This is a genomic window from Acinetobacter sp. YH12095 (assembly GCF_013419245.1).
Lineage (GTDB): Bacteria > Pseudomonadota > Gammaproteobacteria > Pseudomonadales > Moraxellaceae > Acinetobacter > Acinetobacter towneri.
In genome coordinates this window covers 1-89,330 of record NZ_VPAL01000011.1, presented here as the reverse complement: position 1 = coordinate 89,330, position 89,330 = coordinate 1, and the positions used below count along the sequence as shown (strand labels likewise).

At 42.6% G+C, this 89,330-nt stretch carries 80 protein-coding genes, 4 tRNA genes, 1 rRNA gene and 1 riboswitch; of the genes, 31 read left to right on the top strand and 54 right to left on the bottom strand.

The genetic code is table 11. From position 1 onward, the window contains the following. The 19 genes from FTU35_RS09100 to FTU35_RS09010 form a co-directional block, all read right to left on the bottom strand. Nucleotides 1-145 (bottom strand): GTP-binding protein (locus tag FTU35_RS09100; RefSeq protein ID WP_257218308.1); only part of this gene is annotated, 145 nt, incomplete at its 3' end. A 148-nt stretch (nt 146-293) separates the two neighbouring features. Further along, a tRNA-Thr gene (locus tag FTU35_RS09095) sits at nt 294-368 on the bottom strand. Nucleotides 369-382: 14 nt separating this feature from the next. After that, nucleotides 383-458: transfer RNA gene (locus tag FTU35_RS09090), tRNA-Gly, on the bottom strand. Between the two features lie 36 nt (nt 459-494). Then, nucleotides 495-578: transfer RNA gene (locus tag FTU35_RS09085), tRNA-Tyr, on the bottom strand. 55 nt (nt 579-633) lie between these two features. Then, a tRNA-Thr gene (locus FTU35_RS09080) sits at nt 634-709 on the bottom strand. 98 nt (nt 710-807) lie between these two features. Continuing rightward, the gene (trpE, locus tag FTU35_RS09075) at nt 808-2,301 is read right to left on the bottom strand and encodes an anthranilate synthase component I (RefSeq protein WP_154321135.1); all 1,494 of its coding nucleotides are present in this window, start codon (nt 2,299-2,301) and stop codon (nt 808-810) included. A 160-nt stretch (nt 2,302-2,461) separates the two neighbouring features. Continuing rightward, nucleotides 2,462-3,133, bottom strand: a complete 672-nt coding sequence (locus FTU35_RS09070; protein ID WP_004975764.1) for a phosphoglycolate phosphatase — start codon at nt 3,131-3,133, stop codon at nt 2,462-2,464. Nucleotides 3,134-3,194: 61 nt separating this feature from the next. Then, a complete protein-coding gene (locus FTU35_RS09065) occupies nt 3,195-3,845 on the bottom strand; it encodes an FHA domain-containing protein (RefSeq protein ID WP_096901899.1) in 651 nt (216 codons plus the stop codon). Nucleotides 3,846-3,914: 69 nt separating this feature from the next. Further along, the gene (gene gspD, locus FTU35_RS09060; RefSeq protein ID WP_131260972.1) at nt 3,915-6,170 is read right to left on the bottom strand and encodes a type II secretion system secretin GspD; all 2,256 of its coding nucleotides are present in this window, start codon (nt 6,168-6,170) and stop codon (nt 3,915-3,917) included. Nucleotides 6,171-6,230: 60 nt separating this feature from the next. Next, on the bottom strand, nt 6,231-7,070 hold the full coding sequence (locus FTU35_RS09055; RefSeq protein WP_004975757.1) for a type II secretion system protein N: 840 nt from the start codon (nt 7,068-7,070) through the stop codon (nt 6,231-6,233). Then, nucleotides 7,070-7,810, bottom strand: coding sequence for a type II secretion system protein N (gene gspN / locus FTU35_RS09050; protein ID WP_154321136.1), 741 nt, complete (start codon nt 7,808-7,810; stop codon nt 7,070-7,072). The genes FTU35_RS09055 and gspN overlap by 1 nt, the downstream gene beginning before the upstream one ends. 162 nt (nt 7,811-7,972) lie before the next feature. Next, nucleotides 7,973-8,299, bottom strand: a complete 327-nt coding sequence (locus FTU35_RS09045) for an H-NS family nucleoid-associated regulatory protein (protein ID WP_004975751.1) — start codon at nt 8,297-8,299, stop codon at nt 7,973-7,975. Nucleotides 8,300-8,444: 145 nt separating this feature from the next. Further along, the gene (locus tag FTU35_RS09040; protein ID WP_154321137.1) at nt 8,445-8,876 is read right to left on the bottom strand and encodes a thioesterase family protein; all 432 of its coding nucleotides are present in this window, start codon (nt 8,874-8,876) and stop codon (nt 8,445-8,447) included. Nucleotides 8,877-8,885: 9 nt separating this feature from the next. Next, nucleotides 8,886-10,079: a heme biosynthesis protein HemY gene (locus FTU35_RS09035; protein ID WP_179991356.1), complete on the bottom strand. Its 1,194-nt coding sequence runs from the start codon at nt 10,077-10,079 to the stop codon at nt 8,886-8,888. Further along, nucleotides 10,080-10,916, bottom strand: coding sequence for a hypothetical protein (locus tag FTU35_RS09030; RefSeq protein WP_104852926.1), 837 nt, complete (start codon nt 10,914-10,916; stop codon nt 10,080-10,082). Continuing rightward, entirely contained in the window at nt 10,913-11,692 is a 780-nt protein-coding gene (locus FTU35_RS09025; RefSeq protein ID WP_179991355.1) for a uroporphyrinogen-III synthase, read from the bottom strand. The genes FTU35_RS09030 and FTU35_RS09025 overlap by 4 nt, the downstream gene beginning before the upstream one ends. Before the next feature lie 21 nt (nt 11,693-11,713). Next, entirely contained in the window at nt 11,714-12,634 is a 921-nt protein-coding gene (gene hemC, locus FTU35_RS09020; protein ID WP_096901970.1) for a hydroxymethylbilane synthase, read from the bottom strand. A 122-nt stretch (nt 12,635-12,756) separates the two neighbouring features. Further along, a complete protein-coding gene (locus FTU35_RS09015; RefSeq protein ID WP_004975743.1) occupies nt 12,757-13,497 on the bottom strand; it encodes a LytTR family DNA-binding domain-containing protein in 741 nt (246 codons plus the stop codon). Between the two features lie 70 nt (nt 13,498-13,567). Then, the gene (locus FTU35_RS09010; protein ID WP_131260983.1) at nt 13,568-14,722 is read right to left on the bottom strand and encodes a sensor histidine kinase; all 1,155 of its coding nucleotides are present in this window, start codon (nt 14,720-14,722) and stop codon (nt 13,568-13,570) included. On the opposite strand from FTU35_RS09010, the gene argH reads away from it, so the two are divergent. Both argH and FTU35_RS09000 read left to right on the top strand, forming a co-directional pair. Continuing rightward, entirely contained in the window at nt 14,713-16,143 is a 1,431-nt protein-coding gene (gene argH / locus FTU35_RS09005; RefSeq protein ID WP_179991354.1) for an argininosuccinate lyase, read from the top strand. The genes FTU35_RS09010 and argH overlap by 10 nt on opposite strands. A gap of 14 nt (nt 16,144-16,157) precedes the next feature. Beyond that, nucleotides 16,158-16,430: an oxidative damage protection protein gene (locus FTU35_RS09000; RefSeq protein WP_004975738.1), complete on the top strand. Its 273-nt coding sequence runs from the start codon at nt 16,158-16,160 to the stop codon at nt 16,428-16,430. 568 nt (nt 16,431-16,998) lie between these two features. On the opposite strand, the gene phoU is transcribed toward FTU35_RS09000, so the two are convergent. Together phoU and FTU35_RS08990 are read right to left on the bottom strand one after the other, a co-directional pair. Continuing rightward, on the bottom strand, nt 16,999-17,721 hold the full coding sequence (phoU, locus tag FTU35_RS08995; protein WP_004975736.1) for a phosphate signaling complex protein PhoU: 723 nt from the start codon (nt 17,719-17,721) through the stop codon (nt 16,999-17,001). Nucleotides 17,722-18,171: 450 nt separating this feature from the next. Continuing rightward, complete coding sequence (locus FTU35_RS08990) at nt 18,172-19,509, bottom strand: TolC family outer membrane protein (RefSeq protein WP_179991353.1); 1,338 nt, start codon at nt 19,507-19,509, stop codon at nt 18,172-18,174. Nucleotides 19,510-19,940: 431 nt separating this feature from the next. On the opposite strand from FTU35_RS08990, the gene FTU35_RS08985 reads away from it, so the two are divergent. The 7 genes from FTU35_RS08985 to FTU35_RS08955 all read left to right on the top strand — a co-directional run bounded on the left by FTU35_RS08985 (nt 19,941) and on the right by FTU35_RS08955 (nt 26,730). Continuing rightward, nucleotides 19,941-21,005 (top strand): hypothetical protein, encoded by a 1,065-nt coding sequence (locus tag FTU35_RS08985; RefSeq protein WP_179991352.1) that lies wholly within the window; start codon nt 19,941-19,943, stop codon nt 21,003-21,005. 99 nt (nt 21,006-21,104) lie between these two features. After that, nucleotides 21,105-21,252: riboswitch (TPP riboswitch) on the top strand. A 97-nt stretch (nt 21,253-21,349) separates the two neighbouring features. Continuing rightward, nucleotides 21,350-23,245 (top strand): phosphomethylpyrimidine synthase ThiC, encoded by a 1,896-nt coding sequence (gene thiC / locus FTU35_RS08980; RefSeq protein ID WP_154321141.1) that lies wholly within the window; start codon nt 21,350-21,352, stop codon nt 23,243-23,245. A gap of 77 nt (nt 23,246-23,322) precedes the next feature. Further along, nucleotides 23,323-23,943: an NUDIX domain-containing protein gene (locus FTU35_RS08975; protein ID WP_168418389.1), complete on the top strand. Its 621-nt coding sequence runs from the start codon at nt 23,323-23,325 to the stop codon at nt 23,941-23,943. Between the two features lie 10 nt (nt 23,944-23,953). Then, nucleotides 23,954-24,763, top strand: coding sequence for a 3',5'-cyclic-AMP phosphodiesterase (cpdA, locus tag FTU35_RS08970; protein ID WP_179991350.1), 810 nt, complete (start codon nt 23,954-23,956; stop codon nt 24,761-24,763). 212 nt (nt 24,764-24,975) lie between these two features. Then, nucleotides 24,976-25,503, top strand: a complete 528-nt coding sequence (dksA, locus tag FTU35_RS08965; RefSeq protein ID WP_004975725.1) for an RNA polymerase-binding protein DksA — start codon at nt 24,976-24,978, stop codon at nt 25,501-25,503. A 2-nt stretch (nt 25,504-25,505) separates the two neighbouring features. Then, nucleotides 25,506-26,438, top strand: coding sequence for a tRNA glutamyl-Q(34) synthetase GluQRS (gene gluQRS / locus FTU35_RS08960; protein WP_179989655.1), 933 nt, complete (start codon nt 25,506-25,508; stop codon nt 26,436-26,438). Between the two features lie 52 nt (nt 26,439-26,490). Next, the gene (locus FTU35_RS08955) at nt 26,491-26,730 is read left to right on the top strand and encodes a zinc-ribbon domain-containing protein (protein ID WP_180064689.1); all 240 of its coding nucleotides are present in this window, start codon (nt 26,491-26,493) and stop codon (nt 26,728-26,730) included. A gap of 11 nt (nt 26,731-26,741) precedes the next feature. Here FTU35_RS08955 and ftsW read toward each other — a convergent pair whose 3' ends face one another. From ftsW to FTU35_RS08930, 5 genes are all read right to left on the bottom strand, one after another. Next, nucleotides 26,742-27,938 carry a putative lipid II flippase FtsW gene (ftsW, locus tag FTU35_RS08950; RefSeq protein WP_154321144.1) on the bottom strand — a complete coding sequence of 399 codons (1,197 nt, stop codon included), beginning with the start codon at nt 27,936-27,938 and terminating at the stop codon, nt 26,742-26,744. Nucleotides 27,939-27,957: 19 nt separating this feature from the next. Next, nucleotides 27,958-29,304, bottom strand: coding sequence for a UDP-N-acetylmuramoyl-L-alanine--D-glutamate ligase (gene murD, locus FTU35_RS08945; RefSeq protein ID WP_179989651.1), 1,347 nt, complete (start codon nt 29,302-29,304; stop codon nt 27,958-27,960). Nucleotides 29,305-29,475: 171 nt separating this feature from the next. Then, entirely contained in the window at nt 29,476-29,727 is a 252-nt protein-coding gene (locus tag FTU35_RS08940; RefSeq protein WP_179991349.1) for a DUF6587 family protein, read from the bottom strand. A gap of 32 nt (nt 29,728-29,759) precedes the next feature. Further along, complete coding sequence (locus FTU35_RS08935; protein WP_131260988.1) at nt 29,760-31,616, bottom strand: ferrous iron transporter B; 1,857 nt, start codon at nt 31,614-31,616, stop codon at nt 29,760-29,762. Beyond that, nucleotides 31,613-31,873 (bottom strand): FeoA family protein, encoded by a 261-nt coding sequence (locus FTU35_RS08930; protein ID WP_004975713.1) that lies wholly within the window; start codon nt 31,871-31,873, stop codon nt 31,613-31,615. Before FTU35_RS08930 ends, FTU35_RS08935 begins: the two co-directional genes overlap by 4 nt. 185 nt (nt 31,874-32,058) lie before the next feature. Between FTU35_RS08930 and xerD the strand changes: the two genes are divergently transcribed. The 4 genes from xerD (at nt 32,059) to thrC (ending at nt 36,643) form a co-directional block, all read left to right on the top strand. Beyond that, nucleotides 32,059-32,976 carry a site-specific tyrosine recombinase XerD gene (gene xerD, locus FTU35_RS08925; RefSeq protein WP_004975712.1) on the top strand — a complete coding sequence of 306 codons (918 nt, stop codon included), beginning with the start codon at nt 32,059-32,061 and terminating at the stop codon, nt 32,974-32,976. Nucleotides 32,977-33,126: 150 nt separating this feature from the next. After that, nucleotides 33,127-33,942: a DsbC family protein gene (locus FTU35_RS08920; RefSeq protein ID WP_004975709.1), complete on the top strand. Its 816-nt coding sequence runs from the start codon at nt 33,127-33,129 to the stop codon at nt 33,940-33,942. A 199-nt stretch (nt 33,943-34,141) separates the two neighbouring features. Continuing rightward, on the top strand, nt 34,142-35,446 hold the full coding sequence (locus tag FTU35_RS08915) for a homoserine dehydrogenase (protein WP_004975708.1): 1,305 nt from the start codon (nt 34,142-34,144) through the stop codon (nt 35,444-35,446). Between the two features lie 57 nt (nt 35,447-35,503). Further along, entirely contained in the window at nt 35,504-36,643 is a 1,140-nt protein-coding gene (gene thrC, locus FTU35_RS08910; RefSeq protein ID WP_004975706.1) for a threonine synthase, read from the top strand. 120 nt (nt 36,644-36,763) lie between these two features. On the opposite strand, the gene FTU35_RS08905 is transcribed toward thrC, so the two are convergent. Continuing rightward, a complete protein-coding gene (locus FTU35_RS08905) occupies nt 36,764-37,855 on the bottom strand; it encodes a serine hydrolase (protein WP_131260992.1) in 1,092 nt (363 codons plus the stop codon). 215 nt (nt 37,856-38,070) lie between these two features. On the opposite strand from FTU35_RS08905, the gene FTU35_RS08900 reads away from it, so the two are divergent. The 3 genes from FTU35_RS08900 (at nt 38,071) to FTU35_RS08890 (ending at nt 41,812) form a co-directional block, all read left to right on the top strand. Next, a complete protein-coding gene (locus FTU35_RS08900; RefSeq protein WP_004975702.1) occupies nt 38,071-38,706 on the top strand; it encodes a response regulator in 636 nt (211 codons plus the stop codon). Nucleotides 38,707-38,746: 40 nt separating this feature from the next. After that, the gene (locus FTU35_RS08895; protein WP_180064688.1) at nt 38,747-40,309 is read left to right on the top strand and encodes a PAS domain-containing sensor histidine kinase; all 1,563 of its coding nucleotides are present in this window, start codon (nt 38,747-38,749) and stop codon (nt 40,307-40,309) included. Nucleotides 40,310-40,378: 69 nt separating this feature from the next. Continuing rightward, nucleotides 40,379-41,812, top strand: a complete 1,434-nt coding sequence (locus FTU35_RS08890; RefSeq protein WP_004975695.1) for a sigma-54 dependent transcriptional regulator — start codon at nt 40,379-40,381, stop codon at nt 41,810-41,812. A gap of 49 nt (nt 41,813-41,861) precedes the next feature. Here FTU35_RS08890 and FTU35_RS08885 read toward each other — a convergent pair whose 3' ends face one another. From FTU35_RS08885 to lptF, 4 genes are all read right to left on the bottom strand, one after another. After that, nucleotides 41,862-43,025, bottom strand: a complete 1,164-nt coding sequence (locus FTU35_RS08885; protein ID WP_180064687.1) for a S41 family peptidase — start codon at nt 43,023-43,025, stop codon at nt 41,862-41,864. A gap of 24 nt (nt 43,026-43,049) precedes the next feature. After that, a complete protein-coding gene (gpmI, locus tag FTU35_RS08880; RefSeq protein ID WP_004975686.1) occupies nt 43,050-44,597 on the bottom strand; it encodes a 2,3-bisphosphoglycerate-independent phosphoglycerate mutase in 1,548 nt (515 codons plus the stop codon). A gap of 145 nt (nt 44,598-44,742) precedes the next feature. Further along, nucleotides 44,743-45,813 (bottom strand): LPS export ABC transporter permease LptG, encoded by a 1,071-nt coding sequence (gene lptG, locus FTU35_RS08875; RefSeq protein WP_180064686.1) that lies wholly within the window; start codon nt 45,811-45,813, stop codon nt 44,743-44,745. Nucleotide 45,814: 1 nt separating this feature from the next. After that, a complete protein-coding gene (gene lptF / locus FTU35_RS08870) occupies nt 45,815-46,915 on the bottom strand; it encodes an LPS export ABC transporter permease LptF (protein WP_004975682.1) in 1,101 nt (366 codons plus the stop codon). Between the two features lie 158 nt (nt 46,916-47,073). Between lptF and FTU35_RS08865 the strand changes: the two genes are divergently transcribed. The 4 genes from FTU35_RS08865 to FTU35_RS08850 all read left to right on the top strand — a co-directional run bounded on the left by FTU35_RS08865 (nt 47,074) and on the right by FTU35_RS08850 (nt 49,954). Then, nucleotides 47,074-48,522, top strand: coding sequence for a leucyl aminopeptidase (locus tag FTU35_RS08865; protein ID WP_180064691.1), 1,449 nt, complete (start codon nt 47,074-47,076; stop codon nt 48,520-48,522). Next, a complete protein-coding gene (locus tag FTU35_RS08860) occupies nt 48,515-48,922 on the top strand; it encodes a DNA polymerase III subunit chi (RefSeq protein WP_096901966.1) in 408 nt (135 codons plus the stop codon). The genes FTU35_RS08865 and FTU35_RS08860 overlap by 8 nt, the downstream gene beginning before the upstream one ends. Before the next feature lie 48 nt (nt 48,923-48,970). Further along, entirely contained in the window at nt 48,971-49,591 is a 621-nt protein-coding gene (locus tag FTU35_RS08855; protein ID WP_004975677.1) for a hypothetical protein, read from the top strand. Nucleotides 49,592-49,735: 144 nt separating this feature from the next. Further along, on the top strand, nt 49,736-49,954 hold the full coding sequence (locus FTU35_RS08850; RefSeq protein ID WP_096901968.1) for a hypothetical protein: 219 nt from the start codon (nt 49,736-49,738) through the stop codon (nt 49,952-49,954). Between the two features lie 109 nt (nt 49,955-50,063). On the opposite strand, the gene FTU35_RS08845 is transcribed toward FTU35_RS08850, so the two are convergent. The 7 genes from FTU35_RS08845 to glnK all read right to left on the bottom strand — a co-directional run bounded on the left by FTU35_RS08845 (nt 50,064) and on the right by glnK (nt 56,265). Next, nucleotides 50,064-50,609, bottom strand: coding sequence for a VTT domain-containing protein (locus tag FTU35_RS08845; protein ID WP_004975673.1), 546 nt, complete (start codon nt 50,607-50,609; stop codon nt 50,064-50,066). Nucleotides 50,610-50,732: 123 nt separating this feature from the next. Next, on the bottom strand, nt 50,733-51,392 hold the full coding sequence (locus FTU35_RS08840) for a riboflavin synthase (protein WP_104852910.1): 660 nt from the start codon (nt 51,390-51,392) through the stop codon (nt 50,733-50,735). Between the two features lie 34 nt (nt 51,393-51,426). Further along, complete coding sequence (locus FTU35_RS08835; RefSeq protein ID WP_180064685.1) at nt 51,427-52,719, bottom strand: DNA adenine methylase; 1,293 nt, start codon at nt 52,717-52,719, stop codon at nt 51,427-51,429. Continuing rightward, nucleotides 52,716-53,819, bottom strand: a complete 1,104-nt coding sequence (gene ribD, locus FTU35_RS08830; protein WP_180064690.1) for a bifunctional diaminohydroxyphosphoribosylaminopyrimidine deaminase/5-amino-6-(5-phosphoribosylamino)uracil reductase RibD — start codon at nt 53,817-53,819, stop codon at nt 52,716-52,718. The genes FTU35_RS08835 and ribD overlap by 4 nt, the downstream gene beginning before the upstream one ends. A 36-nt stretch (nt 53,820-53,855) precedes the next feature. Then, nucleotides 53,856-54,314 carry a transcriptional regulator NrdR gene (nrdR, locus tag FTU35_RS08825; protein ID WP_004975665.1) on the bottom strand — a complete coding sequence of 153 codons (459 nt, stop codon included), beginning with the start codon at nt 54,312-54,314 and terminating at the stop codon, nt 53,856-53,858. Nucleotides 54,315-54,453: 139 nt separating this feature from the next. Beyond that, complete coding sequence (locus FTU35_RS08820; RefSeq protein WP_180064684.1) at nt 54,454-55,863, bottom strand: ammonium transporter; 1,410 nt, start codon at nt 55,861-55,863, stop codon at nt 54,454-54,456. Between the two features lie 63 nt (nt 55,864-55,926). Further along, on the bottom strand, nt 55,927-56,265 hold the full coding sequence (gene glnK / locus FTU35_RS08815; RefSeq protein WP_067672810.1) for a P-II family nitrogen regulator: 339 nt from the start codon (nt 56,263-56,265) through the stop codon (nt 55,927-55,929). 276 nt (nt 56,266-56,541) lie between these two features. On the opposite strand from glnK, the gene FTU35_RS08810 reads away from it, so the two are divergent. Next, the gene (locus tag FTU35_RS08810; protein ID WP_096902239.1) at nt 56,542-56,769 is read left to right on the top strand and encodes an accessory factor UbiK family protein; all 228 of its coding nucleotides are present in this window, start codon (nt 56,542-56,544) and stop codon (nt 56,767-56,769) included. 72 nt (nt 56,770-56,841) lie between these two features. Then, nucleotides 56,842-58,329 (top strand): YifB family Mg chelatase-like AAA ATPase, encoded by a 1,488-nt coding sequence (locus FTU35_RS08805; protein WP_180064683.1) that lies wholly within the window; start codon nt 56,842-56,844, stop codon nt 58,327-58,329. Nucleotides 58,330-58,447: 118 nt separating this feature from the next. On the opposite strand, the gene FTU35_RS08800 is transcribed toward FTU35_RS08805, so the two are convergent. Beyond that, complete coding sequence (locus FTU35_RS08800; RefSeq protein ID WP_373686819.1) at nt 58,448-59,203, bottom strand: TorF family putative porin; 756 nt, start codon at nt 59,201-59,203, stop codon at nt 58,448-58,450. Between the two features lie 1,153 nt (nt 59,204-60,356). Here FTU35_RS08800 and FTU35_RS08795 point away from each other — a divergent pair. Beyond that, nucleotides 60,357-61,667, top strand: a complete 1,311-nt coding sequence (locus FTU35_RS08795) for an OprD family outer membrane porin (protein WP_180064682.1) — start codon at nt 60,357-60,359, stop codon at nt 61,665-61,667. Nucleotides 61,668-61,766: 99 nt separating this feature from the next. Here FTU35_RS08795 and ppa read toward each other — a convergent pair whose 3' ends face one another. Both ppa and FTU35_RS08785 read right to left on the bottom strand, forming a co-directional pair. Beyond that, entirely contained in the window at nt 61,767-62,303 is a 537-nt protein-coding gene (gene ppa / locus FTU35_RS08790) for an inorganic diphosphatase (protein WP_004975651.1), read from the bottom strand. 124 nt (nt 62,304-62,427) lie between these two features. Further along, entirely contained in the window at nt 62,428-62,826 is a 399-nt protein-coding gene (locus tag FTU35_RS08785) for an MAPEG family protein (RefSeq protein ID WP_096902243.1), read from the bottom strand. Between the two features lie 104 nt (nt 62,827-62,930). On the opposite strand from FTU35_RS08785, the gene FTU35_RS08780 reads away from it, so the two are divergent. Next, complete coding sequence (locus FTU35_RS08780) at nt 62,931-63,311, top strand: hypothetical protein (RefSeq protein ID WP_004975646.1); 381 nt, start codon at nt 62,931-62,933, stop codon at nt 63,309-63,311. A 107-nt stretch (nt 63,312-63,418) separates the two neighbouring features. Here FTU35_RS08780 and FTU35_RS08775 read toward each other — a convergent pair whose 3' ends face one another. After that, nucleotides 63,419-65,095 (bottom strand): AMP-binding protein, encoded by a 1,677-nt coding sequence (locus tag FTU35_RS08775; RefSeq protein WP_180044236.1) that lies wholly within the window; start codon nt 65,093-65,095, stop codon nt 63,419-63,421. 148 nt (nt 65,096-65,243) lie between these two features. Beyond that, nucleotides 65,244-67,463, bottom strand: coding sequence for a DNA topoisomerase IV subunit A (gene parC, locus FTU35_RS08770; RefSeq protein ID WP_154321156.1), 2,220 nt, complete (start codon nt 67,461-67,463; stop codon nt 65,244-65,246). 329 nt (nt 67,464-67,792) lie between these two features. Between parC and FTU35_RS08765 the strand changes: the two genes are divergently transcribed. Continuing rightward, nucleotides 67,793-69,529: a hypothetical protein gene (locus FTU35_RS08765; RefSeq protein ID WP_154321157.1), complete on the top strand. Its 1,737-nt coding sequence runs from the start codon at nt 67,793-67,795 to the stop codon at nt 69,527-69,529. Nucleotides 69,530-69,596: 67 nt separating this feature from the next. Here FTU35_RS08765 and FTU35_RS08760 read toward each other — a convergent pair whose 3' ends face one another. The 5 genes from FTU35_RS08760 to FTU35_RS08740 form a co-directional block, all read right to left on the bottom strand. Further along, nucleotides 69,597-70,916: an MFS transporter gene (locus FTU35_RS08760; protein WP_154321158.1), complete on the bottom strand. Its 1,320-nt coding sequence runs from the start codon at nt 70,914-70,916 to the stop codon at nt 69,597-69,599. A gap of 156 nt (nt 70,917-71,072) precedes the next feature. Next, entirely contained in the window at nt 71,073-71,717 is a 645-nt protein-coding gene (locus tag FTU35_RS08755; RefSeq protein ID WP_004975638.1) for a trimeric intracellular cation channel family protein, read from the bottom strand. A 65-nt stretch (nt 71,718-71,782) separates the two neighbouring features. After that, nucleotides 71,783-72,250: a YchJ family protein gene (locus FTU35_RS08750; RefSeq protein WP_154321159.1), complete on the bottom strand. Its 468-nt coding sequence runs from the start codon at nt 72,248-72,250 to the stop codon at nt 71,783-71,785. Between the two features lie 141 nt (nt 72,251-72,391). Next, nucleotides 72,392-73,975, bottom strand: a complete 1,584-nt coding sequence (locus FTU35_RS08745) for a TerC family protein (RefSeq protein WP_178318297.1) — start codon at nt 73,973-73,975, stop codon at nt 72,392-72,394. Then, a complete protein-coding gene (locus FTU35_RS08740; RefSeq protein ID WP_143228680.1) occupies nt 73,972-74,187 on the bottom strand; it encodes a hypothetical protein in 216 nt (71 codons plus the stop codon). The genes FTU35_RS08745 and FTU35_RS08740 overlap by 4 nt, the downstream gene beginning before the upstream one ends. 121 nt (nt 74,188-74,308) lie before the next feature. On the opposite strand from FTU35_RS08740, the gene FTU35_RS08735 reads away from it, so the two are divergent. After that, on the top strand, nt 74,309-74,929 hold the full coding sequence (locus FTU35_RS08735; RefSeq protein WP_096902251.1) for a TIGR00730 family Rossman fold protein: 621 nt from the start codon (nt 74,309-74,311) through the stop codon (nt 74,927-74,929). 151 nt (nt 74,930-75,080) lie between these two features. Here FTU35_RS08735 and FTU35_RS08730 read toward each other — a convergent pair whose 3' ends face one another. Next, nucleotides 75,081-76,967, bottom strand: a complete 1,887-nt coding sequence (locus tag FTU35_RS08730) for a choice-of-anchor I family protein (RefSeq protein WP_154321160.1) — start codon at nt 76,965-76,967, stop codon at nt 75,081-75,083. A 183-nt stretch (nt 76,968-77,150) separates the two neighbouring features. Here FTU35_RS08730 and mdtD point away from each other — a divergent pair, with 183 nt between their 5' ends. The 5 genes from mdtD to FTU35_RS08705 all read left to right on the top strand — a co-directional run bounded on the left by mdtD (nt 77,151) and on the right by FTU35_RS08705 (nt 82,393). Beyond that, on the top strand, nt 77,151-78,542 hold the full coding sequence (gene mdtD / locus FTU35_RS08725; protein WP_154321161.1) for a multidrug transporter subunit MdtD: 1,392 nt from the start codon (nt 77,151-77,153) through the stop codon (nt 78,540-78,542). Between the two features lie 79 nt (nt 78,543-78,621). After that, nucleotides 78,622-79,413 (top strand): GH25 family lysozyme, encoded by a 792-nt coding sequence (locus tag FTU35_RS08720; protein ID WP_171501113.1) that lies wholly within the window; start codon nt 78,622-78,624, stop codon nt 79,411-79,413. Between the two features lie 34 nt (nt 79,414-79,447). Beyond that, nucleotides 79,448-80,458 carry an MBL fold metallo-hydrolase gene (locus tag FTU35_RS08715; RefSeq protein WP_154321162.1) on the top strand — a complete coding sequence of 337 codons (1,011 nt, stop codon included), beginning with the start codon at nt 79,448-79,450 and terminating at the stop codon, nt 80,456-80,458. 45 nt (nt 80,459-80,503) lie between these two features. Beyond that, complete coding sequence (dinB, locus tag FTU35_RS08710) at nt 80,504-81,559, top strand: DNA polymerase IV (RefSeq protein WP_154321163.1); 1,056 nt, start codon at nt 80,504-80,506, stop codon at nt 81,557-81,559. Nucleotides 81,560-82,021: 462 nt separating this feature from the next. Next, nucleotides 82,022-82,393 carry a RidA family protein gene (locus FTU35_RS08705; RefSeq protein ID WP_104852890.1) on the top strand — a complete coding sequence of 124 codons (372 nt, stop codon included), beginning with the start codon at nt 82,022-82,024 and terminating at the stop codon, nt 82,391-82,393. Between the two features lie 97 nt (nt 82,394-82,490). Here FTU35_RS08705 and FTU35_RS08700 read toward each other — a convergent pair whose 3' ends face one another. The 5 genes from FTU35_RS08700 to rrf form a co-directional block, all read right to left on the bottom strand. Further along, complete coding sequence (locus FTU35_RS08700) at nt 82,491-83,033, bottom strand: DUF2726 domain-containing protein (RefSeq protein ID WP_131261667.1); 543 nt, start codon at nt 83,031-83,033, stop codon at nt 82,491-82,493. Between the two features lie 344 nt (nt 83,034-83,377). Then, nucleotides 83,378-85,750: a YgiQ family radical SAM protein gene (locus FTU35_RS08695; RefSeq protein ID WP_154321164.1), complete on the bottom strand. Its 2,373-nt coding sequence runs from the start codon at nt 85,748-85,750 to the stop codon at nt 83,378-83,380. A 194-nt stretch (nt 85,751-85,944) separates the two neighbouring features. Next, nucleotides 85,945-87,153: an MFS transporter gene (locus tag FTU35_RS08690; RefSeq protein ID WP_154321165.1), complete on the bottom strand. Its 1,209-nt coding sequence runs from the start codon at nt 87,151-87,153 to the stop codon at nt 85,945-85,947. 423 nt (nt 87,154-87,576) lie between these two features. After that, a complete protein-coding gene (locus tag FTU35_RS08685; RefSeq protein ID WP_154321166.1) occupies nt 87,577-88,926 on the bottom strand; it encodes an MFS transporter in 1,350 nt (449 codons plus the stop codon). Nucleotides 88,927-89,211: 285 nt separating this feature from the next. Further along, nucleotides 89,212-89,326, bottom strand: a 5S ribosomal RNA gene (gene rrf, locus FTU35_RS08680). Between the last annotated feature and the right edge of the window lie 4 nt (nt 89,327-89,330).

Here is an 89,330-nt window from a genome sequence, read left to right as displayed (position 1 = left end):
CAGCGTAATCTTTCGCTTCACCACCAAACTTACGTGCACATACTGTAGCAATCGCAGCTGTTAAAGTTGTTTTACCATGGTCAACGTGACCGATTGTGCCCACGTTAACGTGTGGCTTATTACGTTCAAACTTAGCCTTAGCCATGTTCATCTTCCTCGTTTACGTCGAACACAATGCTGAGTAAAACTCTGCCCCGACATATCGCCTAAAAAACTAGACACCTAATACTTGAAAAGCAGACTAATAAGCCTGCTTTTTGAAAATCTTGTGCGAATAATCGCTAAACTGTATCTGGAGCTCTTATCGAGATTTGAACTCGAGACCTCTCCCTTACCAAGGGAGTGCTCTACCACTGAGCTATAAGAGCGACAAATCCTTCGATGGAGCGGGAGACGAGGATCGAACTCGCGACATGCAGCTTGGAAGGCTGCCGCTCTACCAACTGAGCTACTCCCGCATCTATGTTGGTAATTACCACTTCTATCGAAGTTAATGGTGGTGGGAGAAGGATTCGAACCTTCGAAGCTTACGCGGCAGAGTTACAGTCTGCTCCCTTTGACCGCTCGGGAATCCCACCATTTTCACACTTACTCAGTGTTCGTTCTTTACTTAACAACTCGAACTCTCTAAGATGGTGCCGGCACACGGATTCGAACTGTGGACCTACTGATTACAAGTCAGTTGCTCTACCAACTGAGCTATGCCGGCGTTTCTTAGTGTTTCGTACGTTTCGTATCGGAACGGTGTGCAGTTTAGCAAAACTTGAAATCCGTGCAAGTGTTTTTTTCAAAAAAAACGCTAAAAACTCATAAAATCAATCCATTTGATGATAATTCAACCGCTTTGATCACTGCGCGAGCTTTTATTTGGGTTTCATTCCATTCAGATTCAGGATTTGAGTCCGCAACTAGACCTGCGCCTGCCTGTACATAGACCTTATTTTGACGAATAACACAGGTACGAATCGCAATCGACATGTCCATTTCGCCATGCCAGCCTAAATAACCAACAGCACCACCAAAAACACCACGTTTTACAGGCTCAACTTCATCAATAATTTCCATGGCACGAATTTTTGGTGCACCCGAAAGTGTCCCTGCAGGGAAAGTTGCCTGAAAAACATCCAAAGCATCGACATCGTCACGCACTTCACCTTGCACATTGGACACAATATGCATGACATGCGAATAACGCTCGATCACCATTTGATCAGTCACTTGTACTTTACCAATTTTGGCGATACGCCCGACATCATTACGCCCCAAGTCAATCAGCATTAAGTGTTCGGCAATTTCTTTTTCATCCGACAACAAATCTTGCTCAAGTGCCAAATCTTCTTCTTTGGTTTTACCGCGCGGGCGTGTACCTGCTAAAGGACGCACAGTGGCAATACCATTTTCCAAACGCGATAAAATTTCAGGTGATGAGCCGACAATATGAAATGGCTGATCATCGCCCAAAGTTTTGCCTTGTACCAAGAATAAGTACGGCGATGGGTTGAGATGGCGCAAAGCACGATAAACCTGTAACGGCTCACCATCAAAATCTGACACCATGCGATGTCCAGGCACCACTTGCATAACATCGCCTGCACGAATGTATTCTTTGACGGTATCAATGGTCGCCAAGAATTTTTCTTTGCCTGTAAGCGATTCAAAATGTGGTGGCGTATGTTTTTCTGCTTTTAGACTAATCGGGGTTGCTAAAATTTCTTCTAGTGCATCGAGTTGTTGTTGTGCCTTGTCATAAGCATCTGCCTGCGCCGCATCAGCATGCACAATTAAGAACAAGGTATCTTTTAAGTTATCAAATACGATGACTGTTTTAGACAACATCATCCAAATATCAGGTAAACCGACTGGATCTTCTGCAGGCACATTCTTTAAACGAGGTTCGATATAACGCACTGCATCGTAACCAAAATAACCCACCAAACCACCTGTAAAGCTTGGCAATTCAGGCAAGTCGGCTTGTGTAGGTACTTTAAATTGCGCCTGAAAATCGCGGATATACTGAAACGGCTGCGCACAAGTTTGTTTTTCGATTGAACCATCGGCGTGTTGGATGGTGAGTTCACCCGCATTGCAGGAGAAAACTGTAGATTCACCCAAACCAATAATTGAATAACGCGCCCAGTTTTCACCGCCTTCTACAGACTCAAACAAATAAGCTTGTTGATGCTGCTTCAAACGTGCAAATACCGACAATGGAGTTTCGGTATCGGCCAAACGCTGGCGATATACAGGAATGAGGTTGTAGCCTGCTGCTTTAAGTTGTTCAAATTGAGTCAGTGTGGTCATGTGAAGCTCTCTATATTTCGATGTAGCAATGTTTTCGATAAGACGAAGTGAAGGACGGTTGTAGATTGACTAGCGTCGCCATCGAAATATGGGCATTACAGCCTGACTCATATTGATATCCTTTATAGCAATTAGCGTAAAATTATTTGATTTTTGAATCTTAAATATTTAACAATTCAGTTAAATTATCCACAATTTGTTGCGGCTGACAATTGGCAATCGGCTCACCATGATTATAGCCGTAGCTGACCACAATACAATCAATCCCCGCTCGACGCGCGGCTTCAACATCATTAGAAGAATCACCAATCATCAAGACTTGAGACTTCTCCACTTGATAATGTTCAACACAATGCAGCAATTGACGCGGGTGTGGTTTACGCTCCTCAAAGCGATCTCCACCAATCACATCAGCAAAATAGTGTTGCATCTCTAATGCTTCAACAATGGCACGAGCAGGTAGTTCAGGTTTATTGGTCACACAAACTAAGGTTTTTTGTTGTGCTTTTGCCCAGTCCAAAAATTCAATAATGCCCGGGAATGGTTGTGTGTCGATACACGGATCGGCATTATAAATTTCTAAGAAAGTGTTCAGTAGCTGTTGTTGCTGTTCAGGATGAACTTCGCCCATTAAGTGCGATAAGACACTATTGCAAAATACCGCAGTTCCCTTCCCCACCCAAGTTCGCACTTGTTCCAGTGTTACCAAAGGCAGTTGCAGTGCATTTAAACTCATGTTCATGGCGCGGTATAAATCTGTCGCAGAATCGACCAAAGTGCCATCTAAATCAAATAAAATGACTTGACGTGTATCAAGCTGAGCAATAGACATTCTTCCCCCTAAATGAACAAAGGCATGCGATCGCATGCCTTGATTGTAAAGCAAAGGCTGCTTATTTAAACAATAGCCAAGCCAAAACTGCCAAAATCACCAAGACAATCAGTGAAATCAAGCCAACAGAAGCATTTTTTTGCTGTTCTTTCTCTTGTTCCACACGAGAAACAGGCTGCTCGACAGACACAGGTGTTGGCTCTGCTGGAACTGCATGAATATCCACGCCTTCTGGAATAGGTGCTGGTTTTGGTACTGCCACGCCTTGCGGCATACCATCACGGTTTAATTGCACAGAACTGTCACGTTGATTCAATTCAGGCATTCCCTGCTCGTTCATTTGCTGTGCAGGTGTTTTTTCTGTTTGTGCTGTGACTTTTTCAGCAGTTTCGACGACATCTGCCGCATGTTCCAATTCAACCGCAGGCGCAAATACTGAAAACTTTAAGCTGGCAAATTGGACGATATCACCTTCTTTAAGTAAGGTTTCATCGGCAATGCGTAAATCATTTACAAAAGTGCCGTTGGAAGAATTTAAATCTTGCACATACAGCGCTTGTTCTTTAAGTAAAAAAGCCGCATGTTTACGTGAAATTTCTGCCGATTGCAGCACCAAATCTGCACTTTGATGACGCCCCACCAACATATCACGGTCGATACTAATTTCTTGGCCAGTAAATTCACCGCTAATTGCTTGTATTTTCCAAGTCATAAATAACTTCTCTCGTGTGATTTGGCGACATCATAACATGCCCTCAACCACAATCTGCGCAGGATACGATTAAGGTGTAGCGCGAATTGTGGTCGTAGTGACTGTATTTTTAGTTTTGCTGACTTCCTGCTGCGGCAAAACTACGTTTTGGCGCTGTACCGCAGGCTCAATCGCAACAGGGGTGCTCACCACCGTTGCTGTGCGGTTTGCAGACACTGCTGATGGTAAGGTTTGATAAGTTCCTGTTTGCGGCGCAACTCGAGATACAGGCAAACGCTGCTGATAAACATCGCTAACATTCTCAGGCAGTTTAGCAAAGCTACCATCGGCATCCATTGCCAACTGAAGGCTATACAATTGGCTATAACGCTGCTGCGAAATACGGCGAATATCCTGACTATCTCCCACAATGGTTGGGTGAATAAAAATCAATAAATTACGTTTTTGATTAGATTGACCATCGGAACGGAATAAACGCCCCAACCCTGGAATAGCACCCAAACCTGGCACAGCCTGACGACTATAAACCGAGTTATCAGAAATTAAGCCACCTAAGACAATGGTTTGTCCGTGCTCGGCCAAAATAGAAGTTTTAATTGCGCGTTTGCTGGTGACTAAATCCTGCGCCTGACCTTTATTGGCTTTGACATCTGACACTTCTTGTTCAACTTCCAAGCGTAGTGTTCCGCCTTCACCAATATGTGGCACGACTTTTAAAGTAACCCCGACATCTTTACGTTCAATAGTGGTATACGGATTTGCCACACCACCATTGGTAGATAATGAACCTGTTACAAAAGGAACGTTTTCACCAACCACAATATAGGCTTCTTCATTGTCCATGGTCACAATAGATGGCGTAGACAATAAATTGGATTTGGTTTTTTCCTTCAAGGCCTGAATCATCGCACCATATAGCTTGCGTGAACCATCACGACCTTCACGATAATCACCCAACACCAATGACGTACCTGCACCAATCGCACTGCCTGCGCCTGCTGCACCACCAGTTAAATAGCCTGCAGCAACATTTTTTAAACTTGCACCAATATTGTCAAAATTAATTAGACCGATACCGCTGCTTAAATCGCCCAATGCCCACTGCACACCCAATTGGTCGGCATCGGTACCTTCCACTTCTATAATCGCAGCTTCAATCAACACTTGTTGACGACGGGTATCTAGTTGCTGAATGGCCGATTCAATTTCACGCATCAACTGCGGATCGGCTTTGACCACCAAAGCATTTTGCGAGCCATCGGCAATAATACTGACACCATTACCATTAAAACTGGTGATGTTGTTTTGATTGTTGCTATTCGAGCTGCCACCCAAATTAATACTTGGGGTGGAAATAGTCGATGAATTACCTGTGTTGTTATTGGTGCTGCTTAAATTACTAGCACTGTTGTTGTTACTGTTGCTATTTGCATTAGAGCTGCTGCTCACCGCCTGTCCTGAAACCAGACCTTGCAATATTTCTGCTAAATTCTGTGCACTGGCATATTTCAAGCGAAAAACCTTCAAACCACCCAAACGATCTGCCGCAGGCACATCCATCATTTCAATCATTTGACGAATGCGTTTACGTGTTGCGGTATCGCCTTTGATGATAATACGATTGGTACGGTTGTCCGCCACAATACGCACACGCGAACCTTTAACATCTTTCGCTGCCCCTGTCGAACTCATCGACTCAAGCAAGCCAATGACTTCTTCGGCTTGACTGGATTGCAGGCTAATCGCTTCAATGTCATTTTGCCCCGTACCATCTAGGTTACGAATAATGCTTTCTAACTGATAAATGTTACTGGCACGATCAGACACGATTAGAGCATTGGTGCCCCCGACCGCAGACAAATGCGCAAACTGAGGCATGAGCGGACGTAAAGCAGGAATCAGGTCATTGGCATTGGTATTTTCTAGCCAAATCACTCGCGTTACAATTTGGTCACCACGCGCATTTTGACGACCATCATAGGGAATGCCTGAGCTTTTTACATTGCTGTCAGGTACAAGGCGAATGGTATTGCCTGATGGTATTGCCACCACACCATTCACATTCAATACGCCTAAAAACAGGTCATAGACTTCATTTTTATTCAGGGCTTTGTTGGAAATCACCGTGACATTGCCACGCACACGCGGATCGACTGCAAAGTTCTTGCCCGTAATATCGGCCACTTCATTAATAAATGCAGTTAAGTCCGCATCACGTAAATTAATTTTCCAGGTTTGCGCATGACTTGCAGTACTCACCATTGCAACAAGCGGTGCAGCAGCCAGTAATGCCCAAAATGGACGCTCATAATTCAATAAAGCCATAATCTACTGTGTTTCCTAACCCTAAATATGTCTCTGCATGTAGTTACGATGCCGATCCATTTAAAAATTTTGTTGTATGGTCATCACTTGATCACCACGTTTTATTTCTAATTTCACTTGACCTTCACGACGTGCCTGTTCAAGCAATTGTGCATCGCTTTGTCCTTGCCCGACGTTTTGCCCATTTAAAGACAAAATACGGTCACCTGGCTGTAAACCCAGTTTATTTCTTAAAGCGGCTGGCGTACGTGTAGTCACTTCATAACCATTGCCCGTATTTGCTTCAACACCCATCTCTTTTAAGTATTGTTCGCGATCTTCCTGTATGCGCTGCACTGCCTGTCCAATGGCATTATTCGGTTGTGCGGACTGCGTAGGTGCAGTTACAGGAGCTTGATTACCACTTGGAATTAAAGGTGCGATAGGTTGATTTAAACCATTTTCAATACCTTTAAACAATACTTCACGCGTCGCGCCACTGCTATGACGTAAAATCACCCGATCCCAGTAGACTTCTGCCAATTGGTACTGACTCAAATCAATCACATCACCCACACGGTAACGCTCTGCCACCTCATTCACTTTAATGACCGCAGAAGAAAACTGACTCGGCTGCCCAACCACTACACCTTGCAAAGTCATATTTAATTGATCATCGGCAGTGTTGCTGCGCCCAAGTTCTTGAAACAATGCAAAGGAGGTAATATTCGGGATTTGTGGTTGCTGTGAACCCAACTCTACCCGATCAATTTGCATGACTTGAGGCGGTGCAACAACCCACCAAAATAAACTCGCCAGTTTCCAACACAGATACAAAATCAAAAAAGCTAAAAATACTGGCGCAGCACGATCAAACTGCTTCCAGTGCAAATTCCCTAATCGTTCAGAGAGTGTACGCATTAGAAACCTCCTTTTAATAGAGGTTGGCGAGTGCTGATCACATAGGTATCTAAGCCCGCTTTGCCTTCATAAGAGGCGATATTCATCAATAAGCGTTGCGTGAGTTGCACATCTAGCATCAAGCTTTGATCAAGCGCAATATTCAGCATTTTTTGTTCACGTTGATCGCGAATATCAAATAACAGTTTGCCATTTTCATCGGACAAGCTGCCTTTTAACGCGGGGATATTCATACGGTCTTGGCGCTGAGCAAAACGATACAGCAATTCACCACCCGCCCACTGCAGTTGTCCTTTGGCTTTGGTGAAGCCTTGCTGTTTTTTAAAATTCAAATGAATGTCTTTGAGTTGAATCGCATTACTTGGCCACTGCCAATCCACAATACTTTTTAAGGTTTCTGGCGCAACTTGCCCATCTAAAGATTGCACCAAGACGCTACCAAAACGATAGCCAACAATGCCTTCGAGTTTAGTATTGCCACTATGCACTTCAACATCGGCAGCGACACGCAATAAAACCAAATCTAAAGGACGTGTACTCCAACTTAAAGAACCACGTAACTGTCCCTTATGCCAATCGGCTTGCCCCTTCCAGATATTGCCACTCACATTATGTAAGGTCTGATTATTTTTATAAAATTTTGAAATTAACCACGCTGCTGGAATTTGTAATAACACAAAAAACAAAAATGCAATGAGGGCGAAAATCCACCACGTGATGTATTTGGGTTTCTTTATCATGCCACCACGACCAACCTTACTAATTTTTCTATGAATGACTTTTTATAACACTCACACATTATGCACACTTTTTCGGCGTCGCCAATTGATACAGATAAAAAAACCAAGCCGTATTGCTTGGTTTTTGAACTCTAAGTCAAATCAATGACAAATTGATGAAGCTTAGATTAGAAAATCTTCAAGTTTTGCGCCTTTTTCTAATTCAGCGACTAACCAGCGTGGTTTTTTACCACGACCAGTCCAAGTATCTGTAGAATTGATTTTGCTACGATAACGTGGCGCTACAGTTTTACGTGGGCTTTTCTTACGCTTGCTTTCGCCAACTTCCAAAATCTGCTCAATGCTTAAACCCAAATTGTCTGCAATCGCTAAAATTTGATTATAGGCATCTTCAATTGCTTGATCTTTTTTCGTGGCAATTAATGCTTCCGCTTCAGCTTGTAAACGCTTTAACTGTTCTACAGACAAATTGCTAATATCAGGCATCATACTTACTCCAAAAACTATGCTTTTTATATTCAGTTATTAAATTAAGCAGATTCATTCTATTTTTATCAAACCGAAGCGTCAATAAAAAATCTACTACTCTACATATAAATAACAGTCGGATATATTATGAACTGATTATTAAGATTTAATCAAGAATATGCTGTACGGTTTTTTCTATTTTATGAATACCCGCGCGTACATTTTCAGGGATTAAGGTTTTTTGCATATTGACGCGATCTACACATACAATCACCGCATCTGCCTCTGCCACCACCATTTGCTGTGCTTCACTGTGGATTAAATAATGCATACGCATGGCACTATTACGCAATTCTTCTACCCGAACGCCAATTTTTAAAATATCAGGATAAACCACAGGACGTATATATTTGCACTGATTTGAGGCAATCACAGTCAAAACATCTTGCTGTAAAATTTTCAATTGATCAAAATAACATAAACGTGCACTTTCAATATAACGGTAATACACCACATTATTGACATGCCCAAAAGCATCCATATCACCCCATGCGACACGTTGCTCAAAAATAATAGGATAATCTGATAGTGTTAACACAATTCACCTTTAAATTTTAATTTCGACAAAATTAGAATTATTTTCAAAGATTAAATTTAACTGTTTTAATAATTCAGGCTGATCTTTTAAATTAGATTTAACCCTTAAATAACTCATTAATACATGTTCAGGATATAAAGCAAGTAATTGCTCTGCCTCTGAATAGCGTGCTGTTGCTGTAAAAATATGCCATTTGGCAAAACTAAATACAGGTAATGCAGGGTATTTCTGTTCCCAGATATTTATTTGTTGTTCAATTTTCACATAATCAGGCTGTTGTTTTAACAACTGTTGCTGGAACCATAAATAAAACACTTCCTGATTAAATTGTTCACTCAACAAATGTACAGCTAACTGTTCATGCTGTTGCGTCATATCAGGCAGACGCGACAATAACTTCAACCACAACACCTGAATGGCATAAGACTGACTGAAAATCTGCTCACTTAAATCACTATAACGCTGCTGCAAAGCCTGTAAATTTTCTGCATCAGCCTGCTCAAATTGGGTTAATAACTCAGTCAGCCACTTTTGCTTGGTGTCTGCATCTAAATGCCCGTATTTGGTCGAACGTAAATAATGCCAAGGATATTGCGTGGCAAATTCGCCCCACAAGGCAATTAGACGCTTTTGATAAGCCGTTTTGACTTTAAATAACCACGGCGATAATTCGTGCTGATTCAAAAACTCTAAATGCGTCAAAGCTTGTTCAGGTTGTTGCTGCGCCAAATAAATTTCAATACGCTGTATTTCTGCCAACTCAAACGCCATGGCACTGCTTTGATTTAAGGCAGCCAACGCTTGCGGATATTGCTGTTGGATGGAGTGCATACGTGCTTCCATCACTCCTTTGAGCAAACCTGACTGGGCAAACACCTGTCGAATAAACTGGTGTTGATCTTCTGCAGCATCTAGCAACCAAATGACCGCCAATTGCTCATATGGATGCAGATTTTTAAAGTTAAATACTGTTTCAACCTTACGCTGTTCACGGCTAAAATAGCGCTTTAACAACAACCATAAAATTTGTAGCGAAACACTAATCGACAAGAAAAAGAACAACAACAACCAAATATTGGTTTGCAATTGCCATTCGCGCCAATACACATAAACATAGCCTGAACCATGCCCATAACTCAGTACGCTCAGCAAAGCGACCAGTACAATACTGACCACCACATAGGCGAGTAAAATCTGTTTCATTTATACCGCCCCCAATAAAGCACGTGTTTTTAAACTCGGCGTTGGAACGATATTTAAGTTTTTAATTTTTTCTAATTGCTGAACCAATTGTTGTGCTTTCTGATCAGGCAATTGTTGTAATAACTGAATAATGTCATTCACTTCTTGTTGATATTGCACATATTGACCTTGCATAAAGACTTGTCGAGCCAGCAATAGACGCAATTGCGCTTCTTTTAAAATAATCTGACGCTGCATCAACTGTGTCGCAGGTTGCTTGGCAGATTCAATACTCAGCCATTTTTGCCAAAAAAAACGATCATCGACATCGGCAGGGTTCAGCTCAGGCTGTTGAGCTTGCTGTTTTAATTGTTGATCTAACTGTTGCAACAACTGACTTACTTGTTGATATTGCGCATCACGTGTTGTTATGAATTGTTGGATTTGTTTCTGATCTTGCTGAATGACTTGGTGCAAACTTTGTTTCAAAGCAGGGGCTAAAGCATATTCGTTCAACTCACGATCTAAATTTGCCAGTTTTTCAGTCGCATAGTGAAATTGCTGTTGCTGTAAGGAAAATTCCACCAAATCCAATTGCTGCGCCACCATATCTACTGGTTGAATCGCATCTTCTTGCTGCACAGCGCTGGATACTGCGGGCTGTTCTGGTGCATCTTGGGTGTAATTACGGCGCTGCAAAGCCACCAACTGATCATTTAAATTGGCATTGGTTTTTTCTGCAAGATGCAAACTTTGACTGAGTTGCTGTTGTTGCGCTGAAATTTGCATCACATCAAAACTTAATTTGACGATCCAGACCAAAGCGATCAACACCACTATCACAACCAGTTTTTTCATAGTTTTCCTTGCATACGCATCATTTGCTGCAATATTAATTCTGTTTTTAAATGGGTCAACTTGAATACGTTATATTTTGTATGATGCTGCGTTTGATAATCGAGCAAAATTTTCTCTAAACGATCACCCAATACCCAATAATAACCTTTGTTCAGTAGATCGAAATCCTGCTGAATCAAGCTCAGCCAGTTTAACCAACTGGCTTCACTGCTAATCATCATGATAAATTCTGAAGATTGTATTAAACGCGCGCGTACTGCCTGCATTTTTTCAATAGAACTGGCAGGACACTCCCGTCGATACAACACAAAATTATGGATCTGCATCCCCTGATCAAGTAGTGTTTGCATCATAAATTGCCGACCGCCCACACCACGCCAAAAGGCAATTTGTGTGCCGACTTTCAAATTTTGCAAACACGGCAAACTCAGCATCCCTTCGGAAGTTTCAACCTGTGGGACTTCACTGTAAAGACCATATCCACTTAAAACTTCTGCAGTTTTTTCGCCCACAGCCACCCAACGTATATGCTGCAAATCCTGCAATGATATTTGGCTTCGGGCTAAATATTGCATCCCAATATCGACAGCAGTCGGACTAACCACCACAATAATATGCGTGTGAGGCAACTGGGCATATAAATTAGCCAGTTGCTCCGACCACGGCTGTGCAGAAAGCTGCAACAAGGGCAAATCAATGACCTCAATATGCTGTTGTTGCAAAGCCTGAGTTAAGGCCTCTGCACGATCTTGAGGTCGGGTATTAATGAAGAGCATGGGCTTCTGGTGCAATATGAATTATTGATACAGGGCTTTGAGTAATTCGCCCGCACCCTGTGCCAATAAAGCTTTTGCCAATTCTTCACCTAGCATTTCAGCCTGTTCAGGTGCGCCAAATTGCACAGCTTTAAGAATGGTTTGCCCATCGACACTACCAACACGACCTTCAATCTGCAACTGACCATTCTGCAAAGTTGCGTAGCCTGCAATTGGCACCTGACAACCGCCTTCCAAGTAGGCATTAAAAGCACGTTCGGCACGTACACAGACATTGGTTTCGGCATGCATTAACGGCAAAATTAAATCCAACACCGCCTGATCTTGGCTACGACATTCCAGACCCAAAGCCCCTTGCCCAACGGCAGGTAAGCTCACATCAGGCTGAATGGTATGACGAATACGCTCTGCCAAGCCCAAACGCTTTAATCCTGCACTGGCTAAAATAATCGCGTCATACTGACCATCATCTAGCTTAGACAAGCGCGTACCCACATTGCCACGTAAATCAATAATCTCTAAATCTGGACGTGCTTTTAAAATTTGGCATTTACGGCGCAAGCTTGAGGTTCCAACTTTAGCGCCCTGTGGTAAATCTGCAAAACTGGCATAGTGATTCGACACAAAGGCATCGAGTGGGTCTTCACGCTCACAAATGACCGCCAAGCTCAGACCTTCAGGCAATGCCATGGGTACATCTTTCATAGAATGTACGGCTAAATCGGCACGCCCATCCATTAAGGCAGCTTCTAATTCTTTGACAAATAAGCCCTTCCCCCCAATTTTTGCCAATGGGGTATCTAAAATTTTATCGCCCTGCGTGACAAAGGTCACCAACTCAACAGTTAAATCGGCATGCATCGCCTCTAAGCGGGCACGAATGTGTTCAGCCTGCCATAACGCAAGCGGGCTTTGTCGAGTTGCAATTTTCAGGGTTTTCATCATAGTGGCTAAGCAAGATAAATAAGTTCATCTAAACTTAACCTGATCCCCTAAAAATGCAAGTCTATTTCTTTACCGATTTATCAATCTGTTGCGTATTCATCTGCGATGATGCTGACAAATTAGAGTTTTTGGATGCGTTCTCGCAATAAAGGCAAATGTCGTCGGCTAACAGCCAAACGCTCATCTAGCTCACGGCAACGTACCTGATACTGTCCTGAATTGACCACTTCTAGCCCCTCCAAAAACTGAATCGAGACCAAGGCATTTCGGTGAATCCGAATAAACTGATCACCAAACTCGGTTTCTAAATCTTTCAGCGTTTCATCAATCAGGACACTGCCATTTTTATGACGCACAGTGACATATTTCTGATCAGCTAAAAAATAGTAGATATTTTCTATAGGCACCAACTCTACACCACGATAAGTTTTCGCAGCAATTTGGTGACGTTTTATTTTTAATTCGTCCATATTTTCTTTTTGTTTTAAATGACTCATCTGCGCTTGCGTGAGTTTTGTTAAATGATCTAAAACCTGTTGCAATTCCTGTTGCATAATAGGTTTTAACAAATAGCCTTCCGCATTGGACTTAAATGCCTCGAGTGCATGTTCATCGTAGGCGGTACAAAACACAATGGCTGGCATTGGGTCAAGCTCACGCAAATGTTGAGCGCAACTTAAACCATCCATTCCCGGCATTTGAATATCTAATAATATGACATCCGGCTGATGTTCATCCGCCAGTTCAATCGCCTGTTGCCCATGAGCTGCCGTTGCCACCACATGATGCCCCAGTTGAGTGACCAAACGTGATAATCGCTCTCTTGCCAGAGGCTCATCATCACAAATTAGGATGTCCATTTCCCCTCCTTTTCAGTTGAATACTTTATTTTTATCAAGTTAAGAAAAATCAGAACAATCACAAGTTTTTTTATTTATAGCGATATTGCAACACCGTCGTGTACATACCATTCCCCGCATAATTTTTGAAAGTAACACTGCGCCCATAATACGCTTTTAAGCGCTGTTCCACGTTTTGCAGTGCAATCCCATGTCCAGATCTTAAATTTATTTTATCGCTGACATACGGATTTGTAATGACAATATTGACTTGGTTTTGCAATATTTCGATCAATATACTTATCGTACTCTTTGCTAAAACTTTTTCAACTCCATGAAAAATACTATTTTCTAGCAAGGGTTGTAAAGTTAATAACGGAATTTGTACCTGACTGAGCAGTTGCGGTTGTTCAATTTTCCATTCTACCGCCAACCGATCACCCAAACGAATTTGTTCAATCTCTAAATATCGCTGGCAAAGTTCAATCTCATCTTTCAGGCTCACCAGTTTTAATTCCTGCAAACTGGCACGGAATAAACGTGATAAATTCAGCAGCATCTGCTCGGCTTTATCGGGATCAATTGCAATTAGACTGATCACATTATTTAAGCTGTTAAACAAAAAGTGTGGATGAATACGCGCCTGCATGGCATGCACCCGCGCTTGCAATTCGCTATGCCGCTGCTGAATAGCTTGTTCTCGGACATAGATATAACGAAAACAAAACGCACCCAAAATCACACCATAACTCAAATGCAGTCCAATCCCATGCATGAGTTCAGCCAGACTAAACTGCTGTAAATGAAAATTTTGCCCAAAATGCAATAAGGTATTTAAACTGAGTGTCGTGACCAATACGATGGTTTGCAGCAAGATAAAACTCACCATAAACGATAGCGCCAAGCCCATGCGTAAAAAACGTGCCTGAAAAAATTCAACCAAAGCCGCAAAACACAATACCACCCAGTTGATATACAAAATATATTGCAGCACCCGAGTAAAACTTAAACCTTGCCAGCCCTGTGCTTCAGCCAAAGCCAAGACCATTGCCAAAGCATTACTGCCAATAAATAGTTCAATTAGATATTGCCAACGCCCTATTTTCGTAAAAAAATACACATAATTTTGTTCTGCCTGCGTATCAGCATAAGTTTGATTGGCTTGTTCTTCGGCAAGTGAATCTGAATTTGTTATACTCTTGTCCAAATCACCGCTTTTTACTTTATTGAGCCGATATGACCACATCTTCTAATTCCTCAAATCCGTCACAAGCCCAAACTTCGGGTATGTGGGGCGGTCGTTTCTCTGAAGCGACTGATGCTTTTGTTGCTGAATTTACAGCATCTGTTCAATTTGACCAACGCTTTTATAAACAAGATATTGCAGGCTCAATTGCACATGCCACCATGTTGGCAAAAGTGGGTGTACTCACCAGCGAAGAGCGTGATGACATTGTTCAGGGCTTAAACACCATTCAGGCCGAAATTGAAGCAGGTCAATTTGAATGGCGCATTGATCTTGAAGATGTGCACATGAATATTGAATCACGCTTAACGCAGCGTATTGGCATTACAGGTAAAAAACTACACACAGGTCGTAGCCGTAATGACCAAGTGGCAACCGATATTCGTCTCTATGTCCGTGATGAAATTGATGCCATTTTAGAATTATTAAAAAAACTACAACACGGTATTTTGACACTGGCTGCAAAAAATACTGACACTATTATGCCTGGTTTTACTCACTTGCAAACCGCACAGCCTGTGACCTTTGGTCACCATCTGATGGCGTGGTTTGAAATGTTAGTACGTGACTCAGAGCGTTTAATTGACTGTCGTAAACGTGTCAACCGCATGCCATTGGGTTCTGCTGCATTAGCAGGCACGACTTACCCAATTGACCGAGCTTATACCGCAGAACTACTTGGTTTTGAAGCTGTATCTGAAAACTCGCTAGATGCAGTATCAGACCGTGATTTTGGGATCGAATTTAATGCCGCTGCATCGTTAATTATGATGCACTTGTCACGCATGTCTGAAGAGCTGATTTTATGGACATCGGCACAATTTAAGTTTGTGAATATTCCAGACCGTTTCTGCACAGGCTCATCCATTATGCCGCAGAAGAAAAACCCAGACGTACCTGAATTGGTGCGCGGCAAAACAGGTCGTGTCTATGGCGATTTAATGAGCCTATTAACCCTGATGAAAGGTCAGCCTTTGGCTTACAACAAAGACAACCAAGAAGACAAAGAACCTTTATTTGATGCAATTGATACGGTACGTGGCTCACTCATGGCATTTGCCGACATGATTCCTGCCTTAGTACCAAATATTGCAGAAATGCGTGAAGCAGCATTGCGTGGTTTCTCTACCGCAACCGACCTTGCAGATTACTTAGTAAAAAATGGCGTGGCATTCCGCGATGCACATGAAATTGTAGGTAAAGCCGTAGCATTGGGCGTACAAGAAGGCAAAGACTTGTCTGAGCTTAGCCTAGAACAATTACAGCAATTCTCAGATTTAATTCAAGCTGATGTATTTGAAAAAGCACTGACTCTTGAAGCCTCTATAAATGCACGTGATCATATTGGTGGTACTGCGCCTGCACAAGTTGCAGCGGCAATTGAACGTGCCCAAACACGTCTTGCTCAACTTTACGCATAATCAGGAAGTGAGAGATGTCTAAACAAGTATTTTGTCGTAAATATCAAACCGATATGGAAGCGATGGATTTCGCTCCTTTTCCGGGTGCCAAAGGTCAAGAATTACTTGAAACGGTATCTAAACAGGCTTGGCAGGAATGGCTAAAACACCAAACCACGCTCATTAATGAAAAGCGTTTAAATGTGTTTGAACCTGAAGCGAAAAAGTTTTTGGAAGAACAACGCGAGAAGTTTCTCAACAATGATGCCAGCTTGGAAGTCGCAGAAGGCTTAAAACCTCAAAACTAATCCAAGTACTGTTTTTCATTTTAGAAAATTCAAACCTTGTTCGCATTATCATTAAAAGAGTCTTTACGAAGGCTCTTTTTTTATGATCTTATTTATGATGAATTACAACAACAGTACTTTAAATAAATGAAAATAGATTCAAAAAGTTAAGCTAATTTCCTATTTTTATTTCTCGATTGAAGCGTATATTTTATAGTCACAACAAAACACTTAACAATAGATTAATTATTGATTTCAAAAAGAATAGTTTAAAAAATAATCACACTAAAAATAATGTAATTTAAAAATACATTTGCATATAAAACGCTACATTCCACTACAATAAACCACATGATTCTTGAGTGTGATTTCCCTATACTTATTTTCAAGGAGATAAGCAATTATCTCTCACTATAATAAATATCCCCGATTTCAATCTCAGATTTCCCCCAAAGTCTGAGATTTTTTTTATCCAAAATTCAGGTTATTTCAAAATCTTAAAGATCAGCAAAAATCAAAAAGACTCATTCAAGCCATAAAAAAAAGCCCCATCATTAGATGAGGCTGAATATTCAAAAAAAAGCTGAACTTAGCGTTCCTGTACTTTTTCTTCAATTTCTTTGACGCTGGTATGACGTACGTCAAAACCTTTGACCATATAAATCACTTGTTCTGAAATATTTCGTGCGTGGTCACCAATACGCTCTAATGAACGTAACACCCACATCACATTAATCACACGTGAAATATGACGCGGATCTTCAATCATATACGTCATAAGAGTACGTGTTGCAGATTGATATTCACGGTCAATATCGGCATCGGCAAGTAAAACACGCAGTGCTTGATCGACATCTAAACGCGCAAAAGCATCCAGTGCATCGTGAATCATGACGCGCACTTGGTTACCAATATGACGTGTTTCCATATAGCCGCGTGGCGAACCACCTTCTTCACATAAGTTTTGGGCAATACGGGCAATTTTTGCAGCTTCATCACCAATACGCTCTAAGTCAGTATTGGCTTTAGACATGGCAATCACCATACGCAAATCAATTGCGGCTGGATGACGACGCGCCAAAATCAAAGTTAAGGCTTCATCAATTTCGGTTTCCATGCGATTGACAACGTTGTCTTGGAACTGAACTTCTACCGCCAAGGCTGCATCGGTATCCAAGAGTGCGTGAATCGAGTTGGCAACCTGCTGCTCTACCAAACCACCCATGGCCATAAATTTGGTATTTACATCCTGCAAATCTTCATTGAACTGAGAAGAAATATGGTGACTTAACACAGGATTATTCGTACTCAAGGAATACACTCCACAACAAAAGGATAGACTGACGCAATGATTGAATATTAAAGCACAGCAATGATGACGTTTTTATGACATTTTCTCACCAAACTCTCAAGTCTGATCGTTTCTGTCTTTAAACAGCATAAGCCATTCAGATGACAAAATGACTTGGGTCTGTTGACATTTCGTCTATGTTTGCGGCAACGCATATTTTTTAGCTGATATAAGGCATGGGACAGGAAATTTAGTCATTCTAAATGACTGACTCATAAAGCAATAGTAGCAAAAATATGCTCGCCCCCCTGCGCAGCAAACAAAGCAACGCTTTGTTCTTGCTCATGTGGCTAAAACTTTCTCAGATTGCGTTATGAAACTTGGCAATAGTCTCGCTATTCCCTGCGTTTCATGCCTGATCTGCTCAGTTTTAGCCTACAGCGCAAGCCATTTATGAAATGTCAACAGACCCTATATGGCTTTCCGAATCAACCAAGCATTCATTTCCTGCACATCTTGTTCAGTCAATTGCCCAACGGCTGCTTTCAACTGTAACACATGCTTCAAATAGTCATACTGTGCATTGAGATAATCCTGCTTGGCAGAAAAGGCGTTACGCTGTGCCAACAGTACATCCACCATGGTTTTTAAACCTTCCTGATATTGCGCTTTGGATGCTCGTGCCACTAAATCTGCTGAATTCATTGCAGCCTGTCGCGCCTGCAATTTGGCTTGATCAGTTTCGACTTGTAAATATGCCTGTTTCACATCGGTATTGGCTTTACGGATTGCTGCATCTAGCTCGGCTTCAGATTTCTGTACCAAAACCACTGCTTTTTGCACATTTTTATTGACCCGCCCACCGCTAAACACATTCCAGTTCATTTCAATCCCGACCTGGTCGAACTGACCATCGGGCGACATGATACTTTCAGGACTTTGTTTGGCATAACCATAACTGCCCACAGCTTCTACCTGCGGATAACGTGCTGCTTGTTCAACCCGACGTGCATCTTCGGCATATTGTCGCTGCAAACGTGCCTGTTGAATAGCCAAATTTTGAGTTTGTGCCAATTGCGACCATGCCTCTAAACTTTCAGGCACAGGTTTTTGAAATTGAAAGTCATCTCGCAAAACTGCCAAACTTTCTTGATATGGCCCAATCAATTGTGCCAACTGCTCTTGTGCCAAAACCAACTGCACATGTGTTCCAATCCTGTTCGCTCGTGCATTTTGATATTGCGCATTGGCTTCACTGACTTCACTTTTAGCCACCAAACCTTCACGCAGTTTGGCATTCATCATATTGAGCTGTTCCAACAAAGCTTTTTCTTCTTGTAAATATGCTGTTGTTAAAGACTGCTGTCTCAGCACATTAAAATACGCTTCTGATACATTCAAAATATGTTGCTGTTGTTGTAAACGTAAGGTGACTTCACTCAGGCTTAACGAGGTTTTGACTTGTTTCAGGGCTTGCCAAGCATCCCAACGAAATAAAGGCTGACGTGCTGTTAACGCGACTTGACGTGAAGTTGAAGATGAACTGCTTAAAGAATCAGTCGGAAAGTCAGCAATATTGACTCGACTCATTTCCTGACTTTTACGGGTGATATTGCCCGACAGAGTCACAGTTGGCAGTAAATTGCCTTGCGCAAGCCCTAAATTTAATTGATCGGCCTGATATTGTAATTGCTGTGCGCGCCAAGTCGGATCGCTATTTTGAGCACGCTGATAGGCTTGCATTAAATCCAAAGCAAAAGCGCTTGAACTCATCCAACATAAGCATGTCACTAACATCATTTTTTTCATTATTTTTCGATCAACCCACTCTGTAATTTCGCCAATCCTACTGCAATGTATTTTACACTGCCCATACTAAAGCGAATTTGCATTTTTTTCGTATGACTTTCATTAATTTTGATAATTTTTCATATTATTTCAATTCATTGCAATACTTAAGCAAAGCCATACACGTGCTAACAATCGCTGCATAAAGTGGCACTTACTCACAGGCATGTAACCAAACTCTAGCAGAATACTACAATTTACTCCGCGGCTTTGACTTTACAATGCAAGCTCTCCCCTCGTCCTTCGACCCAAGCTTCTAAAACCGTGTGTCTCACAGCGGATATTTTAAATTTAGAATTTTGGTATGAATGACTCATTTTGAATTTTTGGAATCCATAGTGCCTAAATGAAGGCACTAGATGATGAATGAATACTCATGTTGAATTGCTGTAATGGTTAAATTTCTTCGCACCAGTAAACTTGCCCTACTGCTTGGCAGTTGTCTGTGTTTGCTCGCCTGCCAAAATTCAGATACGCCTCCCGTAGCTGAACCACCAAAGGTACAGGCCAGTGCCAGCGAACCTGTAGATTTGACCCAAATGTGTGAAAACATTCAGCACAATATGCAGCAAATTGACAATACCCGCACCACGTTTGCGCTAGAACAAATTAATCAGGATTTAAAAGTTTGCCTACCGTTGCTACCTTTAAATGAGCAATTAAATTTACTCAATCTTTCGACCCAAATGTATCAACGCTTTTTGCATGTAGAACGCAGCGCTGCAGAACAAGCCGCTTTTGATCAACATGCTTTTGATATGGCGCAGCATCCGACCATTCAGCAAAGTCATTTTGAAAACTTTGCCTTGCGTGATCAATATTTATTGAAACATAAGGGACAAGCCTATTTAGAGCTATACGATGCAGGTGAAGCACAGTTGGTTTATCGTCGTAGCCCACAATACTTAGCCATTATTTTTGCGCCTTACATGCCCGATGCCGAGCAGATTTTTATTGAAAGAATGGCCAATGACAATATGCAGCACAGCTTGCGTGATGGTGGACTCACCCTTGATGCTGCCGATTTGGCAGAACGCGCCTTATTTTGGGAAGATTACGTGCAGCGTTATCCTAAAAGTCACTTTATACGGGATGCACGTTACCTAGCCGAAGTGTATGCCTTGCTGCTGTTTAAAGGCACAGCCAACAGTCCTGTTTCTCAGGATTATGTCGATGAATACAGTATCCAACCTGCCGTATTATTTGAAATTAAAAAACTGGCAAAGTTGCAAAAATCTCCCTTAGCACAGCAAGCGCGTAAATTCCTTGCCTTTTTACACATGAGCAGTGAACAACGACTCACTGAAATTGCAGCACAGCCCACTGCACGTGAACAGCGTGAATATGGCGATGATGCTTTAGTACATGCACAGTTGCATCAATATTTAAATTTAAAGAACATCTCCATCCATGCAAAACGCGATTGTTTTAGTGATGCCGTTTGTATTACTCGCTAATTATCCAAAGTCGCTTAAAGCTCAAATACTTGTCATTAGGCATCAAAGAATAAAAGCCGCGCGAAGCCTGCTTTTATACCAACAACGTGCTACTATTTATACAGCTTGACGGAGCGCGAGTAATTCCTCGCTGAGATTGTGTCCATTCTTTGTTGTTTGCCCAAAGGTCTGCAACACAGATTTAAACCCAAGTACCGTTGAACCTGATCAGGTTAAAACCTGCGTAGGAATCAAGCCCATCTAAAAACATAGCACCCAAATTGTTCCCTTGTTCAAAACAGATCAGTTTGCCCTTGTTTTTGGTCGTGCTTGATTCGTTGATTTCATTCTTCAGGATCATTGCAATGAACCAATTAACGAATCTATCCCCTGCTGATATTTCTGCTCAACACGAGCAAGATGCCAAAGATTTAACCCGCATTTTACCTGCATCGAAAAAAGTCTATATCCAAGGCTCACGCCCAGACATTCAGGTGCCAATGCGTGAAATTGAACTGACTGACACTCCAACAGGTTTAGGCGGTGAGCACAATCCGCCGCTCATGGTGTATGACACTTCTGGTGTGTATACCGATCCAAATGTAGAAATTGATCTGAATAAAGGCTTGCCGAACATCCGCGACAGTTGGATTGAAGAGCGCCAAGACACCGAAAAACTAGAAACCCTCAGCTCGGCATTTGGTCAAGAGCGTTTACGCGATATTCGCACTGCAGAGATTCGTTTTGCCCATATTCAAAAGCCACGTCGTGCCAAAGTTGGTAAAAACGTCACCCAAATGCACTATGCCAAACAAGGCATCATCACCCCTGAAATGGAATATATCGCCATTCGTGAAAACCAACGCCAACGCGAAGGTGTCGATATGCGTCAGCATTCGGGGCAAAACTTTGGAGCTAAAAATCTAACTGAAATCACGCCTGAATTTGTACGTCAGGAAGTGGCTGAAGGTCGTGCAATTATTCCTGCCAACATTAACCACCCAGAATGTGAGCCAATGATTATTGGTCGTAACTTCTTGGTGAAAATCAATGCCAATATTGGTAACTCGGCACTGGGTTCCAGTATTGATGAAGAAGTTGCGAAAATGACTTGGGCAACCCGCTGGGGGGCAGACACCATCATGGACTTATCGACAGGTAAGAACATCCATGAAACCCGTGAATGGATTATCCGTAACTCACCTGTGCCAATTGGTACTGTTCCTATTTATCAGGCCTTAGAAAAAGTCAATGGCATTGCCGAAGACCTGACTTGGGAAATTTTTAAAGACACCCTGATTGAACAGGCAGAGCAAGGGGTGGATTACTTCACCATTCACGCAGGGGTGTTGTTGCGTTATGTACCCCTCACGGCTAACCGCTTAACAGGCATTGTGTCACGTGGTGGTTCAATCATGGCTCAGTGGTGTTTGGCACACCACGAAGAAAACTTCCTGTACACACATTTTGATGAAATCTGTGAAATCATGAAGGCTTATGACGTATCGTTCAGCTTGGGTGATGGTTTACGTCCAGGTTGTATTCAAGATGCCAACGATGAAGCACAGTTTAGTGAGCTGCGTACTTTGGGCGAATTGACCCACCGTGCTTGGGAACATGATGTGCAAGTGATGATTGAAGGCCCAGGACACGTGCCAATGCACATGGTCAAAGAAAATATGGACTTGCAACTTGAAGTCTGTAAAGAAGCACCATTCTATACACTTGGCCCATTAACTACTGATATTGCCCCAGGCTACGACCACATAACCTCTGCCATTGGTGCAGCGATGATTGGCTGGTACGGTACAGCAATGCTGTGCTATGTGACACCTAAAGAGCATTTGGGCTTACCAAACAAAAAAGACGTCAAAGATGGCATCATCACCTATAAGATTGCAGCCCACGCGGCCGACCTTGCCAAAGGTCACCCAGGTGCACAAGCCCGTGACAATGCGCTGTCTAAAGCACGTTTTGAATTCCGCTGGGAAGATCAGTTCAACCTGAGCCTTGATCCAGATACCGCTCGCAGCATGCATGATGAAACCATGCCAAAAGAAGCGCATAAGTCTGCACACTTCTGTTCAATGTGTGGACCGAAGTTCTGCTCCATGAAAATCACCCAAAATGTGAGAGATTATGCACAAAATCAAAATGCTGCGAACAAGACAGAGCAAGCAGATGCAGAGGTAGAATCAGGTCTCAAAGCCATGAAAACCGCTTATCAGGAACATGGTCAAAAATTGTACCATAAGCTATAAATTGTTTAAAAAGCGTTTGTATTCAATCAAATCTCAGTTAGGATGAAATTATGCTTTGCTCATCCTGATGAGAGTTTATGAAGATTATTCAACAAGCAACTTATGGTCAACACGATGCACAGATTCACCAGCGTGAATACCTGTATCGCGGGTTTATTCAGGTTGAGAAAGTCAGCCTGAGCCATCGCTTGTTTAATCAAACCACCTATACCCCAGTCCTTCAGCGTGAACTTATTCAGCGCCCTGAAGCGGCTGGGGTACTCATTTATGATGCCGCACAACAAAAATTTGCACTGATTGAACAGTTCCGCATTGGTGCAATTGACGACAGCGACTCGCCTTGGCAATTGGAAGTGATTGCAGGGGTACTAGATGGCAATGAATCGCCTGAAAGCTGCATTCGTCGTGAAGCCTTAGAAGAGTCAGGCTGCGAGCTGCAACAATTACAACATTTATTTAGTTTTTACCCTTCTGCAGGGGCATGTGCAGAGTTGTTCCACTTATATAGTGCGAATACCACGCTACCACAGGAAGGTGGCGTTTTTGGAATGCCAGATGAGGGAGAAAACATCCAATTACATATTATTGATTATCAGGACATTCCTGACTTACTGACCAATGGTCGGCTAAAGAACGCACCTGTCATTATGGCATTGCAATGGTTACAACAACAGATTAAAACCGTAAAGGATGTCTAAGGGGTCAGGCATGACTTTATTCCCAAATACACACCAGCCAGAGCGCTGGACCATTGTACAAATTTCAGATACACATCTCATGGATCAGGATGATTTAGAGTTTGTGCACATGAATCCTGAACACAGTTTTCATGCGGTCATGCAGGATATTACACAACAATACCCGCAGGCCGATGCAATTTTTCATACTGGCGATTTAGCACAAGTGCCTGTTGCTGAAACCTATCAGCGCTATTTAAAATTTATGCAGGCCTTAAATATTCCGCATTATCAAATTCCTGGCAATCATGATGATGCCGAGGTATTCCCTTTTTATCTGCAATGTAATCAGGTCCATGCGATTGAACTGGGTAACTGGTGCGTGATCTTGCTGAATACAGCCGTCAAAAACCGTGTCGATGGCTGGATGGATGCAGCACAGTTACAACAATTAGATCAGGTTCTGCAACAACATGCGCATCAGTATGTGATCATTGCCTGTCATCATCATCCTTTTGATATGCATTCACACTGGATTGATCAGCACAAGTTAAAAAACACTGAAGATTTAATTGATGTGTTGGCGCGGCACAGTCAAGTCAAACTGGTGCTGTGCGGTCATGTGCATCAGGACTCGCTCAATGAATGGCAAGGGATTCAGTTTTACTCAACTCCATCGACCTGCGTGCAGTTCAAACCACACAGCCAACACTTTGCTTTAGGTACAGAAGCCCCGGGTTACCGTGTGTTACATTTGAATGCAGATGGCAGTTTTAGCACTCAGGTGCATCGGGTTGAGCATATCGTGCAACAAATAAATTTTGAAATTTCAGGTTATTAACTTTTCATTTTATTTCTTTTGCTTTACTTTATGCCTTCAACGAAAAATGCGATAACACATCCAAACATCAAAGACTATCCATAATCAAAAAAAGTCTATATGATGACGTCCCCCGAAGATCGAATATTGTTCTTTGGGAGTGGATAAAAACACTTGCATATCACCATATTTTTCGCGTACCAATCGTGCGCATATGATGAGGAATGCCCTACATGGCGAATGACAACCAAAATCAAGTCTTGGACGAACAAACAGATCTTGTAGAAGAAAAAGCTACAAAACGCGTGCGTAAGGCAAAGCCAAAGGCTTTAGAGGGCGGTTCTACAGCTAGCTTATTTGGTATTGCACCTTATCAGCCTAAAAAAAATGAAGAATACATGTCTGAAGGACAGCTCGAGCATTTCCGTCAAATTCTCATGGCGTGGAAAGAAGAGTTAATGTCAGAAGTTGACCGCACTTTAAACACCATGCAAGACGAAAATACAGCCTTGCCAGATGTCAACGACCGTGCGACTCAAGAAGAAGAGTTTGCAATTGAATTGCGTACTCGTGACCGTGAACGTAAATTGATTCGTAAAATTGAACAATCTATTGAAGCGATTAAAAACGATGACTATGGTTTCTGTGAAACTTGCGGTATCGAAATCGGTTTACGTCGCTTAGAAGCGCGTCCAACTGCAACGTTATGTATTGATTGCAAAACTTTGGCAGAGATCAAAGAGAAGCAAAACAACGGTTAATCGTGACTGTTGAGAATTACCTAGCCGAACACAGTTCGGAGCTTGAGCAGCAGCGAAACGATGTTTCGCTCACTCGCTATATAGGTCGGTTTGCGCCATCGCCAACCGGCCCTTTGCATTTTGGCTCACTCATTACCGCAGTGGCCAGTTATTGCGATGCCAAAGCCCAGCACGGCACTTGGCTGGTACGTATTGAAGATACTGACATCCCACGCATTTACCCTGGCAGTGAAAATCATATCTTGCGTTGTATTGATGCCTTTCAATTTGAGCCGGATGCCGAAATTATTTTCCAGAAAGATCGCCTCGATCTCTATGCAGCCGTGTTGCAACAATTGCAGCAACGCGACTTGGTCTATGCCTGTCAATGCACCCGCAAAATGCTTGGCTCCAATCATATTTATGCAGGGACTTGCCGCAATTTAGGTTTAGATTTTGCCAATCAAGCGATTCGAGTCAAAGTCACAGACCAAGAGATTTGCTTTCAAGACCGCCTGCAAGACAAACAATGTTCCAACCTTGCGCAGGACTTGGGCGATTTTGTCCTAAAACGGCGTGATGGCATTATCAATTATCAACTGGCAGTGGTGGTGGATGATTATTTGCAAGGCATTACCCATGTGGTTCGCGGCGCAGATTTACTCGACAACACCGCACGGCAAATCTATTTGGGGCAACTGTTAGGCTACCCTAAACTCAGCTACACGCACCTGCCTTTAGCCATGAATGCACAAGGGCAAAAACTGTCTAAACAGAACTTGGCACAAGCTTTAGATTTAGCCCAAGCACCGAAGCTGCTACAAGCCGCTTTAACTGCCTTAAATCAAGCCACTGTCGAATTAGACACCCCTGCACGCATGCTTACGCAAGCCATTCAGCAATGGGATCTTTCACGTATTCCTGCAGGCACAGCTTTACACGGCTATTATTTATAAAATTTAAAATTCAGTTATGCTCAAATTGAAATGGATCATTTGAGGTTGTGTCATGTTTTTTATTTTTGGTGTTGGACCGAAAACCAAAGTGGTCGAGAAAAGTCAATTTAGCTGCCCCGTTTGCCGCACTCGCAGTAGCTATGAACTCAGACAGCAACGACAATATTTTTCCTTATTTTTTATTCCCTTGTTTCCTATGTCTAAACAAAAAAATACTACAGTCAAGTGCTTACACTGCAGAACAGTCATGCCAAGCATGGTCTTGCACCATGCTCAGCCAGAAGCGAAATAGAAGGATAAATTCTAGAAGCTGGATTCTTCACGGCTAGGGTTAATCTCATGCGTGCTGGCTTCAATTTTCAGAATCAAACTCACCATCACTGCACACATAATTAACGATGAACCACCATAACTAATAAAAGGTAGAGTCAAACCTTTGGTAGGCAACATACCCATATTCATGCCTGCATTCACCATAATCTGTAATAAGAAGATAATGCTGATGCCATAAGCCAAATATCCTGCACGTAAGTACTGGTTTTTCAGGGCGCGATGACCAATTTTAATGCAGGCAATCAGTATAGCAAAAGACAAGCTCAACACCACAAAAATGCCTAAAAAGCCAAACTCTTCACCTAAGACAGCCAACATAAAGTCCGTATGTGCTTCAGGTAAATAGGACATTTTCTGGATACTATGCCCCAAGCCTACGCCTGCCCATTCACCGCGTCCAAATGCCATTAAGGCGTTAGACAACTGATAACCGACACCCAAAGGGTCATTCCACGGGTTTGAGAACGACATTAAACGCTCAAAACGATAAGGCTCAAATACCACCAAAAACACAAAGGCGGCAATAATCGCGCCAAAGGCAATACCAAACTGAATTAATGGCGCACCAGCTAAAAAGAAGACCCCTAACATGGTCAAGGCAATCACCACGGTCGCCCCCAAGTCAGGCTCTGCAATCACCAAACCTACCGTGACTGCCATAATCACTGCAAGACGAATCAGACCTTTAATGTTATTACGCACTTCTTCGGCACGGCGCACCACATAGTCAGCGGTAAAAATGGCCATCATCACTTTAGCGACTTCGGAAGCTTGCAGGGTAAAACCTGCGACCCGAATCCAGCGTTTAGAACCATTGACTTCAGTACCCACCAGCAACACTGCAGCCAACAAGGCAATGGTCACAATCCACAGAAAGAAGGTGTTGTTAAACCAGGTATTCAACGGCACTCTATAGGCAATCACGGCAGCGATTAATGCCACCACAATAGAAATGCCATGACGCAATACATAGTGAAAGGCATTTTCATGCATGCGCTCGGCATAAGGCATAGAAGCCGATGCCACCATGATTGAACCAATACATAACAGCGCCAGTACGCTAAAAATCAGTACATTGCGTACATTCACTTCCGCTGGCAGTTTGGGTAACCAGCGCTCATAGACCTGATTGAGTTTATTGATTGTTGTCTGAGCAAAGCCAGCCATATCTCACACCTTATTGTTGTTATACCAGTGCGTTGACATAAGCAACGAACTTGTGACCACGTTCTGGATAGCCCGAGAACATATCAAAACTTGCACATGCAGGTGACAATAACACCACATCATGCGCTTGTGTATGTTGTTGGCAGATTTCAACTGCTTGTTGCAAGGTATCTGCAGTTAAGAGTTGGGTTGTTCCCGCAACTGCTGTTTCAATTTTCGTAGCATCCTCACCAATCAACACTGCCAGTTTGGCATATTGTTGCAATGATTGGCGTAGCGCAGTGAAGTCCTGCCCTTTGCCTTGCCCACCTAAAATAATCGCAACCTTACCGCCTTGTGCCTGAATTGCTGCACCCAAGCCATCTAAAGCTGCCAAAGTTGCACCGATGTTGGTTCCTTTGGAGTCATTATAATAACGCACCCCATATAATTCTTTGACGAATTCACAACGATGCTCCAAACCTTTAAAGGTTTTCAGCGTTTCCAGCATGCTGTGCATAGATAAACCAATGGCTTCACCCAATGCCAAACACGCTAATGCATTAGCAATATTGTGTGTGCCTTGAATATACATCTCGGTGCTTTTTAATAAACGCTCACGCCCACGTGCCAACCACATGCTGCCATCATCATCTTTTAATAAGCCGTATTGGTTTAGGTCAGGCGCATTTAAGCCAAAACTTTGCATAGGGGTTTGATCTGGCACTAACGGACGACTTAAAGCATCATCACGGTTAAACACCACTTTTTTCACACCCTGAAAAATACGATGTTTGGCGGTGTGATAACCGAACATATCGCCATGACGGTCTAAATGGTCTTCACTCATGTTCAGCACTACCGCCACTTCTGCATTTAAATTCGAGGTGGTTTCTAGCTGAAAACTGGAGAGTTCTAAAATATACAGTTCAGGATCATCTTTAATCAAATCCAGCGCAGGGCGTCCCAAATTTCCACCTACCGCGACTTTTTTACCTGCCTGCTCTGCCATTAAACCAATCAGTGTGGTAACGGTACTTTTCGCATTAGACCCTGTAATTGCCACAATAGGTTTGTCGGTCGCACGACGTAAAATCTGAATTTCACTCACCACAGGAATGCCCTGCGCCATCGCAGCCTGAATTTCAGGGAGTTTTGGATCTAAACCTGGGCTAATCACAATTTCTTCCGCAGACAGCAATAAATCCTGATCAAACTGACCAAAACGGGTTTCTACTTCGGCAGGAATTTGGTCATGCCCTGGAGGTGTGGGGCGAGAATCTGTCACAGCAACGCGGTAACCCTGATGATGTAAAAAATTAACGGCTGCAACACCAGAAATACCAAGTCCTGCAACGACTTTTAATCCACCACGTTGTATTAACATTTTTGCCCCATTTTGTGCGCTAATTTTGAAACAGACAAAATAGTAGCACTTTGCTGTTTTGAATGCTTTTTCTGTTTGCAGTTCCTGCAGTTTTTTTGTGTCAGTGCGTAAAAAAACCGTCATATTGCAGACGGTTTTTAAAAAGAATATTGCTAAAGTGAATAAACAAGCCTATTTCCACTTCACCGCTTGAACTTCAACTTTCTTTTCTGCGGGTTGAGCTTGAGAATCACAACCACAACTGCCGCCACAGCCTGCCGCGGCTGCAGGTTTTAGCCATTTGGCCAAGCCATGCCAGCCTTTTTCAGTACAGAAATTGGAGAGTTTTAGAAAAACTGCGCCAGAAGTCTTGGGAAAGACTTTTTTAAAGACTACTACAGCACTCCACAGTACCAATGCAGCAACAATTAAAATTTCAACCATGTTCATCTACTCCTGTAGGTCAGGCATGTGCCTTAACCCAACAAATACGATGCCGTTTGATAAGTCAGGAATGACATGAAATAAGCCAAACCAAATAGATAGCAGGTCATAATACTGACCGTACGCCATGATCCTGTTTCGCGTTTTACCGTTGCTAAAGTTGCCAAACAATGCGGTGCATAAATAAACCACACCAATAACGATAAACCCGTTGCCAATGACCAGCCCAGTTCACCACCACCACTAATTAAAGCAGCCAAACCTTGGGACATGGCATCTTCATCCACTGCAGATAAGGCATAGACTGTGCCTAATGCAGCCACCACCACTTCACGCGCTGCCATCGCAGGAATCAAGGCAATCACGATCTGCCAGTTAAAGCCCACAGGAGCAAAAATTGGCTGTAATACATGCCCCAGCATCCCTGCAAAACTATAGTCAATTGCAGGCATGGTCGCGCCTTCAGGCGGCTGCGGGAACGTACACAAGAACCACAATAAAATCGACAGTGCAAAAATAATGCCACCGACACGCTTTAAGAAAATTTTGGCGCGATCTAGCAAACCAATCCAAACACTTTTTAGGTCTGGAAAACGGTAGCTAGGCAACTCCATCAACAAGACATGCTCAGATTTATCTTTTTGTAAAAATTTAAGCACAAAAGATACGCCCAAGGCACTCACAATGCCCGCCATATACAGACCAAATAAGACCAGACCTTGTAAATTAAACATACCCCATACAGTTTGATTGGGAATGAATGCCGCGATGAGTAAGGCATATACAGGCAAGCGCGCAGAACAGGTCATTAACGGTGCAACCATAATCGTGGTTAAACGATCACGTGGGTCAGCAATACTACGCGTTGCCATAATGCCTGGCACTGCACAGGCAAAACTAGACAGCAATGGAATAAAGGCACGACCACTCAAACCTGCGCTAAACATCAGCTTATCGAGCAAGAATGCGGCACGTGGCAAATAGCCCGATTCTTCCAAAATTAAAATAAACAGGAACAGAATTAAAATTTGCGGCAAGAACACCACTACACCGCCTGCGCCCGCAATAATGCCATCCACAATCAAGCTGTTTAGCAAGGGATGGCTAATGTTTTCGCCAATCACTTCGCCTAGCCAGCCAAATAAACTTTCGATGCCATCCATAAACGGTGCAGCCCAAGCAAATACCGCTTGGAAGACAACAAACATCATCACCGCAAGGCTGACTAAACCGAATACAGGATGTAAAAAAATTTTATCGAGGAAGTCGGAGCGTTTGTCTTCTTGATCTACAAAGTGCACCACATCATGCAAAATGGTTTGAATCCGTTGATGCTGACTGCCTGTTAAGCCTGTCAATTCTGTCTGCGGAACAGCAAATTTGCCCTGATCTAAGGCATGCATTAAGTTTTGAATACCTGAATCACGCACTGCCACGGTTTCCACCACAGGTACACCCAAACGCTCAGACAATTTTTGCGTGTTGATTTGCATGCCACGACGACGCGCCTCATCCATCATGTTGAGTACCAACAAAATCGGACGACCCAGTGCAATCATTTCCAAAACCAAGCCCAAATGCAATTTCAGGTTGGTGGCATCCACGACACAAAGAAAGGCATCTTGCTGACCTTCTTCGGCTATTTTGCCTTGTACCACATCTCGAGTAATGGCTTCGTCGGGACTGGTGGCTTCTAAACTATAAGTTCCAGGCAAATCCAACACCCGCACCGCCTGTCCCGAAGGCAAGGTGAATTGCCCGACTTTACGCTCTACGGTCACGCCTGCGTAGTTGCCAACTTTTTGACGTGTCCCTGTCAAATGGTTAAATAAAGATGTTTTACCGCAGTTTGGATTCCCTACAAGTGCGATACGTAAGGCATCGCTCATGCGGACACCCCTTGTTCAATTTCAATGCGTTCAGCTTCTACTTTGCGCAAAGCAAAACGGGTAAATCCCACTTGAATCAAGATTGGATCACCACCAAAAATACCTTTGGTAATCACCTGCACCTGCGTACCCGGCACAAAACCCAGTGTTTCTAAGCGGTTTGCCACTAAGTCACTAAGGGATGTTCCACCATCGGCAGTACGTAATACCTGACGGATGATGGCTGTTTGTTTTGCTTTAAGTTCTGACAAACGCACCGTGAAATTCCTATACCATTTTGCACATTATAACATGCAAATGAGAACAATTAACAAATAAGGTCGACTTACATTTAAATGCTTTATATCACATCGACAGCCCTGCTGAATTGGATTAGAGTAGAAAATAACGCTGCTTATTATCGAATTTCTCAATTAATTTTGTGATTTCGTCTGTGATTCCTATGCTGAACAAAAAACCTCGTATTCCTGCTGCAATACAAATTCCAGAAGCTTTGAGCTTTTTGGAAGGCTATCGCAACGATTTAATCGCGCAAAGTGTCAGCCCGCATACCCGCAATGCCTATCTGTCCGATTTAATTCAATGCAGTGACTATGTCAGCAAACCCATGCCTGAATGGAATCATGACGATATTTCAGATGTACTCATCGAACTCACCAAACAACAAAAAAGCCCCCGCTCTATTGCACGCTGCCTGTCTGCACTACGTTCTTTTTATAAATTTTTAAGAGAGCACAAACTGCGCTCTGACAACCCTGTTGCTGCGCATAAAACCCCAAAATTAGGTCGTGCCTTACCCAAAGATTTATCTGAAGCCGATGTTGAAGCTTTAATTCACGCCCCCGACATCAACACTGCACTCGGATTACGGGATCGTGCCATGCTTGAAGTCTTATATGCTTGCGGTTTACGAGTGACGGAATTGCTGAATTTACGTTTAGAATTAATCAACCTAAAACAAGGCTATTTACGAATTGTAGGTAAAGGCAATAAAGAGCGTTTGGTGCCTATGGGACAAGTCGCTTGTGAATGGATAGAAAAATATTTAACCGAGTCGCGTCCGCAACTGTATAAAAGTGCCACCGATTATCTATTTTTAACGGTGCATGGCGGCATTATGAGCCGACAAAATTTTTGGTATGCCATTAAACGCTATGCCCTGCAAGCAGGCATTCAAGCCGAGTTATCGCCACACACGTTAAGACATGCCTTTGCCACACACTTACTCAATCATGGGGCAGATTTACGTGTGGTACAAATGCTGCTCGGGCACAGCGATTTATCCACTACACAAATTTATACCCACGTTGCACAAATCCGTATGCAGCAATTGCATGCCCAACATCATCCACGGGCTTAAAAAAACAAAAACGACGTAGAAGCATAGGGTCTGTTGACACTTCATCTATGAACGTAAGCCATTTATGAAATGGCAACAGACCCTAACGATCACGAATATTTTTTGTTATGCTAACGCTCTATTTTTTATGCCAACAAGAAAGGGTTGTTTATGACATTTACCCGCTCGACACTTTTGATTGCCTGTTCACTGGCAAGTGCTTTTGCAATCACCGCATGTTCAAATGCAAACAATGAAGATAAAAAGCAAACCACACTCACCGCCAGTGCGCCTGCAACGGGTGAAGCATCAACCCTAATTGAACGCAATGCACAACAGCGTTTAAGTACAACCTTGCAGCAACATTTTAAAACTGCAGGTATCAACGCCAAAATTACCGACATTAAAGCCACTGAAGTTCCAAATTTATTTTGGGTGAGTCTTGAAGGCATGTCATCGGTCTATGCCACCAGTGATGGCAAATACATTATTCAGGGCGATGTGATCCGTTTAGGTGACAAAGAACTACATAACGTCAGTGAAAACCTGCAAGCAGGCGTGAACAAGAAAATTTTTGCTGAATTAAAACAGGAAGATTTATTGGTATTCCCTGCCAAAGGCAAAACCAAACACGTCATTTATGTATTTACCGATGTCAGCTGTCCATATTGCCATCGTCTACATGAGCAAATGGATGAAATGAATGGTAAAGGCATTGAAGTCCGTTACATTGCTTGGCCGCGTGGTGAACAGCACATGCCTGCTATGGAAGCAATTTGGTGTAGCGAAGATCGTCACGCTGCCTTTAATCAGGTCATGAATGGCGCACAAATTGCACCTGCCAACTGTAAAAACCCTGTTCGTGCTCAGTATCAATTGGGCTTAAATATGGGCGTCAATGGCACACCTGCGATTTATAATGCCGAAGGCGTATATTTAGGCGGCTATCTGTCTACCGCTGAATTGATCAAGCGCTTAGACAAATAAAAATAGCGGATCTGTGGATGCTGCATCATCCCAATACACCAAGACGTAGCATCTATGAAGCCAATATAAATAACGATTTTTTATGCGTTATTTTACTTTTTTTTATACTGTGAAGATAAGTGAGATCTGCCCTAGAGTCAGCGCGTTTTTTTAGCTATGATCTAGGCTTGCTTAAAGTTATTAAAATATGGAGTGTGACGTGAAACCAGTTCGTCTGGCAATCCTCGGTCTTGGTACTGTGGGTGGTGGTGCCCTTAAACTATTAAAAGAAAATGCTGCTGAGATTAGACGTCGCACCGGTCGTGAAATTGAAATCACTTATGTGGGAACACGTCGTCCGCGTCCTGACCTAAACTTGCCTGAATCGGTCAAGCAAAGCTCCGACTTGATGGACATTGTCCGTCAACCCGATGTAGACGTGGTGGTTGAAGTGATGGGCGGTATTCACCCTGCTTATGACGTGATCATGGAAGCCATGAAGCACGGCAAACAAGTAGTGACAGCCAACAAAGCCCTACTTGCAGAACACGGCAATGAGCTATTTAAAGCAGCTGAAGACAATGCCGTACAAATTGCCTATGAAGCTGCGGTTGCAGGTGGTATTCCAATTATTAAAGTCATCCGTGAAGGTTTGGCTGCCAACAAAATTGAATGGTTGGCAGGCATCATCAACGGTACAGGCAACTTCATTTTAAGTGAAATGCGTGAAAAAGGTCGTGCATTTGAAGATGTACTGAAAGAAGCACAAGAATTAGGCTATGCCGAAGCCGATCCGACTTTTGACGTCGAAGGTATTGATGCTGCTCACAAACTGACTATTTTGGCTTCATGTGCATTTGGTATTCCGCTACAGTTTGACAAAGTCTTTACCGAAGGTATTGGCAAAGTGACCGCGCAAGATGTGAAATATGCCGAAGAACTCGGTTTCCGCATCAAACACTTGGGTATTGCCCGTCGTACCGATAAAGGTATTGAACTGCGTGTTCACCCAACTTTAATTCCTGAAGAAGAATTGATTGCCAATGTTAATGGCGTGAAAAACGCGGTCTTGGTACAAGCCAATGCGGTTGGTCCAACGCTCTATTATGGCGCAGGTGCAGGTGCAGGCCCAACAGCCTCTGCGGTAGTTGCCGATGTCGTTGATATTGTCCGTGACATTTCTTATACCGAAGATGGCGCAGGTACAATTCCACAATTGGCATTTGAAGCCTTAACCGACTTGCCAATTTTAAGCCGTGAAGAAATGACCACGGGTTACTACATTCGCATTAATGCCGAAGACCAAACTGGCGTACTTGCCGATGTAACCACCATTTTAAGCCGTGCGGGAATCAGTATTGATGCCATCATGCAGCAATCACGCTTAAAAGACCTTATTCCTATCGTGATTCTGACTGACCCAGTCCTAGAATCAAAAATGGATGAAGCGTTACAACAAATTCAAGCATTGCCAACCATTCATGGCGAAATTGTACGAATTCGTTTAGAATCGCTTGATAATTAATCGGGTGGAGGGGAGTATTTCCCCTTGCCAAGCTCTACACACAATTGGAACATCATCATGTCGAATGCCAATCGTTATACTGGTTTAGTTGACCGTTATCGTGACCGTTTACCAGTGTCTGCAACCACACGTGCAATCTCTCTAGGCGAAGGAAACACGCCACTGATTAAGCTTGAGAATATTCCACGCATTATTGGTAAAGATGTTGAAATTTATGTGAAGTATGAAGGCTTAAACCCGACAGGTTCATTTAAAGACCGTGGTATGACCATGGCAGTTACTAAAGCAGTTGAAGAAGGTTCAAAAGCCATTATCTGTGCATCTACAGGTAATACTTCTGCTGCTGCTGCTGCCTATGCTGCACGTGCAGGCATCAAAGCATTCGTTTTAATTCCTGAAGGCAAAATTGCCATGGGTAAAATGGCACAAGCGATGATGTACGGTGCCATCACCATGCAAATCCGCGGTAACTTTGACGATGGTATGCGTCTAGTTAAAGAAGTTGCTGACCAAGCACCTGTGACCATTGTGAACTCGATCAACCCTTACCGCCTACAAGGTCAAAAGACCATTGCGTATGAAATTGTAGATGAGTTAGGTCGTGCACCAGATTACCACTGCTTACCTGTAGGTAACGCAGGCAACATTACTGCACACTGGATGGGTTATACCGAAGCGGTTGCCAACCAATCTGCCGATCAATTCGAGCAAGTGGTCTATGACGCAGCAACGGACAAATTCACAGGTCCAAACCCTGAAGGCCGCCCAATCATGGTGGGTTATCAAGCGTCTGGCGCTGCACCATTCTTACGTGGTGCGCCTGTAGAAAACCCTGAAACTGTTGCAACTGCAATTCGTATTGGTAACCCACAAAGCTGGAACCATGCCAAAGCCGTTGTACGCGATTCAGAAGGTTGGTTTGATGAGCTAACTGATGCTGAAATTTTAGAAGCACAGCGCATGCTTTCAATGTATGAAGGCGTATTTGTTGAGCCTGCATCTGCTGCGTCTATTGGTGGTGCAATGCGCGACATCAAAGCAGGTAAAATCAAAGAAGGTTCTGTGATTGTATGTACCGTAACAGGTAACGGTCTGAAAGATCCTGACACTGCAATGAAACAATGTGCAGATGCGGTGATGCTCTCTATTGATGCCACAATGCAACAAGTAAAAGACTCTATCCTTTCAAACATGTAAGTTTTGAATCGTGATCAAAAAAACCTGCATTAGCAGGTTTTTTTGTATTTGGAATCATGCAACTTTAACGGAAGTTGAGTCATACGATTGATAACTCAACGCTCCAAGCTGAATGTGCTCTTAAATACGTTTAGGTAACTGGCTTGCCCAACTCATTAAGCGAGTTGCATCATTGGTACGTGCTTGTGAAGTATCTGCACCCAAAAGCACCACCACTGCAGGACGGTTATTCAAAGTGGTATGCATCACCACACAACGCCCTGCTTCATTGATATAGCCTGTTTTAGACAGATTAATATTCCAACCACCATTACGTACCAGTGCATTGGTATTGTTAGATTTTAAAACACGATAACCCAAGTTAAAGTCATAGGTTGGCGTGGTTGAGAATTGGCGAATCAAACCATATTGCGAAGCGGTGCTGACCAAAATACCCAAATCACGCGCAGAAGATACATTACGTGGGTCTAAGCCTGTTGCTTCGGTAAAACGGGTAGAATGCATGCCCAATTCACGCGCTTTAGCATTCATTGCGGCTACAAAGGCATTTTTCCCACCTGGATAAGTACGTGCCAACGCTGCTGCTGCAGGATTTTCAGATTTCATTAATGCAAACAGTAACGCTTCGGCACGGTTTAACTTGTCGCCCACACGCAAAGTTGAGCTTGAGTTTTTACCTGCTGCACCTGCAAAATCAATCGATTGCAAAGTGATTTGTTCAGACATATTCAAACGTGCATCAGAAGTCACCACGGCAGTCATCACCTTGGTCACAGATGCAATAGGTAATGCCACATTGGTATTTTTGCTATACAGCACTTCACCTGTTTGCGCATCCATCACCAAAGCCGCACGTGCATTAACTGATGGTTGGTTGCTATAAGCAGAGGTATCTAAAATACGGACTGTTTTAGGCGCAGTGGAAGCAGGTGCAACACCATTGCTACTACGCACTGTAGTGGTAATTTTCGTTGAACCTGGCGGAGTAGGTTCAGCAACATAGCTCTCTGGCGCAGCCTGAGCGCTCGCACTGGTACTTTCCAGATCACCATTTAAGAATTGATCGGCTTGCTCCGAAGACCAACTTAAGGTCGCCTGACCGTCGCTCCCAGAGGAAGGATTGATGACAAGTTCAGCAAAACTGACAGAACTTAGGCTGAACATCATAGATGCGACCAGCACATGCATGAACGACTTCTTAGAATTTTTCACGACTGCTTACTCAACTCAGGGAGGTAAGATACATTTGCGTATTACCTCAAATATGCCTTACATTTAAAAATACAACAATGAATCGTTTTTGACACCATATTGTGCAGAACTTTTCATTCTAGATTAAGAATAGCATTGCTAATTTTGTCGTTTCATTGCAAGCTAATTTTGCTTTATGTAACAAAAAAGATGATTTTTTCAAAGGGAGAGTGTAGGTGATCACAGTTTTAGTAGTCGACGATCATGAATTGGTACGTACTGGGATTTGCCGTATGCTCGAAGACCATGCCGATGTGCAGGTGATTGGACAAGCTGAATCGGGTGAAGAAGCGATTACCTTAGTGCGTCAGCATCATCCCAATGTGGTGTTGTTAGATGTGAACATGCCTGGGATTGGAGGCGTAGAAACCACACGTCGTCTATTGCAAACTGCACCAGACACTAAGGTCTTGGCGGTGAGTGGTTTGGCAGAAGAACCCTACCCTTCTTTATTGCTGAAAGCAGGTGCAAAAGGCTATATCACCAAAGGCGCACCTGTCAGTGAAATGGTACGTGCCATTAAAAAAGTCATGCAGGGCGGTAAATACTTCAGTGCCGACATTGCCGAACAACTGGCAAGTTCATACTTATCTGACACACAACAATCGCCTTTTGATAGTCTTTCAGAACGTGAAATGCAAGTGGCGATGATGGTGGTGAATTGTATTAGCGCACAGGAAATTGCCGATAAGTTGTTTGTCAGTGTAAAAACCGTAAATACCTATCGTTACCGTATTTTTGAAAAATTAAATATTGATAGTGATGTCAAACTGACTCACCTTGCCATTCGTTATGGACTGATTAAACCCTAAATTTTCAACGCTGTTGATGCACAAATAAGACCTTTACGATATGCCAGATTTAAAACAACATTCTGAGTTAAATCAGTATCATCTTGGCATGTGGTATGGTACTTACCGACTGCTGATTGCCTTTTGTTTGCTGCTGATTACCCTACTCACCTTTCAGCAGCTTGGCACACAATATCAGCACCCGGGTTTATATCTATACACCTTGGTCTGCTATTTTATTTTTAGCTGCCTGCAACTGATCAGCTATAAATATATTCCTTTTAAAAGCACGCAACAACTGACCCTGTTTTTTGCAGTCGATATTATCGCGCTCAGTAGCCTGACTTTTGCCAGCGATGGCCCTAATTTATATTTAAGTCTGCTGTTTGCGATCACGATTTTTGCAGCATCACTCTTGCTGCAAAAGCGTAAAGCCTTAGCCATTACCCTCATCGCGATGATTATGGTGATTTACCAACACTTTGTTGGGAGTTTGCTGGACTTTTCATCGCTAAATAATATTGGACAAAGTGCGCTATTGGCATTTTTATTTTGGGTGGTTTATGGCAGTGGACGTATTGCAGTACGGCGTTTCCAAATTTTAGAAAATCTAAATTTTTCGCAATCTTTGGAATTAAACCGCCTACAAAATATCAACCGTTATATTTTAGAACAAACCGAAATGGGCTATTTGGTTTTAGATGAAAATTGCTATGTCGTCCTCAGCAACCCTGCAGCCTGTCATCTGTTGGGGATTCATCCTAAATATGCGCACGCGACCTATCCATTGTGTAAAATTCAGCCCGATTTATTTGATCTGTTCAAATTTGATCAATTGCAAGATGGAGAAAAATTTCAATTCGAGTCGCAACTGAGTCATTTTCATGTGCATATTCAGGTACAAAAACTCAAAGTGCCGCATCAAACGCTGACGTTATTGGCGCTGCAAGATGGACGTAAAATCAATCAGCAAGTCCAGCAACTCAAATTAGCCGCCTTGGGACAACTCTCTGCCAGTATTGCGCACGAAATTCGCAACCCTTTGGCAGCCATTGTACAAGCCAACAATTTATTTACAGGCAGTGATGCTATACAACAGCAATTGCTGTCCGACATGATCAGCAAACAAGCGACACGGATTGATAAAATTATTCATGACACGCTGAGCATGGTCAAAAATAAGCAAACCACGCCTGTCGCGATTCAGCTCAATCAATTTTTGCCGCAATTCATTCAGGAAGATTTACCTGATGCAGCGAGTCAAATTCAACTTACACTGACCGAACCACTGAGCATCCAGTTTGATGAATCGCAGTTTCGCCAAGTGCTGATTAACCTGATTCGTAACGCCATTCGGCACAATACTGCACAACAACCTATTGAGATTACGGTCTATCCGCAAGCAACTTATATTTATATTGATGTGCGGGATTTTGGTGCAGGTGTCGCCAGTCAAGATCTCCTCTATCTGTTCCAGCCATTTTTCAGTACCGAAATCAATGGAACTGGTTTAGGATTGTATCTATCGCATAGTTTTTGCGAGGCGAATCAAGCCAAGCTGAGCTATGTAGAACAAGAACAAGGCGCATGTTTCAGGATGAAATGTCTACGTGCCATTGAATAAACGCGATTGATATTGGATCAATCTTGTTGCTGTGGTTTTGATTTAATTTTGTGTGGTTTTGGGGAAAATATGCACGCTGTTCAACCTTTGGTTTTATTGGTCGATGACGAAGAAGACCTTTGTACCCTCATGCAGATGACTTTGGCACGTATGGGGATTCAAACCCATGTCGCGTATCGTTTAGCACAAGCCAAGCAATTATTGGCAGAACATCAGTACGATGCTTGCTTAACCGACTTAAACCTGCCCGATGGCAATGGCTTGCAACTGGTTGAATGGATTTCCGAACAATATCCGAATGTACCTGTTGCCGTATTGACCGCCTACGGCAATATGGATATTGCGATTGCTGCTTTAAAAGCAGGTGCATTTGACTTTGTCAGCAAGCCTGTCAATCAAATACATTTACAGCAACTCCTTGAAAAAGCACTGAATAAACCTTTCGACACCACCGATCATCACAGCCAAGATCAGCTTGAATATAAAATGTTGATTGGGCAGTCTTTGCCTATTCAGCAATTGCGCAGCACCATCAAAAAAATTGCGCGCTCGCAAGCGCCTGTATTTATTACAGGCGAATCAGGTACGGGGAAAGAAGTTGTCGCCAATTTGGTTCACCGTTTAAGTAATCGCAACGAAGGACCATTTATTGCAATTAACTGTGGTGCAATCCCCACCGAACTCATGGAAAGCGAGCTATTTGGACACAAAAAAGGTAGCTTTACAGGAGCGACTCAAGACAAACAAGGTCTGATTCAATCTGCACATGGTGGCAGCTTATTTTTAGATGAAATTGCCGAACTGCCACTGAGCATGCAAGTCAAACTGCTGCGTGCCGTTCAGGAAAAGCGCATCCGTCCTGTGGGTTCAGATAGTGAAATTGATGTCGATTTTCGAGTGATCAGCGCCAGTCATCAGGACTTAGAAAGTTTGGTTCAGCAAGGACGTTTCCGTCAGGATTTATTCTTCCGTATTCACGTGATGGATTTGGTCTTGCCTGCCTTGCGTGAACGTGGACAAGATATTCTGTTATTGGCAGACCACTTCATTCAAAAAGTTGCACAAGAATGGGACATTCCTGCCAAACAACTGACACCTCGTGCCCAGCAATTTTTATTAGAACAGTACTATCCAGGTAATGTGCGTGAGTTACGCAATATTATTGAACGTGCCATTACCCTGAGTGATGATGATGTTATTGATCTCAAACACTTACAAACCGCACCCTTGCGCCAATTCAGTATGAGCAATACAGCAACCACTGAATCACAACCTACAGCAGAAACACCACAGCAGATCGTGACAGATGTATTGCTGACAGGACGCAAACTGCCTGAAGAAGGTTTAGAAGCCTACTTGGAAAAAGTAGAAAAAGACATTTTACTGAATGCGCTGCACCTGACCCACTGGAACCGTACGTTGGCAGCAAAAAAATTGGGCATGTCTTTCCGTTCTTTGCGCTATCGTCTGAAAAAGTTTGGATTAGATACTGAAGATGAGTAAACGCTAAACAATGAAGACTGTCTAAAAATACGTGTTACTCAGATGAGACTTAACGGCGGCTCAGCAGTAAATCTGCCACATGCTCAAGATAAGCCTCTTCTTTCATTTCAGGACTTTGAATATATTGCTGATTCGGCTGAATCCCAACCCCTTCAATCATTTGCTCGCGTGGGGTGTAATAATGCGAAACCGTCATTTGTAAGGCAGCACCATCGCTAAGTGGGAACAGCTTTTGCACCACCCCCTTGCCATAACTTTTTTCGCCCATCACCCAAGCGCGTGAATGGTCTTTTAAAGCACCGGTAAAGACTTCTGCCGCAGATGCAGAGCGATGATTAATCAGTACTCCGACTTTTAAATTTTGAAATTCAAAGCTAGGTAACGCCTGAAATTGTTGATCGCCTTCAGAACGACTTTTGGTCGATACAATCACACCCTGATTTAAAAATAAATCGGCAGATTCCACCGCAGCAGACAGTAAGCCTCCTGGGTTATTACGCAGATCAATCAATACGGCTTTTAAGCGTGGCGTGCTATGTTCTTCAATTAAGCGTTTAATTTCATTGGCGGTGTCTTGCTGAAACACACGTACTTTTAACAACAAGACCTGATTAGAAAGCATCTGCGCCTGAATATCGGTTTCTACTTTTTTGTTGCGTACCAACATAATTTCAGGCTGATTGGCTGCACGTTGTACGCTTACAGTCGATCCCACTGAGCCTGTGAGCAGGTTATTGACCTGATCTGCACTCAGCTTTTTCAGTTCTTGGTTATCAATTTTAAATAGGCTGTCGCCATTCTTCAGCCCTTGTTTAGCCGAGTCGGCATTGGCACTTAAATTTTGAATGACCCAATGTTGCTGGGCAGCGTCATAGCGCAAAGTAAAATCAACCGAGGCCAAGTCGCCTTCGGTATATTGTAAAAGTTGTTTATACTCTTCAGCAGTTAAATAGCGTGAATAACGATCTAAACCGCTCACCAAGCCACGAATGGCTTGCTGAAACAAGGCATCATCACTTTTTTCAGTCACATAGTTGTCTTTGACAATGCCATAGATTTGCACAAATTCCTGTATCGACTCTACAGGCACATCGACATAGTCCTGTTGTAGTGTAGGGCCATCCAACTCCAAATCTGGCGCAGCCCAAACACTCAAATGACTGGCACACAACACGCTTGCCAACACAACCGTATAAATTTTGTGAGCCGTCATTCCATCACCTACCTGTATCGAGGATTATGCCTGTAGGCGAATTAAGTTGCGACCTTGCATATCTGCTGGCACTGGCAATTGCATCAAATTCAATAAAGTTGGTGCAACATCTGCTAACACACCACCTTCTAAAATGGTGGCCTGAGTTGGGCCGACATAAATGAATGGTACCAATTCAGTAGTGTGCTGAGTATGTACCTGGCCACTGTCATAGTCTTGCATTTGCTCGACGTTACCATGGTCCGCGGTAATAATCATGTGACCTTGTTTCGCCATCACCGCTTCATAGACACGACCCAAACAGGTATCTACTGCTTCCACTGCTTTGACAGCTGCATCAAACACACCAGTATGACCGACCATATCGCCATTGGCATAGTTCACCACCAACAAATCATATTCACCTGAATTAATGGCTGCAACCAGTTCATCAGTCACTTCATAAGCGCTCATTTCAGGTTTTAAGTCGTAGGTTGCTACGTTTGGCGATGGAATCAGGATACGTTTTTCACCCGGATATTCATCTTCACGACCACCACTAAAGAAGAACGTCACGTGTGCGTATTTTTCAGTTTCAGCAATACGCAATTGTGTTTTGCCCAAGTCTGATAAATATTCACCAATCGAGTTTTTCAAATCTTCTGGCATGTACGCCACTGGCGCAGCAATGCTGGCTTGATAACGGGTCAGCATCACAAATTTAGACAATTGCGGCACAACTTTACGTTCAAAACCAGCAAAATCCTGTTCCACAAAGGCTTTGGTCAATTCACGTGCACGGTCAGCACGGAAGTTCATAAACACCACGCTGTCGCCATCTTGAATTTTGGCAATTTCACCAATACGGGTGGCTTTAACAAACTCGTCGCTTTCATCTGCCGCATAAGCCGCTGCCAAGCCTTCAACCGCAGTTGCCGCAGTGCGTACTGCCTCACCTTCGGTAAGTAGACGATAGGCTTGTTCTACACGATCCCAACGGTTGTCACGATCCATCGCATAGTAGCGACCAATCAGGCTGGCAATGCGTCCCTGATTTGGATATTGTGCAAATAATGCGTCCAGTTTTTCCAAAGAAGGCTGCGCGCTTTTTGGTGGCGTATCACGGCCATCTAAAAAGGCATGTAGATAAACTTTTGCACCACGTTTTAATGCCAATTCTGCCATCGCCACGATATGATCTTCATGCGAATGCACACCGCCTTCAGACAATAAACCAAGCAGATGCACTGCACCGTTGGCTGCTTTGGCTTTTTCTACCGCATCGACCAACACTTCATGTTCAAAGAAAGCGCCTGTACGAATGTCTTTGGTAATACGGGTAAAGTCTTGGTACAACACACGTCCTGCACCCAAGTTCATGTGACCAACTTCAGAGTTACCCATTTGACCATCTGGCAAGCCCACATCTTCACCTGAACCAGAGATCAAACCATGCGGATGCTTTTCCTGCATAGCAGTCAAATTTGGTCGTTTCGCTGCTAAAAACGCGTTGTCTTCGACCGCTTCGCGATGACCCACACCATCCATAATCACCAATACGTGAGGGATTTTGCCAGCAGTTGCATCCGCCATAATCAATACTCTTTTTCGTCTACAAATTAATCATGCTATCTTAACGAATTTTGCGTCAAGACTCTATGTTCAGAAGATGGTTTCCGCCACTGATTCAGATAGGTTTACCCAATCATACGGAAAAAGCAGCAGCATCGGCCCGCACTTAACGCGCACGATGCAGTAAGTAACCGCCGATGACAAACATCAGAATAATAGGAATAAATACGAACCACGCAGGCGATGGTGCATAGACCAAGCTGGCATAGCCCAAGAAATCCTGTAAATAAAAGAAGGTTAAGCCGACAAATAAAGCAATCACCAAACGGAAACCCATAGATTGCTGACGTAACGGCCCAAAAATAAAGGAGCAAGCAATCACCACCAAAGCAATCAGCGCAAAGGGTGCACCAAGTTTTTGCCAGAACGCCAGTTGGTAGGTTTTGGGTACTTGGCTGTATTCATGCATATAACTCATGAAACTGACCAATTGACTTGGGGATAAATCTTCAGGGTCGATGGTGACCATGTGCACATATTTCGGTTGCAATGCTAAAGCCAAAGCCTGTTCGCTGTTTTTAGCTAAAGTCGCGTTGCCCGCCTGCAAAATATCCATCTGTTCAGTTTGATTGAGCAACCAACTACCGTCTTTAACAAACTGTCCCTGATCTGCAGACAATGTACCACGCAAGCGATAGTTATCATCAAAATCGACCACTTGTACATTTTTGAGCTGCCCTTGGGCATTGGCGTAGTCAATATAAATAAAACGATTGCCTTCGCGCGACCAATAGCCACGAACTTCACCCAGCTCAGCGACGCTACGGTGACTTTTAACACTTTTGGCTTGTTCATTGGTGTATGGAATCACCCATTCACTGAGCACAAAAGACAGCAGTACCAATACCATGGCGGAACGAATCACCCATCCCACAATACGCCACAGGCTAATCCCTGCAGAACGCATCACAATCAATTCGCTGTTGGATGCCAACGTACCCAAGCCTAACACTGCGCCAATCAAGGCAGAAATCGGCAAAATTTCATAGAGATAATTTGGCGCACCCCACAATACATACAGCAATGCCTGCCATGCACTATAGTTTTCATTGAGTGAACCCAATTCGCCTAAATAGCTAAACAACACCTGCAAACCAGACAAAATTGCCGTTGCACCAAACATAGCCAGTGCAGTGGTCTTGGTGACGTGTTTTGCAACTATACGACGTGCCAACATCTTAAGACCTCACTCGCTGAATTTGCTGCTTAATTTTAGGTGCTAGTTTTTGTTTACGTGAGAACAAGGCTGCCGCAATCGCATAAGCCAACAACACCAACGGATAAGCAATCATGCCCATTTCTTGTTTGCTGATACGGGTTTTAACCGCCATGAGCGCCACAATCAAACTGGCGAAAATTAACAAGGCAGGAAACAGTTTTAAATAACGCCCCTGACGCGGACTAACTTCTGACAATGCCACGGCTAAAAACAACGCCACCACAATCGCAAAAGGCACAAAAATACGCCATCCCAGTTCACTTGCGACCACAGGGTCTGCACGGTTTTTCCAAAGTTGCGAGGTGGTTAAGGCTTCTACTTCGGCACTTTCAAATTTAGCTTCTTTGTCATTCTCTAAACGTAAACGATAACTTTGGAATTCTGCCTGTGAATATTTGGCTGTGCCCGGAAATATTTCATAACGACGCCCTTCGACCAAATCCACCACATTGGCAGGATCATTTTCCAGCTCTACCCGTGTCGCTTCTTTTGCCAGAATCATGACATCAGGACGACCTGCTTTTTCTGCACGTTGATAAAAGAAAATATCTTTCAGGTTTTTACGATCTTCGGACAGATCGCCTGCGTAAATGGTATATGGCCCTGAAGAAATAAATTCTTTGGGTCGCACCAAATCAAAACCTGTGCGTACTGCCTGACTGGTGGTCAATGCTTCAAACTGACGCAGTCCCCACGGTGATGCCCACAGCATTAAAAAGCCTTGGACAATTAGAAATACCAGCGTCATTGGCACCAATAAACGTGCCAATTGATGCCGACTCACGCCACTGCTGTTGAGCACTGCCATTTCATGGTCGACATATAAACGACCAAATACCAACATCAAGCCAATAAAGAAACCCAAAGGTAAGATCAGCGTCAAAAATTCAGGCAAGCGATAGCCAATGATGCTGAATAAAATACTCGCATCCAAACGCCCTTGTGCCGCCACGCCAAAATACTTGATCAAGCGACCACCCATCATGATCAAAGTCAGTAAGGCAATCACAACCAAGGATGTCGACACAACTTGCTTGACCAAATAACGCCGAATAATCAAATTATTTCTTCCAAAATGTGAGGGAATCCAATTCGCGTTAGTTTACCTGAATGTTGAAAATATAAAACCTATCGCCTTGTTATACATTGAAACTCAACGCATAAAAATGTTTCAATGGTTGCATAGTTTGCACATTTAGATAGGCATAAAATCCAGTGATTAAATTTAGCTTAAGTCCCGCATTCCAAGAACACAGCGCGAGTGAATCTTTGTCAATTTTAGTGGCTGCAGAACAGGTGCCACAGGCAACTGCTGCTTATCAAATCAAGGATTTAGACAGCATTATTCAAACGACACAATTTAAAGCAGGCTTTAATGAAAGTTTAAGTTTGGTGGCTAGCGTTGTTGAATGCGCCAATAGCAACCTGATCGGTTTGGGTAAAACCGAAGAATTACCAGCCGCAAAGCTGGCAAAAATTGCACAAAGCATTATCAAATCTTCACAAAAAAAATTTAAACAGATCAGCATTGATTTGTCTGCTCTGCCTAGCGAGCTACATTATGTATTTGCACTCAGCCTGACCCAAGCAGCCTATGCTTTTGATGAATACAAAAGCAAAAAGAATGAGTTTCAGCTTGAACAAATCAACTTAATTGCCAAGGACAGCTCACTGACTGCAGATCAGTTGCAGTTAATTGAAGCCATGCAATCAGGTCAAAACATGGCTCGCGACTTGGGCAACCGCCCGGGCAATATTTGTTTCCCTGAATATTTGGCAGAACAAGCTCAAGCACTTGCGGCAGAATACCCAGATCTGCTCAAAGTCACCATTTTAGATGAAGCAGAAATGGCCGAATTGGGCATGGGTGCATTCCTTGCAGTCAGTCAGGGTTCAGACCGTCCTGGGCGCATCATTAGCCTTGAATACCAAGCGCAGCGTGACGAAGCACCTGTGGTATTGGTCGGCAAAGGGATTACTTTCGATACTGGCGGCATTTCTCTCAAACCTGGCTTAGGCATGGACGAAATGAAATTTGATATGTGTGGTTCTGCTTCAGTCTTGGGCACCATGCGCGCACTGTGCGAAGCACGTTTGCCAATTCATGTTGTCGGTACGATTGCTGCAGCAGAAAACATGCCTTCAGGCAAAGCGACTCGCCCAGGTGATATTGTGACCAGTATGAGCGGTCAAACCATCGAAATTTTAAATACCGATGCCGAAGGTCGTTTGGTGCTGTGCGATACCCTGACCTATGTAAAACGCTTCAATCCTGCTTTGGTAATTGATATTGCGACGTTAACAGGCGCTTGCGTAGTTGCATTGGGTTCGGTACTGACAGGCATGTTTACCCCAGATGATGAACTTGCGGCGGAATTGGATGCTGCGGGACACACTGCATTTGACCGTGTATGGCGTATGCCCGTGATTGACGATTACCAAGAACAACTGGATTCACCATTTGCCGATATTGGCAATATTGGTGGGCCTAAAGCAGGTTCAGTTACTGCAGCATGCTTCTTGCAACGCTTTACCCGTGACTATCGCTGGGCGCATCTAGACATTGCAGGCACTGCATGGAATTCAGGCAGCAATAAAGGCGCAACAGGTCGTCCTGTACCGTTATTGATGCAGTTCCTCGCACAACGTGCAAGCAATAATGGCTAAAGTTAGCTTTTATTTGTTTGAAAAAAGTCCTGAACGGCAAGTGGAAAGCACTTGCCGTTTATGCCGCAAAATTTTGCGGCAGCAGGCACGCATTTGGCTGCATTGCCCTGATCCAGAGTTACAGCAAATATTGGATGAGCGTCTGTGGAGTTTTGATGCCAGCAGTTTTATTCCGCATGGCATTAACCAAACACAGGCCAGCGTATGTATTTCTGCCGAATTACCGCAGCAATCGGACTGGATTATGTTTAATTTTAACAGTCAGGCACTTGAAGCCTATGCAAAATTTAGTCACATTATTGAGATTATTGAAAATCACGAAGCAGCTAAAGTGCTTGGACGTGAAAAATTTAAACAATATCGACGTTTGGGCATAGAACCACAGACGTTTAAGCTTTAATTTTAAAACGTTTTTTTAAAAATACTGCTCAAAATAAGGAGAGATGCGGTGACTTTAAATGTCGGCTCAGATTTTAAACAGCGCTGGTTAACCGCGCCTCAGGCTGTGCGCCAGACATTTATGGATGATCTGCATCGAATTTGTGAGGTCTTGCAACCTGAAACGCAATTACACAACTGGATTGCAGAAGATCAGCGCGCTCAGCAACAATCACAGGAAAAAATTGAACAAGCCTATGCTGACCTGAAAGCACGTTTGATTGAAGAAGCACGGCAACGTCGCCAATTGGCACTCGAACTCAAATTAGAACAGCAACGTGCAGAACAAGCCGCTTATGCTGCACAGCTACAGCAAGATGAAGCGCAACGCTTTGCAGAACAAACTCAAGCACTTGAGTTGATGCGTCAAAGTCTGGATCAGGAAATTTCAAACTATACTGCACGTTATGAGCAAAATCCTGAATTACCTGCAGTGACTTTTAATCAAGCCGCAACTGCGGTAAGTGATGATCAAATTGTTTCTGAACTTGAAAGTGTACGTTTGCGTTTAGAGCTAGAAGCCGAAACTCAAATTGAGCAGGCGGTAACGATCTTTCGTGCGCGACTACATGCTGCAGCCCAAGAAGAAATTGACTATATCTTAAAAAATTCAAATTTTTCTAAAGAATAATTTTACTTTTTATCCCCAATTAGCCCAAAGTCTTAAGCCCAATGTCATCAAAATGAAATAATTTTGTCACATGATAGTCATCCAGAAAAAGTTGAATTTTCAACTTTCATCTCCTTTAATGACTTTTGCAATCATGGGTTTCAAATGGATATCTTGACGAAAATTTCAGGCAAAATCGACCATCTTAATGCGGGCGAACAGTGGAGTATTCGTGCTCAGGATTTATGGATCAGTCGTGCAGATTTCCAATCATTAAGCATGTACTTGTCTAAAGAAGCGGAAAAGGGTGAGTTTTCAATTCAAAGTAACGATACTTTTAGCCCGCGCTTGGGTGGCACAGAATTAATTGTCACCAAACACTAAAACTGAACAATATCAAAAGTCCACACGGTGGGCTTTTTTTGTGGCCATCAATCCACTTTTTTAGTTATCGCGGTGGATTTAGAAGAAGAAAATAGAAAAAATGAGGAATTTAAATCCAATCACCCAACCAAGACAAAATATTACCCAAGCCATAACCTATTGCCATTAAAGAAAAAATCCATACGGCAGCACCCACCACATTATAAAAACTAAAGGTCGCCAAAGGCATGTGCCCTGACCCTGCAGCAAATGGTGCAAATGAGCGTACAAACGGTATAAAACGCGCCATTAAAATAGTTTTGCCACCATGTTTCATAAAATAATGGTTGGTTTTGACAATATATTCAGGTTTGAAATAACGTGAATGTTGATGAAAATACTTCACCCCTAGAATTCGTCCAGTGTAATAGTTGACGCTATATCCCAAGACCGCAGCGACAAAAAGTAAAATCCCCATATAGTGCAAATGCACCACATCGGTGGTGGAACACAAGGCACCAATTGCGATCAGCAAACTATCGCCTGGTAAAAAGAACATGAACACAGAACCTGTTTCTGCAAAAATAATCAGAAACAAAATGGCATAGATCCACAGACCATAATTATCGAGTAATAATGGCAGCCAGTGTTCCAAATTCATTAAAAAATCAATCATCTACATTAAACCAAAGGGGTGTTTATGATGAAAAAAATATCTTTATCTTTTTAATTATCCCTAAAAACAAAAAAACAGTCTAATTTTTCAATCAGACTGTTTAAATTTCATTCGGCTCTGTGCTTATTTTAAAAAGCCATTTTCAGCCAAGAATTCCATGCTAATTTTAGATTGCTGCGTAGTTTCTGCAGCTTTATCACCCAAGAGCAAACGCTCAATATAACGCGCCAAGACATCCACTTCTAAATTGACCTTGCTGCCAACTTTCCATGTGCCAATATTGGTACGCTCTGCCGTGTGTGGAATTAAATTCAGACTGATAACACTGCCGCGTAAATGGTTAATGGTCAGGCTGATGCCATCGACGGTCACCGAACCTTTTTCTGCCAAATATTTGGCAATTTCTGCAGGTGCAGTCACTTCATAGTAAATTGAACGTGCATCTTCACGTACCAGCGTAATTTCACCGACTGCATCAACATGGCCACTTACGATATGTCCACCAAAACGTGTGGTCGGCAACATGGCTTTTTCGACATTGACAGGCTGACCCACTTTCCATGTGCCTAAAGTGGTACGGTTCAAACTTTCACGGGACACATCTGCGGCATACCAATTGTCGCCCCACTCGATCACAGTCAGGCAAATACCATTGGTGGCAATTGAATCCCCCAAATGCACATCCGACATATCCAAATCGGTCTGAATACGCAAACGTACATCACCGCCCACACTTTGCAGGCTTTCTACTTTACCTAAACTTTCAATAATGCCTGTAAACATAATCTTTTCTCTCATTCACTGAGGATTTGTGGATTTACCACAACGCCAATTGGGTACTCACACCTGAGGTATCTACACCACCCAATTCTGCAAAATGGTAAAGTTGCCCTAACAACTGGCGAATAGGTGGGCCTGACTTGGCATGCGTATCGGTAATCACAATAAATTCCAGCACGCGCGCACGCTCGGACTGACGCTGTTTACTCACGCGATAACGCGGAACATCTTGCGTCAATAACGTCACTCGACCGCGTTTTAAATTGGCTTGCAACAAGTCTGTGGCACTAATATTACCATCGGTAGAATAACTGGTCAGAATAAAACGTGCATTAATGGTGTCCAATAAGGTTTCATACGCCTCTTTGGCGTACTTAGATGAGTTGTATGGACTTGGACGTTCTTTGCGCCATGCACGGTCAATACCACTTTTAAAGCCTTTGGTGTCTGGGGTTGGTAAATCGACCTGATCCCACAAGGTTAAGGCATTTAAGACATGATAGTTACTGCTATAAGCATGTTGATTATACGGTGGGTCTAAATAAGCCACATCCACCTCAAAACCACTCATTTGATGGGCAAGATGCTGTGCATCGACACACCACATTTCTGCAGCAGGTTTATTTGGTTCACCAATGTCACAAAAACGACTTGGCGTGAGCCACAATAATGATTCTATTCGTTCGAGTGCAGTTTGAGTTTTGCCACCCCAGCCGTGGTGGAAGCTTTTAAACACCCCACTGGTATTACTGACAAAACTGGCAGAGTACAACAACGGCGCCAACAATGCCGACATCTCAACATCATCAATGGCACCCTGCGCTTGCCACGTAGCAATTTGCTGACGAATCGCATCTATGCGCATACCGTTACGACGTTTAAAGAATAAACGGTCACGACTTGGGTCATAAATTTCGTCATTGCGCGGGCACAAGTTATGCGTCACCCAGCCTTTGACTTCAGGCAAACGGTTCAAATAATCAATGGCTTTTTGATAGCCACCTAATTCTTTAAACGCAGGTGCTTCAGTGCAGGCCAAAATCGCATGGTTTAAGGCATGGCTGTACGGTTCCCAGTCATTGGCAATCACCCGATAACCATTTTGGCGCGCCAAACGTGATACCACTCCTGAACCTGCAAAAAAATCGGCAAAAATTGGCGCACGACCATTTTTAGGATGCAGCGTTCCTGTCTGTTCAAGTGCTTCTAAAATCAGATGCAGTAAACGGCGTTTATTGCCCAAATAAGGCACTAACTGATGGAATAAGTATTCATCAGTGGTGCGTGCCGCATGGCGACGTTTGTGATAAACCGTTGACTCTGAACTCATAGTGTCTCTTGAGAAGGAATTAACCTAAGGCGCACGTCATCACCCAATTGAGTGACATCGCAAAGTTTAAATCGAAGTTGCTCTGCCATCTGTTCAAATTCTGCATTAAACATGGCACGAGCCGAGCGCCCTAACAATGTAGGTGCCACATAGCTGATCACTTCATCGACCCAACCTTCCTGTAAGAAAGCGGTCGATAAGGTTGCTCCCGCTTCAACCAATACATCATAAATTTGATGTTGCTGTACCAATTGGGCAAGTAAGGTGGCTAAAGGTTGCGGTTCCAATTGTAACACGCCCAAAGCAGCCAACTCTGCACGATACGGTCCCATCACCATCACCGTTTCAGGCTGCTGCAAAATTTGTGCGCTCAAAGGCAAACGACCTTGGCGATCTAAAATAATCCGTTTAGGTTGTACTACGCTGTGGATGTCATCTACACCCTCTAAATGGCGTACATTAAGCAGACAGTCATCGGCCAGTACCGTGTCGATCCCCGTTAATACTGCAGCAGAAATTGCCCGCCAATGCTGCACATCGGCACGGGCAGCCGTGCCTGTGATCCACTTGGACTCACCTGAAGCCATTGCCGTGCGACCATCTAAACTCGAAGCTACTTTTAAACGCACATAGGGCACGCCCGTAGCCATGGCTTTTAAAAAGCCTAAATTTAACTGACGCGCTTCGGCTTCTGCCACACCGACATCAACCTGAATACCCGCATCTTTTAAAATTTGAACGCCCTTACCTGCCACCAATGGATTTGGATCTGGACAAGCGACTACCACTTTGACCACGCCTGCATCGACCAACGCTTTGGCACAAGGTGGCGTGCGTCCATAGTGCGCACACGGCTCCAAAGTTACATAGGCAGTTGCACCACGTGCCTGTTCACCCGCTTGACGCAAAGCAAACACTTCAGCATGCGGTTGTCCTGCACGCGGATGATGCCCTTCGCCCAATAATTGTGCATCTTTAACTATCACACAGCCGACATTTGGATTAGGTTTGGTGCTGTATTGCCCCAAACGTGCCAACTCAATCGCACGACGCATCCAAAAAAGATCATTGGGAGGTAAATTGGAAGTGAATTCAGTCATATTCAGATGTTGTGTGCTTTTTGCTGACATGAGAATTTATTGCTCACGTAACTGCATTTGTTCAATTTGACGGCGAAACGCTTCGACATCCTGAAAGTCCTGATACACTGAAGCAAAACGCACATACGCCACGTGATCCAATGCAAATAAAGCCTGCATCACAATTTCACCAATGGTACGTGATTTCACATCACGCTCACCCAAACGGCGAATTTGTAATTGAATGTCGCTGAGTACCGTTTCTATTTGCTCTTGGGTCACAGGACGCTTTTGTAAAGCATGCATCAATGAACGACGCAGCTTGGCCTCATCGAAGGGCTCACTTTTCCCATCCGATTTAATCACACGTGGCATGACGACTTCATAACTTTCAAAAGTGGTGAAGCGTTCACCACAGCCAATACACTCGCGACGTCGGCGAATTTGACAGCCTTCTGCCGCCAAACGTGAGTCAATCACTTTACTGTCTGCAGCGTTGCAAAATGGACAATGCATAGCGGTTAAATTGCACAAATTTGAATGAAAATGCAGTGTAGCAAAATTTCTCAACTTTGTAGAGTTTTACGCAATATATAGAAAAAAAACAGCCCCAAAGGGCTGTTTTACACAATATATTGATTATGTGCTGTGTGGATTATTCGACACGCTCACCATGTTGGCTTAAGTCAAGTCCCATACGCTCATCTTCTGCAGCCACACGAATACCGATTGTTAGATCAATTACTTTTAAGATGATGAAAGTCAGTACAGCAGAGTAAGCAATGGTCGCTAACACACCTTCAACTTGCACCCAAACTTGGCTCATTAGGTTGCTTGGTGCAGCATCGCCCATAATAAACTCGCTGGCAAAAAAGGCGGTTAAAATTGCACCAACAATACCACCTACACCATGTAGTCCAAAGGCATCTAAAGAGTCATCGGCTTTCAGGGCGCGTTTTAAGGCAGTAATCCCCCAGAAACAGACCACACCACCAATTAAACCCATCGCTAATGCACCACCAACAGTCACAAAACCTGCTGCTGGAGTAATCACCACCAAACCTGCAACAGCACCCGATGCAGCACCTAATACCGAACCTTTACCACGTACCAGTTTTTCAACAACAAGCCATGCGATTGCTGCGGCTGCGGCTGCCACTTGAGTCACAACTAAGGCATAACCCGCTGCACCATTCGCGCCTAAAGCAGAACCACCGTTGAAACCAAACCAGCCCACCCAGAGTAAACTGGCACCCAGTACAGTCAAAGTCAGGTTATGCGGAGCCATAGATTCACGGCCCAAGCCCATACGTTTGCCCAACATGTATGCAGCAACCAAACCTGCAACACCCGAGTTAATATGAACAACAGTACCACCAGCAAAATCAAGTGCACCATCATTGCCTAACCAACCACCACCCCATACCCAGTGGGTAATTGGTGCATAGACCACGACCACCCAGATCGCGATAAAGGCAACAAAGGCACCAAACTTCATTCGTTCTGCAATTGAACCACTGATAATTGCCACAGTAATAATGGCAAAGGTCATTTGGAATATCACAAATAGAATTTCAGGAATACTGCCACTGAGCGCATCGGTACCAATGCCCGCCAGCATGACTTTGTCTAGACCACCAATAAAGGCATTACCTTCACCAAAAGCCAAACTATAGCCCACTGCCACCCAGGCAATACTGACCACGGCTGCTGCTACAAAGCTATAGGCCATAGTATTGAGTACGTTTTTCTTGCGTACCATACCGCCATAAAACAGTGCCAAACCAGGAATGGTCATGAGTAAAACTAAAGCAGTCGAAACTAAAATCCAAGCGGTATCGCCTGTATCTAATACAGCTTCTGGTTCAGCAGCTTCGGGCGTGCTGACTTCTGCTACAGCTGCAACTTCTGTTGCATTTGGTGTTTCGATAGGAGATGTTTCGGCAGTTTCAAGCACTGCAACATCTGAAGTTGGTGCGGTGGCTGTTACGGCTTCTTCAGCCCAAGCAACAGAACCACCAAGAAGTGCGCCTGATAGACTCAGCGCGAGTAGCATTTTTTTCATTTGTGTCCCCCGACCTTTGTTTTTGTGAGTTATTAGGTACTCAGCAAACTTCGTGCCATTTTCTTAAACAGCGTCTGCACCCGTTTCACCTGTACGAATACGGATGACTTGTTCGAGGTTAGTAACAAAGATTTTGCCATCACCAATCTTGCCTGTACTAGCAACACGAGTGATTGACTCAATCACCGATTCCACCATTTCATCGCTAATTGCGATTTCAATTTTAACTTTAGGCAAGAAGTCAACGACGTATTCAGCGCCACGATAAAGTTCGGTGTGACCTTTTTGGCGACCGAAGCCTTTGACTTCTGTTACGGTGATCCCTTGAACACCAATTTCAGATAATGCTTCACGCACATCATCTAATTTAAAGGGTTTTACAATTGCAGTTACGAGCTTCATGTGTGTTTTCCTTCGGCTTAATTCACCAGTAAGGTTTTATGTTCAAATTCCATGCCAAAGTTCTAAGGTCGGGGGAAATTAGAAACCGTGACATGAGTTTTCTTTATACCTTATTTTATACATTTATATGGTTGTGATCTTCAAAAAATAGACATATTTACTAGAAGATTTACGATTTTACTCATCGAATAAATCCATATTTCGTCTGAAATGCTATAGTCTATTCAAGACCAGTGCTACACTGCCTCCATTTTCTCCATCTTTGTGGAAACAACAATGATTGAAACTTTATTACAAGCCATTTTGGAACAAGTTGAACAACCTAAAAAAGATTTAGAACATAATTTACGTGCTTTGCTCAATGAAGCGGTCACCAAAATGGATTTGGTCTCGCAAGATGAGCTAGACCGCCAACGTACTGCGCTTAATAATGCCAACTTACGTTTAAATGAATTGTTAAAACAGGTTGAAGCACTGGAACAGAAAATTCAACTCAAAAAATAAGCACCAATTGAGTGCATAAAAACAAAAAACAAACATTATAAAAATAACGCACCAAAACGGATCATCATAAAAATGTCTTTTGCCAAAGTGTATACGCGGGGGCTGCTCGGCTTGCACGCCCCTGCAATTGAAGTTGAAGTCCATCTGAGTCAAGGTTTACCTTCTTTAACCATTGTCGGTCTAGCCGAAGCTGCCGTGCGTGAAAGTAAAGATCGGGTACGCTCTGCCATTATTAATAGTGGTTTTCAATTTCCGACCAAACGTCTGACCATTAATTTAGCACCTGCCGACTTGCCCAAAGATGGTTCGCGTTTGGACTTAGCCATTGCTTTAGGCATTTTAATTGCTTCGGGACAATTGCCCGAACAAAGCACTGAAGGTTTAGAGTTTATTGGAGAATTGGCTTTAGATGGTCAATTGCGCCCCACCACAGGCACACTCAGTATTGCGATTGCCTGCCAACAGGCACAGCATTGTTTGGTTTTACCTGAACAAAATGCACAAGAAGCTGCTCAATTGCCTGACTTTGAAGTCTTTGCCGCCACACATTTAAAACAAGTTTGCGAACATTTGGCACAAAGCCAGCCTTTAGATAAAGTCACCGCAATTGCCCAGCCACAGTTATCTCATTCCGCATTTGATTTAGTCGATGTTAAAGGACAATTGCGCCCACGACGTGCTTTGGAAATAGCAGCTGCTGGTGGACATTCATTGCTATTCAAAGGCCCACCCGGTACAGGTAAAACCTTACTGGCATCCCGACTTTCCAGTATTTTACCGCCATTGAATATGCAGGAAAATTTAGAGGTCGCCAGCATCTATTCTGTGGCGGATAGCCCGCATACGTTTGGACAGCGCCCTTTTCGCGCCCCACATCATACCGCTTCTGCTGTAGCCTTGGTCGGTGGAGGCTCATATCCCAAACCTGGTGAAATTACCTTGGCGCATTTAGGCGTTTTATTTTTAGATGAATTACCTGAATTTGATAAAAAAGTGTTAGAAGTGCTGCGCCAACCTTTAGAGTCCAAAGAAATTGTGATCTCCCGCGCTTCTCGGCAAATTACCTTTCCAGCCAACTTTCAACTAATTGCCGCCATGAATCCCTGTCCTTGTGGTTATGCTTTTAATCAGGATGTGCGCTGCCAATGTTCTGCAGAAAGTATTAAACGCTATCAAAACCGTATTTCAGGACCGTTGTTGGATCGTATCGACTTACACATTGATGTACCACCTCTGCAAGCACATGAATTACAGGATACCCGACCAGTGGAAAATTCTGAAACCGTGCGAAGCCGTGTCATTCAAGCATATACACGACAATTGCAACGCCAAGAGTGTTTAAACATGGCGCTCAGTCCCAAACAATTAGAACTATTTGCACACTTAGATAATACTGCCCAAAATATTTTAGCCATTGCGCAGCAGCGTTTGAACTTATCGGCGCGTGCGTATCATCGGGTGTTACGGGTGGCACGCACCATTGCAGATTTAGCCCAAAGTGAACAGATTCAAAGTCCACATTTGAGTGAAGCGCTGTCTTATCGTGCCCATGAAGCCTGATTGAAAGTCTAAGAGATGAAAAAAAGCCCATTGCCATGCCTGACAATGGGCGAGTTGTTTTTATTGTTTTAAGTTTCACTCCAAACTGAAGCTTTTATTTATCGTCCTAGCCCTATCTTTAGAAGGCTTTAGTTAAAGTAAATACAGCTCCTGTTTCAACGCCACGCTTTGCCGCATGCGAAAAACCATCGGTATCAATATCAGTTCCTACAGCAGCCAATTCACCAGATAAACCTTCAACTGAAGCAAAGTTATAGCTTACACCGACTTTCCAATCTACATAGCTGTCTTTTCCACCGCCAAAATCAAAGTCATCTGCTTGGGTGTAACCTAATCCAGCAACCCCAGAAAAGCCGGTACTTCCAATGGGTGCGGTATAAGTGGCATTGAAATACCAAGCATCGGTGTCACCACCTAAGAAATCATTACTGTAGTTAATGGCTGTTAATAAGCTGGCATCTTTAAACAAAACATCACTAAAACCTAATTTTGCATAAGCTTCGAGCCAGTTTAAATCGCTCTCACTTGGGTAGGCGTAATACCAAAAACCCACGTCTAATAATGGCTTGCTGGCAAAACTGTCTAAAGTAGTGGCATAACCCAAATAAGGGTCAAGTTCTAAATGCGCTGTGCCACCAAAATCGACATTGGAACCCCACACACCAGCATAAAGGCCTGAATCATGGCTCAACGCAAAACCCGCTTGCACCGCAGGATCACTCATTGTTTGTGTCATGCCACGAAAACGATAATCACTGGTCATTGCCGCAGTACCACTAAAAGACAATGCTGAAGTTGATTCTGATGCCATGCTTAGACCAGATGCTGCCATCATCGCTGCTGCAAAAAGTGTTTTAAATCCCATGTTCATGATTTTCCCCCTGCATCTGATGAGATGCTTGTGTCTATTGTTGTTTAACTCACATGGAGGATTGCAAACCGTGTGCCAACATTCAAAAAAACAAGATTTTCCATACTCAGAATAGGCTCACAACCACATCTAAATGATTGTTATTTATATTTATTTTTAAATTAATAAATTTCTTATTTTCATCGCTATGGTCTACAACTCACTTTTGTTCATTCTTTTTACATAGATGTATAAGTCATATTTACCGTGTAAATACAGAATACATTGCAACATTTTTGATGTACCTGACTTAGAACTCAAATTTAAACTGCCTAAAAAAGTGCAATAACATTTATTCGCACATCTTTGCATATACTAAAAACTGGGACAAAGTCATTACTCATATGCTTACAGCCCCTTTCCCATTAAGGGCGAACAGCATGTTTGGCCTAGAAAAATATTGTTTGAATACGAATAATTTTTTTGCACCAAGAACATGCATATCATTCAAATTGTTAAACCGAATAGCCAATGTGAGATTTCAGCAGCATTGTGACAGGCCGATGCAATATCTTCTGAAGTTATTACACTTAAAAATTTAGCAAAAAGAGAAATGCTTACTGGGTCAAATTCATCAAAAACAGCACAAATAAAACACCGTATTTCACATGAAACACCTCATAGCTAAAAACTATTAGTTACCCCACCAACACCATTCTATTTTTTATACTTTTAGTTCAAATAAAAACCAAAATATACAACCTTATCTATTCTTAAATTTAAAACCGCACTTTTGAAGAAATACTTAACAAGATGAAATAAACATAAAATTTTAGGTTTTTACTTACTTATTTCGCCATAAACTATTAACTTAAACTGCTGAAATATTAAACAAAGATGATTTTATGGCTAAAATTTACAAAAAACTTAAAGCATTGCTCCCAAGTCATCCATTCTAGCTGTTCAGCTCATTTAAAATTATGTTTTTATTTTTACTAGAAATTAAAATAATTATTCAACTTTTGAAAAGTCGATATTTTTAATGACCCCACAGTTTATCGAAAAAATGCTTAACTTTAGTGTCATAAGTGCTTTAAAAGTGATATTTTCGCGCATAAATAGCGATACAATTCGCCTACGTTTCAACTACACATTTACTGCATGAGGCCATCTCCCAATGCTGCAATCTAAAAAATTAACACTTGCGTTGCTGATCAACGCAGCGCTTGTTTCAACTGCATTTGCTAGCGAACAAAGTGAATCTAAAGGCTTTGTAGAAGACGCAAACGGTTCGGTTTTATTCCGTACAGGTTATTTGAATCGTGATAAAAAAGATGGACTAACAAACGACACAAGCTCTGCAGCTCAAACAGCAATTATCAATCTAGATTCTGGCTTTACTAAAGGTATTGTTGGTTTTGGTGCAGGTATCATTGGTGATGCTTCATTCAAACTAGGTGAAAACAAAAATACTGGCAACCAAATGATTCCAGTCCACAACGATGGTTCTGCTTATGACCACTGGGCACGTGGTGGTGCTTATGTAAAAGCACGCGTATCAAATACAACAGCTAAATATGGTACGCAAGTATCTGAAATACCAGTAATTGCAAGCAATACAGCACGCTTAACACCTGAATACTACACTGGTCTTTATATTGAAAGTAACGAAATTAAAGACTTGACGTTAATTGGTGGTAAATTTACTAAAAACCAATGGTCAAATGACATCAGCTCAGACCAACAAGGTTTGGATAGTGCTATTTTCTGGGGTGCAAAATACAAATTTAACGACCAAGTTAATGCCTCTTATTATGGGGTAGATGTTAAAGATAAATTAGAACGCCACTATGCCAATGCAAATTACAACTTTGCTGTACCTAACGATGCAAATGTAACCTTAGATGCTGTGGCTTATAACACACAGTGGGAAGCTGGTGCAGCCACAGGTTCACATACTACAGATAACCTTGCAGACCGTGAAAACACTATTTGGGGAGTTTCGGCAACCTATAATAAAGATGCTCACAATGTAATGCTGGCTTATCAAGATAATGCTGGCAATACAGGTTACGACTATGCATACAATGCAGATGGTCTACAAAGTATTTATGTACCAAATTCATACTTATCTGATTTCAACGGCAATGATGAAAAATCAGTTGGCTTGCAATATAACTACAACTTTAAAAACCACGGTTTACCTGGCTTGAACTGGACAAGTGCATTTGTTTACGGTTGGGATATTGATGTTGCGGATCGCAACAATCGAACTGAAATTATTGATCAAGCTGAAGAACATGAATTTTTCAACCAAGTGAAATACACCGTTCAATCTGGTGCATTTAAAGATGCGAGCTTACGCTTACGCTACTCTTACTTGCGTTCAAGTAGTAGCTACAATAACCAAAAAGTGAATAACAGCGAAGGTATTGGCTCAACTAATGAATGGCGTATCTGGTTAGATATTCCTGCGAAATTATTCTAATTTCTCGGAATAGCCAACCCAATAAAAAACCTGCACATATTCTGTGCAGGTTTTTTATATTTTAGCTTTCATGTGAAAGCTAAATAGACTGCGCGCAAATTATGGATTTGCAGCTTTGTAGCCTTCAATTGAGTTCAATACTTCTTGTTTCGCAACATCAGCACCTTCCCAACCACTTAACTTCACCCATTTGCCTGGCTCTAAGTCTTTATAGTGCTGGAAGAAGTGTTCAATTTGGCTGATCAATAATGGTGGAAGATCCGTATATTCTTGAACATCTTTATAAATTGGGGTTAATTTTTCGTGCGGAACGGCAACCAATTTCGCATCAATACCACCGTCATCTTCCATGTTCAATTTACCCACTGGGCGGCAACGAATCACAGAACCTGGCTCTACTGGGTGCGGGGTCACAACCAATACGTCTAGCGGATCACCATCCAATGAAAGTGTATTTGGCACATAACCGTAGTTCGCTGGATAGAACATTGCTGTACCCATGAAACGGTCTACAAATAATGCATCAGAATCTTTGTCAATTTCGTATTTGATTGGCGCTGCATTGGCAGGAATTTCAATGATCACATAGATGTCATTTGGTGCATCTTTACCCGCAGGGATATTGCTGTAGCTCATAGCATCACTCTTAAACAAGTTAAATCTTTTTAAAACCGCGTCAATTATAACGGTTTTCTGTCCTGAATTACTGCGCGATTATACATCTGCAAGGCAAAAATACATATTTTCAGACATGACTTGATCAGGTCAGTTTAATCACCATCAGCAAAATACAAATTGGACAAAGTAAAGACAGCATCCAAACAATTGAACGCAACGTCGCCCAATTGGCTAAATAACAAATTCCATAAATAATGCGCAGCACAATATAAGCAATACCAAACATCATCACCACCACTTGTGGGATGACCATATATTCCGCCATGAGCACTGCAGCAATAAATAAAGGCAGGCTTTCAAAACTGTTTTGCTGTACGGCGTTAGCACGTGCAGCAAAACCTGTGGTTTTGGCTAAAAATTCACGTGGATTTTGGTTATCTTCACGTTTAAAACCACCTGCCATTTTTGCGACAACAGCAAAGACATACGGCAATAAGCAAGCAATTATAATTAGATAAACAATTCCACTTATGCTTTGCATCAATTTTTTCTCATAAACTGTATTGAGAACTTATCATAACATGGCATTTCTTGAATAAATTTTGTTAAATAGCATGTTTTAAGCAATTGTATAAAGGATCCATTATGGTCAGCCCAGATCAAAAGGAAATGTTAGATGTACTTGAAAAGCAGCGCCAACATCAACTGCGAGTGGATCGTGTTTTAAAAATTGTGTTGCCTATTGTGGCATTTTTATTGATGGTGATTTGCGCCAACATGAACGTATGGTCGACCATTTTTACCTTCGTTGTACTTTGGGTGGCGTTTTATGCGGTGGGGATTAAGCGTTTACCGTTATGGCACTGGATTATCGTGATTGTGGTGTACTGCTTAATTGATAATATTTTAAGTTATGGCAGTTTTAATCAATCAGGTTTTAGTCGCCAATTTGGTGCGATGTTTATTTTCTTGGGTATTGTGGGTGTTGGGCGTCGCTACTTTGACCGTTGGTTGATGAAAGAATAAGGTCTGGTGACACTTCGTCTGTATTGAACAAGAAGCTATCTATTTTTATAAGCATATAAAAAACGCCCCTGAGTTTTCAGAGGCGTTTTTGTTCAAAGCAGCATGAATTACGCTGTTTTACGCAAATCTTTACGCAAGATTTTACCTACGTTCGATTTTGGCAATTCATCCATAAACTCCACATAACGCGGGCGTTTATAGCCAGTTAAGTTCTCTTTAGCGAATGCTAATACTTCTTCTGTGGTTAATGATGGATCTTTTTTCACCACAAACAGTTTTGGCACTTCACCTGATTTTTCATCTGGTACACCAATGGCTGCCACTTCCAATACTTTCGGATGCTTCGCAATCACTTCTTCAATTTCAGATGGATATACGTTAAAGCCTGATACCAAAATCATGTCTTTTTTACGGTCTACAATTTTCACATAGCCACGTGAATCCATGACACCAATGTCACCTGTACGGAAGAAACCATTAATCATCACTTTATCGGTTTCATCTGGACGGTTCCAATAGCCTTTCATGACTTGTGGACCACGGATTGAAATTTCACCTTGCTCACCCAGTGCAACTTCATTGCCGTCATCATCCAAAATAGCCACTTCAGTTAATGGCAATGGAATACCAATGGTACCACTAAATTCGTCAGATGCAGGCGGGTTTGCCGTTGCAACTGGTGAAGTTTCAGACAAGCCATAACCTTCAATAATGTTGGTGCCTGTCACTTTTTTCCATGCTTCAGCAGTCGATGGTAATACGGCCATACCACCACCCATCGCCATTTTCAATTTGCTGTGATCAAGCTGTTTAAACTCTTCATTGTTCACGAGCGCATTGAATAAAGTATTCACCGCAGGGAAGAAAGTTGGTTGATATTTGCGTAATTCTTTCATCACCGCAGGTAAGTCACGCGGGTTTGGAATTAAGACGTTTGCCTGACCTTTGTACATGCCGTAAAGCGCACACACCATGAATGCAAAGATGTGATACAGCGGCAATGCACAGAAAATACGGTCATCTGGCTGACCATCTTGTGCACCGAATTTACTCTGGAAAATACCATCACATTGCAGCATGTTTGCCACAAGGTTGCGGTGTGTTAATTCTGCACCCTTAGATACACCTGTTGTACCACCCGTGTATTGCAACACAGCCGTATCACTTAAAGTTAAGCTTGGGCGTTTGTAGTTGCTTGGGCTTACTTTAGACATTGCTGCGTTAAATTTAACGTGACCCGGAATGTTCCATGCAGGAATTTGCTTACGCACTGAACGTAAAACAAAATTCACCAACGTGCCTTTTAATGCACCTAGCATATCGCCCACAGAAGCAACAACAACATGCTTCACAGGAGTTTTACCAATAATCGCCTGATAAACGGATGCAAAGTTTTCAATAATGACTAAAACTTCAGAACCAGAGTCATTTAATTGATGCTCTAACTCACGTGAAGTATAAAGTGGGTTCACGTTCACCAATACTAAACCTGCGCGGAACACCCCCAGTGCAACCACAGGATATTGAAGTACGTTCGGCATCATCACCGCAACACGCGAGCCCGGTGCCAAACCTAAACTTTGTAAATAAGTTGCAAATTTACGGCTAGCTTCTTCTAGTTCACTAAAGCTTAAAACCTTATCCATAAAGATAAAGGCATCACGTGAACCAAATTTTTGGAAATTACGTTCAAAAATGTCTACGAGTGACGTATTTTCTGCAGGCAGTTCTACAGTTTCTGGAATCCCTGTCTTTTGGTATTCAGCAAACCAAATCTTTTCCATAATGCCAATTTCTCCAATCAATAATCCTTAGTTTTAAACTGTTTTTCTCAATACAGGACGTCGTTGTTTGCTTGTTTATGTCCCGTATTGCATCCATTTTCACGAATACAAACCATATATAACGTATTTTGCTTAAAAAACGCTAGTATTATCTTTGAATTAACAGTTTATTTGCTTTTTGGTAACCGCGTGGTAAGAGCTGACCTTTCGTGCCGCGCTTGGCCACATACTTCAGCAAATCGTCACCTTTGAGTTTGAGTTGTTGCTGTCCTGCAAATACTTGAATTGCTTCATCTAAACTTAAAGGTAACATAGACACCAACTGATCTTTTTCCTCAAGTTGTATCAATTTATTACCTTTACCTTTATTCAAAATTGGCAATTCTGACAGCTCAATCACCAGTAAACGCCCTGCTGAACTGAGCAGTGCAACATGACTCGCGTGTTCAATCATTTGCAAGTTCATCACTGTCGATTGTTCGGGCAAAGACAGGAATGCTTTACCTGCTTTGGCATTGGTATCTAGCTGTTTGGCCTGTGTTTTAAAGCCGTAACCTTTACTGCTGGCTGCTAAAATTTCAGCTTCATCATCGGCAATCAGCAATTGTTTAAAGCCAACGCCACTGGCAGGGGCAAGTTTTGAACTTAATGGTTCTCCCAAGCCACGTGCCGAAGGCAAGCTATTAATTGGCAACGCATAACTGCGTCCCGTATCATCTAAAATATAAACGCGCTGATTAGACTTGCCTTGCGCATGACTGAGATATTGATCACCTGCACGGAAGTTTAGATTTTCCGCATCGACCTCATGCCCTTTGGCACAACGAATCCAGCCTGCTTCAGACAACACCACCGTTACAGGGTCGGCAGGTAGCATATCTTGTTCATTAATCGCAGTCGCTTCGGCACGCAATACAATTGGTGAACGACGATCATCACCAAACTTTTTCGCGTCTTCTTTCAACTCACTGATAATTAAATTTTTCAATGATTCAGGATTCGCCAATTGTTCACGAATAATGGCAGCGCGTGCTTCTAATTCTTCTTGTTCACGACGAATTTCCATTTCTTCAAGCTTAGCCAAATGACGCAGCTTTAATTCCAAAATGGCTTCAGCCTGAATTTCATCAATACCAAAATGCGCCATCAACTCGGCTTTAGGATGATCTTCTTCACGAATAATCCGAATCACGGTATCAATATCTAAATAGGCAATCAGCAAACCTGCCAAAATGTGCAATCGCTTTTCGATTTTATTGAGATGATATTGCAAACGGCGTGTGACGGTATTTTTTCGAATCTCAATCCATTCCAGCAAAATACGACGAATCGATTTCACCTGCGGACGACCATCTGCGCCAATCATGTTCATATTGACACGATAGCTCGATTCCAAGTCAGTTGTGGCAAATAAGTGACTCATCACTGCTTCGGCATCAATACGGTTGGAACGCAGTACAATCACCAAACGGGTTGGGTTTTGATGGTCAGATTCATCACGCACATCGCTCACCAACGGCAGTTTTTTCGCCTGCATCTGATCAGCAATTTGGGTAATGATTTTTGAACCCGAAACCTGATACGGCAATTCGGTAATTACGATTTCATTTTTTTCGATGCTGTACACCGCACGCATACGGTAACTACCACGACCTGTACTTTGCATTTTCAGCAATTCTTCAGGCGGGGTAATAATTTCAGCTTTGGTAGGTAAATCTGGTGCAGGAATATATTCTGCAACTTTTTCGTCGGTTAAATTTGGGTTACGAATCAGGGCAATTGTGCCTTTCACCACTTCACGCAAGTTATGCGGTGGAATATCGGTCGCCATTCCCACGGCAATACCTGTGGTGCCGTTAAGCAAAATATTCGGTACACGCGCAGGCAAATTGACAGGTTCTTTTAATGAGCCATCAAAGTTATCTTGCCAATCACAAGTACCTTGCCCCAATTCCGCCAAAAGTACTTCACTATATTGCGATAGTTTGGCTTCGGTATAACGCATGGCGGCAAAGGATTTAGGATCATCGGGTGACCCCCAGTTGCCCTGCCCTTCAATAAATGGGTAACGATAACTGAACGGCTGCGCCATCAACACCATGGCTTCATAACAAGCATAATCACCATGCGGATGGTATTTACCCAATACATCCCCCACGGTACGTGCCGATTTTTTCGGTTTGCCGCTGTGCTTGAGTCCAAGCTCACTCATGGCGTACACAATACGGCGTTGTACAGGTTTCAAACCATCGCTGATATGGGGTAATGCACGATCCATAATCACGTACATGGCATAGTTAAGGTATGCACGTTCAGTAAATTCTGCTACGGAACGGTTTTCTGTTGCATGATGCGCAAGGCTTGTCATAAAACCTGTCGTCCTAAATCATTTGTTTTTGTATCAATCGGCTTATGCTATGCCGCAGCAGCATCCTGCACAAGGGCTAGTAAGGATGCTCTGCGACAATTTGTGTCTTATGCCGTAAAAATATTCATTTTATAAAAACAGCAATGCAATATTCTAACAAGTCATTCTATGAGGCTCTATTGACACGTTATAGATGTTTGAAACAATACTTATTACATAAAAATTCCTTTAGTTTTTTCAATATAAATGCTGTTTTTTGTGATATAAAACACACTGCAGTTTTTTATTGAAAGTTTAAATTTATTGTAACGGTTCTTTTGGATTTCGCTATGCAGACCTATATTCCTTATCAGCTTCGGGTAAAGTTAAAACAAATTGATCCTATTCTTGATAATAAATGGCAGCAGCAGCTAAACGCAATTCTTTCCGCTACACCTAAAGAACTGCATGAAAAAATAGAAGACCGATACTTAAAACCCAAAAATATTCACTGGAATTATCTTACAGAAACCTTTGAATTTCATGGTTACATCCGTCTGCAAGACATTCCACAGTACACACAGCATCCAGAATTATTACAACTCGCCAAAAACGTACAAAGTAGCTTTGACTATTTAGAAACATACCAAACCGACTTTCAAATCGCCGATTTTCTAGAAACGGTGATTCATGAAATGAATCAAATTGAATTACATGAGCCACAGGATATTCAAGCCCAACTTTTACTCAAAAAAGCGTTTTTATATGATGCTGCTTTAATTATTCGTGATTTAGACTTCACCGTTACAACTAACCATCGCAATCTAGATCAAGCACAAATTCGTAGTTTTATCTTTGAAGTGTTTATGAAAAGTGAAATTTTGGGCAATTGGTTTGCTTATATTTTACCAAGTGAATATGCACAACAAAAACCATCAATTTTTCAGGATTACTTTGTTCATGAACTGCATGTTCGTGACTTTGAAATTATCGATGCTACAGATTACTATTTTATTGTGAGTAGTTCCTACGACAGCCGTGTATCTGCTTATTCCATTCGACGCTTTTTAACAGAAGAAAACTTTGGCGTAGAAAATAAATTCTATATTAGTGGTTTAGTTCTTGATCCGAAAAAGTTAGATCAAATTGATTATATTGAAAATTTTAAACAGCAAATGACACAAATTATCGGCATTCAACGTCAAATGAATCCGAATATTGTGGAGTTGATTGAATCTTTACACCTATATAAGCAAGAGCAACTTTTACCACAAATGAAAAAAGTGGTGGATATTCAAGGTTTTTCTACAGATTATTTAGTCAAAGAGCATTTAGATTGCTTAGAAAAAGACCTTTGCTTGCAAGTGCTTGAACCATTTGCAAGAGGTTTAAAACAAAGTGTGCAACAGTCTGATGAATTAGAGTTTTGTTATTTAAATCTGAAACGTTTAATGACTGAACTCTTACATCAGTTTGAAGCTTTATCTCAAGAACCCATGTTGCAATTTAATCCCTACGCCCGCAGCTTTAAATATCGTTTGATTGCATATTTGCATTTATTGGTGCAGCGTCGCGCAGAAGTTTTTGTGCTCTTTGAAGATGAATATCACTATCAACGACATTTAAATGCGGTAATCGCCCCTGTTCAAAAGATCAGAGAGCATGTGAATGCTGCGATTGAACAGAGCCGCAATATACAACAACAAATACGTAGTCTCGAACGAGAAATTCAAACAAATGAAAAAGCGGGATTTTTTAAACGTTTGCTGAAAAAATCTGAAAATAATCAGGTGAAAATAGAGAAGCTAAAAAAGAGCCTAATTTATATTCAAGATCGCTGTTATATTGGAATTATTAGTATTCAAAAACAGGCAAACCAACAAAGTGTTTATTTAGAAGCCAAGAATCTCATTAGCAGAATTGACCCTAAAATCCGTCACTATGCTTTTGCCAATGGTGAAAATGGTATAACACGCTTACCATTATTGTTACAACTTCCTGAAGATCGGCATAGTTTTAACATGCAAAATATCTCCTTGGCTTTAAATCAGGAATTCGTCCTGACTGCTAAACCTTGGAGCCAGTAAGCGTAAATCCCTCAAGCAGGTTTACGCTGACTGTCATTTCAAGTTGGAAGATGGATTTATTTTAAGCTTACAAACCCATCGACTCTAAAGTTCTGCCTTTGGTTTCTTCACCCAACACCACAATCACCACAGCAACAGCCAATAAAACCGCTGTAAACATCATAAAGACATAACTAAAGCCATTTTGCATAACCATCATGTGCGTGACCACCATCGGGGCGACAATACCGCCCATGCGTCCAATCGCCGAAGCCCAACCTGAGCCAAAAGCACGAATATTGGTTGGGTATTGTTCTGGGGTATAGGTGTATAGCACCCCCCAAGCGCCCAAGTTGAAGAACGACATCAAACAACCCCAGAACATGATCATCGCCACACTATCCGCCTGACCAAAGAAGTACGCCGATACGGCACACATGCCAATAAAACCTGCCAGTGTGGCTTTGCGGCCTAATTTTTCGACCAGCCAAGCGGCTGCAATATAACCGGGTAATTGCGCCAAAATCATGCCCAACACATATTCAAATGACTGTACGATGCTGTAGCCTTGCTGCACCAACAGACTAGGCAACCAAGTGAAAATGCCATAATAGGAATAGACAATGCCAAACCAAATCAGCCACAGCATTAAACTACGACGTGCAAATGGTCCCGACCACAGTTGGGTAAAAGAGATATGCTGTTTAGCGGCAACAGGCTGAACTTCAATCTGTTCAATGACTTCTACCCCACATTGACGCTCAAACTTTTGTACCAGTGCATGTGCTTCGGCAATACGACCACGATTGATCAGATATGGGATAGATTCAGGGACTTTTTTCCAGATAACCAAGGCATATAAGGCAGGCAAACCACCGATTAAAAATGCTGTATGCCAATCAAATTTTGGAATCACAAAATAAGAAACCAATGCCGCACATAACCACCCCAAGCCCCAAAAACTTTCCAGCAATACAATAAAGCGCCCACGCACATGCGCAGGAATGTATTCACTGACCAACGTCACCGCTACGGGAAGCTGCCCGCCCAAACCTAAACCTACAATAAAGCGAAAGACCAGTAACCAAGTTAAATTCGGCGCAAAGGCACAAGCGGCAGTAGCTAGACTGTAAATCACCAAGGTGGTGGCAAATACAGTTTTACGTCCAATTTTATCGGCCAGACCACCTGAAAAGACTGCGCCAATGGCCATTCCGACAAAGCCAATTGACACCACCATGCCTTTTTCGGCAGGGGTCATGCTCCAGTCTTCTGCCATTTTTGCCAAAATAAAGGAGATCAGTCCTGTATCCATGGCATCAAACATCCAGCCCAAACCAATCACCACCAGTAGGCTATAGTGGAATTTTCCAATGGGTAGACGTTGCACACGCGAAACTAAATCCATAACACACTCTTTAAGTTGGCTAAAAGGATATGGGCTAAAACACAACTGCTGTTGTATTTTTATACTATGAATTGACAGGATGTGGATAGCATTAAAAAACCGATCTGGTGATCGGTTCGCTTCTATTTAGATATTCAATACAATTCTTATAACCAATTAGGTTTCATCTTTAGAGGATGCTGAATGTTCATCATCGTCCTGATAAATAAATTTAGGCATTTCTAAGCCAAAATAAATCGCAATCAAACGCAAAGTAAAACCAAAAACAAGTGTTGAGATCACGGTCAATTCAAGCGACAAACCGATTTCGATACACAACCAATAGCAAATCACGGACACAAAAGAAATACTGGCATATAGCTCACGGCGGAACACTAAAGGCACATCGTTACACAGAATATCACGCAGAATCCCACCTGACACACCTGTTAAGACGCCTGCAACGGCAGACACCACAAAGCCATGCCCCATTTCCAAAGCAATTTGACAACCAATAATAGTGAAGCCAATTAAGCCTAAAGCATCGAGCACCAAGAAAATGGAACGTAAATGACGCATCCATTTGGCAATTAAAATGGTGATAAAAGCTGCAATACAGGTCAGCACCAAATATTCAGGATGTTTGACCCAAGTCAGTGGATAATGCCCTAATAACACATCTCGCACCGAACCACCACCCAATGCGGTGACACAGGCAATTAAGGTGACACCAAACCAATCCATGCTACGACGCCCTGCAGACAATGCGCCTGTCATCGCTTCTGCGGTAATCGCGATTAAGTAAATGACCAACAACAACATGGACTTGCCCTTCTTTCACTAGGCCAATAGATGCGCGTTATAATAAGCGAAAAACCAAGATAAAGTTATAAAAATTGCGCACAACATTGCTTAAGTTTTTTACCCGAACCACAAATACACGGCTGTTTCATAGTCGGCTGTTGCCCTGTGGTCGGATCTAGAAAATACCAACGGGCCTGATGTTGCACAAAATGGGAAATTTCATGGTGAATTTGCGCCTGCTTGGCATCGTGGTAATGGGCTTTAAATTCAACTTGGGCATGGCTTTTATCTAGCTTTTCATTGCTATTCAGCACTTCGAGCTTTAACCATTGATTCGACTTGCTCCAATCTGCAATTGCGTCAACATCCAAACTTGCCTGTTGTCCTAGCGCAGTAGTTTGCACAATATAATCAATTTGTTGCAAGGCAAAAGCGCTATAGCGTGAACGCATGAGTTGGCTCGCGGTTTCTGCATGTGCCTGCCCCACGTGTAAAGGTTGGCAGCAGTATTGATAATCGCCTTGCCCGCACGGACATGCCAAGTGATGCATAGAAAATTCCAGAAATTTAAATCAATAATAGGGTCTGTTGACACTTCGTCTATATTTGCAATGGCAACAGCCCCAAAACAGCCTGACAATGCAGGCTATTTTAGCGGAAGCACAAGACTGAAATGCAGTTTGGCGTTCAGTTTATGATGCGCTTGAAGATTCCTGCTGAATCAAATGCACTTTTTCAATTTTATGTCCATCCATGGTCACAATTTCAAAAACATAACCATCGGAAAGCAGCTTTTCACCGTTTTCAGGCAAACGCCCCAAATGGAATAAAATATAGCCTGATAAAGTTGAATATTGCTCGCTTTCATCCACCAAATCACGACCTAATAATAAAGATACGTGACGAATATCAATGGAACCATCTAGCAATAATGTGCCATCTTCCAAACTTTCAGCACTGGCTTCGAGAGCATCTTCATCAGGGAATTCGCCTGCAATTGCTTCCAGAATATCAATAGGTGTGGCAACGCCTTCAATCGAGCCATATTCATTCAGCACAATCGCCATTTGCAGCGGTGCTTGACGCAATTGCTCCATCACCATCAAAACTTGGGCATTTTCATGCACAATCACGGGTTCACGCAAATGTGTTTCAAAGTCCAGTACACCTGTTTCAATGTATTGATTCATGACTTTATGGGTTAAGACAATGCCTGAGATATTGTCCAGTTCACCACGTGCCACAATCACTCGTGAATGGGTCATACTTAATAATTGGCTGCGAATTGAGGCATCATCTTCGTCTAAATCAATCCATTCCAGTTCAGGACGTGGTGTCATCACCGATTTTACAGGACGCTCAGATAAGCCCAACACTCCTTGTACCATCACGCTGTGATAGACGCCATTTTCAGCATCAAAGACTTCATCAGCAAAGGCGCGGGTAGCTAAAACATCTTCATTGATATGACTGCTTTCTGCCGTATTTTGACTTTTGCCACCTAACATCCGCATCACAGCCGAAGCAGTACGGTAGCGCAAATCGGTGGTGGTCACGGTTTTTTCCTGATTTCTGCGGATGGTTTGGTTCAGGAATTCAATCATCACCGAGAAACCGATGGCGGCATATAAATAGCCTTTTGGAATGTGATAACCAAAACCTTCCACCACCAATGAGAAACCAATCATCATCAGGAAGCACAGGCATAGAATCACCACGGTAGGATGCTTATTGACAAAGTCCATGAGCGCTTTAGAGGCCCACAACATAATGCCAATGGCGATAATCACCGCAATCATCATGACCGATAAATGCTGCACCATGCCCACAGCGGTAATCACGCTGTCGAGTGAGAACACCGCATCTAGCACCACAATCTGCACAATCACCATCCAGAAAGTCGCGTGCACAGGGTTTTCTTCTTTTAGTGCTGGTTTGCCTTCAATGCGTTCGCGCAGTTCCATGGTGCCTTTAAACAACAGGAACACACCACCAAACAGTAAAATCAGGTCACGTCCAGAGAAAGGATGTTCAAAAATATGAAACAGTGGTTGGGTCAGAGTGACGACCCACGCGATAGAGGCGAGTAAAATCAGGCGCATCCCCAAGGCGAGAAGCAAGCCCACCACCCGTGCCGTATTGCGTTGTTCTGGCGGTAACTTTTCTGCCAAAATGGCAATAAACACCAAATTATCAATGCCCAGTACAATTTCAAGCACGATCAGGGTCAATAACCCAACCCACGCAGCGGGGTCAGACATCCATTCAAAGATCATGCGCTCTTCTCCTGAATATCATGGGTCAAACGTGCCACACGGCGATGACACTGAAAAGATAAGTTTGCTTGCTCTGGTTGGCACAGCATGTAATTTAAAAATATTCGTTCGGTGCGACTACTGCCACTGTCCATGACGATTCTATAGTTGTCAGACAAGCTTTGAGTATAGGAAAGTTTGCGCTCAGATTCATCCCCTTTTTGCGACATCATCCACGTCAATGCAGCACTTTCACAAATCTTTGCAAATTGAACACTGCATACTGACGGGTTTGTCATATTTGAGCACTAAGCTAGAGCCAACAAAAAGAACATGCTATGGTGAAGAAAATAAATGAATAGCGAATTAAGAATGACCCAATATATCAATAATCCATCTCCTCAAACCTCTCAACCTTTGGTGGCACTGTACTGTGGTTCGCGCTCTGGCAATAACCCGATTTATCAGGAAAAAGCAGTACAACTGGCAAGAAAACTGGCCGAGCAAGGCTTTGGTATGGTCTACGGCGGTGCGAGTATTGGATTAATGGGTTTGGTTGCCGACACCGTTGTGCAACATGGTGGGCAAGCGGTGGGAGTAATTCCTGAATTTATGCTGGATTATGAAATTGCCCACAGTAATTTAACCGAGTTACACGTAGTCAAAAGCATGCATGAGCGTAAAGCGATGATGGCAGATCGCGCCAGTGCTTTTGTGGCGTTGCCAGGCGGCTTGGGTACTTTTGAAGAGATTTTGGAAATTGCCACTTGGGGGCAATTGAATCAGCACCAAAAACCGATGATTTTATATAATGTAAATGGCTTTTATGATGCGCTGATTCAGCAGTTAGATCATGCGGTACACGAAGGTTTTTTACCACCACAGCACCGCGCTAAACTGATCGTGTGTAACCACTCCCATAAAATTATTAATGCCTTGAAGAATTTGGATTCTCCACGTCATTTTGTGGGTTGAACTTTTTTAGCTACATGAAATAGCAATAAAAATGAAAGTGAAAGCGAGTCGGTGACTCGCTTTTTTTAATTCACTGTTCATTGGTTTTTACAGCACAAAAAAGAGAACACCAAAGTGCCCTCTTTAATAGATTTCTAATTTTGCAATGCTGTTAGTTGAGTTTGATTTGGTACACAGCAGTAGTTCCGCTGACTTCATTACCTACAACCAACAGTGGCTTGCCGTTAGGCGAGTCTTTGGCTGCAATAAAGATCAAACCTTCGGGGCCGAGATTTGAATTTTCAACGGTAACCTCATTACCTTCTGCATCGAAAGATGTACGGGTTTCACCAAACTTACGATCATTAAAATACTCAACAAAAGATGCTTGTGTCGGCTGGGTAATGTCGTACACCATAATGCCACCCATACGCTCCAACCCAATAAAGGCAAAAGTTTTTTGACCAATTTTACCTAAAGCAATGCCTTCAGGCTCAGGGCCTTTATTGTCACTACGATCATCTATACTTAATTTTTCATGATTGGTATTAAAGTATTCTGGAAATAATTCAGCAGCTTTACGTTCAAAGTCATTTTTTGAGTCCCAAACAATTTTTTTGGTTTTAGGATCTACAATACTGAACGAGCGGCCACCATAAGCATATAGTTTGTCATAGGTCATGAAACCATCGATGTCTAGCACAGGCTCACCATTTGTATCTTTCTTGTAACCTTGCGTCCAAGTAATCGTCAAACGACCCAATTGTGAATCTTTAATTAAATTATCTGCACAAACTTCATTGGCATCTGTAGTGGTACATGCTTTAAATACGTTTGAATCAAGCTTTGCGCCTTTAACCCCTGACTTTAATAGACGTAAATGCGCTTCATAATCGCCATTGGTACTGAAGCCTTTATTATTGAATAAGTGTTTAACACGAATTTCTTCTGCATAACCCTGAGTTATTTCATCCGTACCAAAATATAAGTCTTCATCAACCAACCATTCACGCGCATCACCTTCATTGGCAGTGACCAAGTAGCTTTGTCCATTGGCTTGATATTGCGCAATTGCATCTGGCATATACATGCCATATAAGCCTGGCCAAGCTTGAATATTAATCATCCCCTCATTTTTAGCACAGGCTGTAATCGTTTTACCGTTATAGTCTTGCTTACCAACAACACAATCACGATCACCTGCATCTAAAGCATTTGCAGCTAAGCCAAAGTTTTTATAACCCAATGGGAAAATATCGACCACTTGGTCTTGAATCAAATCAATTACAGCAATAGCATTGTTTTCTTGTAGACTTGCCCAAGCAGTTTTACCATCGTCACTCACCGTAATATATTCAGGCTCTAAATCTTGTGCGACAGTCGCATTTGGCCCAAAAATACGCACGCCCGCATCAAGCAATTCCTGCTTACGTGTATTCCATGCCTGAAAATCTGCAGTTTTTACAGTAGGCTTGTTGATGTCAGTTAGATTAATAATACTGATTGAACCTTCTGGATCAATCTTATAACCTTCATTTGGCTCACCTTCATTGGCAACCAAGACTTTTTTGCCATCTGGAGTAAAAGTCAACATATCAGGCAATGCACCGACTTCAACTTTGCTGATAAAGCTCAGGTCTTTGGCTTTAAAAAATGCCACGATGCCTTTATCAGTTTTAGGTGTTGCCTGAACAGCTAAAGCGACAATACCTTGATGTACCGCAACACTATTGACTTCAGAATTCGCCAAATGAGTCTTGGCATCCAAGCTGTTCAGCTTAACAGGTGCACTTGGGTTGCTTAAATCCAGTACATCGACCACGCCATTTTTCGCATTGACTACAAATAAACGTTTACTTTCAGCATCATAAGCAGAAATTTCCGCAGCACTCGCACCAAAAACTTGTGCATCGTATTCCCCTAAACGCTCCAAACTAATTGTTGTAGGTGTTGCTTCAACAACTTCTTCTTTTACAGGAATAGGATCATTATTATCATTACATCCCACCATCCCCACAGACAATAAAGCCAACATTAATGCAGAAATTTGCGTTTTCATAAATTACTCATCATTTTTCTAAATGCACCCAACTTACAAACTCAAAGTGAATAATCGGTGACAAATAGATGACAATTTCATTGCATTTCCTTGAATTTTCTAACACTTTTCATGTTTTTATAGATGCAGTCCGCTAGATTGCAAAATGGTTTAAACTAGACCAAATGTCCATTTTGCCGAGTTATGAACCAAACACCGACCCATCAAGCCCTGCATCCTGAATACCGCCTTTTGGTATTTCTAGTTTCAATTGGCTTTTTTATGCAGGCGCTCGACACCACCATTGTGAATACAGCAATCCCTGCAATGGCGAATAGCCTGCAGGAAGACCCGCTGCGGATGCACAGTGTTGTGGTGGCGTATGTGCTCTCGGTGGCAGCGTGTATTCCATTAAGTGGATGGCTGGCAGATCGTTTTGGAGTACGCAACACCTATTTTGCAGCGATTATCATTTTCACCCTTGCCTCTTTGGGTTGTGCTGCAGCAGCGAGTCTGAATGAATTGCTGTTTTATCGGGTGATTCAAGGTATTGGTGGCGCATTGCTCTTGCCTGTCGGGCGCTTGGCGATGTTAAAAATTATTCCACGCACCCAGTTTTTATCTGCCATGAGCCTGATGAGTCTGGCAGGGTTGATTGGCCCCTTAATTGGCCCAACGCTGGGTGGCTGGTTGGTCGAAGTCGCCACGTGGCACTGGATTTTCCTGATCAATATTCCTATGGGCATCTTGGGCTGTTGGATTTGTATCAAAGCCATGCCAAATGTGACTGAAACTGAAGTTAAAAACTTTGATTTTCTCGGGTTTATCCTATTAGTTGTGGCGATGGCGGGCTTATCTTTAGGCATCGAAAATTTTGCCAACCCACAACATAATCTGCTTTGGAATTTAGCGTTAATCTTGGCTGGCGGTATTGCCGCAGCATGCTATGCCCGCCATGCCCATACTCATCAAAATGCCTTATTTCGCAGCGATTTATTTAAAAATCGCTTATATGCGATTGGTATTTTAGGTAACTTTTTTGCCCGCTTCGGGGGCAATGCCATGCCTTTTATCATGCCAATCATGCTGCAGGTGACTTTTGGTTTTGAACCATTTATCACAGGTTTGATGATGATTCCAACTGTGCTCGGTTCTTTGGTATCTAAACCAATTATTCGGCCTTTAATTCAACGTTTTGGCTATCGGCAGTTTTTACTGACCAATACGTTATTGGTCGGGGCGTGTATTGCTAGTTTTGCGCTGACCACTGCTGAAACTGCGACTTGGTTACGTGCCTTGCATTTTTTTATATTTGGGGTGCTTAATTCATTGCAGTTTGTGGGTATGAATACCTTTACACTCAAAGATTTACCTCAACAAGATGCCAGCAGCGGCAATAGTTTTTTATCCATGATTATGATGCTGTCGATGAGTATTGGCGTGGCATTGGCAGGTACTTTGGTGAATATGTTTAGTGCCTATTACGGCGCAGGACAGTTAGTCAGTGCCTTTCATGCCACTTTAATTTGTTTGGGTGTATTAAATATTTTGGCATTTTTAGTGTTTTGGAGTATCCCCAAACACACGGCTGTTTAAAACGCCATTACCGAAAGCGCATGGTGCTACACCGCACTGCGCGTTATGATATGACTTTGCTCCGCGAAGCTTTTTCAACATGCGCAAACCACCAAATCGAGCTAAAAACTCAGCTTTTACACCGCACTATCGTATGACCATTGCGGTGCTTGGCAGTGCTGTTTTGGCGGTTTTATTGTATTTGGATGTGTTGCGCCAACAACCTGCGGCAGCCGAAGAATATCCAATTCAAGGCTTTGACGTGTCACATCATCAAGGCGATGTTCAGTGGCAAAAAATTTCCCCACAAAAATATGCCTTTGTCTATTTAAAAGCCACCGAAGGGGGCGATTTTAAAGACCGTAAATTTCAGGATAACTGGCTCAAAGCCCGTGAACATGGCTTTTTGGTCGGCGCCTATCATTTTTATCGCTTATGCCGTGATGGAGCAATTCAGGCAGAAAACTTTATTGCGACTGTTCCAAAAAAATCCGACAGTTTGCCACCTGTAATTGACTTGGAGTATGACAGCAACTGCATCAATACCTATACCAAAGAACAGTTACTGCGCGAAATTCAAATCATGCATGATGCGCTATATCAACATTATGAAAAACAACCGATTTTTTATGTATCTAAAGCCTTTTACAATATGGTATTAACTGAAAGCTTTAAGCAAACACCACTTTGGGTCAGAGAATATCAGGGTAAACCACAACTGGCAGGTCAGCCAAAATGGTTATTTTGGCAACATACCAATCAGGGTCAAATAAAAGGTATTCACACCCCAGTCGACCTAAATGTTTTTTATGGCAATACCAAACAATGGCAGCATTTTTTAACAGACAACGCAATTCAACCCACAAGACTTGAACCGAACCAGAAAAAATAACAAGATAGCTGCATCACAATAAAAAAGTACCGTCATGAAAATTATGAAAGGATTGCTTTGGGCTGCTCTTACGCTCAGCATTTGTGCAGGATTCGCACTGCTTTACCTATTACAACCCGCAGGCAAACTAGAACAATTTTCCGCATGGCAATATTCAACAAAAACCGCAAATGCCAACTTAAAAGTACATTATTTTGGCGTATCTACCCTATTGTTTGATGATGGTGAAAACCAAATTCTGATTGATGGATTTTTTAGTCGCCCCTCTCTTGCACAAGTCATGTGGAACAAGTTAGACAGCCAACCAGCCTTATTGCACAAGTTGATTCAACAGCATCAATTACAACGCACACGTGCGATTTTGATCACCCATTCGCATTATGATCACACGCTAGATTTGCCATTTTTGGCGCAGCAACTCAAACACAGTCAAATCATCGGTTCAGAAAGTAGTTTGAACATTGCCCGTGGTGCCGCAATTCCTGAATCTCGATTAAGCCTTGTCAATCCTGCCCAACCAATACAGATTGGAAAGTTTAAGATTACGGCCATTCCATCACAGCATACCCCTGCCACCGCTGTGAATAATGATTTAGATGAACAAATTCAACAACCATTGTCCTTACCTGCCCGTTTTTATGAATTTAAAGAAGGCGGCAGTTTTGATTATTACATTCAGCATCCTGAACAGAACATTTTAGTCAAAGCCAGTACAGGCGCGATTTCTAAACAATTACAACACTTGCAGGTAGATACTTTATTTTTAGGGATTGCACAGCTCTCTAAACAATCGGTTGCTTTTCAACAGCATTATTTAGATGAAACTGTGGGAACGTTGCGCCCTCGTGTCGTGATTCCAATTCATTGGGATAATTTTTTCCAGCCTTTAGCGCGCCCTTTAGAGTTTTTGCCCCGCATTGCCGACCATAGCCCACGGAGTTTACAGCGTTTGATCGACTATGCAGAACAGCAATCGACACAGGTGATTTTGCTGAATAGCAACACGCCCTATCCGCTTGCTCCGATGCTACAACCGACTTCCTAAACATGCGATACTGTTGAAATCTAAACGCTTCATCTAGTTTGTGCCATGCGGAAAATCATTCATATTGATATGGATGCCTTTTATGCCTCTGTTGAGCTGCGCAGTCGTCCTGAATTGCAGCATTTACCTGTGGTGATTGCTTCGCATCATCCTCGTGCTGTGATTGCCGCGGCATCCTATCCTGCGCGTGAGTTTGGTTTACGTTCTGCCATGTCGATGGCACAAGCCCGCAAACGCTGCCCGCAGGTGGTGGTACTCGAACCCAATTTTGCACTCTATCGTGAGGTTTCCACACAAATTCATCAGATTTTTCAGCGTTATACACCACTTATTGAACCCTTGTCTTTAGATGAAGCTTATTTAGATGTCACCGAAAATTTACAAGGTATTCCAAGCGCAACTGAAGTCGCAATGCGGATTCGGGCAGATATTTTTCAAAGTACAGGTTTAACGGCCTCGGCAGGTGTCGCACCGAATAAATTTTTAGCCAAAATTGCTTCGGACTGGCATAAACCCAATGGCATTTGCGTGATTAAACCCAGTCAAGTGCAGCAGTTTATTCAGGACTTACCCTTAAAGAAAATTCCAGGCGTAGGTAAAGTCACGCAGGAAAAATTAAAAAGCTTGAATTTAAATACCTTAGGCGATTTGCAACACATTGAAGAAAACCTGTTGATTCATCATTTTGGCAAATATGGAAAACGCCTGTTTTTATTTGCCCAAGGGATTGATGAACGTCCTGTGCAGGCAGAACGTGAGCGCCAGCAAATTTCCAAAGAAATCACCTTTGATGATGACTTAAACTTAGCCGAATGTGCAGCTTACTGGTCTAGCTTGATTGATCAGGTTTGGCATAGTTTAGTGAAAAAACAATATGTTGCACGTGGCGTATCGGCCAAATTGAAACTCAAAAATTTTCAGGTCTTACAACATAGCAAAAGTTTTAAACAGCCACTTGAGAGCAAAAACGATCTTGAAAAAGTCCTGCAACTTTTGCTTCACGAAATGCATATTCCCGCACAGGATCAATTCCGTTTAATTGGGGTCGGTCTGTATCAACTCAGCTCTGCCGATGAACAAGCACAACTGTCTTTACTGTAAATATCACGACTCGTAAATATCACGGATTTTAAAGCGGTAAACTTCCCGCTCTACATAAAACATACCTAGCCAATACTTGCCGATGAATACTAAAGCTATTTTTGTATAAATTTCAGCCAAAAGAATAAAAATAAGACAATTTACCCTTCACAGTTGTGCTTTTTAGAGTAATCTATGCGCGCGATGTATTTATCCGTACATACGCTGAGATGTCAAAAATCACCATTACTTTTGGCATACTTGTCCTGTGATTGGCGTGACGATCAAATCCGAAGATTACAGGACAACTCTGCGCTTGGCACTTCGCCGCTTTGATACACCGTCTCTCTTTTCCTCGTATTTTCCATTCAACTACTTTTTATTTTAAGTAGACTGCTGCCTGCATATTTTCCACGTGCTTGCCTGCCTCTATAATACCTCACGCTTTTTATACCCAATCGCTTGGCGCGAGGATCACACCCAATGGCTGTTCAACGTCTACATATCCAAAAACGTTATTCTGAAATTGCAATTTCGGGAAATTTAGTCCATTTGGCAGGGCAACTGGCAGAAGACACACAACAAGATATTGAGGGGCAAACCCAACAAACACTTGCCCTGATTGATCGTTTATTGGCAGATGCGGGTACAGATAAAAGCCACATCATGTCGGTAATGATTTTTCTAAAAGACATTGAGCGCGATTATGCCGCAATGAATCAAGTTTGGGATGCTTGGGTGGCAGATATACAAACTTTACCGCGTACCTGCGTAGAAGCCAAGTTATATCATCCTGACGTTTTAGTTGAGATGACTGTGGTTGCAGTCAAACCTGAAGAGCAACCCAACGTATAACAGATGTGATTGGATCAGGAACATACCCAAAAAAATCAGCATGTCATGGCGACATGCTGATTCATGTTGTCTATCTAGTGATTTTAGCGGCAAGCGTTTAGCCTAATACCTTCACTTTATGGCGTACAGAATGCGCTAAAAAATCATACTTCTTTAAGGCAGTATCCAAATCATCTAAATCTGCATAAGATGACGATGACTGCCCAAAAGCTTCGCGTAATTCGTGATATTCAGGCACATCTTCATAACGCAGCACTTTATAACCCGCCAAACGCAGCAATTCATCTTGGTATTGTGCATTGCGGCTACGTTTCAACATCAACAAATCATCTAAAGCCACAATTGCAACAACTTGATGATTGGCATCCAACACCACAAAATCGGCAATCATATTGCGGTATTTATGTCGAGTACGTGAAAATTTCGTGGTCAGCAAGGCATCAAAAGACACATGCGCCAAGATGATATGTTGAGGTAAAATTTCCTGCAAACGTGTATACGTCAGCTGTTCATTTAAGTTAAAAATTGCACGTTGCTTTAGTGCACTGTCCTGAGGTTTTTCTCTATTTTCCAAGCCCTTAACCGCCATCAAGAGAAAGAAAATCAGTATCAAAACCCCAATCAAAATATAAATGGTCATTATTCAATCCTTAAAATCATTTTTATAGTTGTTTCGGCTTCATGCCGATTTTTTCATCAAATCAGTATATAACACGCTTTTATATTTAAACGTTCCATTTAAGAAACTACATGAAACATTGACAAAACCATCATAGAAACAGAAATTTTGTTTCACAAGCCCGCCTTTTGTCTAAGTGCTGTAGCATCTAAGCGTGTTTTTATCATTAGATACGAATACTGTATAGCATGCAAAAAAATAACAAAGCAATGCTTAACAGATTCGATTGTCGGACAATTCCGATGAAATGAAAAGCAAACAAAAAAGGCGCTGCAGCGCCTTTTGATGGATCTTAACTTCAAGTACTAAGCTTTCGATTTTGGCTTAGATTTTTTGTGTGAAAATGGACGTTTTTCACCTGTTTCACGTGGCGGCAAACCTGTGTGCTGAGTCAATATCTGCCCTTTCTTCGGACGATTACTGTTCTGAGCACGATTACCACTTTGCCCCGTACGTTTTTGTGAATCACCCGCGACAGTCGAGTTTTTCTTACGTGCCGTTTGATACTGTCCATCTGTGCCTTGCGGCTGATAGGTTGGAATCAGGTGCTGTTTAGAGTTTCCGATTAAATCTGCACGTCCCATTTCTTTTAAGGCTTCACGCAACAACGGCCAGTTGTTTGGATCATGGTAACGTAAGAAAGCTTTATGCAAACGACGACGTTTTTCGCCTTTGACAATATCCACATTTTCGGTATAACGCGCCACTTTGGCCAGTGGGTTTTTACCTGTGTAATACATGGTCGAAGCGGTCGCCATTGGCGATGGATAGAAAGTCTGTACCTGATCGGCACGGAAACCATTCTTTTTCAGCCACAACGCCAAATTCATCATGTCGTAATCGGTCGTTCCTGGGTGCGCGGCAATAAAGTACGGAATTAAATATTGCTCTTTGCCCGCCTCTTTACTGAAACGATCAAACATTTGTTTAAAACGGTCATACGTACCAATACCTGGTTTCATCATCTTAGATAATGGGCCTTTTTCGGTATGCTCAGGTGCAATTTTTAAATAACCGCCCACATGATGCGTCACCAATTCACGTACATATTCAGGGTTCAACACTGCCAAGTCATAACGTAAACCTGAACCAATCAGAATTTTTTTAATACCTTTCAGTTCACGCGCTTTACGATATAACTGGGTTAAAGGTGCATGATCGGTATGTAAGTTTTGACATACGCCCGGGAATACACAAGAGGGTTTACGACAATTCTTTTCAATTTCAGGGTCTTTACAATGCAAACGGTACATATTTGCAGTCGGGCCACCCAAGTCTGAAATAATGCCAGTAAAGCCAGGCGCAGTATCCCGAATTTTTTCCACTTCACGCAAAATGGATTCTTCAGAACGGTTTTGGATAATTCGTCCTTCGTGTTCGGTAATCGAACAGAAAGTACAGCCACCAAAACAACCACGCATGATATTGACCGAAAACTTGATCATATCAAAAGCAGGGAAACGTGCATTGCCATAAGATGGATGCGGCAAACGTGCATACGGTAAATCGAATACATAGTCCATTTCTTCCGTAGTCAACGGAATAGGCGGTGCATTCAACCACACATCACGTTCACCATGCTTTTGCACCAAAGCACGCGCATTGCCCGGGTTAGTTTCTAAATGCAAAATACGGTTAGCATGCGCATACAGCACAGGATCATTCACCACTTCCTCAAAAGAAGGCAAACGAATCACTGCCAATTCACGTGGGGGTAATTTGTGTTTAATTGCTTTTGAAGCAGGGTGCAATTGCACAATCTGGGTATCCGCATCTAGCTGATCACCTTCACGCACAATTGGATTGCTGACCACATCTTTCTGGAAATTTTGATATTGCGCGAGGTTGTTGCCCTTATCTTTTTCAATCTCACAACCGTCTAAATCTTCGGTCATCACATAAGGGTTGATGATTGGATCTACACGGCCCACGCTATCTACATCATTAGATGCAATTTCAACAAATTTGGATTTAGACGCACGGTTATGTTTATTGATAATAAATGCTGTACCACGTACATCTGTAATTTCGTGGATTTTTTCACCTTTGGCCAAACGGTGCATCACTTCAATAATCGAACGCTCGCCATTGCCGTACATCAATAAGTCGGCTTTAGAATCCATTAAAATCGAGCGACGAACTTTGTCAGACCAATAGTCATAATGTGCAATACGACGCAACGAGCCTTCAATCCCGCCAAGTAAAACAGGCACATCTGGAAAGGCTTCACGACAACGCTGACAGTACACCGTAGCTGCACGGTCAGGACGTTTATTCGGCTGATTGTCTGGCGAATAAGCATCATCAGAACGGATTTTACGGTCTGCGGTATAGCGGTTGATCATCGAGTCCATATTGCCCGCGGTAACACCCCAAGCAATGGTCGGCTTCCCTAGTACCCGAAAAGATTCCACATTGGTCCAGTCTGGTTGGGCGATGATCCCGACACGAAAGCCCTGCGCCTCAAGCACACGACCAATCACGCCCGATACAAAAGAGGGATGATCAATATAAGCATCACCACAAACTAGAATAAAATCACAGGCATCCCAACCAAGCTGATCCATTTCTTCGCGTGACATCGGCAAAAATGGCGCAGGCTCAAAACATGACGCCCAATATTTGTCGTAATCAAACAACGCTTTGGGTGCGGTCTGAGCAGTATAAGCAGTAGACATGGCTTGCAATTCTCGGCTGGGAAGTGGAAGATCAAAAGTCGATCAAAGATGAAAGCCGACTATTTTAGCATGAATTCCATTCATCTTGCTTGATTAAAAAACACACAAAATCAGCAAACTATTTTTATATCCTAAGTTGGTATCTGAATAAGAAAAGCATAAAGGGATAAGCCTAAAGCAATAATCCTGAACGCTTATCGTATCTCCACTGGTTTGAGCTTTAAGCGCCACGCGCCATAAAGCGCCACACCCAAGACCGCAGTCATCACCCATGTCAGACCTGACCAGCCCCATTGTTCCCAAATCAGACCGCTACCACTACCGAGCAAACTCGAACCCATGTAGTAACTAAATAAATATAATGATGATCCCACTGCACGATACTGCAGTGCTTGAATCGACACCCAACTACTGGCAGTAGAATGTGCGGCAAAAAAAGCAAAGGTAAATAGCACCAATGCAGCCAATACGACGGCTAAATGTGCAATCGACATCAACCATAATGCGATCAACATTAGGACAATCACCATAGGCAACACACGTTCACGTCCAATACGATTGCCCCAGCTTGCCGCACGCGGTGAACTATAAATACCCGCCAAATAGGCAATTGAAATCACCCCAATCCAAACTTGGGAAAGCTCAAATGGTTTAGCTAGTAAATAATAGCTGATGTAATTGAAAACACTGACGAAACAGCCCATCAGCAAAAAGCCCTGTAAAAACAGGATTCTTAATTTACGGTCTGCCAAATTGGCAACAAAAGCATCTCTAAACCGCGAGAAGCGAATCGGATACGCTGTAAAATTTTTCGATGCAGGAAGTAACATATAAAAGGTGATTGCAATTAGTAAATTCAAACCACCAATAATTAGGGTTGCCGCTTGCCAAGATATAAAATCGACCAAGACCCCAGCAATTAAACGTCCACCCATGCCACCAATGGCCGTACCCGAAATATACAGCCCCATAGCAAAACCAATATCTTGCTGTCGAATTTCTTCACCAATATAGGTCATGGCGACCGCAGCTACACCACTCACAGCAATGCCAATAAAAATTCGTGTGGTTAAAAAGAATGACCAGATTGGAAGTAAGGCACTCAGAATTAATAAAATGGCAGCTAAAAATAAAGCCAAAACCATAATAGGTTTACGCCCAAAACGATCTGAAATAAAACCTGTGAAAAGCAAACCTATCGCCAAAGCCACAGTAGAAAATGACAGCGGGAAACTACTTTGGGTTGGTGTAACCGTAAAAAAATCGGCCAAAATTGGCATCATCGGTTGCACACAGTACAAGGTCGAAAAAGAAGCGAAACCCGCTAGAAACAACGAAAAAAGAATGGCTTTAAACGGCTTAGTACCATACTGAACATGAGATGCTGCAGCTAAATCAGACATATTTACTCCAATCACGCAATCAGTATACGCCTGTTTATGGACAAAAATAAGCTCGGTATTTTATCGTTTGCTCAAAAACAGCGTCAGTATCATTCATCACTTTGTCAGTTTTTGCTTACATGCACTGAAGCAAAATGAGGCTAGGCAGTATTTTGAGCTTACGGTATTCTTTAAAGCATAAGGAGACAGGATGTTTCCCAAACAGAAAACAACAATAATAGGTTTGAGCACCAGGATCGTGAGGTACGACAGGAGTTATACCTAAACACGAAATACAAAGAAACCCCGTCAGGATGATGGGGTTTCTTTTTATCTGTGTCTTGAGTATATAACTTTATCTATCATCACTTTCTATTTACACACCCCATAATCAAAAAGTCCCCAAACAATGTTGAGGACTTTTGAACTTAACACATTACAAAGTTAAGCTTTGGCTGCAACCGCTTGGCCCGCCTTAATTTGCTCCGCTTCATCTTCACTCATAATCAAAGCAACCGCAATTGCAGTGATCAGCACTGGCAAACCTACTGCGATAAAGTTGAAGTGTGCAGGTAAATTCATACCCAATAAGCCGCCAATTAAGATTGGACCTACAATGGCACCCATACGACCAATTGCAGATGACCAACCAATACCTGTTGAGCGTACCGCCAGTGGGTAATACTGTGCCACATAGCTATACAGCAACATTTGTGAACCAATAGATGCTGCGCCTGCCAAGAACACTAAGATGTAAAGCAAGAATTGATTAGATTGGAAGCCCATGAGGCTCATCACCAATGCACCCATGATTCCCAAGAACATCAATACAGGTTTTAAGTGGAAACGGTCTGCTAAAATACCACCGCCCACAATACCAACGACTGCACCCACGTTCATCACCATCATGAACATTAAGCTATTATCCATCGAATAGCCTGCCGCCATCATCAGTTTTGGCAACCAGCTGCTGAGTGCATACATGGTTAATAGACAAGTAAAGAACGCTAACCAGAACAATAAAGTATTCACTGCACGACCGCGTTTGAACAAGCTCACCACGTTAGCAGCTTCAGGCACACCAACCTGATACAATTCAAAAGTGGTGTCTTCGGTAATTTTTAAATCTGGTGCTAAACGCGCTACGATTGGACGGGCTTGATCTTGCTTATTTTCTTTGACAATAAAGGTTAAAGATTCTGGCAAGAATTTCCAAATCACAGGCAATAAAAACAATGGGATACCCGCAATAAAGAACATGATTTCCCAGCCAAAACTTGGGGTAAACCATGAGCCAAGTAAGGCTGCCATTACACCACCTACAGCATAACCACTAAACATAGTAGTCACTAAGGTGCTACGCATGGTTTTAGGTGCATATTCAGAAGTTAAGGCCACAAGGTTTGGCATTACACCACCAATGCCTAAACCCGCTAAGAAACGTAAAATTGCAAACTCAGTTGGATTAGAAGCAAAGCCACCTGCAAAGGTTAAACCACTAAACAGAACGATACAGATCATGATGACTTTCTTACGACCAATTTTATCGGCCAAAGAACCAAAAATCATCGCACCAAACATCATACCTGCCAATGCAGTACTCGCGAGCATCCCCGCCTGAACAGCACTCAAGCCCCACTCATCCATCAATAAGGGTAAAACGACCCCATTAATTGCCAAGTCATAGCCATCAAATAAAATGATCAGTAGACACCATGCCACGACATTGAAATGAAATGGTTTGAATTTTGCGTGATCGATGACATCATTCACGTTAATTGCTTGATGTGCCATTCCTCACCTCCTGTGAGTTTGTGTTTCAGTAAGCTTGAATAGCAATTTTTACAGTGAAGACTTTCATTTTTATCAGTCATCCATGTCCACTTTTGCCATTCAAGTAGATTGTGTAACTTTCACACAAAACACAAAAAATAAAAATTCAACATTAGTCTAAAACATTTTATTAATTATGGGTTTATTGTTATTTTAAACACAATAAAATGTGATTATTCTTCTTAATATTTTCTTTTCCACATAAAAAAACACCCCCAACGCTAGTTGAGGGTGTTTAGAATAATGAGCTGGCGATGACTTACTCTCACATGGGTAACCCCACACTACCATCAGCGCGAAGAGGTTTCACTTCTGAGTTCGGGAAGGGATCAGGTGGTTCACTCTTGCTATGGTCGCCAGCACAA

Bases quoted from the DNA above. Each gene is read 5' to 3' on its own strand.
- FTU35_RS09070 (WP_004975764.1), bottom strand. From the start codon at position 3,133: ATGTCTATTGCTCAGCTTGATACACGTCAAGTCATTTTATTTGATTTA.
- FTU35_RS08690 (WP_154321165.1), bottom strand. From the start codon at position 87,153: ATGTCTGATTTAGCTGCAGCATCTCATGTTCAGTATGGTACTAAGCCG.
- FTU35_RS08940 (WP_179991349.1), bottom strand. From the start codon at position 29,727: ATGGTTGAAATTTTAATTGTTGCTGCATTGGTACTGTGGAGTGCTGTA.
- gspD (WP_131260972.1), bottom strand. From the start codon at position 6,170: ATGGCTTTATTGAATTATGAGCGTCCATTTTGGGCATTACTGGCTGCT.
- FTU35_RS08785 (WP_096902243.1), bottom strand. From the start codon at position 62,826: ATGCAAAGCATAAGTGGAATTGTTTATCTAATTATAATTGCTTGCTTA.
- FTU35_RS08715 (WP_154321162.1), top strand. From the start codon at position 79,448: ATGAAAATTATGAAAGGATTGCTTTGGGCTGCTCTTACGCTCAGCATT.
- FTU35_RS08990 (WP_179991353.1), bottom strand. From the start codon at position 19,509: ATGAAAAAAATGATGTTAGTGACATGCTTATGTTGGATGAGTTCAAGC.
- parC (WP_154321156.1), bottom strand. From the start codon at position 67,463: ATGACAAGCCTTGCGCATCATGCAACAGAAAACCGTTCCGTAGCAGAA.
- lptG (WP_180064686.1), bottom strand. From the start codon at position 45,813: ATGTTGGCACGTCGTATAGTTGCAAAACACGTCACCAAGACCACTGCA.
- trpE (WP_154321135.1), bottom strand. From the start codon at position 2,301: ATGACCACACTGACTCAATTTGAACAACTTAAAGCAGCAGGCTACAAC.
- FTU35_RS09045 (WP_004975751.1), bottom strand. From the start codon at position 8,299: ATGATGCCTGATATTAGCAATTTGTCTGTAGAACAGTTAAAGCGTTTA.
- FTU35_RS08895 (WP_180064688.1), top strand. From the start codon at position 38,747: ATGCCAGATTTAAAACAACATTCTGAGTTAAATCAGTATCATCTTGGC.
- glnK (WP_067672810.1), bottom strand. From the start codon at position 56,265: ATGAAGCTCGTAACTGCAATTGTAAAACCCTTTAAATTAGATGATGTG.
- FTU35_RS08735 (WP_096902251.1), top strand. From the start codon at position 74,309: ATGAATAGCGAATTAAGAATGACCCAATATATCAATAATCCATCTCCT.
- FTU35_RS09015 (WP_004975743.1), bottom strand. From the start codon at position 13,497: ATGGACATCCTAATTTGTGATGATGAGCCTCTGGCAAGAGAGCGATTA.
- FTU35_RS09010 (WP_131260983.1), bottom strand. From the start codon at position 14,722: ATGTGGTCATATCGGCTCAATAAAGTAAAAAGCGGTGATTTGGACAAG.
- ribD (WP_180064690.1), bottom strand. From the start codon at position 53,819: ATGACTGAATTCACTTCCAATTTACCTCCCAATGATCTTTTTTGGATG.
- FTU35_RS08890 (WP_004975695.1), top strand. From the start codon at position 40,379: ATGCACGCTGTTCAACCTTTGGTTTTATTGGTCGATGACGAAGAAGAC.
- FTU35_RS09025 (WP_179991355.1), bottom strand. From the start codon at position 11,692: ATGCTCTTCATTAATACCCGACCTCAAGATCGTGCAGAGGCCTTAACT.
- FTU35_RS08760 (WP_154321158.1), bottom strand. From the start codon at position 70,916: ATGGATTTAGTTTCGCGTGTGCAACGTCTACCCATTGGAAAATTCCAC.
- FTU35_RS08750 (WP_154321159.1), bottom strand. From the start codon at position 72,250: ATGCATCACTTGGCATGTCCGTGCGGGCAAGGCGATTATCAATACTGC.
- FTU35_RS08840 (WP_104852910.1), bottom strand. From the start codon at position 51,392: ATGTTTACAGGCATTATTGAAAGTTTAGGTAAAGTAGAAAGCCTGCAA.
- thrC (WP_004975706.1), top strand. From the start codon at position 35,504: ATGTCGAATGCCAATCGTTATACTGGTTTAGTTGACCGTTATCGTGAC.
- dksA (WP_004975725.1), top strand. From the start codon at position 24,976: ATGGCGAATGACAACCAAAATCAAGTCTTGGACGAACAAACAGATCTT.
- FTU35_RS08920 (WP_004975709.1), top strand. From the start codon at position 33,127: ATGACATTTACCCGCTCGACACTTTTGATTGCCTGTTCACTGGCAAGT.
- FTU35_RS08700 (WP_131261667.1), bottom strand. From the start codon at position 83,033: ATGACCATTTATATTTTGATTGGGGTTTTGATACTGATTTTCTTTCTC.
- hemC (WP_096901970.1), bottom strand. From the start codon at position 12,634: ATGAAAACCCTGAAAATTGCAACTCGACAAAGCCCGCTTGCGTTATGG.
- FTU35_RS08765 (WP_154321157.1), top strand. From the start codon at position 67,793: ATGCAGACCTATATTCCTTATCAGCTTCGGGTAAAGTTAAAACAAATT.
- ftsW (WP_154321144.1), bottom strand. From the start codon at position 27,938: ATGGCTGGCTTTGCTCAGACAACAATCAATAAACTCAATCAGGTCTAT.
- FTU35_RS08850 (WP_096901968.1), top strand. From the start codon at position 49,736: ATGGATATCTTGACGAAAATTTCAGGCAAAATCGACCATCTTAATGCG.
- FTU35_RS08835 (WP_180064685.1), bottom strand. From the start codon at position 52,719: ATGAGTTCAGAGTCAACGGTTTATCACAAACGTCGCCATGCGGCACGC.
- FTU35_RS08780 (WP_004975646.1), top strand. From the start codon at position 62,931: ATGGTCAGCCCAGATCAAAAGGAAATGTTAGATGTACTTGAAAAGCAG.
- FTU35_RS08775 (WP_180044236.1), bottom strand. From the start codon at position 65,095: ATGGAAAAGATTTGGTTTGCTGAATACCAAAAGACAGGGATTCCAGAA.
- ppa (WP_004975651.1), bottom strand. From the start codon at position 62,303: ATGAGCTACAGCAATATCCCTGCGGGTAAAGATGCACCAAATGACATC.
- FTU35_RS08740 (WP_143228680.1), bottom strand. From the start codon at position 74,187: ATGATGTCGCAAAAAGGGGATGAATCTGAGCGCAAACTTTCCTATACT.
- FTU35_RS08730 (WP_154321160.1), bottom strand. From the start codon at position 76,967: ATGAAAACGCAAATTTCTGCATTAATGTTGGCTTTATTGTCTGTGGGG.
- FTU35_RS08795 (WP_180064682.1), top strand. From the start codon at position 60,357: ATGCTGCAATCTAAAAAATTAACACTTGCGTTGCTGATCAACGCAGCG.
- FTU35_RS09000 (WP_004975738.1), top strand. From the start codon at position 16,158: ATGTCTAAACAAGTATTTTGTCGTAAATATCAAACCGATATGGAAGCG.
- gpmI (WP_004975686.1), bottom strand. From the start codon at position 44,597: ATGGCGGATGCAACTGCTGGCAAAATCCCTCACGTATTGGTGATTATG.
- FTU35_RS08745 (WP_178318297.1), bottom strand. From the start codon at position 73,975: ATGATCTTTGAATGGATGTCTGACCCCGCTGCGTGGGTTGGGTTATTG.
- argH (WP_179991354.1), top strand. From the start codon at position 14,713: ATGACCACATCTTCTAATTCCTCAAATCCGTCACAAGCCCAAACTTCG.
- FTU35_RS08820 (WP_180064684.1), bottom strand. From the start codon at position 55,863: ATGAAAAAAATGCTACTCGCGCTGAGTCTATCAGGCGCACTTCTTGGT.
- FTU35_RS08975 (WP_168418389.1), top strand. From the start codon at position 23,323: ATGAAGATTATTCAACAAGCAACTTATGGTCAACACGATGCACAGATT.
- FTU35_RS08695 (WP_154321164.1), bottom strand. From the start codon at position 85,750: ATGTCTACTGCTTATACTGCTCAGACCGCACCCAAAGCGTTGTTTGAT.
- FTU35_RS08985 (WP_179991352.1), top strand. From the start codon at position 19,941: ATGGTTAAATTTCTTCGCACCAGTAAACTTGCCCTACTGCTTGGCAGT.
- gspN (WP_154321136.1), bottom strand. From the start codon at position 7,810: ATGATAAAGAAACCCAAATACATCACGTGGTGGATTTTCGCCCTCATT.
- FTU35_RS09035 (WP_179991356.1), bottom strand. From the start codon at position 10,079: ATGAAACAGATTTTACTCGCCTATGTGGTGGTCAGTATTGTACTGGTC.
- FTU35_RS09030 (WP_104852926.1), bottom strand. From the start codon at position 10,916: ATGAAAAAACTGGTTGTGATAGTGGTGTTGATCGCTTTGGTCTGGATC.
- FTU35_RS08705 (WP_104852890.1), top strand. From the start codon at position 82,022: ATGGCTGTTCAACGTCTACATATCCAAAAACGTTATTCTGAAATTGCA.
- murD (WP_179989651.1), bottom strand. From the start codon at position 29,304: ATGTTAATACAACGTGGTGGATTAAAAGTCGTTGCAGGACTTGGTATT.
- FTU35_RS09065 (WP_096901899.1), bottom strand. From the start codon at position 3,845: ATGACTTGGAAAATACAAGCAATTAGCGGTGAATTTACTGGCCAAGAA.
- FTU35_RS08845 (WP_004975673.1), bottom strand. From the start codon at position 50,609: ATGATTGATTTTTTAATGAATTTGGAACACTGGCTGCCATTATTACTC.
- FTU35_RS08955 (WP_180064689.1), top strand. From the start codon at position 26,491: ATGTTTTTTATTTTTGGTGTTGGACCGAAAACCAAAGTGGTCGAGAAA.
- mdtD (WP_154321161.1), top strand. From the start codon at position 77,151: ATGAACCAAACACCGACCCATCAAGCCCTGCATCCTGAATACCGCCTT.
- FTU35_RS08885 (WP_180064687.1), bottom strand. From the start codon at position 43,025: ATGACGGCTCACAAAATTTATACGGTTGTGTTGGCAAGCGTGTTGTGT.
- thiC (WP_154321141.1), top strand. From the start codon at position 21,350: ATGAACCAATTAACGAATCTATCCCCTGCTGATATTTCTGCTCAACAC.
- dinB (WP_154321163.1), top strand. From the start codon at position 80,504: ATGCGGAAAATCATTCATATTGATATGGATGCCTTTTATGCCTCTGTT.
- FTU35_RS08755 (WP_004975638.1), bottom strand. From the start codon at position 71,717: ATGTTGTTGTTGGTCATTTACTTAATCGCGATTACCGCAGAAGCGATG.
- cpdA (WP_179991350.1), top strand. From the start codon at position 23,954: ATGACTTTATTCCCAAATACACACCAGCCAGAGCGCTGGACCATTGTA.
- FTU35_RS08935 (WP_131260988.1), bottom strand. From the start codon at position 31,616: ATGAGCGATGCCTTACGTATCGCACTTGTAGGGAATCCAAACTGCGGT.
- FTU35_RS09055 (WP_004975757.1), bottom strand. From the start codon at position 7,070: ATGCGTACACTCTCTGAACGATTAGGGAATTTGCACTGGAAGCAGTTT.
- FTU35_RS08860 (WP_096901966.1), top strand. From the start codon at position 48,515: ATGGCTAAAGTTAGCTTTTATTTGTTTGAAAAAAGTCCTGAACGGCAA.
- FTU35_RS08810 (WP_096902239.1), top strand. From the start codon at position 56,542: ATGATTGAAACTTTATTACAAGCCATTTTGGAACAAGTTGAACAACCT.
- FTU35_RS08720 (WP_171501113.1), top strand. From the start codon at position 78,622: ATGCGCAAACCACCAAATCGAGCTAAAAACTCAGCTTTTACACCGCAC.
- xerD (WP_004975712.1), top strand. From the start codon at position 32,059: ATGCTGAACAAAAAACCTCGTATTCCTGCTGCAATACAAATTCCAGAA.
- FTU35_RS08685 (WP_154321166.1), bottom strand. From the start codon at position 88,926: ATGGCACATCAAGCAATTAACGTGAATGATGTCATCGATCACGCAAAA.
- FTU35_RS08805 (WP_180064683.1), top strand. From the start codon at position 56,842: ATGTCTTTTGCCAAAGTGTATACGCGGGGGCTGCTCGGCTTGCACGCC.
- nrdR (WP_004975665.1), bottom strand. From the start codon at position 54,314: ATGCATTGTCCATTTTGCAACGCTGCAGACAGTAAAGTGATTGACTCA.